General features: G+C 37.5%; 78 protein-coding genes and 2 pseudogenes. 9 read left to right on the forward strand and 71 right to left on the reverse strand.

Annotation, left to right across the window (positions count from 1 at the left end; translation table 11 throughout):
* Nucleotides 1-149: 149 nt before the first annotated feature.
* Entirely contained in the window at nt 150-1,466 is a 1,317-nt protein-coding gene (locus tag BMZ41_RS12550) for an IS4 family transposase (protein WP_090530129.1), read from the reverse strand.
* 382 nt (nt 1,467-1,848) lie between these two features.
* Between BMZ41_RS12550 and BMZ41_RS12555 the strand changes: the two genes are divergently transcribed.
* A complete protein-coding gene (locus tag BMZ41_RS12555; protein WP_090530132.1) occupies nt 1,849-3,846 on the forward strand; it encodes a methyl-accepting chemotaxis protein in 1,998 nt (665 codons plus the stop codon).
* Between the two features lies 1 nt (nt 3,847).
* On the forward strand, nt 3,848-4,837 hold the full coding sequence (locus BMZ41_RS12560; RefSeq protein ID WP_090530136.1) for a substrate-binding domain-containing protein: 990 nt from the start codon (nt 3,848-3,850) through the stop codon (nt 4,835-4,837).
* Nucleotides 4,838-4,999: 162 nt separating this feature from the next.
* Here the strand turns inward: BMZ41_RS12560 and BMZ41_RS12565 are convergent, their stop codons facing one another.
* The 9 genes from BMZ41_RS12565 to BMZ41_RS12605 all read right to left on the reverse strand — a co-directional run bounded on the left by BMZ41_RS12565 (nt 5,000) and on the right by BMZ41_RS12605 (nt 13,975).
* On the reverse strand, nt 5,000-5,815 hold the full coding sequence (locus tag BMZ41_RS12565; protein WP_090530139.1) for a glycerophosphodiester phosphodiesterase: 816 nt from the start codon (nt 5,813-5,815) through the stop codon (nt 5,000-5,002).
* Nucleotides 5,816-5,953: 138 nt separating this feature from the next.
* Nucleotides 5,954-6,769 carry an ABC transporter permease gene (locus BMZ41_RS12570; RefSeq protein WP_090166811.1) on the reverse strand — a complete coding sequence of 272 codons (816 nt, stop codon included), beginning with the start codon at nt 6,767-6,769 and terminating at the stop codon, nt 5,954-5,956.
* Nucleotides 6,762-8,555, reverse strand: a complete 1,794-nt coding sequence (locus BMZ41_RS12575) for a hypothetical protein (RefSeq protein WP_143071352.1) — start codon at nt 8,553-8,555, stop codon at nt 6,762-6,764. Before BMZ41_RS12575 ends, BMZ41_RS12570 begins: the two co-directional genes overlap by 8 nt.
* Before the next feature lie 183 nt (nt 8,556-8,738).
* On the reverse strand, nt 8,739-9,305 hold the full coding sequence (locus BMZ41_RS12580; protein ID WP_090166815.1) for a thymidine kinase: 567 nt from the start codon (nt 9,303-9,305) through the stop codon (nt 8,739-8,741).
* A gap of 77 nt (nt 9,306-9,382) precedes the next feature.
* Nucleotides 9,383-11,005 carry a GGDEF domain-containing protein gene (locus BMZ41_RS12585; RefSeq protein ID WP_177184225.1) on the reverse strand — a complete coding sequence of 541 codons (1,623 nt, stop codon included), beginning with the start codon at nt 11,003-11,005 and terminating at the stop codon, nt 9,383-9,385.
* Nucleotides 11,006-11,085: 80 nt separating this feature from the next.
* Nucleotides 11,086-11,937 (reverse strand): VanW family protein, encoded by an 852-nt coding sequence (locus BMZ41_RS12590; RefSeq protein WP_090530150.1) that lies wholly within the window; start codon nt 11,935-11,937, stop codon nt 11,086-11,088.
* Between the two features lie 113 nt (nt 11,938-12,050).
* Entirely contained in the window at nt 12,051-12,530 is a 480-nt protein-coding gene (locus BMZ41_RS12595) for a hypothetical protein (protein WP_090166820.1), read from the reverse strand.
* A 102-nt stretch (nt 12,531-12,632) separates the two neighbouring features.
* A complete protein-coding gene (locus tag BMZ41_RS12600) occupies nt 12,633-13,307 on the reverse strand; it encodes a DUF4956 domain-containing protein (RefSeq protein WP_090166822.1) in 675 nt (224 codons plus the stop codon).
* Complete coding sequence (locus BMZ41_RS12605; RefSeq protein WP_177184226.1) at nt 13,304-13,975, reverse strand: polyphosphate polymerase domain-containing protein; 672 nt, start codon at nt 13,973-13,975, stop codon at nt 13,304-13,306. Before BMZ41_RS12605 ends, BMZ41_RS12600 begins: the two co-directional genes overlap by 4 nt.
* An 89-nt stretch (nt 13,976-14,064) precedes the next feature.
* On the opposite strand from BMZ41_RS12605, the gene BMZ41_RS12610 reads away from it, so the two are divergent.
* Nucleotides 14,065-15,738: a CotH kinase family protein gene (locus BMZ41_RS12610; RefSeq protein ID WP_177184227.1), complete on the forward strand. Its 1,674-nt coding sequence runs from the start codon at nt 14,065-14,067 to the stop codon at nt 15,736-15,738.
* A gap of 23 nt (nt 15,739-15,761) precedes the next feature.
* Nucleotides 15,762-17,411 carry a CotH kinase family protein gene (locus BMZ41_RS12615; RefSeq protein ID WP_090530159.1) on the forward strand — a complete coding sequence of 550 codons (1,650 nt, stop codon included), beginning with the start codon at nt 15,762-15,764 and terminating at the stop codon, nt 17,409-17,411.
* A gap of 19 nt (nt 17,412-17,430) precedes the next feature.
* Here BMZ41_RS12615 and BMZ41_RS12620 read toward each other — a convergent pair whose 3' ends face one another.
* Complete coding sequence (locus tag BMZ41_RS12620; RefSeq protein WP_090530162.1) at nt 17,431-19,680, reverse strand: glycogen/starch/alpha-glucan phosphorylase; 2,250 nt, start codon at nt 19,678-19,680, stop codon at nt 17,431-17,433.
* 105 nt (nt 19,681-19,785) lie between these two features.
* Between BMZ41_RS12620 and BMZ41_RS12625 the strand changes: the two genes are divergently transcribed.
* Entirely contained in the window at nt 19,786-20,658 is an 873-nt protein-coding gene (locus BMZ41_RS12625) for an AraC family transcriptional regulator (protein ID WP_090166835.1), read from the forward strand.
* Here the strand turns inward: BMZ41_RS12625 and BMZ41_RS12630 are convergent.
* From BMZ41_RS12630 to BMZ41_RS12650, 5 genes are read right to left on the reverse strand one after another with little or no spacing between them, the layout of a single operon-like run.
* A complete protein-coding gene (locus BMZ41_RS12630) occupies nt 20,563-21,702 on the reverse strand; it encodes an ABC transporter permease (protein ID WP_090530164.1) in 1,140 nt (379 codons plus the stop codon). The two genes, BMZ41_RS12625 and BMZ41_RS12630, sit on opposite strands and share 96 nt — an antisense overlap.
* On the reverse strand, nt 21,699-22,985 hold the full coding sequence (locus BMZ41_RS12635; RefSeq protein ID WP_090166839.1) for an ABC transporter permease: 1,287 nt from the start codon (nt 22,983-22,985) through the stop codon (nt 21,699-21,701). Before BMZ41_RS12635 ends, BMZ41_RS12630 begins: the two co-directional genes overlap by 4 nt.
* On the reverse strand, nt 22,985-23,653 hold the full coding sequence (locus BMZ41_RS12640) for an ABC transporter ATP-binding protein (RefSeq protein WP_090530167.1): 669 nt from the start codon (nt 23,651-23,653) through the stop codon (nt 22,985-22,987). The genes BMZ41_RS12635 and BMZ41_RS12640 overlap by 1 nt, the downstream gene beginning before the upstream one ends.
* Nucleotides 23,653-24,717 (reverse strand): hypothetical protein, encoded by a 1,065-nt coding sequence (locus BMZ41_RS12645; RefSeq protein WP_090530169.1) that lies wholly within the window; start codon nt 24,715-24,717, stop codon nt 23,653-23,655. The genes BMZ41_RS12640 and BMZ41_RS12645 overlap by 1 nt, the downstream gene beginning before the upstream one ends.
* Nucleotides 24,718-24,725: 8 nt before the next feature.
* Nucleotides 24,726-26,249: an MBOAT family O-acyltransferase gene (locus tag BMZ41_RS12650; protein ID WP_090530172.1), complete on the reverse strand. Its 1,524-nt coding sequence runs from the start codon at nt 26,247-26,249 to the stop codon at nt 24,726-24,728.
* 130 nt (nt 26,250-26,379) lie between these two features.
* Here BMZ41_RS12650 and BMZ41_RS12655 point away from each other — a divergent pair, with 130 nt between their 5' ends.
* Nucleotides 26,380-27,654 carry an O-acetylhomoserine aminocarboxypropyltransferase/cysteine synthase family protein gene (locus BMZ41_RS12655; protein ID WP_090530175.1) on the forward strand — a complete coding sequence of 425 codons (1,275 nt, stop codon included), beginning with the start codon at nt 26,380-26,382 and terminating at the stop codon, nt 27,652-27,654.
* Nucleotides 27,655-27,744: 90 nt separating this feature from the next.
* Here the strand turns inward: BMZ41_RS12655 and BMZ41_RS12660 are convergent, their stop codons facing one another.
* The 24 genes and pseudogenes from BMZ41_RS12660 to BMZ41_RS12775 form a co-directional block, all read right to left on the reverse strand.
* Nucleotides 27,745-28,365, reverse strand: a complete 621-nt coding sequence (locus BMZ41_RS12660) for an acetyltransferase (protein ID WP_090530182.1) — start codon at nt 28,363-28,365, stop codon at nt 27,745-27,747.
* Between the two features lie 23 nt (nt 28,366-28,388).
* The gene (locus BMZ41_RS12665; RefSeq protein WP_090530184.1) at nt 28,389-28,730 is read right to left on the reverse strand and encodes an EamA family transporter; all 342 of its coding nucleotides are present in this window, start codon (nt 28,728-28,730) and stop codon (nt 28,389-28,391) included.
* Entirely contained in the window at nt 28,723-29,121 is a 399-nt protein-coding gene (locus tag BMZ41_RS12670; protein ID WP_090166855.1) for a DMT family transporter, read from the reverse strand. The genes BMZ41_RS12665 and BMZ41_RS12670 overlap by 8 nt, the downstream gene beginning before the upstream one ends.
* Entirely contained in the window at nt 29,122-30,165 is a 1,044-nt protein-coding gene (locus tag BMZ41_RS12675) for a polysaccharide biosynthesis protein (RefSeq protein WP_090530187.1), read from the reverse strand.
* A gap of 2 nt (nt 30,166-30,167) precedes the next feature.
* Complete coding sequence (gene wecB / locus BMZ41_RS12680) at nt 30,168-31,325, reverse strand: non-hydrolyzing UDP-N-acetylglucosamine 2-epimerase (RefSeq protein ID WP_090166859.1); 1,158 nt, start codon at nt 31,323-31,325, stop codon at nt 30,168-30,170.
* Nucleotide 31,326: 1 nt separating this feature from the next.
* Nucleotides 31,327-32,547, reverse strand: coding sequence for a polysaccharide biosynthesis C-terminal domain-containing protein (locus BMZ41_RS12685; RefSeq protein WP_090530191.1), 1,221 nt, complete (start codon nt 32,545-32,547; stop codon nt 31,327-31,329).
* A gap of 120 nt (nt 32,548-32,667) precedes the next feature.
* On the reverse strand, nt 32,668-33,069 hold the full coding sequence (locus BMZ41_RS12690) for a DUF6548 family protein (RefSeq protein WP_090166863.1): 402 nt from the start codon (nt 33,067-33,069) through the stop codon (nt 32,668-32,670).
* 29 nt (nt 33,070-33,098) lie between these two features.
* Nucleotides 33,099-34,061, reverse strand: a complete 963-nt coding sequence (locus BMZ41_RS12695) for a glycosyltransferase family 2 protein (RefSeq protein ID WP_090167123.1) — start codon at nt 34,059-34,061, stop codon at nt 33,099-33,101.
* Between the two features lie 166 nt (nt 34,062-34,227).
* A complete protein-coding gene (locus BMZ41_RS12700) occupies nt 34,228-34,842 on the reverse strand; it encodes a hypothetical protein (RefSeq protein WP_090530194.1) in 615 nt (204 codons plus the stop codon).
* A 47-nt stretch (nt 34,843-34,889) separates the two neighbouring features.
* Complete coding sequence (locus BMZ41_RS12705; RefSeq protein ID WP_242942067.1) at nt 34,890-36,131, reverse strand: DegT/DnrJ/EryC1/StrS family aminotransferase; 1,242 nt, start codon at nt 36,129-36,131, stop codon at nt 34,890-34,892.
* Nucleotides 36,132-36,194: 63 nt separating this feature from the next.
* Nucleotides 36,195-37,133 carry a glycosyltransferase family 2 protein gene (locus BMZ41_RS12710; protein WP_090530197.1) on the reverse strand — a complete coding sequence of 313 codons (939 nt, stop codon included), beginning with the start codon at nt 37,131-37,133 and terminating at the stop codon, nt 36,195-36,197.
* Nucleotides 37,134-37,243: 110 nt separating this feature from the next.
* On the reverse strand, nt 37,244-37,975 hold the full coding sequence (locus tag BMZ41_RS12715; protein WP_090166869.1) for a glycosyltransferase family 2 protein: 732 nt from the start codon (nt 37,973-37,975) through the stop codon (nt 37,244-37,246).
* A 32-nt stretch (nt 37,976-38,007) separates the two neighbouring features.
* On the reverse strand, nt 38,008-38,646 hold the full coding sequence (locus BMZ41_RS12720) for a sugar transferase (RefSeq protein ID WP_090166871.1): 639 nt from the start codon (nt 38,644-38,646) through the stop codon (nt 38,008-38,010).
* Between the two features lie 2 nt (nt 38,647-38,648).
* Nucleotides 38,649-39,149, reverse strand: a complete 501-nt coding sequence (locus tag BMZ41_RS12725; RefSeq protein ID WP_090166873.1) for a pyridoxamine 5'-phosphate oxidase family protein — start codon at nt 39,147-39,149, stop codon at nt 38,649-38,651.
* 101 nt (nt 39,150-39,250) lie between these two features.
* Nucleotides 39,251-39,704 (reverse strand): annotated as a pseudogene (locus BMZ41_RS12730) (superoxide dismutase).
* Nucleotides 39,705-39,908: 204 nt separating this feature from the next.
* Nucleotides 39,909-41,882, reverse strand: a complete 1,974-nt coding sequence (locus tag BMZ41_RS12735; RefSeq protein WP_090530200.1) for a polysaccharide biosynthesis protein — start codon at nt 41,880-41,882, stop codon at nt 39,909-39,911.
* A gap of 158 nt (nt 41,883-42,040) precedes the next feature.
* Nucleotides 42,041-42,466, reverse strand: coding sequence for a type II toxin-antitoxin system HicB family antitoxin (locus BMZ41_RS12740; RefSeq protein WP_090166882.1), 426 nt, complete (start codon nt 42,464-42,466; stop codon nt 42,041-42,043).
* Between the two features lie 57 nt (nt 42,467-42,523).
* Entirely contained in the window at nt 42,524-42,694 is a 171-nt protein-coding gene (locus BMZ41_RS12745; RefSeq protein ID WP_090166884.1) for a type II toxin-antitoxin system HicA family toxin, read from the reverse strand.
* 48 nt (nt 42,695-42,742) lie between these two features.
* Nucleotides 42,743-43,075, reverse strand: a complete 333-nt coding sequence (locus tag BMZ41_RS12750) for a hypothetical protein (RefSeq protein ID WP_177184229.1) — start codon at nt 43,073-43,075, stop codon at nt 42,743-42,745.
* A gap of 5 nt (nt 43,076-43,080) precedes the next feature.
* Nucleotides 43,081-43,710, reverse strand: coding sequence for a flavin reductase (locus tag BMZ41_RS12755; RefSeq protein ID WP_090530311.1), 630 nt, complete (start codon nt 43,708-43,710; stop codon nt 43,081-43,083).
* Nucleotides 43,711-43,738: 28 nt separating this feature from the next.
* Nucleotides 43,739-44,128 carry an HI0074 family nucleotidyltransferase substrate-binding subunit gene (locus BMZ41_RS12760; RefSeq protein ID WP_090530203.1) on the reverse strand — a complete coding sequence of 130 codons (390 nt, stop codon included), beginning with the start codon at nt 44,126-44,128 and terminating at the stop codon, nt 43,739-43,741.
* The gene (locus BMZ41_RS12765) at nt 44,115-44,405 is read right to left on the reverse strand and encodes a nucleotidyltransferase family protein (protein ID WP_242942065.1); all 291 of its coding nucleotides are present in this window, start codon (nt 44,403-44,405) and stop codon (nt 44,115-44,117) included. Before BMZ41_RS12765 ends, BMZ41_RS12760 begins: the two co-directional genes overlap by 14 nt.
* Before the next feature lie 155 nt (nt 44,406-44,560).
* Nucleotides 44,561-45,070, reverse strand: coding sequence for a hypothetical protein (locus tag BMZ41_RS12770; RefSeq protein WP_090530208.1), 510 nt, complete (start codon nt 45,068-45,070; stop codon nt 44,561-44,563).
* Nucleotides 45,071-45,177: 107 nt separating this feature from the next.
* The gene (locus BMZ41_RS12775; RefSeq protein WP_090530210.1) at nt 45,178-46,446 is read right to left on the reverse strand and encodes an AAA family ATPase; all 1,269 of its coding nucleotides are present in this window, start codon (nt 46,444-46,446) and stop codon (nt 45,178-45,180) included.
* Between the two features lie 545 nt (nt 46,447-46,991).
* On the opposite strand from BMZ41_RS12775, the gene BMZ41_RS12780 reads away from it, so the two are divergent.
* On the forward strand, nt 46,992-49,148 hold the full coding sequence (locus BMZ41_RS12780) for a PHP domain-containing protein (RefSeq protein WP_090530213.1): 2,157 nt from the start codon (nt 46,992-46,994) through the stop codon (nt 49,146-49,148).
* Nucleotides 49,149-49,355: 207 nt separating this feature from the next.
* Here the strand turns inward: BMZ41_RS12780 and BMZ41_RS12785 are convergent, their stop codons facing one another.
* The 8 genes and pseudogenes from BMZ41_RS12785 to BMZ41_RS15765 all read right to left on the reverse strand — a co-directional run bounded on the left by BMZ41_RS12785 (nt 49,356) and on the right by BMZ41_RS15765 (nt 56,616).
* Nucleotides 49,356-50,060 (reverse strand): hypothetical protein, encoded by a 705-nt coding sequence (locus BMZ41_RS12785; RefSeq protein WP_090530216.1) that lies wholly within the window; start codon nt 50,058-50,060, stop codon nt 49,356-49,358.
* Nucleotides 50,061-50,163: 103 nt separating this feature from the next.
* The gene (locus BMZ41_RS12790; protein WP_330388895.1) at nt 50,164-50,631 is read right to left on the reverse strand and encodes a sugar transferase; all 468 of its coding nucleotides are present in this window, start codon (nt 50,629-50,631) and stop codon (nt 50,164-50,166) included.
* A gap of 190 nt (nt 50,632-50,821) precedes the next feature.
* Nucleotides 50,822-51,178: a 4-fold beta flower protein gene (locus tag BMZ41_RS12795; protein WP_090530222.1), complete on the reverse strand. Its 357-nt coding sequence runs from the start codon at nt 51,176-51,178 to the stop codon at nt 50,822-50,824.
* Nucleotides 51,179-51,180: 2 nt separating this feature from the next.
* Nucleotides 51,181-52,917: a hypothetical protein gene (locus tag BMZ41_RS12800; protein ID WP_090530225.1), complete on the reverse strand. Its 1,737-nt coding sequence runs from the start codon at nt 52,915-52,917 to the stop codon at nt 51,181-51,183.
* Nucleotides 52,918-53,151: 234 nt separating this feature from the next.
* The gene (locus BMZ41_RS12805) at nt 53,152-53,457 is read right to left on the reverse strand and encodes a glycosyltransferase family protein (RefSeq protein WP_090530227.1); all 306 of its coding nucleotides are present in this window, start codon (nt 53,455-53,457) and stop codon (nt 53,152-53,154) included.
* A 153-nt stretch (nt 53,458-53,610) separates the two neighbouring features.
* The gene (rfbG, locus tag BMZ41_RS12810; RefSeq protein WP_242942066.1) at nt 53,611-54,657 is read right to left on the reverse strand and encodes a CDP-glucose 4,6-dehydratase; all 1,047 of its coding nucleotides are present in this window, start codon (nt 54,655-54,657) and stop codon (nt 53,611-53,613) included.
* 147 nt (nt 54,658-54,804) lie between these two features.
* The gene (locus BMZ41_RS12815; RefSeq protein WP_090530232.1) at nt 54,805-55,305 is read right to left on the reverse strand and encodes a GNAT family N-acetyltransferase; all 501 of its coding nucleotides are present in this window, start codon (nt 55,303-55,305) and stop codon (nt 54,805-54,807) included.
* A gap of 416 nt (nt 55,306-55,721) precedes the next feature.
* Nucleotides 55,722-56,616 (reverse strand): annotated as a pseudogene (locus tag BMZ41_RS15765) (acyltransferase).
* 246 nt (nt 56,617-56,862) lie between these two features.
* Between BMZ41_RS15765 and BMZ41_RS12825 the strand changes: the two are divergent.
* On the forward strand, nt 56,863-57,420 hold the full coding sequence (locus BMZ41_RS12825) for a hypothetical protein (RefSeq protein WP_090530235.1): 558 nt from the start codon (nt 56,863-56,865) through the stop codon (nt 57,418-57,420).
* A gap of 44 nt (nt 57,421-57,464) precedes the next feature.
* Here the strand turns inward: BMZ41_RS12825 and BMZ41_RS12830 are convergent, their stop codons facing one another.
* From BMZ41_RS12830 to BMZ41_RS12855, 6 genes are read right to left on the reverse strand one after another with little or no spacing between them, the layout of a single operon-like run.
* Nucleotides 57,465-58,604, reverse strand: a complete 1,140-nt coding sequence (locus BMZ41_RS12830; protein ID WP_090530238.1) for a glycosyltransferase — start codon at nt 58,602-58,604, stop codon at nt 57,465-57,467.
* A 38-nt stretch (nt 58,605-58,642) separates the two neighbouring features.
* Entirely contained in the window at nt 58,643-59,506 is an 864-nt protein-coding gene (locus tag BMZ41_RS12835; RefSeq protein WP_090530241.1) for an NAD-dependent epimerase/dehydratase family protein, read from the reverse strand.
* A gap of 18 nt (nt 59,507-59,524) precedes the next feature.
* Nucleotides 59,525-61,309 carry a glycosyltransferase family protein gene (locus tag BMZ41_RS12840; protein WP_090530244.1) on the reverse strand — a complete coding sequence of 595 codons (1,785 nt, stop codon included), beginning with the start codon at nt 61,307-61,309 and terminating at the stop codon, nt 59,525-59,527.
* A gap of 27 nt (nt 61,310-61,336) precedes the next feature.
* Nucleotides 61,337-62,956, reverse strand: coding sequence for an HAD-IA family hydrolase (locus BMZ41_RS12845; RefSeq protein ID WP_090530247.1), 1,620 nt, complete (start codon nt 62,954-62,956; stop codon nt 61,337-61,339).
* A gap of 19 nt (nt 62,957-62,975) precedes the next feature.
* Nucleotides 62,976-64,469, reverse strand: coding sequence for a glycosyltransferase family 39 protein (locus BMZ41_RS12850; protein ID WP_177184230.1), 1,494 nt, complete (start codon nt 64,467-64,469; stop codon nt 62,976-62,978).
* A gap of 24 nt (nt 64,470-64,493) precedes the next feature.
* Nucleotides 64,494-66,473, reverse strand: coding sequence for a hypothetical protein (locus BMZ41_RS12855; RefSeq protein ID WP_090530253.1), 1,980 nt, complete (start codon nt 66,471-66,473; stop codon nt 64,494-64,496).
* Between the two features lie 135 nt (nt 66,474-66,608).
* Between BMZ41_RS12855 and BMZ41_RS12860 the strand changes: the two genes are divergently transcribed.
* Nucleotides 66,609-67,616: an acyltransferase family protein gene (locus tag BMZ41_RS12860; protein WP_177184231.1), complete on the forward strand. Its 1,008-nt coding sequence runs from the start codon at nt 66,609-66,611 to the stop codon at nt 67,614-67,616.
* Nucleotides 67,617-67,685: 69 nt separating this feature from the next.
* On the opposite strand, the gene BMZ41_RS12865 is transcribed toward BMZ41_RS12860, so the two are convergent.
* From BMZ41_RS12865 to BMZ41_RS12945, 17 genes are all read right to left on the reverse strand, one after another.
* Nucleotides 67,686-68,759 (reverse strand): acyltransferase family protein, encoded by a 1,074-nt coding sequence (locus BMZ41_RS12865; protein ID WP_090530262.1) that lies wholly within the window; start codon nt 68,757-68,759, stop codon nt 67,686-67,688.
* Complete coding sequence (locus BMZ41_RS12870) at nt 68,752-70,356, reverse strand: hypothetical protein (protein ID WP_090530266.1); 1,605 nt, start codon at nt 70,354-70,356, stop codon at nt 68,752-68,754. The genes BMZ41_RS12865 and BMZ41_RS12870 overlap by 8 nt, the downstream gene beginning before the upstream one ends.
* A 54-nt stretch (nt 70,357-70,410) precedes the next feature.
* The gene (locus tag BMZ41_RS12875; RefSeq protein WP_090530269.1) at nt 70,411-71,994 is read right to left on the reverse strand and encodes a hypothetical protein; all 1,584 of its coding nucleotides are present in this window, start codon (nt 71,992-71,994) and stop codon (nt 70,411-70,413) included.
* 12 nt (nt 71,995-72,006) lie between these two features.
* A complete protein-coding gene (locus tag BMZ41_RS12880) occupies nt 72,007-73,455 on the reverse strand; it encodes an MBOAT family O-acyltransferase (protein ID WP_090530272.1) in 1,449 nt (482 codons plus the stop codon).
* A gap of 142 nt (nt 73,456-73,597) precedes the next feature.
* Nucleotides 73,598-74,770: a glycosyltransferase family 4 protein gene (locus tag BMZ41_RS12885; RefSeq protein WP_090530275.1), complete on the reverse strand. Its 1,173-nt coding sequence runs from the start codon at nt 74,768-74,770 to the stop codon at nt 73,598-73,600.
* Entirely contained in the window at nt 74,745-76,442 is a 1,698-nt protein-coding gene (locus BMZ41_RS12890; RefSeq protein WP_090530278.1) for a phospho-sugar mutase, read from the reverse strand. Before BMZ41_RS12890 ends, BMZ41_RS12885 begins: the two co-directional genes overlap by 26 nt.
* 8 nt (nt 76,443-76,450) lie before the next feature.
* The gene (locus BMZ41_RS12895; RefSeq protein WP_090530281.1) at nt 76,451-77,446 is read right to left on the reverse strand and encodes a type I phosphomannose isomerase catalytic subunit; all 996 of its coding nucleotides are present in this window, start codon (nt 77,444-77,446) and stop codon (nt 76,451-76,453) included.
* A complete protein-coding gene (locus BMZ41_RS12900; protein ID WP_090530283.1) occupies nt 77,446-78,759 on the reverse strand; it encodes a sugar phosphate nucleotidyltransferase in 1,314 nt (437 codons plus the stop codon). The genes BMZ41_RS12895 and BMZ41_RS12900 overlap by 1 nt, the downstream gene beginning before the upstream one ends.
* Before the next feature lie 13 nt (nt 78,760-78,772).
* The gene (locus BMZ41_RS12905; protein ID WP_090530286.1) at nt 78,773-79,714 is read right to left on the reverse strand and encodes a GDP-L-fucose synthase family protein; all 942 of its coding nucleotides are present in this window, start codon (nt 79,712-79,714) and stop codon (nt 78,773-78,775) included.
* Nucleotides 79,715-79,732: 18 nt separating this feature from the next.
* Nucleotides 79,733-80,773, reverse strand: a complete 1,041-nt coding sequence (gmd, locus tag BMZ41_RS12910) for a GDP-mannose 4,6-dehydratase (RefSeq protein ID WP_090530289.1) — start codon at nt 80,771-80,773, stop codon at nt 79,733-79,735.
* Between the two features lie 29 nt (nt 80,774-80,802).
* Nucleotides 80,803-81,825, reverse strand: coding sequence for a glycosyltransferase family 10 domain-containing protein (locus BMZ41_RS12915; RefSeq protein WP_177184232.1), 1,023 nt, complete (start codon nt 81,823-81,825; stop codon nt 80,803-80,805).
* 11 nt (nt 81,826-81,836) lie between these two features.
* Nucleotides 81,837-82,682 (reverse strand): hypothetical protein, encoded by an 846-nt coding sequence (locus BMZ41_RS12920; protein WP_090530295.1) that lies wholly within the window; start codon nt 82,680-82,682, stop codon nt 81,837-81,839.
* A gap of 21 nt (nt 82,683-82,703) precedes the next feature.
* Nucleotides 82,704-83,975 (reverse strand): ABC transporter ATP-binding protein, encoded by a 1,272-nt coding sequence (locus tag BMZ41_RS12925; protein WP_090530298.1) that lies wholly within the window; start codon nt 83,973-83,975, stop codon nt 82,704-82,706.
* A 15-nt stretch (nt 83,976-83,990) separates the two neighbouring features.
* The gene (locus BMZ41_RS12930) at nt 83,991-84,842 is read right to left on the reverse strand and encodes an ABC transporter permease (protein WP_090530301.1); all 852 of its coding nucleotides are present in this window, start codon (nt 84,840-84,842) and stop codon (nt 83,991-83,993) included.
* Nucleotides 84,843-84,860: 18 nt separating this feature from the next.
* On the reverse strand, nt 84,861-86,105 hold the full coding sequence (locus tag BMZ41_RS12935) for a nucleotide sugar dehydrogenase (protein WP_090530304.1): 1,245 nt from the start codon (nt 86,103-86,105) through the stop codon (nt 84,861-84,863).
* 80 nt (nt 86,106-86,185) lie between these two features.
* Entirely contained in the window at nt 86,186-87,310 is a 1,125-nt protein-coding gene (gene wecB / locus BMZ41_RS12940; RefSeq protein ID WP_090530315.1) for a non-hydrolyzing UDP-N-acetylglucosamine 2-epimerase, read from the reverse strand.
* A 128-nt stretch (nt 87,311-87,438) separates the two neighbouring features.
* Complete coding sequence (locus tag BMZ41_RS12945; RefSeq protein ID WP_090530306.1) at nt 87,439-88,689, reverse strand: hypothetical protein; 1,251 nt, start codon at nt 88,687-88,689, stop codon at nt 87,439-87,441.
* Nucleotides 88,690-88,837: the final 148 nt, after the last annotated feature.

An 88,837-nucleotide genomic window follows, 5' to 3' on the forward strand; every position in this document is an offset into this window, starting at 1 on the left:
CAATGTCATTAAGTTAACATTGCGGTGGAGGCTAAAATGAAGAAAACAAGATTGAAGTATCGAGCTTCAATCTTGTTTTTTCATTTTTGGGCATAATAATAAGACAGATTATCAATCTGCTTAAATAGCATTTTTAACTTTTCATTTTTTTATGCTACTCTATATAGGAAACCACGAAATACTCTTACTGTAAGGGTTCTATCACGGTGCCTTCCAGGTCTAATAGGAATAGTATTTCTTGCAATTATGGTTTCTAAATTGGGTGATGTTGTTTTTTCGAGGAAAAATAGTCTACACACATGAGCAGCTACTGAAAAGTTGGCTTTGTATGTATATTTTCTTTGCTTTTTATCAATGACTACGTGCGAGGTAATCATTTCTGCAAAGTTGTACATTATGAGATGTGCATAGATTTCCTGTTGGACACACATCACCTTTTTTGAGTGAAAATTCAGCATCCCAATCGTATATTTTAAATCTCTAAATGAAGTTTCTATTCCCCAGCGAGATTCATATAGAACTTTTAATCTTTCAGGGGAATATTCTGTTTTTTCCAGATTTGTAAGTATTGTTTCATAAGAATCTTCGGTAATTTTGAATCTTACAATCCTAAAGTTAAGTTCAAAAAACTTCACCTCATCAGCTTTTTTTAGTTTTAGGGGTAGATAATCAAAAGGCGTTGAATGTGGGATTAATTTGTAGTGATTTCTATCTGTCAGAAATAAATTCTTCATTTCTTTTGTTTGTTTACGTGTAAGCTTTAGATTTATGTCTACATCAAACTCTGGTATATCAGGTAAATCCAAACCATTTTTTATACCAGTAGTTCCATCTTTTATTCGAATTAGGAAAAACCAACCTTTTTCCTGTATATGTGCCATATTGTTATAAGATTCATAGCCTCTATCAGCTATTACTAATGCTCTGTTAATTGAAGAATTATCTACCATTTCCTGTAATGCAGAATGTTCGTTGGTATTCATCTTTCCTTGAATGATAGCATCAGTATACAGATGATTCTCTAGATTGTAGAGAGCGTTTAAATGTAAAAGATTGTATGGCTTTTGTCCATTGGAACCAGGATGAAAAGAACTTTTATCATCTGGATTAGTTGGTATTTGAATATCAGAACCATCTACAGCAAGTACAACTAAATCATCAGTTATATTTATCAACTTTGAAGTAAAATCATTAAAAATACTCTTAAAAGCGTCTGTTTTTATTTTTTGACGTTGCTGAACAAAAGCAGATGCAGATGGTAAAGATTCAACATCCGGAAATAAATCTATTAGCTCATTTGTGATGCTCTTACTTCCCATTCCAATGATAGCTTTGATAATTGTTGAAAATGAAAGTTTTCGGTTTCTTGTAAAGTCTATTTGTGTGTTATTAACATAGCCAGTATAGTTTTCGGTAGTAGATTCAATTGCAGAAAATAAAAGTTTTTTTACATTCTTTGGTTTCATATGCGACCTCCTTGCAATCAAGTTTTTTCCTTAATTACAAGGGCCGCTTTCGCTACCTTAAAAACATCAGTAGCGAAAGCGGCCACATATTTCTCTTGTTATGTCAACATATGTTTATAAAAAAGAAGACCCCTATACCATTTCTGGTATAGAGATCTTAATTGAGTCATCTTAACTTAATGACATTGGGACTTTGGTTCACTGTCTTTTTTACTATAAAAAGATAGGTTTTAAGTAAAATGTGATAATTATATATCTATTCTGTGAAGTTTTCTATTGTGCATTGTGCACAATATGATGCCGTGTTATAATTGTTTATATCTTACAATTATCTACTAGAACGACCTGTAAATGTGTTTCGGTTTAAAGGAAGGTACAACACATGGATAAAAAAGAAGGTATGGTCTCGATAAAGACCAAGTTATTAGGTGTCATTCTTCCAGTGGTAATTCTAATTGTAGTGCTGTTAATTGGCATTTCCTACATTATTTCCAAAAATCTTTTAACACAATACTCTCAGAATTTACTGCGCTCATCAATTGAAAGTCAGGCTAGCGAAATTGAATCTTGGTTAAATGAAAATCTTGCTGCTTTCCAAATCGTTAAGCAGACAATCGAGGGCACACAACCAGATGAGGAACAACTTCAAGGTATGCTGGACCAATATTATGGTTTCGATGATAACTATCCAGACGGTCTCTATATTGGAGAGCAGAATGGTAGGATAATCACAGCTGGGGAATTTGAAGGTAATAAGGGCAGTGTTACAGATTCCATTTGGTACAACGAAGGTCTTACCAGATTAAATATGGGATTTACATCTGCCTATACTAATGCTGCCGGTGAAGCAGTAATTAGTGCATCAGGTATACTCAATGATAAATCAGGTGTCCTAAAGGTACTGTCTGCTGATATGTCTCTTCAGAGAATCAGTATTATTGTTAATAGTTTTGTCCAGATGGATGATGCTCAGACATTCCTTGTTGATGCAAGTAATGGAACAATATTGGCTCATCGTGACAACAGCCTGATTTCTACGAAGATTTCAAGTGCATCTGGAAAGTTTTTACAAGGGGCAGCAGCAAAAATAGCTGATTACGACCTGACACCAGATGAAATTGATAAAAATATCACATATTTCATGGAAGTAGAAGGTACAAACTGGATTTTGGTTTCGTATGTACCATCTGCAGTGGTTTATAAGGATGTTAAGTTGATCAGAACAGCGATGATTATTATTGGTGCAATATCATTGCTGTTACTGGGAATTTTGATTGCCAGAGTGGTTCATATAGTGATTAGCCCTGTTAAGAATTTGACAGAAGCTATTACTGCAATGACAGATGGAGATTTTACTGTATCTGTTGATACAAAAAGTAGAGATGAAATTGGCTTAATGAGCGTTCATGTGGAAAAATTCATTGATTCAATGCGTCAAATGATTTCTTCGATTCATGGAGTTTCTGGTAAGCTACATATGCAGGCGGATAATAGCACGACTGTTTCTGGACAGATGTATGATGCGTCTCGCACGCAAAGTCAATCAATGCAAGAACTTAACAATACTGTTGAGCAACTTTCTGTTTCTGTAAATGAAATTGCAGAAAATGCAACTACACTTGCTATGGTAGTTGCTGAAACAAGAGAAAATGGTGCCAAAGTTGACACGAAGATGAAAGAAACAGTGGAGGTTTCAGAAGAAGGAAAGACAGACATGCAGAATGTAGGCGATGCTATGAAGTCGATTAATGATTCTGTTACCAAACTTCAGGCTGCCATTGATAAGGTGGGAACTGCATCAGGTGAAATTACTAATATTACAAGTGTAATCAGTAATATAGCAGAAGAAACCAACCTATTGTCGTTGAACGCTTCAATAGAGGCCGCTCGTGTTGGCGAAGCAGGAAAGGGATTTGCAGTTGTTGCAACAGAAATTGGGAAATTAGCAAAAAATAGTGCAGAGTCTGTTTCAAGTATTGAAGGTTTGATTTATGAAATAAATGAATTGGTTAAGGATGCTGTAGCCCAGGCTGATAATAGCGTGGACAATATTAATAATAGTAGTGAGCTTGTAGGAGGCGCTCTTAAAACATTTGATGTCATTTTTGCTAATATCGATGAGGTTAATACATTGGTTCAGGAAATGATAGAAAAGGTTGAGAAGGTTGATGAAGTTGCAAGCAGTGTAGCTGCTATCTCAGAGGAACAGGCTGCAAGTTCAGAGGAAATTCTTGCAACATCAGATAACATGGTGGAACAGGCAAATCATATTACTGGAAATAGTGAGACGGTGGCTAGTGATGCAAAAGAATTAACAAGGTCAGCTGAAGAACTTGCCAATCAGGTTGCAATGTTTAAGATTGAGAAGGAGGAGAACTGATATGAAAAGAACACTCCGAATCGTAATGTGTGCCATGCTGGTGGGGATGATGTTGCTATCTGCTTGTGGAAATAGCTCTGTAGGAAGTAGTGGTGGAACAAAAATATATCTTACTATGTATAATGAAGCGAAACCTGGCAGCTTTAGGGGAACGCTGGTTGAGGCGGCACAAGCTAAGGCAAAAGCAGAAGGGGCTAGCATTGAAGTAGGATTTGCTGAGGATTCCATAGAAAAGCAGGTAGAACAAGTGAAAAGTGCTGTTCAACAGGATTATGATGTGATTATATGCGGTCCTGTTTCTGCAGATACAGCTGTAGAGCTGGAGGCGATAGCAGGAGATATTCCTATTATATTTATATGTAACTGCCCTGCTGATAAAAGACTGACAGCTAATAAATATATATATGTTGGTTCTGATGAAAATGTTGCTGGACAATTTCAAGCTGAATATGTACTAGAAAAACTAGGCTCAAAATCAGAATTGAATGTGATGATTATAAAAGGACCTAGAGGCCAGTCTGCTACAGATGGAAGAACAAAAGGAGCAAAGCGGGTATTTGATAAAAGTGGAAAACAAATCAATTATGTGTTTGAAGACTATGCAGATTGGGACAAAGGTAAAGCAAAGGATATGTTTGAAATATTCCTTAGCACAGGAAATGCCTTAGACTGTATACTTTGCAACAATGATACTATGGCCATGGGCATAGTTGAATATTGCAAGGAAAATGGTGTCAATCTTAATAATGTGCCAATAATGGGAGTAAATGCAGCAGGTGATGCATGTGAAGCAATTAAAAACGGTGATATGGCACTTACTGTATATCAGTCTGGTGTTGGACAAGGAGAGGCAGCAGTTGAGGCAGCATTAAAGCTGGCAAATGGAGATAATGTAAAGGATATAGAAGGAGCAACAGAAGATGGTAAATATATCTGGGTTCCTTTCGAAAGAGTTGATTCAAGCAATGTAGATCAATATATTATAGAATAATATTATTACTTAAGAATATTGAGACGGCAACCAATTGCCCAATGTCATTGAGTCATCTTAACTTAATGACATTGCGGTTTCCCGATGCCCTCTTTTATCTCAGGTGACCCCAACACCTGAGATGGGTGAAAATTTAGCTTTATAATCATGGCGACTACATGGTTATTGAATTTCCACGTAGTCAGTGATTACGCCGTCAACACCGAGACGCTGAAGCGACAACATCTGTCCCTTTGTCTCTGGTGCATAAGAATAAACCTTTCCCCCTGCTTCATGAATAGCTCTTACGGTTCTAGGTGTAAGAGTCTTCATGTTAATTCCATAGTACTCAGCTGGGTATTTGGTAGGAAGTGTAGATTTTCCAAAGGATGCCAGTTTCATAATTGGCTGATTTGGATTAATCTCCTTAATTCCTGACAGATAGTCATAATTAAATGATAAAAATACTACCTTGTCCAAAAGTCCGTATTGCTGAACCTTTTCATATACTTGACCTGCGAATGCTGGATCTTCTCCAATATCCTTCAATTCGCAGAATATACGCATATTTGTAGACTGTAACAGATCTAATACCTGATCCAGTGTTGGAATTCGCTCCTTGGCATATTCCTTGTCATACCATGCCCCTGCATCGAGCTCCAAAAGCTCTTCGTAGGTATGGTCTGCAATTGTTGTTTCTCCGCCGTCAACCTTCTCTAACGTATCATCGTGATAGATTACAAGCTCTCCATCTTTTGTCTTTCTTACATCAAACTCTACCGTTTTAGCCCCATGTGCATAAGCTCCCGCAAAAGCACTAAGGGTATTCTCCGGATAGGCTCCCGAGTATCCTCTATGAGCCACTACCTGAACTACAATATCTTCATCAGCATCAGCTGGTAAATAATTGAATTCATTGCAGAATGCAAAAGAACAAAGCAAGGCGACCATGCTGATTGCGACGGTTCTCCCTACTCTAGAAAATAACTTACCCCTCATACGCAAGTCCCCCCTTCTCTAGCTAGTTATATTTTACCATATCGCCGCAATTTCAACTCTAAATTGAGCACAAAAAAATGCCCGAAATCATCGGGCATTTTTTATGCACAATTCAGCTTGTTAGTTACTGGCTTATTATTATAAAACATCCGCAAATTGAGACTGTAATTTCTTGAATACATGTGTGCCTAATATAAACACGAGGGCTGTGAAAACCCAGAAGTAGGCTGTTAGTACTGGACGTGTCCAGAATCCAGTCTGTCCTATGATGCTGTCGCGGTATCCGCTGGTGATGTAGAACATTGGATTAAGCTTGAGCACATAGTTAAGCCAAAGAGGAATTGAACCCTTATGCACCATATAATCAAAGTTCCACATGATTGGGGTAGCCCAAATACCTACCTGAAGGAAGATATTAATGAGCTGAGCCATATCCTTAAAAAATACACAAAGTGCACTGGTGAGATAAATCAATCCAATAACCAGCACCATCATAGCGGCAGAATAATAAATGCACTGGAAAATATACGGTGTGAATCCAAAGCCATAAAGAAAGGCTACCAAAAGTGTGAATAACACGAAAAAGCCATGCACAATCAAAGATGAAACTGCCTTTACGATAGGAAGCACATTAATTGGAAATACAACCTTCTTAACCAGATAATTGTACTCGTGAAGTACCACTGTTCCAGCTGAGAGCACCTCACTGAAATAGAACCAGGATACAATACCAGCTGAAAGCCAAAGTACAAATGGTGCATCAATACCGCCCTTTGTACCCTGAGTGCCCTGACTTAATGCCTTGTCAAAAACAATCCAATACACAAGCACTGTGATGACAGGCTGTACAAAAGCCCATATAACTCCGAGAGTGGAGCCTGCAAACTTCTGTTTAAAATCGTTCTTGGCAAGCTTTGTTATTAACTTTCTGTTTTTGATGATATCATTAATCATACTTGTAAATCATTACCTCTGAATTATTAAATACTAATTTAAGATTTTTGCTAGTTGCTTTATAATTGGGATGCTTCTGCTTTGTAACCACAAGATAATCTACTCCCGCTACCCCGAGGGCTGCATCAGCCTCAAAGAAATCTTCACTGTAAAATTTCTCATTCATCGAAAGCTTTGCTTCTAACTGATCCTCAGCTATATCTGAATAATCGTAGCCTTCCAAATAACACTGTCTCTCAGAAAAAGCGCTGGCATAGAAGTAAATGCTTCTGTAATCCAGCTCCTCTGAAAGCCTGTCTACAGCAATAACAGAATCCTCTGGAGTGTTGTCTCTAAGCCAGAAATAAGCTTCCATGGTATCTGCTGATACTAAATCCGCTCTGTCACCAGCCTCCTGCATATAAACAGCGTTTTGCTTAACATCTGCGTAGCAGAAATATACCACATCTACTGCAAGCAGCAAGGTTCCAATTACAAACCAGGCATGCATCACCTTAAAAATAGGCTCCATACGATGCTCAATCATATATCTTACTGAACAGTAAAACAGTAGTCCTGCTCCAGTAATCACGAAATATCCCTGAGAAAGCCCTGGTACGCTGACAGCAGAAAAACCGATAATTCCCATCAGCACCATACCAATGGCGAACCAGTCGAAAATGTCTCCGATGACACCGTCCTTAATGAGTGCTCTTAATTTCTCTACAGTAAAGGCTACGAACGTAATCACCGTAGGACCCAAAACGCAGATGATAGATAAAATCACCGCAATAACCACCCATGGGAATGCCATGTAATCAAGACCAAGCTTAGTGAAAAGCTGTCCTACTCTGCCTGCCTCAAGAGTACCCTGAGCTGTAACCACCATTGCTCGGTTGTTAGCACCTGAAGGATTAGTTCCAACAGTAACTGTTAAGTATGTAAGCACAAATCCCAAAGTTAAAGTTACATTATATAATAACTTTGGAAGATGGAATTTCCTAGTGATAGCCAATTCTATAACGAACACTGCCCATGTGATACCTACAAGCATAGTAGCTGTGGTGCCCTTAAAGCCTGTGGCTGCCACAGAAAAAATAAACAACAAAATGAGATTTGAAACAGCAAGCTTGTCGTACCAAATCTCTGCCAGCACATCGATTACAAGAATGGTGATGGCAAGAGCAAGTCCCATTGCATTTATGTTGCTGAAAATGTGATTGCCCAGCCATGATACCGGAAGTGTAACACCTGCAAATACAAGTGGTAGCATGCAAGTTCCGGAAATCAAAAGGCCAGAACAATAGAAGAAATATCTGAGAGGCGAAACCTCTTTAAGTCCTCTGATTCTATCGCCAAGTGTAATCAGTGCCATTGTCAGTGGAAAAGCGCAGATTATAGCATTTCCATTGAGGTACAGCTTGAACGCATCCATCCCGAAGATGTGCTTGCACATGGCAAAAATCAATTCATAAAAATAATGATAATAGAATGTAAGTCCTTCAATTCTGATGTCAGTATTTGGGAAAGATCTGCTCAGCGATACGATATTTCCCGTGTGGAACAATGCATCATGGTATACCTGAGTGGTAGCTCCTGACAGAGCAAACAGGTATTTAAACTGGAAATTCAGCATTGAAACCACATATATAAATGCAAAGATAATCACATAAGTCCATCTAAAGCGCTCCAGCGCATTGAATACAGATGGTCTGTCATTTTTGAAGTAAACAAAAATCCCAAAAGCTGATGTCACTGGTCCAGCAAACATTATTATGCCTTTGATACCAGTCAATGACTCAATCAAATATAAAATCGCCAGGTATATAAAACCAATAAAAAAGCTAGCCAAAAGTCTTGTCGAAAACTTGAATCTTCTCTGCAAGAGCTTTGTGCATAAAAGCATTCCCGGAATCTGAATCCAGAACACACAATATAGTAGAAATATGAAAGTTATTGGTAAACTAAAAGTCATCTATCGAAAAACCTCTTAATTATCCTTAAGTTGTCCAAGCTTAAAATGCTTTCGACATAACGCCACGTACGAATCATTTGCTCCAAGCATAACCTGTGGGCCTGAGCGAACTACGCCATTCTCATTGTAGCGGCAATTGCAGGTAGCTTTGCGACCACACCAGCAAACTGTCTTTACCTCATGAATAACATCGGCAATTGCGATGAGTCTCTTAGAACCTGGGAACAACTCATTTTGGAAATCTGCACGAAGTCCATAAGCCACCACTGGAACGTCCATAAAATCAACTATATCTGAAAGATAATCAATCTGCTCAGGTGTAGCAAACTGCACTTCATCCACAATGATGCAATCATACTTCTTAATCTCGTCCTCAGACATTTCAACAAGATCCTCAAGAAAGATGCACTCATTCTCGAGACCGATTCTGGAATGAACAACTCGTTCCCCATCTCTTGTGTCCACCGCAGGCTTCACAAGAAGAGCATTCTGTCCAACCTCCTCATAATTGAAGTGTGTCATAAGCGCATTTGCGGTCTTTGACGAACCCATTGCACCGTAGTAAAAATAAAGCTTTGCCATAAAATTATTTCCCTTTTCCCCTTACATAAATTGACAGAAGGCAACTAAACTACCTTCTGTCTAATTAATTACATATTTTAATCTTTCTTGAACACGCTGTCAAAATAGTTTTCCAGCTCATAACCATTGTGAATAAGCTTCACGTTAGCCTTTCCGTGTTCCTTAACATAATATAGAGCATAATCAGCTGCATTAAGATAATCCCACGCTCTATTCTGTGGCTCAGGAACTCTGTTAACAATTCCCTGGGATACTGAAATCTTATCTAGTCCAAGCTCCTTACCAATGTTGGCAACCATATCTCTTATTCGGTCAGCCACAAGAAGAATCTCGCCATCCTCCATATCATAATAATAGAGAATGAATTCGTCACCGCCATAACGTGCCACGAAAACCTTGTCAAAATCTTCGCTGATTTCTCTAAATCCACGGCCCATTGCCGCAAGAAGCTGATCGCCCTTAGCATGCCCGTAGGTATCATTAACCTGCTTGAAGAAATCCACGTCCATCATCTCTACGCCAAGCTTCTGACCCTTTTCAGATGCCATCATAAATAGCTCGTCGATAACGTTATTGAGCTTCATTCTATTGGCAAGTCCTGTAAGCGAATCAGTCTCTGCCTGCGCAGATAAGAACAGGTTCTTTGTCTTCTGCTGAACAAGCTCTGTCTTGAGACGAAGAGTTGTAGTAAATGACTTCTTATTTGTACGATTCCTAATAGAATCGTATCTATAGTAGTTATAACAGCTCTGAGCTATCTTAACCTTGTCACCAACTGCCTCGTACATCTTGATTTTCCAGCTTTCCAAACGAAGTCGGATATTAATTACCTCATCTTCTGCTGACTTTAAATCAATATGACCAAGAATCTGTTCAAGCTCCATGTACTCTCGCTTTTCTAACAGCAAGAGTACCAACGCTTCAATTTCATCAAAGTAAGGTACTACATCTGAAACGTCATAAAAGGCTTTGATACATTCATCCTTGTACATTTCTGCAATTTCACGCTCTTTTATGGCATCAAAATAATACCATCTGGCTAATGAAGCACCAAAGAAATTACTTTCATCTGGATAATCATTATCAAGTTGATTCATCTCCTCAAGAATTGCCTTTGCCTGCAACAAATCGCCTCTGAAGATATAAAGCATCGTAAGCTTGCCATACTCTTCTACCAAAAGCATATTCTTGAGCTTTTCATCTTCGATGAACTGACAGCACTCAATTGCTCTGTAGTGATACTCAAGAGCTTCATTTCTCGCACCCATTTCCTGACAAAGAGAAGCAAAGTTACCGCAAGCAATTGCTTCCTGGAAATACATACGATGGGCTCTCGCCATATCTATACTATTAATATAATTTTCCTGACTTGTTATGAAATGGCCCTCACTCCGCATTATGATTCCCATTTCATTATAACAACGACAAATCAAACGATATTCATCAGTGTTTACTATTCCTTGCAAGCCTGCAGATAAATAATAAACAGCCTGCGAAAGCTCGTTATTCTGACAGAGGGCATCTCCGAGGGTACAACTTGCAAAATTACGCAAATCCTCGTTGCCTTCTTCTTGAGCCATATCAAACAGATCGCACGCAAGATCGACATACTTTTCATTGTCCTTCTTGCGGACAGCCTCCATCTGTTTAATAAGCTCCACCACCTCTGGTGATTGTTTGCTTAATAAAACATCATTCAAAACTATCATCCTCGCGTATAAATCAAAATACCTCGGATAGTATATCACAGAAATCGTTACATTTCTACACTGGATGCAAATTAATTCTCTAAATATAACGCCACGGTAAGAATTCCGCCTGCTGCATTCTCGTAAACAATAAGGTTTTTGCCGTATGTATTTTTAAATTTCAAATCCAACTCATTTCCTGAAATCGTTGCATCCCATCCCTCAGGAAGATAATTAACAGGAAGTGAATGTGGATGTCTTTCGGTGGCCTTCACTCCAGCTACCTTCATAGCTGCGTAAATTGTTGAAGAAACCTGACACACACCGCCTCCAACTCCGATTGCATGCTCCTTATTAATAAATACTGGTGCATCTACAAAGCCATTGGCATGTGTTCTTGGACCGATTGCCTTATTAGCCGAGAATGTCTGACCTGGCGCCACCACTGTACCATTTACGTGTGATGCTGCAATCTGGATATTACCACCACGGGCAGACTCTGGATCATATTCTGTTGCGTACACACCTAAAAGTGTGTAGGTACTAGGAACTGATACCTCTGCTCCTACAGAAGGTGTTGCATCTCTTCCTTCTGCCTTTCCTGAATAAGCATAATGGAAGGCATAGCCTGGAAGATAATCACCATACAATGCTTCCAAATCTGCATTTTTATTCTTGTAATCTGTCGCATTGAAGGTTGCTGAGGCATTTCTGCCTTCATAGATTCCCACTCTGAGATAATGATTTAAAAGCCATAGCTTGCTACCGTTTGATGCTGCTGCAGCATCTGGATACATGGTTGCATAATAATCTGCATCAAAAATCTTTGAGCAGGCCAAAAGCTCATCATTGTATGCTGCTTCTGCATTTAGCTTTGGAGCTATGGATAAAGCAGCACCTAACATAACAAGTGACAGAACAGTTCTTACTTGCATTTTCTTCATAATCTTACCCCCTTAAACGTTAAGAATAGTCTAACATTTTTGAGTAAAATAAAAAAGTGTGTCACACAAATGACACACTTTTTAGACAATTTCATATCAAATTAAATTTTGTTTTACTTCTTCTTGCTTTCAGCTTCAAGCTCTTTGCGCTTATTCAAAGCCCAAGCTCTAAGACCCTTTTTCTTCTTTGCATCAACTGGTGCATTGCCACCGCGAAGACCACGAACCTTTGTGATGTAAAGACCTGAAACAGTAGCCTTTACTTCCTTCTTAACTGGCATCTCATCGAAAATCTCTGCATCGCAGATGAGAGTCATCATCTGAGGACCAACCTTAGCCTTAACTACTGGTATCTTAGAATTCTTAGCATACCAAGGTGTAGCTGCAATAACTGACTCAGGAAGACCTGAATTCTTCATCTTTAAGCGCTTCTTATCAATGATAAGCATAGACACCTGCTGTGCTACAGCATCCATCTGAGCCTTCTGCTCTTCCTGACGTGCCTGTGCTTTCTTTCCCATAAAGTAAAGAGCAACCAATGCTGCAATCATTACTACCAGGATCACAAGCAATACGATAATTCCTGTGCTCATTAAAACATCCTCCAATTTCTAAGCTCCTATGGAGCCACACTAGATTGTATTCTAACATGACGGAGACTCAAAATCAATATCAGCATGTTACGGTCTCAAGCCTTAGCACTTCACTTCTCCGTCATGTTTCATTAACGTAGCTGTAGTTACTCCGTCGACTGCTGCAATCTCATCAACCATTGCGCTGCCATCTTTTGTTTTTACTTCTATAATAAGTGTAGTTGCGTATGCTGTTACAGACTTTGAATCAACCTTCTTCTTGTCTGCATATTTGTCCACAATTGTCATTGTGCGCTTTTCAGCCTCGCTGCCCTCCACCTTTACAATCAAAAGCTCAGGTGATGTCATCATTGGAACCATATCCAAAATCACAATGCCGATAGTAACAAAGGCTGCCATAATCACACCCATAGCAAAAAGCCCTGCACCTACCACAATACCAGTTCCAATAGACCAGAAAAGGAAAAGCAAATCCATTGGCTCCTTGATGGCGGTACGGAATCTTACAATAGAAAGAGCGCCAACCATACCAAGGGAAATCACCAGATTTGACTGCATTGCCAAAATAATTCCTGCGGTGATAACTGAAATGATAGACATGGAAACTGCGAAGCCCTTGTTGTAAAAAGTGGTTCTGGTTACATATCTATATACTACAAAGATATAAGCTGCTATTATAAATGTCTCAATCAAAATAACTGAAATTGCTGTAGCAGACATATCTGCTGCACTAAAATTCTCTAATACTGATTTCTTAATTACGTCTGTAAAACTCATCCTAACACCTCTCTAATTGTCGCATATTTTGAAAATGATTGTCTTTGCAGGTTGTTGATATCTACCAGCTGCAAAATGTGTCTTGGCAGGAATTCATCGTACTTAACCTCTAAGATGTGCTGCCCAGCCGGAAGTACTGGTATGGTGCATTCAGTCTTTGAATCCAGAAACCGTTCCACATCAAGACTGCCGCGAATGTTCTTATCAAAGGTGATTCGTACATTACCAACTGGCTCTACAAATGCGCATCTGTCATATTCCACGATGCATTTTGGTTTCATACCTGTCTTTATAGATGCTGCCCAAAGCTCGGTAGTAAGCTGTCCTGAAGCAGACTCTGGCACTGCCTCGAAGCAATTCTGCACATAAGAGGCATCCACAAGCTCTGAAACCTTTTTTGTCATGCCGCGAAGCTTGTACTTCTTTTCCAGATTGATGTAGTCCTTGTTGTCACCGTAATACCTGATTCGATATTTATACCTGTTGTCTGTTCCCGCAAGATTTTCGTTGTAAAGGCTATCGTAATAATCGTCAAAATACAGGCTTCTGATGGTGTAAAAATCATCCTTGTGATGTTCATCCATCTCCATAACAGTACTCAGCCTGTATTTCAACTTTTCCAACGTAATCTCGGACACCAGAAATTTCAGCTCATGTCTGTATTCCAAATTCTCTGTCCTCTCCGTATTTACGATTTGTTTAATACACACTTATTGATATAATGATAATAATATCTATTTCGAAAGGCAATTATAAAATGATTTTAAATAGAAAACAAGTTTCCATTTTTGTAGTCATTATTTCTCTGTTGGTCTTGTCCGGTGGGTTATATTTTTACACTCATGGCAAGACTACCAGACAATTTGATGACCTTTATATTTCCGATAAAAAGCTTGATTCTATGCTACATTCCTACACTCTTTCCCAGTCACCACTTTCTACCTCAATAGTGATGAATGGTCAGCAGCTGATATATGATTATAACGATAATATTTTCTACTATTCTATTGTGCCTGAGGATGGTGAGTTTCCTACAATCACTGTTTTTAATGATGGAAGCACTGGCAAGAAGATAAATGTCTTTGCTCATGGGGCTAAACTTTCTGCTGAGACAATCTCAAGCAATACTCCAATTGACATCATTCTTACTGATGGGGATTCCATGAGTGTTTCGTCCCTCGCGTGCACCACACTTCCTGTGATGAATATTTCTGTTTCTGCTGAGACGGTAAACGAATTGGGGCTTGATGAAACCTACGCAATCAGCGATTATGCTCCTTGCGAAATGTATCTTTACGATAATGAATCTGATTTTGAGGGTGCTTCCAGAGTTACTACCAGCTCTGCCAAAATCCACATGCGAGGTGGCACTACTATAGGCGCACCTCAGCATAGCTACCGTTTGTCGCTTCTCAAAAAAGCTGATGATTTTGACAAAAAGAACAAAGCAAATCTTCTGAGACTTCGAGAGGATGATGACTGGATTCTCTTCTCCGCCTATTCAGATTATGAAAAGATTCGTACACCTTTCTGTATGAATCTCTGGCAAGATATTGCTGCAGGAAATAATGAATGGCAGGTACCCAATTCAAACCAGTATAAATACATCGAACTGTTCATTAACAATCGTTATCATGGACTATATGCCCTTACCTATCCTATGGATAAGAAGGTATTTTCCATAAAAGATGGCGAATCCTTATTCAAAAAGAAGGACTGGTCTGGAACCGAATTCTCTCAGGATTTGGAATACTTTGAATACGAAGGCGGTGGCGGCTTCTACTATCTGCCTGGCTATTCTGTGGAATACGGATCTTCCGATGATTATGAGCCTCTTCATGAGCTTTATCACACCATGGCATATTCCGAGGATGTTTCGGAAATCAGAAGCACCTGCGACATCGATAATGCAATAGACCTATGGCTTTTTTATAAGCTCACGCAGGCAGTAGATAACGTATATGCGAATCAGGTTAAGAATCTATTCTCCTGTGTTAAACATTCTGAAACAGGAATGGCTGGCTACAAGGTTTTATTTGCCCCTTGGGACATGGATCAAACCTTCGGAAATCGCTTTGTGGATGGTCAGGGTTCTCACGGCATTTCTAGCTATTTCAATGCTCCTGATTGGGATTTACCTATGGAATGGAGTCCTGTTTATTTCCTCATGGCAAAAGGAGATCCAGATATTGTTGCGCAGGTAAAATCTCGCTATAGCAGTCTTCGTGCTACTCAGTGGTCTGACGAGGAAATGTCAGCGCTGATTGATGACTATGAATCAACCATCTATGATTCCGGCGCATTCAAACGTACTATGAATCGTTGGCCTGATGGAAATTATTATGAGGAAGCGATAGGTCTTTCAGACTTCAAGACCTTTGTTTTGGAACGACTGAAATGCATGGATTCATATATTGATAGCCTGCAATAAATCATTTAAGAAAGGCAATTATTTTGCTTAAAAGAAAACATATTTCAATTTTATTAATCGTTATTTCTGTGGCCTTTGTAATTATGGTCGCAAAAACTCAGAAGCCTCAGGAAGGCTATTCCTCTACGGATAGCCTTTATATTTCTGAGTCAGATTTTAATGCTCTTTCATCATCGTCTACTATATCCCAAGTGCCTTTGACCACAAAAATTTATTTCAACGATGAAAAGCTCTTATATGATGATGTAGATAATACTTTTTACTACTCAGTTTTGGAAGGCTCAGATAAAGGGCTGTCGCCGGAGGTTACTATCGCCGGTGAAGGTATAAAGCTTGTTCTCTATGGAAATCAGATGTCCTATGAACAGATTGCATCAAATACCCCACTTCAATTAATTTTGATACAGGGTTCTAATGTCAGCATTACAAATCTGATTTGCACCACTCTTCCTATTATGAATGTGGAAATTGGGCAGGATATCATTGATAGTCAGGGACTGGATCTGACCTATGACATAGAAACTGATGTTGCTAGCTCTATCTACCTTTATGACAACAGTTCCGATTTTGATGGTCCTAGCAGGACAATTGTATCAGATTCAAAGATTAGAAAACGCGGTCAGACAAATTCCACTAATCCTGCAAAGGGCTACAGGCTCACGCTTCTAAAAGATAAAAATGATTTTAATGGGGAACGCGTAAAAGAAGATTTACTTGGTCTTCGAAAGGATGATGACTGGATTCTCTATAACGGTTACAGGGATTATGAAAAGGTTCGTAATGTCTTCTCCATGAATCTCTGGCATGACACCTTCTACAAGGATAATGAGTGGAAGGTATCGAATTCCACAGAGTATAAATTTTTAGAGCTGTTTATCAACAATCACTACCATGGTTTATACGCGTTGTGTTATCCACTTGATAAAAAGGAATTTGACCTGAAAGAGGATGAAGCACTTTTCAAGAAGATGGATTGGACTCACAGCGAGCGCAACACCGAGCTTGAATATCAGGAGTATTACGATGGTTCCGGCGGCGATTATGTCTTGCCAGGATATGCTGTTAAAGCCGGAGATATAGAGGATTTTCAAACACTTCTTAATCTTTATGTAAACATGACCTACTCCACTTATCCGGAAGTAATTAGGATGAGTTCTGATGTTACCAACGGCATCGACCTTTGGCTTTATTACAAAGTTTCCGAGGCTGTGGATAACGTTGCAAACGGCGGTGCAAAAAACATGTACGTCTGCATAAAAGACAGTAAAAGTGGTATCGAAGGCAAAAAACTTCTTATCACACCATGGGATATGGATCAAAGCTGGCGTCACGTTTACGAAGGATCTTCCGGAGGTCAGTACTCTTCTAGCACATATGATATGCCTGTAGAATGGGGACTTGTTTATTCCTTGCAAGGAATTGACGACCCACAGATAAACTCTGATATAAAGGCGCGTTACAGATATCTACGCGAAAATGTCTGGTCAAACGAAAACATCCTCGCAGCGCTGGATGGCTACGAGGATGATATATACAACTCAGGGGCTTTCGCTCGTACACAGGCACGCTGGCCAGAGGGGTTATATAACGATCGACGCCTTGGGCTATCTGAGTTTAGGGATTATGTGATTAAAAGGTTTGAATATATGGATTCTTATATTGCGGGGCTTTAATACCCCGCATTTTTTTATTTTATAAATGCCAAATATCGTTGTTGTACTGCTCGATTGTTCTGTCTGATGAGAAGAAGCCTGCGTTTGCAATGTTCTTAATCATCTTACGGCCCCACTCTGTGCGGTTCTCATATGCCTTGTAAGCCTTCTCCTTTGTCTCGCAGTAATCCTTAAAGTCTGGGAATGTCATGAACCAGTCCTTGTTAAGGAGCTCATTGTAAAGACGCTCAAGGTTCTCCTTATGACCAACTTCCATAAGCTTGTCAGATACGATGAAGTCTACACACTTCTTAAGGTTTGCATCCTTCTCATAGTAGTCGCGTGATACATAAGAAGCATCTGCGTAACGCTTGATTACTGTGTCTGAATCCTCACCGAAAATGAAGATGTTATCATCGCCTACAAAGTCGTGCATCTCTACGTTTGCACCGTCCATTGTACCGATAGCAACTGCACCGTTAAGCATGAACTTCATGTTTGAAGTACCAGATGCCTCCTTAGATGCAAGTGAAATCTGCTCGTGAATATCGCAAGCTGGGATAAGCTTCTCAGCAAGTGTAACGTTGTAGTTTTCTACCATAACAACCTTAAGGTATGGGCTAACCTCTGGATCCTTTGCGATGATTTCTTGTAAGCAGAGGATAAGGTGAATGATATCCTTTGCGATAACGTAAGCTGGAGCTGCCTTTGCACCGAAGATTACAGTGATTGGACGAGCTGGCTTCTTGCCCTCTTTAATCTCAAAGTACTTGTTGATTACATAAAGTGCATTCATCTGCTGACGCTTGTACTCGTGAAGTCTCTTAATCTGAATATCGTAAACAGAGTTGTCATCAATCTCGATTCCCTGTGTCTTTGCAAGATAGTTCTTAAGAACAGTCTTACGGGTGTTCTTAACATCAAGGAACTTCTGAACAACTGCATCATCATTCATGAACTGCTCAAGCTTCTTAAGCTCTGTAGCATCCTTCTTGAAGCCTGGTCCGATAAGCTCTTCGATAAGCTTTGCAAGCTCTGGGTTGCAATATAATAACCAGCGACGGAATGTGATACCGTTTGTCTTGTTGTTGAACTTCTCTGGATAGAGCTTGTAGAACTTATTAAGCTCTGTCTCCTTAAGAATCTCGGTATGAAGTGCAGCAACACCATTGATTGAGATACCATAGTGGATATCCATGTGTGCCATGTGTACAAGGTCATCCTTGATGATGGCTACATCTGGGTCACTTACTTTCTTTGCGATTCTGTTGTGGAGCTCGCGAATTATAGGCATGAGCTGTGGAACTGCCTTCATCATGAAGTGGATTGGCCACTTTTCGAGAGCTTCTGCGAGGATTGTGTGGTTTGTGTAGGCAGTACACTTAGAAACCACATCAATAGCCTCGTCCATTGTAAGCCCGCGAATCTGAAGGAGTCGAATAAGCTCAGGGATAACCATTGATGGATGTGTATCATTTATCTGAATAACTGCGTAATCAGCAAGGTCATAAAGGTTTGAGCCCTTCTCAACTGCCTCATCTAAGATGAGCTGAGCTGCGTTACTTACCATGAAGTACTGCTGATACACACGGAGTAATCTACCATTATCGTCTGAATCATCTGGATAAAGGAAAAGTGTAAGGTTCTTTGTAAATTCACCCTTATCGAAGTTGATTCCATCCTTAATAATACTCTCATCTACTGTTTCAACATCGAAAAGATGAAGCTTTGTAGATACTGAGTCATAACCTGTTACGTCGATATCGTACATTCTTGACTGAACGTTGAAGCCACCGAAATCAACCTGGTATGTCTTGTCTGTCTTTGTCATCCAGCTATGCTCAGACATCCATGGGTTTGGAACCTCGTTCTGAAGATTGTTTTCAAACACCTGCTTGAAAAGACCCATGTGATATGCAAGACCTACACCATCACCATTAAGGCCAAGTGTTGCGATTGAATCAAGGAAGCAAGCTGCAAGTCTTCCAAGACCACCGTTACCAAGTGAAGGCTCAACCTCGATTTCCTCAATCTCTGCAAGTGACTTTCCGCAAGCCTCAAGCTCTGCCTTAACCTCATCGTATAGGCCAAGGTTAATTAAGTTATTTGAAAGAAGCTTTCCAATAAGGAACTCTGCACTGATATAGTAGAGCTTCTTCTTGCCGCCCTTGATTTCCTTATCCTGGGCCTTATCCTTTACATACTCCAATAAACCAATGTAAATCTCTTCATTTGTACACTGGTCCATGTGTCTGCCAAATCTTACCTTGATGTACTCGTTTGCTGTCATGTTTATCCTCCTTGTTACGTTCGAATTCATATGATAATAAGAGTATACTGCTAAGATATTCGATTTTACTTGCGAAATTCTATTAAAAAGTGATACTATTCTATCATGATTAATATTAATGAGTATCAAGCCATACACGAAAACGTCAGTCACTTTGACTACAACATACCGTACAACACCTACCCTTGCACAATCCCACTGGACTTTGAAAGCGTGCCTCTGCACTGGCACGAGGATGTGGAATTCATTTATATAAAGAAAGGCTCAGGGGTTATTGTAATCGATGGAGATGAACATATAGTGAACACTGGGGATATTGCTTTTATTATTCCTGGCACTGTTCATGGAATCTTTCAGAACAAGGATGATTCCATGGAATACGAAAACATCCTATTTGATGGAAAATTATTTTCTTCCAGCACCGATGACTTTTTTGATACTTTTCTGCTACCTTTTTTCGGCAATACTGTAGAAGTGCCTCACATCTTTAGACACGGCATTGCCGGCTACGAGAGTATCCGAAAATATCTTGATAGCAACGACAACATTTCCAGCCACCGGGAGGGTGCCTGGGGACTTGCCATAAAAGGAAATCTTTATCTATTGTTGTTTGATCTGGTGACTCTTTACGAAAAGAAGATTGATTCTTCTAATAAGAAAAAAATAGATAAACTGAAGCCAGTCATTAAATATGTAGAGCTTCATTATAGTGAACAAATGACTGTGGCTGAAATGGCTGACAGGGCTGGCTTTTCTGAGTCCCACTTTATGAGATTCTTTAAGGAAACCTTTGGCGTCAGCTTCATTACTTATTTGAATGATTATAGATTATCCATGGCAGCCCGCCTGCTGCTTGCTACAGAGGATACCATCCTGGATATCTCACAGCAGGTCGGCTTTGAGAACCTGTCGCACTTTAACAGAAAGTTTAAGGAGAAGTATAACAAGACCCCCAAGGAATATCGTGTAAATAAGTAAAGAAACCATATAATATGTATCATGAATGCTGCTCAGGTAATGAAAAGCTGGGCAGCATTTTTGTATTTGCCTAAGTGACTTCAAATCCACAAACACTGGAGACAAGAGCGTTGATAGAATAATTAAAGCTGGAGTTAACATTCCCAAAAACTTCTTGCCAGATCCTATGATGCGTAATGCCATCGAAAAGAAAATAGTTGCCAGCACGTATAAAATCAAGGCAGGGAGCTCTTTTGTCGCAGTAGTAAAGGTGCCACTGTAAATAAGGCTGATTACAGTTATTATAGAAGGTGCTATAAAAGCTACAGTGTAATAACCCAAATCTCTGCAGAATCTCATTTTCGAATGCCACCAGATAAACAAACCATTTTCCTGATCTTCCAGATAATACATGGATGTGGCAATTCCGCAAAGCATCAACCACATTGCAAGAATACCTCTAAGTGGCATCAAAATTACTGGCGTTTCATTCATCTCAGAGGAATCCATATAGCTTGCCTTGAATAAACTGTCAGAAAGACCAAAGCTGTCAAAGCTCTTTTCTATGTGAGAAATCTGCTCCGCAGACATTTCTCCATCTGAAATACTTAAGCGCATATAGTTTATCAAAAGCTGCTTTGCCACTGATGGATAGATTCGACTGCAGATTATTTCCTTGCCCAAAAGATGTGAGAGTCCAGCTTCACGGATTATTACCTGTACTCGCTCTGATGGATACTGATTGCTTGCCACCTGCTGCACCAATGCATCTAAATCTTCTGGTACAATCCACCCTTCCGTAAGAGTCTGATTTGCCACGTCTGATTTCAAGTCATCTTCGGAATCATAAAACTGATATTGAATAGCACCGGTTTCATGTTCAAGGTTTTCTCTTAACGCCTGAGAGCTGGCATCCTCTCCTGGAATATAGACTCCAATAGACATAATACTATTCTGACCATGGCCAACTTCCTTTAATAGAAATACCATAAGAGGTACCAATAGAAGCATCAATATGTAGCTTTTCTTTCTGAAAAATCTTTTCAGTAAAAGTAGATATCTCATTTTCTAATCTTACGTCTCCTGTTAACAATTGCTCCTAATACAAAAATCACTGTGTAGCCTGCCATTATAAATATATATTTTGGAAGGCTGATATATTCTCCCACAATCATCTTGCTTGAAACTAATGATGAAAATGACTCCCTATGTAATCCTTCCATGTAAGTGAACACCACACCTGTTGGAAGAATCCTTCCTACTTTTTGAAGTATATCTGGGAAAAATGACTTCGGATAAAAGTATCCTGATATATAAGCCATGCCAATATATAGTATAAAAGCTGCCAAAAACTTGTTTATAACCCCTGTTACTATCTCAAAAATGAAAAATCCCAGGGCCGAGAAGAGCAAAACCACAATTATAATATTAAACTCTGATTTAATAAGAAATGTATCTCCAATAATTTCGATGTTTTGTAAAGTGAGCATTCCAAGTCCTGAAAGTCTTCTCACAAAAAATATAATCAACTCCACACAAAAAAGATTCATTAAAAAGTAGGCAAAAAATTCTGCCACAACTTGCCAACCCGCTCCAAGGCCTTTTGCGCTGATAAACTGATAGGTAGCATTTTTCTTGCCAAGGAAGAAACTGACACTACAAAAAGACATCAAAAGCAAGAAAAATAAGCTTAAGGAAATGCTGTAATATTCGGGTGTTGTAAGCCCATTGGCAAGACCGAGCTCAGAAAACTCTACCATATCTCCTCTAGCTAACATTGCCCCTACATAAAGCAGTAAAAGCTGGTCAATCTGAGGGTTTACAGCCTCTGACGGAAATCCTGCATTTTTCATTTCTGCCTCAAGTGCTAGTAATCCTTTTTCTGAACTTACAACCAATTCAGATGCAATATCAGCTAGTTCATCCATCATGATGCCAGTTATGCCTCTTTGTCCCGATGTGGCAAAATATTCTAAACTTATATCATTAGATAATGCATTCAACGAATTTATGAATTCGTCGCTTACTAAAACATAGGCTGAAATCTCTCCACTTCTAAGAGCATCCCTGGCCTCCCCTTCATTATCAAACTGCTGGATATCAAGCATTAGCTTACTGTCATCATTGTTCTCAAGCAGGTTTACCCCCATTGTCAGCATGTCATCCTCAGTGGAACCAACAATACCAAGCTTGTATCTCATCTGCTGATCCTTGTAGCTATCGCTGTTTACCACAGCATAGCCTATAGCTCCCACTACTAGACCTACTATCACTGTCATTATCAAAATTCCAGGCAACAGCTTCAGCACTCTTTTCAGTTGTACGATAAAATAATCCCCAAATCTCATTATTCTAGTATCCCAATCAAATGCTGTAAATCACCATCATAAGTATATGGATGAAGCACTCCACCCTTCAAAATAAAGCACTTATTGCAAAGCTCAATCTCCTGAATCTCATGCGTGGAAATTATCATTGCACCACCACTGCTTCTGTAGCTTTCAAAATAATCATAGATTTCATTCCTGCACACCATATCAAGAGCTGCTGTAGGCTCATCCAAGAGCATTAGCTTTGGTCCTCCCTTCATGGCGCAGCCGATAGTAAGACGCTTCTTCATTCCACCTGACATCTTGCTAACAGGAACTTTCAGGAATTCATCGATTCTAAGAAGCTTCAACATGCCATTCTTTAGCTCCTTATCCAGCTCCGCCCTGCTATACCACATTCTAAGATTATCCCAAGCATTTAGCTCCTCTATCAGCGGATTCTCCTGTGGAATATAAGCCAATGTGTTATTCCTCAGCTTGGAATCTTTCAGCAAATCCTTTCCATCAATACAAAAAAAGCCGCCATTTGGCCGCTCTAATCCCGCAAGAATGGACAGCAGTGTGCTCTTACCGCTGCCATTTGCTCCCAATATTCCAATTATCTCACCAGGTCCCACGGTAAAGCTTACGCCCTGCAGAACCTGATGCTTTCCATAACTTTTTTCAATCCCTTTAATTTCAAACATTATAAAAGCCCCTCATAATCAAAATTTCTATAGAAGTCGCACTCAATTGCAAGATAATCCTTGTAATTTTCCTTAGTCAACTGGTCTGTTCCACTATACAGCCATCCTAAAATCTGAGAATTTATCCAGTCTCCGTGATGGCACTCATCATTATAGTTATCCAGATTTGATGTTACGTCAAATTCGTTGTTGAAGGAATAAAGATGAATATTATCACACTCCAGCATAAGCTCGATGGCGTACTGCTCCACGGCAAACCAACGGTCCATTACTCCTAATTCCTTCTGTGAGCCCCACCATGCCACAGAGTATGGTGTGACATAATAGTAAAAATCTATATCCGGATTTGCCTTGGCAAGGTCAGTTACATTCTGGGTAATATTGGCCTTCACCATTTCCTTTACTTCATCTACAAATGGCTGAACCTTCTCTGGCGCCTTGTATTCTGTACGACCCAAGAGAGCCGCCTCAGGTCCGAACTCCTTGCCATCCATCCAGTTGGCATAATCATCAAAGGATGTGATTCCTGCTGCTTTTCCGTGTCTTGCATCATCAAGCATAGGAAGGCAGATTTTATAAAAGATATCCTTGTTAAAAATATAATTTACGTCATTGAAAGGATTATTATCGTAAAGATACTCTGGATAATCACCCAGGTCATCTCTAACCTTGTCAGCATCATCCATAAAATAAGCATAGTCCAATGTACGAATAACTACCTTCAAATCCGGATTACACTTGATAGCCTTGGCGATGTTGTCGTTCTGTTCCTTGAAGGTACCTCCAGCAAATGGGACCTTTATAAAGGTACCGCCCCAAAGCTCTTCCGCTTCGCTGGTCTTGAAATTCTCAGCCATGGAGGTTCCTATAATCATCCCATCATATTTGAAATGGCGAATGATACCATCATTCTGGCTTCGCTCATTATTTAGTTCATAGTAAAGATTTGCCTGTGGACCATGATAGTGAAAATATGGATCCACATATATAATCACTGAAGCCACCCCACCAAGAAGTAGGACTACAGCTAAAAGCAAACCTATTATCCAGTTTCTAGATTTCATTCGAGCTCCTAAAAATTAAAATATAAAAATGTACTTATTCCACTGAAGGATAGCACGCTTGCCGCCAACAATACCGCAGTCCAAAGCATATTCTTTACGTTTGGCTTAAACATCATCATTCTCTCATGAGAATTTCTAAAGCCAAGCACAAGTATCAACGCAAGGAAATAATAAATGCCCACATAAATAAATGGCAATGAGTGGGTCACTGGCGTACCATCCAATAAGTATTTCAACGGTGATGTCTGGAATGCATAGAGGATATTCACATCGATATTTGTGAAATCCACATAAAGCATCTGCTTGATAACCTCCACGGCATCACTGATAGTCTCTGCTCTAAAGAATACCCAAGCAAGACAGGTAAATGTCTGTGTGATAATCCAACCAAGGGCTGGGTGCATAGCGTCAAACTGCTTCTTAAAGATTCTGTTGATGATGACAAAGATTCCGTTCATCACACCCCAGAGCACAAAGGTCCATGCAGCACCATGCCACAATCCACTCAAGAAAAATACGATGAAGATATTCACAAGTGTAAGCACTTTTCCCTTACGATTTCCACCAAGTGGAATGTATACGTAGCGGGTAAAAAATCTTGTAAGAGTCTTGTGCCATCTCTTCCAAAACTCAGCAATAGACAGTGATTTGTATGGACTGTCGAAGTTTACTGGAAGGTCGATGTTTAGCATCTTACCAAGTCCAATAGCCATATCGCAGTAACCACTAAAATCAAAGTAAATCTGGAAGTAATAAGCGATAGCAATAAGAATGGCATTTGTAGCCTTCAGCTCAGGCACATTCTCATAGCCCCAATTAACAGCCACACCGAAAACATCAGCAATCAAAATCTTCTTCGCAAGACCCATGGCAAACATGTAAAATCCCATGGCCATATTGTTCCAGTCCACGCGCTTCTTAGCTAGATTCATCAGCTGTGGAATCATCTCGTCGTGTGTGACGATAGGTCCGGCAACCAACTGTGGGAAGAATGTAACATAACATGCATATGTCAGGAAATCGTAGGTTGGCACCTCACCTCTGTAGGTGTCCACCACGAAGGAAATCTGTTGAAATGTGAAAAAACTAATGCCAAGTGGAAGCACAATGTGCATAAGTGGCCAGTCAGTCTTTGCGATGGCATTCACGTTTTCAATGAAGAAATCCATGTACTTGAAATAACCGATAATACCAAGATTTACAACGACCGCCAATATCATAACCGGCTTGCACTTTTTTAATCGACCAATAGAAGCGCTGGCCATATTCTCAAGCTCGTCATTTTCAGTAACTGCTTCAAGCATGGTCTGCTTTTGCATGCGTTTCATAAGCGTGTAAAATGTGTAATTGATACATACGCTTGCGATAATAATTAGCAGATAGGCTGGATTAAAATAGCCATAGAACCACAAGGACATTCCCAACAAAAAGGCATGCCCCAAACGATATTTTCCTGTTTTATTGATAAGAAAATACCCGATTATGCAGATTGGCAAAAATAGAAAAATGAATATATATGAATTGAAAAGCATGTACTATATCCCTTCTTATATCTAATATTTATATAATACCAAATCATGACTTGGAAATGTAACTTTTCCCATAGAAATCAGCTCTTTATTGTGCTAAAGTATAAGAAGTTCGTAAAGGAGGATTTTTAGGATGAGTAATGGAATTGGAACTAAATGTGTGCAGGCTGGATATACTCCAGGAAATGGCGAGCCTCGTCAGATTCCTATCGTTCAGTCTACAACATTCAAATATGATACAAGTGAAGACATGGGCAAGCTTTTCGATTTAGAGGCTAGTGGATATTTCTACACACGTCTTCAGAACCCTACAAATGATTATGTAGCTGCAAAGATTGCAGAACTCGAGGGTGGTGTAGCAGCAATGCTTACGTCATCTGGTCAGGCAGCAAATTTCTTTGCACTTTTCAATATCTGCGAGTGCGGTAGCCACATCGTAGCATCTTCATCAATCTATGGTGGTACTTTCAATCTTATCGCTGTTACTATGAAGAAAATGGGAGTAGATGTGACATTCGTTTCTCCAAAAGCTACTGAGGAAGAGCTTAATGCTGCTTTCCAGGACAACACTCGTGCCGTATTTGGTGAGACTATCGCAAACCCAGCTCTTACAGTTTTAGACATTGAGAAATTTGCCAAGGCAGCTCACTCTCATGGTGTTCCACTTATCGTAGATAACACATTCCCAACACCAGTTAATTGTCGTCCAATCGAATGGGGCGCAGATATTGTTACACACTCTACTACAAAGTACATGGATGGACACGGCGCAGCGGTAGGTGGTTGTATCGTTGATTCTGGAAAGTTTGACTGGATGGCTCACGCTGATAAGTTCCCAGGTCTTTGTACTCCAGATGACAGCTACCACGGCATCACATACGCTGAGAAGTTTGGCAAGGAAGGTGCTTTTATCACAAAGTGTACAGCTCAGCTTATGAGAGACTTTGGATGTATCCAATCACCTCAGAATGCTTTCCTTTTAAATCTTGGTCTTGAGTCACTTCATGTACGTATGCCACGTCACGTTGAGAATGGACTAGCAGTTGCTAAGTTCTTGTCTGAGCAGCCAGAGGTTAAGAAGGTTACATATCCTGGACTTGAGGGTGATGAGTATTATGAGATTGCACAGAAGTATCTTCCAAAGGGAGGTTGTGGTGTAGTTTCATTCGAGCTTGAGGGTGGCAGAAAAGCTGCTGAGAGCTTTATGAAGAAGCTTAAGCTTATCGCTATTGAGACTCATGTAGCTGATGCTAGAAGCTGCTGCTTAAACCCAGCAACATCTACACATCGTCAGATGACAGATGAGCAGCTTGAGGCAGCTGGTATCCCAGCAGGACTTATCAGAGTATCTTGTGGTCTTGAAGACTCAGCTGATTTGATTGCAGATATTAAGCAGGCATTATCATAAAAAATTTAGCCAGAATGATTATAAAAATCATTCTGGCTTTTTTATTAATAAAAAAGGCAGGACTCTGTCCTGCCAAATTCATATTCTTTTTTATATCGGCACAAACCTAGCTGGTACACCTGCGTACTTGCCAGGCTTTGTGAGCTTCTTCACTACTACTCCGCCTGCGCAAATGAATGCGTCAGCGCAGATGTCAATATTGTTGCTGACAATGGTGCCGATGCCCAGCCAGCTGTTATCACCTACTGTTACTGTGCCTGCTGTGTGAGCACCTACAGAAACATGAACATAGTCTCCAATCATATTGTCGTGATCTACAGAAGCTGATGTGTTGATGATGCAGCCTTTTCCAATTACCGTGCTTGGATTGATGACTGCGCCAGCCATAACTGCTGTGCCCTCACCAATTTTCACATCATAGGCAACTACAGCTGATGGATGAATGAGGCTTACAATATCAGCGCCTCTCTCCTCAAGCATCTCCTGAACTTTTCGTCTGATTTTGCCATCACCGATACCTACGATAAAATCGTAATGATGCTCAATATAATAATCTAAATCGGTGTCCTCATCTGCCACTGGATATTCAGCAAGCATGTCGATTTCTGGATTCTTGTCGATGAAAACAATGTCATCATAACCATTTAGAAGCGCCATGTCTGCAAGTACTTTACAGTGCCCGCTGGCACCCATAATTGCGATACTTTTCATACTATCACCTCATCTACTGGAGCTTATGCTCCCATTGCAGCGACAACAATACCTACAATTATTATAACAAGACCCAATGCCTTCTTCTTGCTAATCTTCTCGCTAAGGAAAATCTTTCCAAGGATAGCTACCCAAACGTAACCTGTTGCCTCAAGAATTGGTCCGATTGAAAGTGGAACCACCTTGTAGCCAAGTACTGAACAAAGTGATGCACCGAAGAAGAAGAAATATGCACCGATAACCATTGGGTTCATGTACTCAGCAATCTTGCTAGGATATTCCTTCTCAGCTGCCTTCTTTAAAATAATCTGCGAACAGGAAGCAATGAATGTGCCTGTAAGCATAACAAGTGCGTACTTAAGCATTATTCTTTACCTCCTCAATCTTTTCCTCAGATTTACCTGACACATCTTCGTCGCCAGAAACTACAAAGTATACTCCGACGATTACAATCGCTGCGCCAAGAATCTTCTGGAAAGTAATCTGCTCATGGGTTATCATTAATCCCCAAACAAGTCCCCAGATTGTGGTAACCGCTTTGTTGGCGTATGCCACGATAAGAGGAAGATGCTTGATTACCTGCTGCCATGCGATGGCGTAAAATCCAAGAATAGCAACAACACAACCATAAAGAAGAATCCACTTAAAACTAAGGAATGGATACTTGCCTGCTGCCTTAGCAATAATACTGCTGGCAGAAATAATGACAATAATAATGTGTAAAATGATGAACCATTTAATATTTTCTTTTTTCATTTACTTCCCCCAGTTTGCCAACATCTCACGAACATAGTCTGTAGTCATAATCTTGTCTACAGTGCCCTGTACATCAAGTCTCTTTGTGTTGTGTGATGTGTAAGCATCTGATGCCATTGTCTGAACCTGACCATCAACGAAGAACTTGTCGTAGTTAAGATCACGACCATCTGGAAGAACACGATAGTAATCGCCCATATCTACCGAACGAACACACTCCTCGTTTGTCATAAGTGTCTCGAAGAGCTTCTCGCCGTGACGAGTACCGATAATCTTTGTACCTGTATCTCCGAAGAGCTGCTGAACAGCCTTTGCAAGGTCTCCGATTGTAGAAGCATCAGACTTCTGAACGAAAAGATCACCTGGCTCGCCATGCTCGAATGCGAACATAACAAGTGCAACTGCCTCATCAAGGTTCATAAGGAAACGAGTCATGTTAGGATCTGTGATTGTGATAGGGTTTCCTGCCTTAATCTGGTCGATGAAAAGAGGAATAACGGAACCACGAGAGCACATAACGTTACCGTAACGTGTTGTACAGATTGTTGTGCGGCCTGCAGCTACACGAGCGTTAGCACCAATAACCTTTTCCATCATAGCCTTTGAAATACCCATTGCGTTGATTGGGTAAGCTGCCTTATCTGTTGAAAGACAAACAACTCGCTGAACGCCAGCCTCTACAGCTGCGTGAAGTACATTATCAGTACCCTCTACGTTTGTACGAACAGCTTCCATTGGGAAGAACTCACAAGATGGAACCTGCTTAAGTGCTGCTGCATGGAAAATGAAATCTACGCCTGGCATAGCATCCTGAACAGAGCGCATATCGCGGACGTTACCAATGTAGAACTTTACCTTTGAAGCATACTCTGGATGCTCTGCCTGAAGCTGATGTCTCATATCATCCTGCTTCTTCTCATCACGTGAGAAAATACGGATTTCCTTTAAATCAGAATCCAAAAAGTGCTTGAGTACAGTAGAACCAAAAGAACCTGTACCTCCTGTAATCATAAGGGTTTTATCTTTGAATAAATCGCAGTTCATTTTTAAACTTCCTTTCTCCAAACCATTTTATTCACAATACCAGTGTAAGACTGGATAATTTTAACAACCTTAGTTGACACATTCTCCTCAACATAATCAGGAACTGGGATACCGTAATCACCAGCCTCATTCATATCTATAGCAGTTGTTACTGCCTGAAGAAGTGATGCCTCATCGATACCAGCGATGAAGAAGCAAGCCTTATCAAGTGCTTCTGGACGTTCGGTAGATGTGCGGATGCACACTGCAGGGAATGGCTTTCCAATGCTTGTAAAGAAGCTTGATTCCTCTGGAAGTGTACCTGAGTCTGAAACAACCGCGAAGGCATTCATCTGGAGATGATTGTAATCGTGGAAGCCAAGTGGCTCGTGCATGCGAACTCGTGGGTCAAGCTTGAAGCCTGTAGCCTCGAGACGCTTTCTTGAACGTGGGTGACAGCTGTATAAAATTGGCATGTCATATTTTTCAGCAAGCTTGTTGATTGCTGTGAAAAGCGATGTGAAATTCTTTTCTGTATCGATGTTCTCCTCGCGGTGAGCTGAAAGAAGGATGTACTTCTTTGGCTCAAGTCCGAGCTTTGTAAGAACATCAGAAGCCTCGATAGCCTCTAAATTCTCATGAAGCACTTCTGCCATAGGTGATCCAGTCACATATGTGCGCTCCTTTGGAAGACCGCAGTCTGCCAGGTAGCGGCGAGCGTGCTCAGAGTATGCCATATTTACATCCGAAATAATATCTACTATACGGCGATTTGTCTCCTCAGGGAGGCACTCATCTTTACATCTGTTTCCAGCTTCCATGTGGAAGATTGGGATGTGAAGACGCTTTGCAGCGATAGCTGAAAGGCATGAGTTTGTATCGCCTAGAATCAAAAGAGCATCTGGCTGAATCTCCACCATAAGCTCGTATGACTTTGCGATGATATTTCCTACTGTCTGACCAAGGTTGTCGCCAACGGCGTCCATGTAAACCTCTGGGTCGTCAAGCTGAAGATCCTTGAAGAATACTCCATTAAGATTGTAGTCGTAGTTCTGACCTGTGTGTGCAAGAACACAATCGAAATACTTGCGGCATTTCTTGATAACTGCTGCAAGACGAATAATCTCAGGGCGAGTTCCTACGATAATTAATAATTTTAATTTTCCATTATTTTTGAACATGTTATACCTCTTCACGATATGTATCTGGTCTATCCTGCTCCAAAAGCTCATTAGCCCACATAAGAGTAACGAGATCCTGTGTATCAGATAGATTTATAATGTTGTGTGCATAGCCTGGAAGCATGTGAATAGCCTGAATCTTCTCTCCGCTAACCTCATACTCAATAACTGGGAATGGATTTCCATTTTCATCAACACCTACACGGCGCTGCTGAATCTTTCCATGACCGGAAACCACGATGAAAAACTCCCATTTTGTATGGTGCCAATGCTGACCCTTTGTAATGCCAGGCTTGCTGACATTCACTGAGAACTGACCATGCTCTGCAGTCTTGAGCAATTCGGTAAACGAACCTCGCTGGTCGCAGTTCATCTTTAAATCAAATATCGCTTTATCCTTTGGCAGATAGCTAAGATATGTGCTGTAAAGCTTCTTTGCAAAGCTACCCTTTGGAATATCAGGCATCATAAGTGTGTTTGGCTGCTCCACAAAGCTATCTAAAAGCTCCACAATCTCACCTAGTGTAACAGTGTGTGTCACTGGCACATATGCATACTTACCAGCTGTATCAGGGACCACATTTCCTTCCTCATCATAATCACAGCGATGCTCCTCGCCTCGAAGGGCTGCAAACATCTCATTTACCAAATCATCGATGTAAACAAGTGTAAGCTCTGTGGATGGATCATTCACTGTAATCTCCAAGCCATTAGCCTTGTTATTGCAGAAAGTAGCCACCGCAGAATTGTAATTAGGTCTGCACCATTTTCCAAAAAGATTTGGGAAGCGATAAACCAAAACCTTAGCTCCTGTCTCGTAGCTGTACTTGAAAAACAGCTCTTCACCAGCAAGCTTGCTAGCGCCATAATCGCTGCCTGCATATCTGCCTAAAAGTGTTGCCTGAATAGATGATGAGAGCATCACCGGACAGGTATTGTTATGCTTTTTTAAGGTATCAAGAAGGGTACTGGCAAAACCAAAATTTCCTTCCATAAATTCACTATTGTCTTTAGGACGATTGACCCCTGCCAGATTGAAAACAAAATCACAATCACTGCAGTACAGGTCTAATTCCTCAGGAGTGGAATCTCTGTCATACTCATAGATAGTGAGAGCCTCGCCAAGCGAGTGGAACTTATCTCGACCATCGGAAGCGCATTTAAGTGTTTCCACAAGATTTTTTCCTACAAAACCGGCTGCACCGGTAACTAGAATTTTCAAAATAATCTCTCCTATTGTATAAAAGTGCCTAGGCACCCATAATCCTGTAAATTATACCACACTAGTCTAAATAACAAAAGAGGCGCACATAATGTGCACCTCTTGATAAATCAATCTTCTTTATTTGAATAGTCCTAAAAGCTTTCCAAAGAAACCTTCATTCTTTTTCTTTTTTGTAAAATCGATTTTTGAATACTTTGACAGAACATCTGCTTCCGCATCCATTTTCTCTTTAAAAACAGACATCCATACCACATCTTCATCTTTTCCTTGAAAATGCTCGAAGGCAACCTTTCCATCCTTCAAGGAATTAAATCTTGCCTGAAGATGCTGTAGGCGTTTAAAAGTGTCATCCCACTCAGGGATATGCTCCCTTGCCTCGGTGTAACATTCCTTCATTTTTGCCATATACTTTGCAACACCGCCTTCTTCAAGCTTAAATCTTTGCGCAAGCATGTCATCGAAAAGTATATAAGCATCATAAAATCGTTCGTTAACTATTCTGTTTTTTGTACTAAGCATAACTCAACCCCACCTGTGCTATTTGCAAGTTACTTATATTCTTCCCCGTCTTTTGTAATTATACTATCAACTATATAGATTGGTCTATTCTTAACTTCTGCAAAAATTATAGCCAAATATTCGGATATAAATCCCAAAATTATGAAAAGGACTCCGAACATAAAGCAGAGGGCTACGATAAGTGTAGAGTAACCGCTAGGCGCTGTGCCAAGGAAATACTGCACGATAGAATAGATTATCAAAATGAAGGCCAAAACAAGTGAAAAGACTCCGGCATAAATTCCCATTTTCAATGGCACATCTGAGAAATTGCAGATAGCGTTAAGGGAAAGCTTCACAAGAGCTCTAAGATTGTAATTGCTCTCACCTGCCACGCGGGCACTTGCCTCGAATTCAAGTGTAGTCTTTTTAAAGCCAACATTCTGCACATAGCCTCTTAAGAATCTTACACGCTCGCGATAATCCTGCTTAAGCACTAAAGCCACGCGACGTGAAATAGCAAAGAAATCTGACGAATTATTTTCGAACTTTGTCTTACCTGCCATAGCATTCATCACTTTGTAGAATGCAGCCGAGGTGATTCTCTTAAAGATGCCAGCATCTGCTCTAGAAGTACGAATCATGGAAACGACATCATATCCCTGATTAAACTTTTCCACGATTGCTGGGATTGACTCTGGTGGATGCTGCAAATCTGCATCCATGCAAACCACGCCATCGCCTGTAGAATAGTCGATTCCGGCAATCATGGCCGCCTCGTGACCACGGTTTGCAGCAAAATTAATAACCGCAACCTTTTCATCCTGGCTTGCAAATTCTCTAAGCAAATCCAAGCTTCCATCACGGCTTCCATCATTTACGAAAATTAGCTCATAATCCCAGCCGGTGCGCTGTGATACTTCTTTTAGAATAGGAGTGGTGTGTTCGTAGAACTGTCTGAGCCCAAGCTCCTCATTATATACAGATACAACTACTGAAAGTTTTTTAGTCATAATATTTGGATTCATTCCTTTTTTGAATATTGATTTGTCAAATGTTAAATACAAGTTATTATAACATTTTTAAAAGCTTTTCCTCAATACAATAAAAAAGCCTGCGGCAGGCGCCACAGGCTCATAATCCAAAATCAATTCTTCAAATCAAATAATAAACAATCTCTTAGTACAATACACCAGCAGGAATATTCACATTGTACCACACACCATCAACCTCGACTTTATTGGACTTCAAATCACTATTGGTGATAGCCTGAATGCCAAGGGCATCCATGAAAAACTCAAAAGTCTCTGCATAACCTTCATCCATTGTAGGCTGATTTGTCATAGGACCAGTGATGTGATAACTGCGAGTATCTCCACAAGAGCCATAAGTGATGTTTGTCTTCATCCAGTTCTCAACTGCCTTAACCTTCTGAGCGTCAGTCATGTCATCAGTAACGATAGTTCCGAGAACATCTATCGCAAAAATCTTATAAGCAATATTATCTGTCTCAGCATTAACCTGTGATGCAAGCACATCCTTAGTAATCTTTACAATACGTCCCTCTTCTACTCCGAAGAACTTGTAGTGATTATAGAGAGCTGCTGCATCATCGCCATAAGCTGCCTTTACATCTGCATAGCGTGCAGCGTAATCTGCTGCAGGGAAATTCTCCTGAGTGATGTCATAGTTATAAACCTTAGCCTCAGCGGTCACTGGGTGAGCTATGAATGCAACACATGCTAAAGACAGAAACAAACAACCTGCTACAATCTTATTAATATATTTCTTCATAAATCCTCCTTCTAGGCTTACAAATATTACATTTTGATTATAACACACTATTCAAAACAAGCCCTAACAACTTCGATGATTCTATCCTGCTGCTCAGGTGTCATCTTGTTATCAGATGGTAGGCAAAGACCTCTCTCGAAGATGTCTACGCCTCTATCTAAAAGCTTACCATCCTTACCCATTACGCCGCCTGCTATGTAGGCATTTGTAACTGCACGTCCATTTCCCTCACGTGTGATGAATGGATTGAGACGGTAAATTGGCTGCATATGCATTGGCTTCCAGATTGGACGACCTTCGCAGTTGATGCTGGCGATTGCCTGAAGAATCTCTGTTGGACAACTCTTGCCATGCTCTGGTGTGAAGAGCGCTTCGTGCTCGCCACGAACCTGTGGACACATAGCATCTGCATCAATGATGAGACATGAAAGCCAGTAGTTTGGCTCTGAGTTCTCAAGATCCATAGGATTCATCTGAACTGGAAGTCCCTTGAAGCCTTCCTTATATCTTTCGTAAATCGCCTTCTTCTGTGCGATGTGCTCCTCCAGATATGGAAGCTGACCGCGTATAACTCCGGCGATTACATTGCTCATTCTATAGTTGTAACCAAGCTCCTCATGCTGATACCATGCTGCAGCTTCGCGAGCCTGTGTAGACCACTTACGAACCTTATCTGCAGCCTCCTTAGAATTTGTAAGGAAGCATCCACCTGAAGAACCAGTAATGATTTTATTTCCATTAAATGAGATAGTGTTGTAGCTACCGAATGTACCTGTCTGAGCGCCCTTGTATGTGGCACCGAAAGACTCTGCTGCATCCTCGATAAGGATAGCACCGTGTTCCTTAACGATAGCACCAATCTCATCAAGCTTTCCAGGTGTACCATAAAGGTGTGCACAAACAACAACCTTTACTTCTGGATATATCTCGAATGCCTTCTTTAAAGCAACTGGATCCATGTTCCATGTATCATCTTCTGTGTCGATGAAAACAGGAATACCTCCTTCGTAAACTACAGGGTTAACTGTGGCATCGAAAGTCATATCTGTACAGAAAACCTTGTGTCCCTCGAGGCAACCATGGCCAACCTCTGGCATACCGTATGCTTCGATACCAGCTAGCTTCATTGAAAGATGAAGTGATGCTGTACCTGCTGAAAGACCAACAGCATATTTCACGCCGACCTTCTCTGCACATAGCTTCTCAACCTCAGTGATGTTTGTTCCTGCTGTAGTCATCCAGTTGGTGTCATATGCCTCCTGAATGTATTTAAGCTCCTCGCCATGCATGGTAGGAGTAGCAAGGAAAACCTTTTCCTCAAACTTTTCAATATTCTTTGTGTACACTAAAAACTACCTCTCTTCTTGTACTAAGTACTTAGGACGATTCTTTGTCTCAAGATATGCCTTTGCAAGATACTCGCCAAGAATACCCATGCATAAAAGCTGAATACCTGAAACCAAAAGAATTATACAAACCATTGATGGCCATCCACTGGTAGGATCTCCAAAAATCAACGTACGAACAATGATGACTATAATAAACACAAATGCCACCAGGCACATAATCAAACCAAAGATAGATGCCATGATGAGTGGTGTGGTGGAGAATGCTACGATACCATCAATCGCATAAATGAAAAGCTTCCAGAAAGACCATTTTGTCTCGCCGGCAACACGCTCAACATTTTCAAACTCCAGCCATTTGCGCTTGAATCCAACCCAGCCGAAGATGCCCTTTGAGAATCGATTATACTCCTTCATTGAAAGAATTGCATCAACCACCTTGCGGGTCATCATCTGGTAATCGCGGGCACCGTCAACAATATCTGCATTAGAAATCTTATTCATGAGGCGATAGAACTTTCTAGCAAACCATGAACGAATAGGTGGCTCGCCCTTTCTATCTACGCGGCGTGTAGCAACGCACTCGTACTCGCCTGACTCGATGTAAGAAAGCATCTCTGGGAGCATGGCAGGTGGATCCTGCAAATCTGCATCCATGATAACTACGTAATCACCCTTTGACTTTTCAAGACCGGCATAGATACCTGCCTCCTTACCAAAGTTACGCGAAAACGATACATAGTGAACTCTGTCATCCTTAGCAGAAAGCTCTCGGAACACGCCGAGTGTGTTATCCCTGGAGCCATCATCTACAAACACAAACTCTAAATCTACAGGGTTAAGTTTTCCCTCTTTTTCTAAATCTATAATCGCCTGATAGAACAATGGTAGTGACTCCTGCTCGTTGTAGCAAGGCACTACGATTGTCAGTAATTTTTTGTCCATATAAAAACCTTTTCCAATTATGAATTTTTCTTAATGTATTATATCACAACCCCCGTGTGATTCAATAAGCCTGCGCCCCAGGAAGATTTTGCTATATTCCCAGCCAACTTTTACTCATCTAAGAATGCCTGAAGCTCCTCTGGTGTGCCCAGTACGTGAACTCTCTTTGGATCGATGTCAGAAATGTAAATTTCTCCACCCTTTGACAGCAGGTAATCGTACAATGGTGCCACGTACTTCTCGCCGTTTACAAGCTCCTGTGTCTTGCTGTAGTACTCGTTGTATAAATCCTCGTAAAGTCCACAGGTCTTGAAGTAATACGCACCAAGTGTGCAGTAATTAGAGATACGCTGCTTTTCCTTAATTTCTACTACCTTGCCAGCCTCGTCTAATCTTACAAAGCTCCAGTGATCTCCCTCTGCCTGGAAGCATGGGATAAAGCCATCACCCTTAAGCTCTGCGGAATTCATCTCGCCGGCCTCTACATATGTATCAATGTTGTAAATTAAAAGTGCATTGTCTCTATCCCAGAACTGGGCTGCCTTCATAGCTGTAGTAGCCTGACCATCTGTAAGATAATCAAGCACAATTACATGATAATTCTTGATGCCAAGCTCCTGACATTTTCCGCTAATGAAAGCCTCAACATCAGCTGCCTCATCCTTCATAGCGATGAAAACATACTGATTCACTTCATTTTTGTAGCCTTCTAAGCTGATGAGTGACCACTCAAACAAAGTCTTGCCCTTTGCCTCAATCATGTATTTAGGCACTGTGTAGCCCATCTTTCTAAAACGTGAGCCGAGGCCCCCCATTGTAATTACTATGTCGATTTTACTCATGACATTATTCTCCTTTGTAAACTGTTTATTAATTAAAAAGGTGCTTTCCACTGGCTCGTTACACCCTCAGGTGTTCCAGTGAATGCCTCCATTGTAGCCGATGTTTCTGAGCTAATGCCCTCTTTCTTCAATACCGTATTTACGGTATCAATTATTATCTGAATATCTAATGCGAAGGACACGTTACGAGTGTACCAGACGTCCATGGCGAATTTATCTTCCCAGGATACGCTGTTGCGACCGTGAGCCTGCGCGTAGCCAGTGAGGCCGGGGCGCACATCATGGCGGTGGCGCTGCTCCTCATTATAAAGCGGAAGATATTGTACAAGCAGCGGACGTGGGCCAATAATTGCCATATGTCCCACGAGAATATTAAAAAGTTCTGGTAACTCATCTAACGATGTGCTTCGTAAAAATCTGCCGTACTTGTTCAAACGCACCTCATCTGGCAAAAGCTGTCCTGACGCATCCTTTCGGTTATCCATGGTGCGGAACTTTACTAATTTAAAAACTCGCTCGTGGTATCCAGGCCTTGCCTGAGTGAAGAAGGGATTGCCGCCCATGAAGATGGTTCCCAAGACTATCAGTATCACTAAAAGTGGCGACAACACGACTATCCCTACTAATGCCAATACAAAATCTATTAATCGCTTAAAACATTTTGCATACATAATTATTTATCATTCTCCTGCCCTGGAAGAGGCCTGAACTTTCCTGTCAGCTCCTCCACATCTATCTTCATAACTGTGACTATAGAAACCATACGTTCATCAAATGTGAACTCGTCCTTACCTGTCTGTGTTTTCATTATAGCCTGCAGTCCCTTATCTTTTTCCGCCGGGTCATCCACAAAGGTAATCTTTCCGGTTCCCATAAGGCATTCATAGCTTACTCCATATTGGCATGCCATCCTGCCTTCAAAAGGCTCAGCATAAAGCTCCATTGTGAAACAGCACTCTGGATTCTTTCTCATAATATCCAGCTTCCTGCCGGTGTGCCCACTATGAAGATAAAGAATGTAATGTCCATCAGACTCGTCTCTTGCGACACCATAGTTCATAGGCACCACATATGGTTTTCCATCATCCACCAGGCCTAGGTGAAGGTATAAGCAATTGTTCAGTATGTGGTCTATCTTATTTGGGTCAGTAATTTCCCGTTCTCGTCGTGTCATTTATCTCTCCACTTTATAAAATCACAAATAGTGGGGACAGAAAATTTCCCCACTATTGATATGACATAATCTATTATTTTTCTGACAATTAGCGCACAAAATTATCCTATTATCTCTTCATATCTTGCGCTGACCTTCCTCCAGTCCAGCACTTCGAAAAATTCCTTAATGTAATCTGCTCTAAGATTCTTATATTTAAGATAATATGCATGCTCCCAAACATCCAATGCAACAAGAGGAATCATGCCGGTTCCCTCGGAAATTGGATTGTCCTGATTGCCTGTTTTAGAAACTGCAAGCTTTCCCGATTTGTCTGTAGAAAGCCATGCCCACCCAGAACCAAACTGTGTGGTAGCTGCTGTGGTGAGCTGCTCCTTAAGTGCATCAAGTCCTCCAAAAGTCTTATCAATAGCCTCTGCCAGCCTTCTCAGCCAGCTCATTAAAAGTCTTTGTATATGTAGCATGGTGTTTGCCATGGTGAGTCTCCACAGTGAGCTTGTCAATGTGTGGCTCGAGAGCATCTGTTGCATATGGCAATTTAATCTGTTCGTACATTGTAAAAACCCTCCCTTGTGTTATAAATTTTTATTAATTATACACTATTTTGAGCCTCTATTGCCAACTATTAGTTCCTCAACTAGCCTCTATAATTCTAAGTTGAGCATCAGCTACACTAAGGCATCTCATTACGTGCCCCATGCCGATATTAGGATTTGCATCTGCTCTAAAAACTATGTCGTAATTATTGTTCATTTAGTATTATTTACCTGCATCAGAGTTTCTAAAGGTAACAACAGTCTCCTTAATCTTCTTCACAGTGCCCTCAGCCTCATTAGCGTAGGCCAACTTCATTAGCTCACCGAGCTGTCCGATAAAAGCAAGCGAATCAAACTTTATAGGCTCTGCAACGTGAATCATGTGATTCTCAGTTTCCTTAAGGCCTTCCTCGCTCATGAGCTTTTCTTCGTAGAGCTTCTCGCCTGGACGAAGACCGATTTCCTTGATTTCGATATCGATATCAGGACGAAGACCTGCAAGCTCAATCATGTTGCGAGCCAAGTCAAGAATCTTAACTGGCTCACCCATATCAAGAACGAAGATTTCTCCTCCAGATGCATTGGCTCCTGCTTTAAGCACAAGCGAAACCGCCTCTGGAATAGTCATGAAATATCGGATGATATCCCTGTGTGTAAGGGTAACTGGGCCACCCTCGGCAATCTGCTTTTTAAACAGAGGTACAACCGATCCGTTAGAACCAAGTACATTTCCAAAACGTACTGCCACATACTCAGTATGACCTGTACCTGCTACAACCTTTCCCATCTCATTGCTGTCCACATCCACCTGATGTGTGATAAGACATGGGAGCTTATCCTCCTGATGAGTCTGCACCATGTAATCAAATGTCTGGATTATCATTTCGCATATACGTTTTGTGGCGCCCATAACATTTGTAGGGTTAACAGCCTTATCTGTGCTGATAAGGACGAATCTGTCACAGCCATATTTCATGGCAGCATAAGCAGTTTTGTAGGTTCCCACCGCATTATTCTTGATAGCCTCGCAAGGGCTGTCCTCCATAAGTGGTACATGCTTGTGAGCCGCTGCGTGGTAGCAAATATTTGGTCTGTATGTCTCAAAAACTGACTCGATACGACGAGCATCACGAACCGAACCAATCAAAGTAACTAAATCAAGATATGGATATTTCTTCTTAAGCTCCAGCTGAATGTCGTAGGCATTATTTTCATATACATCGAAAATAATGAGCTGCTTTGGCTGATACTTTGCAATCTGTCGACAAAGCTCTGAACCGATAGAACCGCCACCGCCTGTAACAAGAACGACCTTGCCCTGAAGCTGAGCAGCCACATCCTCCTGGTGGAGGCTGATAGGATCGCGTCCAAGAACATCCTCGATAGTGATGTTCTGAAGATTTCCAGCACTGATAATTCCAGCCTTCTCAGCATACATATTGGGAAGCTGCTTGATTTTACAATTTGTCTGCTGGCAAATGTTAATCAGATTACGCTTCTCGCTAGGACTGAGGCTTGCTATCGCAATGAAGATTTCCTCGATGCCATAATCCTCTACAGCCTTGAGAATCTTATCTCTTCCACCAATAACCGCCACGCCGTCAATGTAGCGTCCCCACTTGTTAGAGTTGTCATCGATGATAGCCGCAATCTTTGAATTGCCATGGGCTCCGCCATCTACAAAATTTACATCGCGTAGAATCATACGACCAGCAGAACCGGCGCCAATAAGGAGTACCTTCTTCTCATCCTGCAACGCCACGTTCTGATTAGTGCGCATAAGAAGGACAAATCGATACGAAAATCTAATCATCACCGCGAAGAAAAACTGGAAGCCGATACCGAATACGTAATATGAAATTGGCATTCGCTGAATAAAAGCTGTAACAACAACCACCTTACAGAATATCGTAATTACGGTAGCGTAAATCAAACGCTTCAACTCAAAGAAGCTGGCGAATCGCCAAATACTGCGATAAAGTCCGAGCAACTTATAAACTACCACTGTAAAAATCGCATAAGGAACGATGATGCGATAATACATGGATAAATACTGCCAGCCAATATGGGTAAAACGGCAGTCAAATCTAAGCCATAAGGCCAAAAAATATGACAGTATAACTGTCAGCAAATCATATATTAAGAGCAAGTAGGCAATGAATTGCCAGTGTTTTATTCTCTCTAAAAATTTAAGCATTATGTGTTAACCTCTTTTGTCATGATAATTATCAAGGTATATTTTAGCATACTTCGATAAAACGGGCGAGACTATATGTCTCTATTGTTCTAGTGTTTCGCAACACACAAAAGAGCTAGTCGGCCTGACCGCTACTAGCTCTTTTAAAAAGACAAATTTTAATTGTTTATATTGTAATTTAAATTAAGGAGTTTTGCAATTGCATCCTGCAATACCCTAGAATAATTTAATCCAGCTTGATCCGCTTTTACTGTCATCCAATATGGTATAGTACAATTTTTTCGTACTGCACGATTGTCATATTGCTTTCTATACTCAGTAAGATCTACATCTACCATTGTCTGCAACCCATCTGAATAATCAAATACTTCCTTGTTAGCCTTTGCTTTTTTTACCGCTTCTTTATAGTTAGAAGATTTTGGCAAATCATCTTCTTTATCCATACAGGCTATACCTATGTAATCTCTAGCCATTTCAATTGCATCTGCCAAATCCTTACCTTCAGTATAACCATCTAAGTCGGGAATAAATACTAAAAAATCTTCCCCATACTCTTTAATTAATACTGGATAAGCAACTTTCATAGTAATTTCCCCTTTCTAATCTAAGCTAAATGACAGAGATACCAAGTAAGGTAGGGATTAAATCCCCGCCTTCTTGATAATCTGCTTTGCCGTTATCTCATTGAGTTCTTTATGTCTCGGCACAACTAACTGAATATTTCCATTAGTATAAATATCATGACCTCCACCATGTCTCAACAGATAATAGCCAGCATTTTCAAGGTTTTTAATTAAAATTTGTCTTTTCATCTTGCCACCTCGAAAACGGAATATTTAATTCATTTATAATTATACGCATTATATACGCATTGTCAAATGCCATTCTATTCTCACATAATCTTTACCATACACATAAACATCTGGATGCCAAGTTACTACCTGCCTACCTCTGCAGAAAAGCATGAAAAAAATATTGGCGTTTTTATCATTTATCTCGATTGGTTCAATTCTTGCACCTTGATTTTGTTCGTACTTTTCCTGAGTGTAATCTGTCTGTGCACCTGCAATGTTCTTCTCTTTATAAGAAATCCCTGCCTCATCCAATAATTGTTTGAGGCAGAGATTTTCGTGCTCTAGTTGTTCTATTTGCTGTTTCAGTTCAGATATTTGCTGTTGATATGATTCCATCACTTTTCTTATCTCACAACCTTCTCAAAGTCCGCCTTTGGATGCTTGCAAATCGGACAGATGAAATCATCAGGCAATTCCTCGCCCACATACTCATATCCGCATATGCGGCATCTCCAAACTGTCTCGCCCTTTGGTGTGGTTCCAACAGCCTCAGGCTTTGGCTTGATATTATTCTGGTAATATTCATATGTGACTGATGGTACATCAGAAAGCACAGTCATAAATGTAGGCTCACAGATAAACAGTGTATGCGAACCTAAATCAACTGTCTCCACAACCTTCAGCGAAAAGTATGCATTAGTTCCAGCAACAATATATGGGATTCCATTATCTGCCTGTTTGTAATTCTCCTTTGGATAATCAGCAAACTTATCTATATCACGACCTGACTGAAATCCAAAATGCTTGAACAAGTCAAAGGCAGCATCCTGACTAATGACAGAAATGTTGCAAGCGCCAGTTTCTTTCACCATATCGTGAGTGAAATTCGCCTTGTTAATTGCTACGGAAATACGATTGGGCTCCGATGCCACCTGAATAGCTGTGTTGATGATACAGCCATTAGCTCTGCCATTACGCACCGCTGTGCATACAAACAAACCATAGGATAACTTGAACATTGCCTTAGTGTTCATTTCTGCCATAATAAACCCCTCCTTTTAATTACAACCAATTTGAATCCATTTCATCCTTTAAGTCTTGGAACATTTTCACATATTTTTGCTTGGAATTATTGATAATGCTCTTTGCAATAGCCTCGTTATAAGAATGTGCGACATTATTTCTATCAACAAGTGCAGCCAACCATATCTCTTCATCGTTTATCAATCCCGCACTGTACGCTGCTTTGATAATTTGTCTTGGGGAACCTGTCTTAAAATCCATATATCCCCCATTTTCCATTATCTCTTTTATAGCTTTCCATGCTTGTTCAAAACATATTTCAAACAAACCTACCATACCAGTAAGCTCAACAGCACCTACCGGTTCTTCATAATCATAAATATGCTTCAAATTATTAAGTGCATTTGCAAAATTCTCATATTTTTTCATATATTACTATTCCTTCTTTTTTTATCGATTCCAATAGTTCTTTTTGCACAGGACGCTCTAAGTCGATAATATCGAATTTTAGTAACGTATCTATTTCTTCATCCACTTCTAAAATAAATGCGTTAGAATCCCCGCCACAAAAAGCTAAATCTATATCGCTTCTTTCTTTATAATCTCCCCTAGCCCTAGAGCCAAATAATATTACTTTATCTACTTTATTCCTTTTAGCAGCCTTAATGATTTCTTCACATATATTCTTTTTTAACCCGTTTTCCACAGAGTCTACCTCCCAACAACAAATAAAAAAGCCAGCGTCGCAAACAGGATGCTATGCGGAAACTAAGTCCTAATTATTCCTGAACAAGAGTCACGTGGCTAGCTATAAATTATTATATTTTATGGGGTAGTTATTCGCAAGTTGCTTACACAAGCCTACCATCCCATTGGAAGATCAAGCTTCCTAATGAAATTCGACACATCCATACGCATAGCCCCTGTAACTGACTTAGAAGATTTGATATAAACTTTACCTAACTCCGACCTTATGCTTACATAAGAACCGTCATCCCTGTATATCTTCATTTCCTCTGGTGGATTTTTAAGGATACTCAATGGATTGTTCATCTTTTTCAATGCTTGAATTTCACTATCAATCATATAGAATTCAATATCAGTTATCTTTCTTGGTTTCTTCAACCCCTTTGTGCGGGAACTACCATCAGTATTTTTAAATCTATCTGCAAATATAACGTCATCACGCATCCTATTGAGCAGATCTGCTATATCAAGAATATTTGTAATAGCTTTCCCAGAAAGAACACCTTCGACTACCTTGCGATATTCATCTGAAGTTACTTCAATACCCATCTGCTCTTTGTCTGGATTCTGTTTAAATGTTTTTCCATTTTCGTATTTTATGCTGTATGTGTAGTTTAGTCTCATATTAATAGTTCCCCAACCACTAAGCCAACTTTATTTTACACTGCTTTCCATAGCAGGAAATCGCATATCTGAGAATAGTTTTGTATCCTTCGTATTTTAATTGACTATCATATTTTTTCTGTATAAGCTGGCTTATCTTTGAAGTAATTCCATACTTCATCACGAAATGCTATTCTGATAGAATTGTTAGGAATTTTCAAAGGCATTAAAGGCATTTCTTCTGTAACCGTTTTTGATAAATAGCCTGTTTCAACTAAAGCAGACCAGATATTTTCTCCACTTTCAAGAATCCTATGATAAGGAATATTGTCATTTATTGTGCAATCAATTGTATCTCCAGCTAACAGTCGTTCGAATTTCTCGTTAACATCCTCAGTCTTTCCTAGGAAACTATGTATCAGTGTAAGAGATGTTTCTGATGTATTAACCCAATAACTCTTTGGGCCCATCGCCTCACTATATGTATCATCTAAAATAGAACGGACATACAACAATACATCCCATGGGCAGTACATCTTTGTTCTACCAAAAATATATCCATCATACCATTCTGCAACAGTATCATACCTATCTGATATTCCGGCATCTTTCAATATTTTTATAACATCTTCATCAGTGAAACCAATATACGAAGCAAAACTAGGTGATAGAATAGTATAAGGAATAATATTATTTACGCCCGTATAAGTACTATTTTTCACAGTAAACAGGCACCCCGAAAGCATTACCGCCTTGACATTCTCGTTAGTCTTGCAAACATAACTGAGCATATGCTCTATCATGTCTCTAACCTTATCGTAAGCATCTGTTCCCAAAGCCTTTGCCATAGGCACATCATACTCATCGATAATGACAAATACCGGCTTACCATAATACTGCTTCAACATTTGACATATCAAATCAATTGCTCTTTCAGTATTTGCCTGATCCGTCTCTTGCGCCCAAAGCTTTTTAAATAGACTCCTATTTACATCACTTATATTTGGATTATCATCTTCTACAAGAAACTTATTATCTTCGCAAAGCTTAGAAATCGCTATAGAAAACGCCTGATTAATAGAGTCAATATCTTCCCCGAATATCTCTTTTAACGAAATAAAGACAACTGGATATTGATTCATATACTCTGCGACAACATCTGAGTGCTTCATTATATCAAGTCCATCAAAGATATCTCTACTATCCTGTCTAATATCGAGGAAGTCTCTGAACATAGTCATAGTTAAAGTCTTTCCAAATCTTCGAGGGCGCGCAAATAAAACTGCTTTATCGAATTTATCTACTAGATATTCTTTAAGCATTTCTGTTTTATCTATGTAATATGCTTTATTCTCTCTAAGCTCTCTAAAGCTGTCATATGAGGATTTTATGTTCATTTCAGATACTCCTTTTATGTTTATGATATTAGCATAGTTTTTTCACTTAATACAATAAACTTAATTTTTTATCCGCGAACTCAAAAATGAACTCATATCATTTGAGTTTCCATACAATATATTTGTATTCACTTGAGTACCATACCTACCTGCACACTCTATGGACAGGTCTACCCAAGTTCTTAATGCCACTCGATAATGCGTGTAAGGAATGATTATAATTGGTATATACACTGGCTAATATCATATTAACATATTTAACTCCAAATATATTAAAGCTGTAATGAGATTAGTAAACAATGTTTTTCTCGTTCTTTTTATATTTGATATTGAAAATACCGTTTTGATATTAGACAATATAATTAATATCGATGAAGAAGATAGTCAGTAACAAACCCAATGTTAGCTCTATATTATCTCAGCAATATTACTCATATTTTTAATAAGGGATTTAATAGTCTATTAAGATTCTTCGAATTCACATAATAAAAACTATAGGAATTCTGATATTTAAAAAGAATTTCTTTTTTGAGAAGGGAGATATAATGAATAAGCAATTAAAAATGGATTTACATATCCACACTCCAGCATCTAAATGTTATTTGGATGAAAAAACAGATGAAACATATATGAATATACTAAAAGAGGCTGTCAAGAAGAACGTAAATATAATTGCAATTACCGATCATAATACTATTGCCGGCTATAAACATTTCTTTGAAATTAAAGACTCTCTAGATAATGAAAAAAATATACTATCTCAATATCAAAATGAAACTGAGACAATAAAAAATCGCTTAAAAGCAATTGAAGAAATATTAGATTTATACAAAAAAGTTTGGATTCTCCCTGGGGTAGAGATTACTTTAAATCCAGGTGTTCACATAATTGTGATTACATCAAATGATAGAGCTGATGACTTGTCGTGTCTATTGGACGACATTGGATATAATGACAATATGAGAGGTGCTGATTCAGATGGACTACCCAATATAGACATTCATAATTTCTTAGAATTGCCTTCGTTAAATGATAAAATTGTATTTGCCCCTCATATTGACAGTGACAAAGGCATATATAAAGAACTGGGTGGCTTATACAGAGCGGATGTTTTTAAATCTGATATTATTTGTGCTGTTTCTTGTAATTCATCCACTCAACTAGAGAAAGTTCAAAAATTAATTAAAAATGACACGAATTATCGAAGAAATTATGTTTGGGCATATTTAAATGCTTCAGATGCACATAGAATTGAGGATGTTGGGAAAAAGACTTCATTTGCTAAACTTGAGACTAAGACATTTGAAGCATTAAAAAACGCGTTGATGAATTCAACAGAATTTATTTCTGATATAGAAAATCAAGACATTGAAATGTTTATAAAATCACTAGTTAAACGTCAGCGTGCGATAATGATATCCAATGACAACAACTTACAAAATGAATTTGTTAAAGTTATATGTGCAGCGTTAAATAGTGAGTATCGTTGCATTATATTGGGTGTAGATAAAGACGCAAGAATTGTAGGAACAACTATTTCTAGAGATGAGCTTGATAAATTAGTTGATAATTCTAGAAAAGATATCGTTAATTTTCAGAACAACCCTGTCGGTGTGATTACAGAACAATTGGGAAATGCCAGATATGTTCATGTTGTTCTTTTAAAAAATCCTGCGACGGCGCTTTGTTATATAAAATCAAGCGATGAGGTTTATGTGTATTCTAAAGAAACACGGAAAGCGAAAATATCAGACATTGAATATATTGTTCAAAATAGATTGTTATCCGGATTAGAAAAGTTTCAAGAAAAAAATGATAATACAATATCAGAGATAAAAGACAATCTCAACACAGTTCAATACCCCGTAGAAAAATACAAACTTTTTAAAACACTAGAAAATGGCATGCGGTATTTGGCAACTTTAGTAAAATATAAACATGTTGAATCAATGAATAATCCTAATATGTGGGATACCTTTAGAGTTGGAAACGCTAATGGAGCAGTGTTTATGGCAAAAAATGAAGAGGTTGTGTTGGATTATGCCGTTTTAAGATTTTCATGTCCTAGAAGTTGCAATGAATATTCAGAAGAAATATTAAATAATATGTTTATTGTTAATAGTTCTTGTTTAGTAATCACGAATAAAGGCGGAACATATTTATTAGAAATTGATGAAACGGATAAATCAAAGTATTATCTTGATAGTGAAGCTGATTATCTATGTATTAAAATAACTGATGAACAAACATTAAATAACTATACATTGATAGCTTGGCTGAAATCCAAGGCTTTTCTCTGGTATATAACAAGATTAACAGGAACGACTAAACTTTATCTCCCAAGAGTTTATAATTCTATCATTGTTCCAAATCTTAAATGTTTAAATCCGAAGAGTGAAGTGGAAAAAATATCTAAAAAAATATTGGAAGCTGAGAAATCTTTTCTAAAAGAAAAAGATTTAATAGAATCTAATGCTCAAAATGATATGGAAAATGAAGAGAAATATATAGATGAGCTAAATAATCTTATTAATATATATAATAGCACCGTAAATGGAATGGTTAATCAAATTGATGAAATCATTTTTAATGAGCTAAGAATAAACGAACGGCAAAAAGACATTATTAACAATGATTTAGTTGCATTTGGATTAGCAGTTCAACTTCTTGAAGATGACAATAATCCAGTCCCTGCTAATTAGTCAAGGCTTTTAAAAATCTCGAGCCTTTGAAAAAATCTTGATTGGGTCTTCTATGATAAAATTTTTAAATATCAAGGAGGCCCATTTTATTGCAAACAAGAGATGTGACGTTTATAAGTTATTGACTTACATCTTGTTGATTTATACTTAAAACTGACCCGGGGCAAGCTTAAGTATTAATCAACAACTACCAGCAGTGTCCCCTATCTAATCTAACAATTGTTGATATTCTCTAACTATATCTCTCCACAGCTTATCAAAAGCCCTTCGGTCATCTTCGCAGCATTTCAAAACTCCAAAAGTACAACTCTCACTTGGATGCGTATTTATAGCTAATGTAGTAAGAAAATATTCTAAATTACTCGCAAAGTTAGCTATATCTATATTGTTGTAGACACTAGATTCTCCCCTTAATTTCCTATGCTGTGCTATTATTCTAAGTTGCTTAACGCCTACGTCTAGTTCATCAATAATACTTAATTCAAACGGCTTTGTCCAAAAGCACTCATCCATTACATTAAAATTATGTTCATTAAAAACTTGTAAATATTCTTGTTTTATCGCCTTCTCATTAAGAAGATTATAGATTCTTTGTTCGTGTTCATATTTCATAGCTAATAATTGATTCACATCGAAATTACCAGAATCTATTATTTTATGATGATTAGGGCAACATAATATCAAATTATCTATAGCGTTTGCTTCAGCATTCGTTAATTGTGGATTATAACGCGCACTTCCTGGCTCTAACCCCTGAATATGGCAAATATTACTTGTGTTAATTCCATTTGTAACTAACTGATTATTACATCCTCGAAATTCACACTGATTTCCAGATTTTGCATAGAGTTCTTTTACGACATTCAATGGTATACTTCTTTTCATATTCTTCACCACATCTCCATTAATCATTTAACTCCGATACTTTTACCCATCTGTCATTGTTTCCTATTAACATCCACTCCAGGACAGTTCATACGAACAATAAAAATGAATACTAATCAAATCGGCGCCTCTACTTCGGCGCCTTCCAGCTACTCTCCACCCCATCAGGCGTCCCTGTAAACGCCTCCATGGTAGCCGAAGTCTCCGAGCTGATTCCCTCCTTCTTCACCACCGACTTCACAGTATCAATCAAGATCTGCACATCCAGCCCGAAGGACACATTCATTGCATACCACACATCCATGGCAAACTTATCCTCCCAAGACACGCTGTTTCGCCCGTGAACCTGCGCATAGCCAGTGAGCCCCAGACGCACATCATGACGGTGACGCTGCTCCTCATTGTAAAGCGGAAGATACTTCACCAGCAAAGGTCGTGGCCCAACAATCGCCATATGCCCCACAAGGATATTGAAAAGCTCTGGCAACTCATCCAACGACGTGCCGCGCAAAAATCTTCCATACTTATTCAATCGCACCTCATCTGGAAGCAACTGCCCTGACGCATCCCTACGATTATCCATTGTGCGGAATTTCACCTACTTAAATACACGCTCATGATATCTAGATTATTATGCGACCATTCCTACCCGCCCACTCCGTGGCCAGGTCCACCCGAGCTCCCTAGACCACTCGCTAGCGCGAGCAAGGAAGGATTGTAATCGGCTTCGCCGATGGATAGATACATTCCTTATATAATAAGATCCATTATCATAAGGGATTATTTTACTACTGCATAAAGAAGCGTTCACCTGAAAGAGGAGACCAATTCAAACTGTCTATCGCTTTTGCATATGGTACATGGCGAACACACTTTACTGGTTTTATCTGTTTTACACCTTTTGCAGGCTTGATCTTTTTTATTGGTTTAGCTGGTCCGCTACCTCTAGTATTATCTGTAAAAAACACACAATACCCATTCTTATCACGAACCCATCCCCTTTCAAATCTGCCAAGTTGAGTCCCTCTATAGCTATATACAATACTGTCATATAAGTACGCTACAGGTGTACCACTATAAAGATATATCCCCTCATTATCATCAGTATAAGCCACAGCTCTCCCTGTACAATCATAAAAAGTCATATCTAGCTCCTAATACTATATATTATATCAATATCATCTATTGTTAGCTCATTCTTTTCATCAGTATCGTTAATAATTGTTTCCATATAAACTTGAGCATCAATTAACACATTTGTAACCGTACTAAGTCCTTGTGTTCCTATCATTCTATATATTAAATCCATTATTATTTCATCAACATAACTATGTAAATGTTCAACTAAGGGAACGATATTTTCTGCAGCCTCACCTGAGTGTATTATCGCATTTCTTACTCGGTAAAGGCGTTGAATATGCCAAACTATTCTTTTTTCATATCTTTGTAGTTCTGTAATCAGAGTCTTTTTGTCTTTAAATACATCATCATATAACTGACACATTCGACTTCTAATCAAAGGATAGTTTGCCAAATAAATGCATGCTTTTTTCCGCGCTTCTTCATACTTCTTTAATGATAATAAACAAGCTATTTTGTATTCCTCTGTCCCATCTTCATCTATTAATCCAATCAAAGCTCTATAGTCATGCTCTTCAAGATTCCCTTTCAAATAATCGTGCATTTCATGCACTATTACGTTTATATAGTTTCTTTTTAAGATTGGAATAACATTCTTTAGTATTTGTCTAATTTTACTACTACCACTTTCCCCTTCATCAACACCTATTATCTCCATAACTGACCATAAATTCAGAAAAGCTTTGTTTATGTCCAAGCTTGAAATAGCTGTATTGTGAGTGCGTATTATATTATCTATTCTATATAAATCATTTTGTGCAGCATTTTTCAGCAAATGAGTGATAACCCACTCGGAGTTTTGCCCAAGTGTTTTATCATCATAATCTTTAGAATAGAAATGTCTATCCTGCATTATTGGAACAATAGATTTACCTCTAAGTGATGAAACGACATAACAGTTCTTTACAACCTTCATTTTTTCTCGATTACCGAGAAAACGGTAATACCTCATGAACAAATCAAAATCCCCGTACGCTCTTCCTGCTGCCCCATAGGAATCAAGTGCCGTCTCAACTATACAAACACATACTTGTTTACTCTTATCATATTTAAGCGGTATATCTAATTCACCAGTCTCAAAAGATAGATTCAATCTCTCCTCTAAAATACTTTTAAAGATTTCAATCTTCTTATCAACCACAAAATAGACCTCGTAATCATTATCAATTCCTGTAAACTTATCAAGAAATGATTCAAAATTATCTATACTAACAGCTTTGTTAGCGAACGTTTTCTTACATTCGTTATAAATATATTGATTATTGTAACCCATATTTATCAACATTGTTATGTAGCAACGCAATGCTTGCTCAATCTTTTTCTTTTCTCTAGGATTCTTTACTGTCGCTTTAAGTGTATCCTTAGACCATCTAGGATATTCTGACATAACATGAATAAGATAGTGCATTGTTCTTCGCTGTTCATGTATTGAATTTCCTTTAAGTCTACCAATAAAATATTTTATTTGTCTCTCCGAGAAATGCTCTTTAACTACAATATCTTTTTCGAAAGACTCTGTAAACTCCTCTAATATATTCGTCAAATGAACTTGTTCTATCAACCCTTTTTCAACTTGATTGTACACATTTAAAAATTCATATGCCAACAAAAAAGAATTATACACTGGCACTTTATATATATGAGACGTGTATCTCATGAGCATTTCTTCTATCCTTTGAACACAATAAAGCACTCCATCATGACTCGTCTTTCCACCAGCATTGCCAATAATCGAAAACCTCATATACTCCCCCTAGCCAAAAGATATTTATAACGTAATCTATAGTTTCAAAGTACTTATACAGTTTTATAAAATTATTTCCTACCCCAAATGCCTCAGCACCCCATCCACGGCATCCTCTACATCATAATGCTCTTCCAAATACTTAAACCCAGCATCCCCCAGCACACTTAAGTCTGCATCTAACGCCGCATTCACACACTCTACAAATGCATCAGCATAATTGCTTGGGCACCACTAGCCGAAGCCTCCGCTCTCTATTACGGTGCCAACATCTGTGCTTACATCTGTTGCTGCAATAACTGGCACTCTTGACTGCATATAGCAAAGCAATCTGCTTGGAAAATTTGGAATTGTGAAATTGTAATCTAAAAAGATTAAACCAACATCGCAGGCACTTACCAACAAATCGTAATCATCTTTCGGCAATCTCTTCATTACTTTTACGTGTGCCGGATTCTCACTATCTACATAGTTCTGAATCTTATACTGATCTGTACCATCCCTAGTTTTCCCTAATAGCTTTTCTGTCAGCCTCTTCACCTAATCATTCTACTCCTAGACAACAATGTAACTAGCTATATTGAATAGAATTATAACACCATTCCCGCCCACTCCGTGGCCAGGTCTGCCCGAGCTCCCCAGACCACTCGCTGACGCGAGCAAGGATGGATCATAATCGGCTTCGCCGATAAATCATCTCTCCCCCACAAACTCCCCAATCTGCCTATCCATCACAGCCCCTACATCCTCGCCATTAAGATAAGCCACCGACCACTCAACAATCTTCTCCATAGTAGTCTCAACGTTCCAAACAGGCTTCCAGCCAAATGTTGTCTTCAGCTTGCTGCAATCCAACTTGAGGAAATTAGCCTCATGAGGTCCGCCATCATGCTTGTTAACCCAACTGGCTCCGTTCAGTCCCGAACCAGACACACCCGATTCAACAGTCCCGTTCCACTTATCACAGAACAGCTGCACCAACTCACCAGTTGTCCAGCAATCACTATCATCAGGGCCAACATTGTAGCTTCCAGCCAGCGCCATATCCTTGTACTGTGCCTCAGCAATCATGAGGTAAGCCATAACAGGCTCGAGCACATGCTGATAAGGACGTGTAGAATATGGATTGCGCACAACAATCTCCTGACCAGCTGACACGGCACGGATGCAATCTGGAATGATTCTGTCGTTGGCAAAGTCACCACCGCCAATTACATTACCGGCGCGACATGTGGTAACCGCTGGTGCAACCACGCCATAAAGCTTCTCATATTCCTCATCGGTAAAGAACGAATTCTTGTAGCTTGAAGTAACCAACTCAGAGCATGACTTCAAATTAGAATAAGGATCAAATCCATTAAGCTCCTCATTCTCACGATACCCCCACTGCCACTCCTTGTTCAGATAAACCTTGTCAGTGGTAACATTCACAAACGAACGCACACTTGGTGTGCGACGAACAGCCTCGCAAATGTTAACCGTTCCCATAACATTAGTCTCATATGTATATACTGGATCCTTATATGAATCGCATACAATCGGTTGAGCCGCCATGTGAATCACAATCTCAGGCTTAACCTCTTCAAACACCTTAAGCAAATGTGCCAAGTCTCGGATATCTCCCTCTACAGGACTCATCTGTGAAGCCAAGCCAAGCATATCAAATAGCGATGGCTCTGTCGGTGCCTTCAATGCATAGCCTGTCACATCCGCGCCAGCATTAATAAGCGCCTTGCACATCCATGAGCCTTTGAAACCCGTGTGCCCTGTAACTAATATTCTTTTTTCCCTTGTAAAAATCCAAATTCATTTCAGTTATCCATTTTTGTTTTTGTGGTACCATTCCTCCCCAGGCCTCTGGCACTAATCTGCCACTAGCCACAACTACTACTCAGCCTTATTGTTAGAAACCTGATACCATATATACGAATCAATCTGCTCTTGTGTATATCCCCCTGCAATCTGCACCTCACTGGCTTCCACTTTTGGATAATTATTCTTATCGTAAAAGCTTAGTGCTCTTAAATTATCAGGAGCGACACACCAATAGACATTCTTCACTTTGTATTCATCAAAGGCTATGTTTATAATTTGCGCCATTGCCCATTTTGAGTATCCTTTACCCATTGCAGCTCGACCTACTGTAATTGCAAATTCTGCTGTAGTATCTGTTATATGCTTCAAACTAACCGTCCCCATGTAATAATCATTATCATCGACTATTGCTAGGTGTATATTATTAGCATCCTTACTATTTTTAATAAAAGCGATACAATCTTCCAATGTCTTCGCCGCAAAATTAGCCTGTAACTTTTCTACTACAAAATCATCATGCATCCATTCGAGCATAGGCTCAGCATCTCTTATCTCTAATGGTCTAAGTTTCATAATTATATTTCCTCCAGTAAAAACTTATTATTAGGGATTATTTTATCCTCAATCGCTACATATCCAATTCTCAACCCAACTGTTGAAATAATAAACCCTTAAACAGTTATATATGATTCTCTTAATCGAAGTGTGTAATAACTTTTTACTAAAAACAAATTCACACGATTATCTACAATCCTATTTATATTTTCATCAAATTTTGTTTAATGCCCTAAATTTCATATTCTACAATTGGTAAACAACTAAACTATATAATGTTTTAGTAAAGGTATTTGATTTATTATAGCTGATGCACCTAATGACAAAAACAACACAAAAACAGATATTACAGGAACAGACACAACAGCACTAAATGTTAATGTATTAAATTTTAAAACCTCCGATAATTTCTCAATAAAAAACACATGGATTAATTACACTCCAAACCCATATTTTGATATGGTTATTGCAAATTTATTCAATGTTTCACTTCTGTAGTCATGATATTTAACTAGTGTATGAATTGCTACTGCTTCACATACAACGTTAACATTAAAATTACCATAATAGTTATTGCAATATTGTTGAGTTCTTATTGCAATTATTGAATCAACAATTATTGTAAAAGCAAATCCTATTACACCAATTATATATACTATACACCTATACCTCTTCTCTATTTTCCTTTTATCAAGATAATACCCTAAAACGAAATAGAACGAAAATCCTAATACCATATTCATACACATAGAGGAAAGATTAGTATTAACCGCACCTACAACTTTAGCTGCAAAATCATTTTTATATGCAATGAAGTCGTTTGTAAGCTGAATAATCCAAGTTATAAAAATGGCAAATATAAAAGATAGCCCTAAAAAATATTTAGTTGTTTTCTCTTCAGACACAATCTTCTTTAAGAATGGTGTACACATATACATTCCTATTATCATTAATATGAACCACATATGATAATGTCCCACGACAATTGAATCTAAATGAGCCTTTAACCCATATAATACTCCGTTCTCAAGAGTATCCTTATTCATCAAATGCATAAAACAAACTCCAAAAAACGAATGCAACTACCATACGAAAAATATATTTACTAAATAACTTCTTTATAGAAATCTCCCTATTCAAAAACAAAGTTCCACTTATCATAAGAAAAATAGGAACGCCCCATCTAACTATGCTTTCGTAAAAATTAAAAACTTGCCATTCCAAACTATTTACGTCGGTACAAGCCCAATTAAATGCCGAAACATGTAAAACACAAACTGCAAAAACTGCAAAAAATCTTAAATAATCACAATAAACCTTCCTCTCCATATAGCCTCCATCAATTTAAAATTTCATTTTTATTTCTCGTACTATATTATTTCATAAACACTTTTAATTATCCAAAAAAATATATAAAAAATTATTTTCCCCATTACAGATGAAAACAGCTTAAAATCTTTGAACTTTCCGTGTTTTTTTCTCACCCCCATTGAATCGTAGAAAACTTTGTTCTATATTCTAACTAGGTGTATGTATTACTTGGAACTACAAAAAATAAATATGAGAGGTGAGTTTATGAAAAGATTTGCAAAGATTTTATCTTTATGCATGGCTACTGTATTTGCGATATCCACATTTACGATAAACAGCTATGCTATGTCAAAAGTTGCTGAAGAGCACCGACGTGATTTGACAGCTGAAGAAATTACAACAATCCAAACAATCTTCGTAGCAGATCATTATGGCAAACTATATCCTGATGTAGTAAAAGAATTAGGTAATGATCCAGGAGTTCTTTTTAACCACTTTATTACTTTTGGTATTTGGGAACAAAGACAGCCTTCTGCATGGTTCAATGTTGACGCTTATGCAAGCAGAAACTATGATTTACAACCAATATTCGGTGATGATATCATTGTATACTACATGCATTACTGCACAACCAAAAATGAGTGGAAAACAAGACCTACACCAACTAAGGAGGGTGCCCTCTGGGACAATGCAAACGTTTATAGTGTTTATGACTTTGTTAAAGGACAGCAGGGACCTAAAAAAGGAGCTATACCTGTAATGACACCTAATAGTCATCCTGGTGTGTACGTTGAACAATTACAAAATGATGAAAAGAAGTAAATCTAATAAAGGAGCATCCATAGGGATGCTCCTTAAATTTATTTCTATTCCCCCATTAATTTCTTTCTATCTTCAAGAACTCTTCTAAAAAACTCCTGTTGTTCAAAACCCTCTTCTACAAACTTGCGGCCTGCTTTACCCATGGACTTCAAATCAGCAGACATAATTCTTTTCATGGCTTCAATAAGCCCTACAACAGACTTCTTCTCAATAACATATCCAGAAACATCTTTTATCATTGCATCAGTTGGGCCCGGAATGTTTGTAACAATAACAGGAACTGCCATAGCCTCAGCCTCTACAACCCCCATGCCAAAGCCTTCTCGATAACTAGGCAATACATAGGTGTCCATTGCAGCCAAGTATCTCTCTACATCATTTACAAAACCTGCGAAAATCACTCTAGGTTCTTCCTTAGCCCATGTCATTAGTTCAGCATCAATAGTAACATCTGCTTCATCTGGACCAACGAATAGTAGGTAAGTTTTTTTCTCCACTGTCAATAAATCTTTTGCCGCAGCAAGCAATTCATTAATACCCTTATCCCTGGTAATTCGTCCTACATAGCCAAAAACAAATGCATCTTCAGGAATCTCCAGTTTCTCGCGAACTAAAGCTCGCCACTCCTGCTTATGTTCTACCTGAAACTTATCAAGCTTCACACCACAAGCACTGCCATTCCAGATAACAGAACCCTTATCTTCTGGATATAATCCCTCAGCATGAGAGAAGTCTAAATTGCTTTTGCTATCTGGCTCAATCCATGTTGCAGATGAACAAACATATTTCTCCACTGCTTTGAATATAGCTCTCTTAATTCCTGAAAATCCAACAAAAGCCATACCCCACTGGCAATAAAGCCTAACAGGTACCTTTGCCATCTTTCCAGCCATAGAAGCATATAATGATGCATTTGGAGTAGAGTACTGAATCATATCAAACTTCTGCTCCTTGAAAAATCTTTTCATTTCAAGCATCGCACCTATACCGGCAAAACTTATACCTCGCTCCATCTTTATTGGGTGATAATAAATATATTCTGGCAGATTAGCACCAAAATCCTTATCCTCATCACAAACAAAAGTAATATCCCAATCAGTATGCTCATGAATATATTTTGTACTTTCCAAAATAAACGCATTTATCGTAGATGGAACAGTAGTTATATAACAAATCTTTTTCAAGATAAAACCTCCAAATTAAGAAAAGAAGAAATGCTTCCTTACTTGGAAACAGTCCGCCTAATCCCCTCTTCAAAACTCACGACTCTATAATCTACTCCCTCAATATCAGATAACTCAGAAGCATACTCTATTCCGCCGTATGCCTTTATCGCCAAAGAAGTCCATGAAAGTAGACATGCTCCCAAGCCCAATAACTTAGACTGTTTTCTTTTCACTCCCAATCCAGCTGCAATAGCTGACATCAACTCTACGGCGCTGACCGCCTTGTCATCCTGAGGCATATATACACCTGCTTTGTGACCTTCAGCCAACCTATAAATCAACTCTACCAAATTATCAATGTAAATAACACTCTGCTTCACATTATTAAATGCAGAAGGTATCGCTGGTAACTTCCTGACTATAGAAGCAAACCCCGTAATGTATCCCCCCTTGCAATCCTTACCATATACATTTGGTGGTCTTACAACTGTGACTGTGAAAGACTCATCAGCCAACTCACCAAGAGCCAGCTCGGCCTCATATTTGCTTTTTCCATAGAGACTGGTAGGGCTAGGCACTGAAGCCGCGTCAATGACATTACGCACCAGTTTCTTTTCCACACCATACACGCCCATGGTACTGAGGAAAATAAACTGCTTTACACCAGCAGCCTTTGCAACCCTTGCGATCTCCACTGGCAAAACAGTATTAACCTGATGATACGTCTCCCAATCATTTATTGTCTTGTTATGTACAATAGCTGCTACGTGAATCACCACATCAACTCTTGTGAAATCAAAGTCACGCCACAAATCATTTCTGGCATCCACTTCCACAACTTCATTTCCAGAAGCCTCCAGAAACCTGGTGCCGATATGCTGTCCTATATAGCTGTCCTTACCAATTATTACAACCTTCATTAATTCCCAAAAACTCCTTTATGGCATCAATCCATTTTCTTGTAGCATCTTATAATAATACTCGCTACTATCTTTATGCGATTCCTTTTCAGCTTTAATTATATTAATATCCCTCACACTCTCCCCCGTATATGGAAGTTCGAAAGTTTCAACATAATTATTATATGTTTCATTATGCATCCCTATACAATTTGATGCATCGAGCACATATCCTACCATATACAAAATTACAATTAATGCAGCGTAAATTGTAATTGGCTTGTTTGCTGCTTTAGCTACACCAACCCCTTTATCCATCAATAGCTCAAATCCATTCATAGCATAAGGGAACAACATAATGAAATATGTAATGGTGTACTGAGACTTTGTCTCCCAGAATAATAGAAACGTGAATCCACCTACAAAATTTAATAATAAAAATGACTTAAGTACAAAAAATTTATTATCTTCAAAAATAAGCCACAAGATTGTTCCTGCAAAAATAATAATCTGGAAGAAATTAAATATCTTAGCTGCTACAACGTATCCTTTTACACTCATAAATGCATCCAACCACTTAGGAAAGTTCACTCTGTGATTTCTAACCTGATTTATCCAGTAGCTCTGGTAAGTAGGCTCAATCCATGTGGATGCAATTTTTCTTGAAAAGAACTCATAAGCATTGTGCTTATCACCAAATAAAAATTTAATCCTATTAAAGGCTTCTTCTTTTGCAGCTTTCTCAGAAGCTGGCCCATCACAATCATTTGCATAATATACAAACAGAGGATAACCATTATACCAACCAGCCGTAGAGCCATCCTCCTGAAGTCCCATAGCAATCAAGCCCCATATACCTGTGGACTCTCTCAATTCTATTCCCATTTTTTTAGAAAGCACCATCTTTGGAACTACCGCAAAAATACCAAGTGATAAAAACATTGCCAAGATAACTACAAATATCTTATAAACCTTTGTCTTATCCATTGCTCCCTTAACTATAGCAAAAATCACAAGTGCTACGAAAAATATTACAGCACTGCTCTTTACCATATAAGATAAGCCTAAAGCCACGGCACATTTTAATATATGAGTCCACTTATGTGTCTCAAAATAATCCACCTCTGCATCAAAAGCAATCAATGCCAATGTCACGTGCCATATGTTTCCATATACGAAAGACGCATACATGATAAGTGGATAAAAAATAATGCCGCAGGCTAATGTACAAACCTGTGAAAAACGCGAACCACCAAATTTATCCCATGTTTCTACGATTTTCTTATATATCAGTGTGATGCCCACTACATTTAATAACTGCATGAATACCACATTGTAATCACCAACAAAAATTGCCAAACATCTCTCAACAGTAGCAATACCTATATTGTGAGGCCATCTATCCAAATATCCATCTGCCTGAACCACAGAAACATCACGAATGCCGTACTTATATGCACTCGATAATACATCAAGCTGATCTGAACCTGGTACATACTGAGTAATTAGGACCCACGCAAGCCCTATACAAGCAATTATTCTCAGCATAATCACCTGAAGCCTACTATAGAAAGCATCATCATTTAATTTTTCAATAAAGCCATCAATTACAGATTTCTTTTTCAAGATAATCATAATACCTATAAACACAAGCAGCACTAAAAGGTTTACTACAGCATTATCCTTGCAAAAGAAAGTAATCTCACTATCATCGCTTGAAATAAAGCAATTAAAAAACACACTCATTGTCCAAATAAGTGATATGGCACCAACGCCAAATATCAGAAGCATAACTCTATAAAATCTAGTCAATACATTGTTCATCGTCGCATTATCCTCCAAAAAATTTACTTATCTGACAGTTTTTACTACATCCGCAATTGAATCTATTACATTACTATAATCAACTACACACTCCTTTTCATTTACAAAATACAATCCATCTTCATTCCTAAACCATTTGTATTTCATACCAAGTTGTTTAGGAGCTTGAAAATCCTTAGCGATATTATCGCCAACATACATTATGCTTTCAAAAGGCATTCGCCAGCGATTCTGGATAATTCTAAAAGATATATCATTAGGCTTTCTAAACTGAACGCCACCAAGCTCATCCGTAATAATGATGTCATCCACCAACTCTTCCAATCCGAGAGCCTTTATCTTATTCTTTTGACCTTCCACACGGCCATCTGTGATAATGCCAAGCTTGATTCCTGACGCCCTAAGAGCTACCAGTTTTTCCTTCACACCTGAATAAAAATGAATATCCGGCATCTGCTCTCGGTAAACTCTAAGGCAATCCTCCTTAGCATCAAGCTTACCAACCGATTCCAAATAACAATCAATTGCCGCCTTACCCTGGCTGAAATACTCCCAAAGCTTATCTGCAACTCCAGCAATTCCCAAATACTCTTCTATTTTCTTATAGCCAGTGCGAACATACTCCTTCTCACCATATAAAGTATCATCCAAATCAAAAATGATTCCACGAATCTGTACATCTTTTCCGCTGGAGATACATACGCTGTCATCAAATCTACTGTAAATAGCATCATCCTCAATGACACCATCAAAATATCCTACCGACTCTCCACAGAGCAGTCTCAACACTGCCTCTGCAGAACGGGCTCCAGCCTTCATTGATAAAGGAGCGCCGCCGCCATAACGAGGATTGATTTCGATATAATAATTCTCTCCAGTAACCTCATCCTGAATCAGCTGAACTGTCATAGGGCCGCATGGCTTAAAGCCAGCAATAAGCTTTTTGCTTTCCTCTATCATTACAGGATCCATGTGAATCTGAGTCTTCAGAACCTCGCCTGCTCGCACCTGAAGACGTTCTCTAGGTGTGATAAAAATTGGATTTCCATCGAAATCACAGAAGATATCGATAGTATATTCTCTGCCAGACACAAACGGCTGAATAATATAATCCTCCACCTGATGAGCATATACTTCCAGCTCCTGCGCATCCTCTACCTTAAATGCGTTGATACTACTGCTTCCATCCTTAGGCTTGATAAAGCAAGGAAATCTGTCATCGTATTTACGATAATCATTATATGTCTTAGGCGCCTTCAGTCCGCATGTCTCAAAAAAATCACCTGTATTATTCTTGTCTCGACAAATTGCAATCTTATCTGGCTTGCTAATCATAACCTTCGTGCCAATCTCATCAAATCGACTCGTATTCTGTGATAACACCAATAAGTCTGTATCAATAGTTGGAATAAGTAAATCAATCTTATCAGCTCGACAAATCTCTAATAACTCATCGATATAATTGGCTTCCCTCATCCCACAAACACGTCTTGTGAAATCACAGTATGCCAAAGCAGGTGCAGTACCTGCCATGTCCGCACCATATATTTTCAAATTAATATTGAGGCATAGGGCTGCCTGTCTGAATGCTCTAAGTAATTCAATTCTGCGTCCAACACCTGTAAATAATATATGTATTTCTTTCATCCTATTATCCTTTGACTATCTATTTTCTACGCCACATTGTATAGCCAGTATCATTTTGATTATACACTTCGTAATTTGCCTCTAGGATATCACGAACGGTATCGTAGTTTCCTTCTGTCATTATCCACTTAGCCTTAAGGGTGCCATATTCTTCCCTTATTTCTGTGGTAACCTTATCTGATGCCTGACTAAACCACTGTTCAAATAAACAATACTTATAATCAGGAATGGTGTTTGTAACCATATATACATCATCAATCTTATAGCCGCCGTAAGCTACAAATGAATCAAGCTCATCTGCAGGAATCGAGGCTATTACACTTTCGTAATCTCGTGCGATATGTTGTTCTCTATAAAAACGCATATCTACTGCCGATGAAGTACTAGGTATGATATTTGCTATAAAGTAATGTCCAATCCATACCACAGACAATACGGCAACCAAAAACTTGAAATAGTCTTCTTTTTCAGTCCATTTCTTTAACATACCAAGAAAGATTGGTATGTTCACCATACATATAAAAGGATACTGATTGTATAAATCACCAAGATTAAATACATATGCCTCAAGAAGCCCTGTTATCGCAAATGCGATACACATTCCATAACGTTTGTTTACATATGTAACCAGTACAATTCCCCAAATACAATAATAGGCAATGTAGCTATTAATAAAGGTAATAACTCCATTTGATCCCCACGATGGGAACCAATTAGTAAGAGTTTCAGTGTACAGATAGTTGTGAGTGAATGTTCCATAAATAAACTCACCAAAGGCCTTATGATATGCAAAATATACAGAAAATGGAACCCATACTGCCAAAATACCAACAACACCAGCAACTAAATTCTGTATGAGATTCTTAAAATTTTTGCCCAAAATTAGAGTCATGAAAACAACAAAAATCAGCCCGATTATCTGAGCTATATTTGTAAGTCTGGAAAGAGAACATATTCCTATAGTGATTCCATAAAGAATAGCCCATCCATATGGATGACTCTTTTCCTCAGATTCATTTTTATAGTATTTCACCAAACCATATACAGACCAATTTATAAAAGGCATACAGAACTCTTCAACAGTATCACCGTTTATGTAATTAATCTTCATCAATAAAATGGTTATAACTGTAATTAAAACTGCATATTTCCTGTTATCCTCGAAAAGCTGAGAAATATTGTACACTCCTGCCAAAGATGCTGTCATAAAGATAATCTGTAAAAAGCATATACCATACTTACTTCCACCAGAAATCAGGAACCCCAGCATATTTACAAAAAAGATCCATGGCCCCTTGTGATCGAAAAACTCAACATAAGGGATCTTGCCACTATACCACATCTTTCCAAAGGTAATATAGCATGCACTATCATACCCATAAAAATCTTTATAAAGTGGTGATGTAGAATATGAAAAAAATAACACAAACAAAGTGCTGATTATAAAACAACATAATAACCAGCCCCAGCTATTAATAATTAACTCCTTATACTTATCTTTACAATTCGCCATATAACAATTTCCTTTAATCATAAACTATTCAAAAACTATCTCCCTAACGGTAGAGTTAGCCCAGCCGCTGTTAATAACATCAAATCTATAAACACCATCACCTTCTATTGCGATAGTAAGACTTTCTTCAGTAACCCCCAATGGATACTTCTGTACTAAAACATTATCCTTATATTCATTAATAAACACGCCATCATTATCTACGTTATAATTGAACGTAACCATCTTACCAGCTTCGATTTCCATACCTGGGCTAGCCAAAATAGTGGTTTCTTCCCCTTGAATATCTTTAATATTTGTATTCAAATATCCGTCTTCATTAATGGAACCAATGTAATAATATGAAGGAGTCGTTGGTAAATCTACTGTTTTACATCCTTCCAGTGAACCAGCCAATCCATCATTAGGATTATGTTCAGAAAATAATATTGTACAATCTTGAACCAAACCAACTGCCTCATAAGAACTCAAAATATACTCCGGTAATCTGTCTAAATCATTGGTTCTACATAAGATTAAATTCCTGTCTGAAAAAGTGGATTTATCCATATCAGCATAGTAATAGTCATAATTCTCTACACCTCTAATGGAAGAAATATAGAGCTCATAGGAATGTCTGTCATCAACTAACCTCATTAGTTCTGGCAATTCACTATAATCTACTATATACATATTATTTGCCTCAAACACGTCAAGGAAATTAATCAGCTCACCACAATGATCTGCGTCTACAATATAATAATCTGAAAAGTTCTTATAATATGCATCTCTTCCATCGGTTATGTTGTAAAAACTTATGGTCACAAAACATATCCCCAACCCTGAAATAATAATCTTTTCCATTTCAGGTTTGTACTTATCTAATATCTCCCCCACCTTAACTGCACTTAACATCATTAATGGTACTATACCTATCAAATGATATCTTGGTGAGGAAGATGTCATAAATAGAATAAAGAAATTCCATACAAAAATAGATATAAGTGAGCTTTCAAGGACAAATTTTTCATTTACATGCTCTGAATTGTAGCGAAATATATCCGCTCCAAATACTTTTTTCATTCCACTTAATCCTATAATAATGAATATAATAACTATCCATTTCATGCATGCGCTAACACCGCCAAGTGAAACCGGTGTTAAGTTTTCTGCAAAAAAAGGATTAACCAAAAACAAGATATCCTGGCATACAGCCCTCACTTCTTCCAATGGTGCATCAGAATAGCGGATTACCATCGAACTACTATTAGGATTAATTTCAAAAATCTTACATAAGAAATTTCCAAAAACAGTTAATACAAAAGTGTCCGCCAAAATAAGAATTCTATATTTATCTACCGTTTTTTCATTCAAAAAATATACTATCTGACAAAAAATCAAAGGAGCAATTGCACAAATAAATAAATATGAACCACTCGAAATGCATGAAACCAAATATAAGAAGCTAAAAACTATTATTTCAGCTATATTGACCCATTCACCTCTTTTTTCAACTGGGGTTACTAATACACTTAATAATATGATAGCAATGGTCGCTTTATATATATATTGGCCTCCACAATAGAACATCATATTTGTGTGAGCCAACATACCATAATCATAAACACATAGAATAGCTGCTATAGCAAGCAACCTATATTGTTTCTTCACATCACATTTTGAGAAAATACGCCATATTAAGGCAATCAGAAAAAGCGTGTTGATTATATTTGACACCGCAAAAGATTTATATACATTTCCTGTGAGCATATAAATAGGGGTAGCAAGCAATGCAGCACAATCAAATTCTCCAGTCGTAAGATAGTTCCAGTTTTGCAAAAAAATCTTGTGATTTTTCCCCATCTCAACAACGTGCTTCGCAAGCTTTGCATAATCTTTATCTATTAGTAGATTTGATGGCATTCTAAGATTTATAAACATGATAGCAATCACTTCAAATATAACTACTACTATCATAAAAAGTTCCATAGGATTTTCTTTAACACTATTTATTCTTTTTATCATTCGTCAAACAACCTCTCTCAGCCATAAAATACATTGTTTTCCCAATCAAAGACACAACACTAATATTATCATAAAATATGAATATATGATATTATCTATGGGTGTAGAATTATATTTACTCTTGGAGGAATGAATATGAACCCAACCAACAGAAGAATTAGGCAAATTGATACTCTTCGTGGATTCGGAATATTTATGGTCGTTTTTGGACATTCAAAAACAATTCAACCTGTTGATATAACCCAGATTTATATTTTATCATTTATTCATGATTTCTTTTGGAATTATAATATGTATGTATTTTTCTTTGTGGCTGGATATTGTCTAAAACCAGAAAGAATTGAATCCTTTAGCCAATATCTGCATTTTGTAAAAAAGAAATTCATTCATTTGATGATTCCTTACTATATTTTCAATTTGATAGATATGGTACCAAGAGCTCTTTTTTCAAATGCCGTAAATAAAAAGAGAAGTATTCCTGAGTCCATCAATGACATTCTGTTTTCTGGTGGAGTATATTGGTTTCTAATGGCTTTATTTTTTATTTTTATAACATATCAGCTATATTATCTTCTTTTCGGCAAAAAGAATTATTCAATATATATTCTTACTGCTCTTATTGTAGGGCTTGCTGTTTCAGACAGCATTGCTGGAATAGATTTTTTAGTGATAAATGAAGCAACCTATTATATGCTAGCTTTTCATTTAGGAACTTTATTATATAGAATTGGTTTCAAATTCCAATACAACAAAATCAAAAAAAGCTTATTACCTATAATATTTGTAATAAGCTTTGTGTTATGCATTTTATGTACCTTTATTACTAGAAATCCTGAATACATTCGCTATAGAGCCTTTGCAACTATTATAGCAATTATAGGCTTAGTTCTATCTATAACTTTTTGTGAGAATACATTTGTAGATAAAGTATTTAGTAGATTTGGTCCTTATTCGCTCCAAATGTATCTATTTAATTCAATGTGTATTTTTGTCACTAGAAATTTATTGCCAATAGTATTTCACATATATAATCCAGTAATAATATTTATCGCTAACTTTTCAGTTGCATTTTTCATTCCATACTTTTTTGCCAAGCATTTCTTCGGCAAATATAAGATTACTAAACTGATGGTTGGCATGTAGAAAATTTTTTTGGAATTTCGGCTGAAAACATTACACTTAGGTTATAAGAGAGCAAAATATTATGCTCTCTTATAGTCCTCTGCCACCTGAGAATCCAAAATATAATCTCTCAGAAAAGATAATGTTAAAGAGCATTTTGGTTATGTATCCTCCGACGATAACTAGTGCTACCTGAATTAACTTTATGATAATCATTTCTATGCTATTAACGCATATTCCTTGAAGCATCTTTGTTAATATAACTGTTGTTACTGGAATAAATATTGGACTATGTGTAGCATATACGTAAAAACTACTATCAATTATCTTTGGAATATCCTTTTCAAATCTTCTAGCATCTATTATCAGCCATCCACCTATTGATAAAATATTCATCGATATAAGCTCAATAATATAATTGCTACCACCTCTCATAATTACATATTTGAATGTTATGGAAATACAAATCAATAACAAACCCAATAACAAACAAATTTTGTTTGTATATTCTCGCTTTAAGATAATATCGCTATAATATAAACCTACCAATGCTCCTAAAAAATATGATGGAAGATAACATATCATATGACCATACCACCACCAATTATTAAATGCAATTATGGTTGGCACATACCCCATTATACGCAAAGAAATATAACAGATAATAAACATTGTAAATATTATAAATATTTTTTTATTCTTTGATATAAAATATATTATTGGCGAAAAACTTTGAATAATCATTAATGCCAACAAGTACCATAATGGACCATCTATAGGATCCAAAAAGAAAATGTCACAAAGGCTCCTAAAATTTATTGTCGAAACATTATTATAACTGAATATGCGTTCAAATAATAATATTACAATGGTCCACATCAAGTATGGCTGTAACACAGTGTAAACCCTTTTTAAATACTTTTTTTTAACATCGTGAATTGTTGAAATGCCTCTCCAAAACCAAAATCCAGACAAAAAGAAAAAATTATACATAACAAAAATGCCGAGGATACTTATAATTTCATTATATACGTTAAGTATTTTAACATTTAAAATTGTATTTGAAATATCATATCCTGAATTCAAATTGGAATGATAAGCTACCACTCCAATTGTTAAAATCCAATTATAAAATTTCAATTTATTGCTAATGCATTTATTCATAATTTTTTCCCCATCTAATAAGTATTTTATATATCAAGAGTACATACCCTAGAAAATAAAATGACAGCAGATACATAATCCAGCCGGCTGGTTCAGTAAAGTATACAATAGGTATCCTAATTATCACAGCTGAAGAAAGCAATACATAATAATATTGTTTTTGTTTTAGAAAACTTACCCATGAAAACAATAAAATGATGATAGGAATCCACGCATTCCACACTAAAATTCTCAATAACTTTATCTGTGAACCATAAATGGTTTTACACGATAAAATATTAATCAAAATTTTTCTGCATCTTACATCTATTGGGACATATCCTTTATTTTCTAAAAACTCCCTGTTCTCCGCATTTATTTCATCTTTTTCATCAAACAGACTTATGCTATAATCATTTATCCCCCATGTCTCACCAGTCATTCCAGTCGCTTTTAAAAACAATTTCCATCTTTCTTCTAACACAGGTTTTGGATATTTAAAGAATAACTTGATAAACGCCTTGATGGAATTATTAAACTCTGTTTTTGTGTATTGATCCCTATAAGCTCGAACAGACCAATAAAGAGCTTCTCCTGACAAATCTGAGTTCATATTTATGGCATCTACATCAATCACTTTATTAAGAATCTCTAGTTCTTCATCATCTTCTTCATCTGCACTCAAAACGACAGCAGCATAGGGACCCATCATGGCCATAATGTTATAATTATCATTACCTAAACATAGACTTTGTACTTTATTAATTGATATAGATGTTATCAATATAATTGTCACACATATAATTTTCTTTTTTAATGGCAATACATTAGTATTTATAAACATTATAAAAAAAGGAGCAAATATCAAATATAATATAGATTCTGTTCTCCAACAAGCAACAATTGAAGTAATAAGTGCAAAGAAAAAACAATATATCCATGTCCATTCCTCTATTTCTTTCTGAGCACTAATAAGGATTACTAGCATAACTAATTCCAGATATACATAAAAGCCCATTCTATATCCTGAGAATTGATATAATAAAACTGGCGGTGTAACAAATGGAATTAGTTTAACAATTATATCAATATAAACATTTTTGATAGGTCGAAGGCAACAACATTTTTCCAACTTTACTATACAAAAAGCTACACATACAGATATAAAAATATTTTGTAAAAGAATAATACCTCCTGGATGAGGAATTAATTGTAACAACACATCTTGATATATCCCAGTTAAAAAATGTTGCCAAGGATAAACTGTCGTATAGCCTAGTATTGATCGTAGCATTATTATGTCATCCCACGACCAAGTACCTGGCCACAAAACCAATAACATACCCATCACAATGATAAAATATATACTAAAAATTATGGCACCTCTTTTATATAGTTCATCATCAGCTAACAATTTATTTATAAAAAAATAACAATAGCACCATACTATTAGTAAAAATAATAAATATAATATCCTAATTATATATGTTAAATATGTTCTAGATTCATATACAAAGATATGCTTATCGATATGTAACATTATAGTTATAAACCATTGGATTACAGCTCCAAAACAAGGCACTTTATATTTATTTAACATTAGGCTGAATTTTGCCATTTCTACTCCCTGATAAACATCTTTGTTCTTCTGTTCTATATAATAGGTCAAATTTTAATACAAAAATATATCACTAAATTGATAATTTGAATCTATACTTCCAGTATTGTCAATATAACCACCATTCATTATGATTGTTAACGTATCACTTCCGTCCGGTAATTTTATAGTATAAGTATGCACGTCAGAATCCATGTCATAATACTCTATCGCTTTACTATCAACACAATCCCCCTCACTATTGTATACACAAACAGCTAATGAACCATGATCCTTTATCTTTTGTCCCTTAAAGCACAAATATCTAGTATACCTATCTTTATTTATATTGAACTTTAATCCTATGTATTTACTATCTTTAAGGTATGTTGATAAATCTTCATCCATTGGATTTCTACCCAATGTACCAAAACAGTCTACACCTGTTTTAATTCCCTCATTATCTATTATCAAAGAATCTGATAATTCGTAAGTGAATCTATCATCATTAAGTACGTCAACTGGTTTTATACCTGTCAATTCCTGATTCAATAGTGCGCCAGCATAATAATCATCCTCATAATCAGTTTGATTTTCAATTGTATAATAGTCAAAATTTGTAAAAAATTCCTTTTCGTTTCTGAAATATTCTTCACATGATTCTCGAGTGAGTTGATATTTTCCTTCGTGCATCCATTTTAGAATCAAACTATTAACCCACTCAGCATAATGCAAAGCATCTCTATAATTATTTAAATCCGTAATAATATCCGTTCTAGAATTAAATGAAAAAAGATGTATATTTTTATGAGGCAACAATAATTCTGTTATATATTTTTCCGCTTCAATCTGCTTAACCAATAATCCATTGTTATTTAAATCATTCCAAAACAAAATGCTATATGGTGTGTAGAAATAATAAAAATCTACATCCAAATATTTATCTGGAACGCTAATTAAATTTTTTTCTATATTCTCTTTAATTATCTCTTTTTCTTCCTGACTCAAATGACTTTCTTCTGCTTTTGGATTTACTTCAAAGCCGTGACCAGCCGCCTCAATACCATAATCAAAAGACTTTTGCCAATTGCTATATTCATCAAATGATGTTATACCTGGGACAAATCCTTCCTCCTTACTATCATTATACATATTGTAAACTCTGCCAAAAATCACATCCCTATTCCATAAATAGTTAACATCATTCAGCAGATTATCATCATATAAATATTCTGGGTACTCCCCCAAATCCGAACGCATATAATTGCTATCCGAAAAGAAAGCGGTTCCATCAATTCCTCTAACAATTATTTTGAGATTTTTATTAGCATTTAGAGCTCGCTCTACATTATCATTTATTTCTTTGTAAGATGCTCCAGAAAATGATACTTTTATTGAACTGCATCCAAATATATTATCCATTTCGGAAGTTTTAAAATTCTCGGTCATCGAAGTGCCTGTAATCATTGCGTTATAATCAAAATTTTTTATTATACCGTCATTTTGACTGCGTTGATTATTCAGTGGATAGTAATATTCATTTACACGTGGTTTATGGTAATGAAAAAAAGGATCAATTGACACTACGCTATAACTAATACTCCCTAAAAGAATACTTACCGTTAGCACCCAATATTTCAACCATTTTTTTGCTTTCATATACGCCTCTATCTAAAATCCAAAATATACAAATGTCGACTCTGTTCCAAGACATAATATTCCCCAAACAAATCCAATCGTAGCCAATACCAATGTAGATATCGTTAATTTTCTTCTATTAACATAATTGTTCTTTGGAATAAAACATATAATACTTGAAACTATCATAAATAGGATCATATTTATCGCACATCTATCTACTATAAGCCAGTCTAAGTGAATTAGTTTATATACAAACTCGCTCTCTATCAGATAAAATGAGTCAATAAGTCCCCTGCTAATCGCTTTATCTTGCATCACAATGGTCTTTATCAAAATACTTTTCCATTGTTCAACCGATTCTGCACTAAACAACAACCATAGAATACTTGTCGTAATAAACGTACATATCCATCTAATAGGTTTAAATACTTTTGTAGTGAACCTGTCTGCTACTCTATCAAAGCAACTTAATATTCCGTGTAATAACCCCCATAAAATAAATGTCCAATTTGCCCCATGCCATAAACCACTTATTAAAAAAACAATCAATGTATTAACATATGTTCTAATTATCCCCTTTCTTGAACCTCCAAGCGGGATATAAATATACTTAGTCAAAAACTGAGTTAATGAAATATGCCATCTTTTCCAAAAATCTCTTACTGAAATAGCCTTGTACGGAGAATTGAAATTTATTGGTAATTCTATATTTAACATCAGCGAAATTCCCACTGCCATATCGCTGTATCCACTAAAATCAAAATATATTTCAAATGTATAAAATAGCATCAACAATAAACCATCCATTGATGTAATACTATCAACATTCGAATACGCCCAAGTAACAGCCTTAGCGAAAGTGTCCGCTAATAACACTTTCTTTATTAATCCCAAGCTAAATAATTTTATGCCGCATGCAATATTATCAAAGTTTATACTTTTACTTTGTTTATCATTTAATTGTTGAATAAAAACCAACGGATCAGCTAGTGGACCCATAATCAATTTGGGAAAATATAAAATATAAGCCATATAGTCTATTATTCCATATTCTTCCAACTCTCCACGTGCAAAAGCTACCACATATGATATCTGCTGAAATGTATAAAAAGAAATACCGAGAGGAAGTATTATATCTCTCTCAGCATAATTTTTCCCAAAAAGCATATTTATATTTTCAAAAAGAAAATTAAAATATTTAAAATACAACAATAAAACAATATTTGTTGCTACCGTAAAACCAGTAATAATTTGGGGGTTCATTTTCACATAACGAATAACTAATATTGAACAATAGTTTATCAATATGCTTATTCCAAAATATGCGAGCATATTGCTTCGTCCATATGAGTAAAAAATTATACTTGCACCTATTAATACAAGTTTACCTAAATTTATTTGTATTTTATTTGCGATGAAATATAGAATTACCGTAAATGGTAAAAAAAAGAACACAAACTCATATGTGTTAAATTGCATAAATTAAACCTTTCTTGTGTAATATTATGTATTAGAATGCTGTTTACTACACGCTAATGAATTTACGATTGTATGTTATCGTATATTTTTGTAGAAAAAGCTGCAATGTATCGTATAAACCAACCCTATTTCTCTTCTAATCTCATTTCTGGCAAATGTTTTCTTTAAAAATCTTCAAATATTCATCAGCAACATTTGACCATGAAAACTCATTTTCGGCACGTTTTCTGCTAATAGCTGCCATCCTTTTTATATTCTCATCTGAAGATTGTAATAACTTTATAATGTACTCATCAAAACATTCCAAATCAGAATTAGCAACTATACCATTTCCATTTATTAATTCCTTACTTCCCTGACATGGGCTCATCACTACAGGTAACCCACATGCCATTGCCTCCAAAACAGCATTGGGCATCCCCTCTTTTTTTGAAGGAAACACAAATAAATCTCCCTGTTGATAATATTGCAATAATTCATCTTTGTTCTTTTGTCCAACGAATTCTATCTTATCTCTAGCACCATACTTCTCTGACAAGCTTTCTAACTCAGAACGATATGGTCCATCCCCTACAATGAGAAGCTTAATCTTTCTACTAGATTGTTCTTCAATTTTATTTAGACTCGGAATAATATACTGCAATCCTTTTCTTTCAATCAATCTTGAGATAAATAACAATACTACTTCGTCACCTATCAGAATGCCGTTTTCATTCGGATAATAATATGCAGTGTCTACTCCATTTGGTATAACCTTTACAGGATATTTGTCGCAAAAATCATAAGCAAGAAATTTTAATCCCTCACTATTTGCAACCAAAGCATCTGCATTCCTCCATATAATCTTAACACATGGACCAATCACTTTATATACAAATGAAAACCGATCTTGAAAACCTGGAATATCTCCTCCACCAAACCTTATAACATAAGGAATCTTGTACCGTCTCTTTAAATACAGCCCAACTGGGCCACTTGGTATTCCAAAAAATATTTGACACACATCGTATTTCTGGCCTATAGCCTCTTTCTCGTTTACAAGTTTTTTGGAAAATGAAAATGCTTTTATGAGATAATCCAGCATCTCTTTAAAACTACAATGTTCAAGGTGAGCCCTTCTGCTTTTAAGTCTATAAATGCGTAGTATACCACTACCGATATTCTTTTCCTCAAACTCAGAAAGACCCTCAAACCAGGTTGTAATAATATCCACATTATTACCTTTTTCAATATACTCTTTGGTTAAATTTAAGCAAGCATTAGCTCCACCTCCACCAATCGGAGGATACTCATGCGAAATAACTATAATATTCATTTACAATGTCCTCTTCTATTACTGAAGCACTTTCCATAGACTCAGCTGAAACAGAAACATAAAACTTAATCTTAGGCTCAGTACCAGATGGTCTTACTACCAAAGAACAATTATCCTCTAAGATAAACTTAAGCACATCGGATTTTGGAAGTCCATCCACACCTTTAGAGTAATCAATTAACTTTGCTACTGCTTTCCCTCCAAATGAACTTATACTGCCTTTAAACTGTGTTATTATCTTCTGTATCTTTTCTGCACCAGCTGCACCATCAAACTCATACGAATGTAGAGTATTTAGTCTATACCCATATTTTTGATATAATTCTTCTAATTTTTCAATTAAACCGATACCTTTAGTGGCATAATAAGCAAACATTTCACAAATCATGAATGCCCCATCTACAGCATCTTTATCTCGAACATAACCACCAGTCAAATAACCATAGGACTCTTCCATTCCAAAGATATATCTGTCTTCTTCACCTTTTGACTCTAAGAGTCCAATCTGTTCACCAATAAACTTAAACCCTGTAAGACAATCTATAGTCTGTACACCATAATTGTCTGCTATTTGTGTAGCCATATCAGATGTAACTATAGTCTTTACCATCACTGGATTCTGTGGCATAGTACCATCTTCAATTCTTCTGCTGCAAATGTAATCTAATAAAAGAATTCCTGTTTCATTTCCAGATAACAAAACGTATTCTCCAGCTTTTCCACGAATCCCCTTTACATCTTTGACGGCTATTCCAACTCTGTCACAATCAGGATCCGTAGCTAGTAATAAGTCTGCATTATACTTTCTTGCATATTCCATTCCCAAAGTCATAGCTTCTTTTATCTCTGGGTTAGGATATGGACAAGTAGGGAAGTTTCCATCAGGCTTTTCCTGTTCAGAAACAACTGTAATATTGGTGTATCCACTCTCCTTTAGTGTACGAAGAACAGGAATCAATCCTGTACCATTAAGTGGTGAATACACAATGGCTACGTCTTTGTTAATCTTTATATCTGAACCCTTTAACATTGATTGATTCTTAACTTCTTCAATGAAAGCATTTAGTACTTCTTCATCAATGTACGTAATCCTTCCAGAAGATATTCCCTCATCAAAAGAGCCTTTTTGTACGTCTTCAAAAATATCAAGCTTTTCTATTTCGGATAAAATATCAGCTGCTGCTTCGGTAGTTATCTGACAGCCATCATCACCATATACCTTGTATCCATTATATTTTGACGGATTATGTGACGCTGTAATCATAACTCCAGCTGATGTTTTCAAATAGCGAACTGCATATGAAACCGTTGGTACTGGCAAAAGTTCAGGCCATATATATACCGTTACACCATTAGCAGCAAAGACACCCGCTGAAACCTTTGCAAATACATCACTTTTAATTCTGCTGTCATAACCTATGGCAACACTTGCATTACCTCCATAACATTTAAGCAAATAGTTTGCTAATCCCTGAGAAGCTTTTGCCACAGTATATACATTCATCCTATTGGTGCCCGCACCAATCACACCTCGGAGTCCACCTGTACCAAATGCAAGATTTCTATAAAACGAATTTTCAACTTCCTGCTCGCTCATCTGATTTAGCTCATTAAGTAAATCATCATCAATCGCTTTTTCACACCAATTTTTATACTCTAACTTATAATCCATATATTCTCCTAGCATCTGACATCAAGGAATTGCATCTTTCCATGTAATCTCATTTCCACAGAATCAGCCGGAATAAACAAACAATCCCCTTTATATATTTGCAACTGTTCTTCTTCAAAACTGATTGTTCCACAGCCATTGACGCACAATAACACTCTAAAACTAAGTTCATCTGATTTAAATGTTACTTTCTGTCTACGCTCGGTATTTACAATCATTCTATACACTTCAAAATATTTGCATCGACTAAGTAATTCCCTTGCCACCCCTTGCTGATATCTTAAAACACGAAGTGGTTGTCTTGGTTCAGTCGCCTTGTTTAAATCAGCAACATCTAGTCCCTTTTTTATATGAAGTTCTCTTTTTTTTCCATTTTTATCAGTACGGTCATAATCGTATAAGCGATATGTTAAATTTGAATTTTCCTGAATCTCTGCCACAAGCACACCTGCTCCAATGGCATGTATAGTACCGGCTTCAATATTAAACACGTCATTTTTTTTTACGGGTACTTTTTGAAGATATTTTTCTACATCCCCTTTATCCAGTGCTATTTCCATCTCTTCTCGAGCAACACTCTGACTCAGACCATATACTAATGATGCCCCCAGCTTAGCATCGAGTACATACCACATTTCTGTTTTTCCAAGCTGTCCGTCTTCATTTTTACCCGCATATTCATCTGTAGGATGAACCTGAACAGATAAATCCTTATTGGCATCTATAAACTTTATAAGAATAGGCAACTGTCCAGCAGCACTTTGCTGAAAAGTTGCCAATGGGTGTGTTCCCAAATATTCCTTATGCTCACTCAATACTTCATGCAAAGATTTTCCATAAAAAATTCCAGTAGAAACAACACTCAATCCATCTGGATGAGTGCTGCATTCCCAAGTCTCTGCCAATGGCTCGGCATCGATTTCTTTAGCAAATTCTTCGTTTAGCCTATTTCCTCCCCAAAGATAATCTTTAGCAGCAGGCTTAAGCAAAAATGGTTTATTCATTAGTATTCCAAATCAAATTTCTGTTTGTCTTCGACAGAAATTTCCTTTCCTAGCTGCACCTCAATCAATTTTAGTTCTGAATCAGCAAAAACAGTATGCCTGCATCCAGCACTCATGGTTATAACATCACCCGCTCGTACTGTCTGTTCCATACCATCCACAATAGTGCGTCCATTTCCACTAATTACAACCCACACCTCGTCTCTGTATTTATGGCTGTGATAATTCATGGAGTGACCTGCATTTAAAGTAACCTTAATGGTGAGACTTTCGTCTTCCACCTCAAGAACCTTATAGCTTCCCCAAGACTTTTCTGCAAACATTACCTCTTGATCTATTGCATCTACAAAAGGTTTAATATATGAGCTTTGCTCCTTATCAGAAACCAATATACCCTCAGGACTGGCAGATATTACCACGTCATGCAATCCCATTGCCAAAATAGGTACATCCATTTCGTTTATGATATGCACATCTTCGCAGGTTTCATTTAAAATGCCATTTCCAACCACATACTCAGGCATGGCCTCAGTCAGAGTATTCCAAGTACCTAAATCTTTCCAATCACCTGCAAATCTAACAACCTGTATCTTTTCTTCCTTTTCTACAACAGCATAATCAAAAGAAATTTTTGTTAATGATTCATACTTGCTGTACAGGTCTGCATAATCTGTGAAATCAATAAGCTCATGTGCACGTTCTAAGACATACCCTATTCTATAGGCAAAAACTCCACCGTTCCACAATGCTCCCTGCTTAATATATTCCTCTGCCACATCCTTGGTAGGTTTCTCTTTGAACATGGAAACTACAGAAACCTCACCTTTATCAGTAGGAATAATATATCCATACTTTTCACTAGGGTATGTAGGCTGAATGCCCATCAACACCAGATTAGCTTCGTCCTTTTCTACCTGTGCAGATAATTTTTTTAATGCTTCAAAATAATCTTCATTTACATAAGGGTCCACAGGACAAACAACCACTTCCTCATCCAGCGATATATCCTGTACATAATGCAAATAGGCAGTCGCCAATGCTATAGCAGGAAAAGTATCCCTTCTACATGGCTCCACAGATATTCCAACATCATTTCCTAACTGGTTGGTGATAGCTGATACCTGTGTCTTACTTGTAGCTATAGTAACAGTAGCATCATTATCTACATTCTTTATCTGGCGATAAACTCTTTGAACCATTGATTCATAATCTTCACCATTTTTAAATAATTTTATAAACTGTTTTGATCTTATGTCATTTGAAAGTGGCCACAATCGTTTCCCGGAACCACCAGATAAAAGAATTATATTCATTATTATTCACCTGTTATCGTTCTGCTCTCATTGGATTATTAAGAAAATCCTCATAAGCAAGTCTAATTCCATCCTCTAACTCAGTTTTATATCTCCAACCGAGCTTTTCTGCTTTGCTGACATCTAATAATTTTCTAGGAGTACCATTTGGTCTTGTCGTATCCCATTTAATCTCCCCTGTATATCCAACTACCTTTGCAACTAATTCAGTCAATTCTTTTATAGTCAATTCTTTTCCTGTGCCAGCATTTACAGTCTCGTTACCGCTGTAATTATTCATAAGGAAAACACACAAATTAGCCAAATCATCAACATATAAGAATTCTCTTAATGGAGAACCATCACCCCAGCATGTAACGCTCTCAGCTCCACTCTCATTAGCCTCATGAAAACGTCTGATTAACGCTGGTAAAACATGGCTATGCTCTGGATGATAGTTATCGTTAGGACCATACAGATTTGTCGGCATAACTGAAATATAATCTGTTCCATACTGTCTATTAAGAAACTCGCAATATTTTAATCCCGATATCTTAGCTAATGCGTATGCTTCATTAGTCTTTTCAAGTTCTCCAGTTAATAAACAGCTTTCTGGCATTGGCTGTGGTGCCATTCTTGGATAAATACATGAACTTCCCAAAAACTCCAGTTTCTTACATCCGTTCTTCCATGCACTATTAATTACATTCATCTCAAGAATCATATTATCGTACATAAAATCAGCCAATGCTGATTCGTTTGCCACAATTCCACCAACCTTCGCGGCTGCTAAAAATACATACTCAGGTTTTTCTTGCTCAAAGAATTCCTGCACATCTTTCTGATTCTTTAAATCAAGATCTGCATGGGTTCTAGTGATGATATTTGTATATCCTTGTCTCTTAAGTTCTCTAACTATAGCTGAACCTACCATTCCTCGATGTCCAGCAACATAAATTTTACTATTCTTTTCCATTTTCTTTGCTTCCTGCAATTAATCTATATTCATTGCCTTTTCTCGTTTTGCAAGTATTCTATCATGCTCTGCCATAATACGAATAAGCTCTTCGTAGGATGTTTTCTGTGGGTTCCATCCCAGCACAGTTTTAGCCTTTGTTGGGTCTCCCCAAAGATTATCAACATCTGTTGGTCTAAACCACTCAGGATTTACAGATACCAAAAGCTTTCCTGTTTCAGCATCATATCCCTTTTCGTCTATACCGGTGCCTTCCCATCTAATAGTCATTCCATTACATGCAAATGCTTTCTCTGTAAAATCTCTTACAGTATGCTGCTCCCCAGTAGCAATCACGAAATCCTCAGGTGTCTCATGCTGAAGAATCATCCACATACATTCTACATAATCCTTTGCATAACCCCAGTCACGAAGGCTATCCATATTTCCTAGCTCTAAGTGATCCTGCAATCCCTCTGATATTCTACCTGCTGCAAGAGTTATCTTTCTTGTTACAAAATTCTCACCGCGACGCTCCGATTCATGATTAAAAAGAATTCCATTTACAGCAAACATTCCATATGCTTCCCTGTATTCCTTTGTGATCCAAAAACCATACTGTTTTGCAACAGCATATGGGCTATATGGGTGAAATGGTGTAGTCTCTTTCTGAGGTACTTCTTCAACCTTTCCATAAAGCTCGCTTGTGCTAGCCTGATAGACACGACATTTATCAGTTAACCCCAGTATTCTAACAGCTTCAAGTATTCTAAGAACACCAAGAGCATCTACATCACCTGAATACTCTGGAACATCAAAACTAACCTGCACATGGCTCTGTGCAGCAAGGTTATATATTTCATCAGGTTTAACCAAATTGATAATTCTGATAAGGGAACTACTATCCGATAAGTCACCATCATGTAGGGTAATCTTATCTAAAATATGCTCAATTCTTCCCATATTAGAAATACTACTACGTCTATGGATACCATGTACCTCATATCCTTTTTCTAACAAAAACTCAGCAAGATACGAACCATCCTGACCTGTTATTCCTGTAATTAATGCTTTTTTCATCTATTCCCTTTCTGCAACTAACTGATACCCTACTTCATTTTGGCATCAACTAATATTTTTACAATAGATATCATTCTATCTTTAAATTTTGAATGTGCAATGCCACCATATTTTTTATATATATTGATAGTAGTTAATCTGTCATTCTCATAAGTTTTAGTCCAACCGCATCTATTTCTCCTAAAATATTGATTCTTGTCCTGTGTCACAATACTATACAACCATGACTTAAATGTATTATCTAGCTCAGAGATTTCGTCCCATCCATCTTTCCATAATGGCTGCTCATATATTTCCCTGTATAATTTATCATCATTGTTTATTTTTATAACATAATCAGCAACATCTTTCTCAGACATAAAATCATTGCAGTTTATAAATGCCTTTTCATTAAAATCCTCAACTACATCGCCAGCTCCCCAGTAAATCGGGATTGTTCCAGCAGCATATGCTTCTACAATTTTCTCAGTAATATATCCTGGTGCATTAGTATTTTCACACGCCAAAGAAAATTTATATCCATTCAGAAAACGGTTCTTATTTTCAACCCCCTCTGGTTTTCCTATATTATTTCTATATCTTCCACCTGAATCTACTTTTTCATTTTTAGACAACTCATCAAAAAGTTTTTCTCTGTACCCATCAGTATTATCTCCATTTGAGACTACCATGGCACAAAACTTTTTTGCAGCTATCTCATCATCTGTTATGGATGTTCTCCCACTTGCTTTCTTGCATGCATCTCTATAATATGCAGCATATAGAGGGTATCTGATATATCTGTCAGCGAACTCCATTCTGGCGAATCCAATTCCATAATCATATAAATTAAAATCAGGAATACAATTTTCACCCACAAAAAGAATTCTCGGACAATCGTATTCCAAAAAATCATTTCCCATTAAAGAGCAAAAAACAAAATCAACTTCCTTTATTCTCTGCTTACTGTCTATTACAGAAAAGTCAACTTGTAGTTCTCTCAACGTGTTAGTTATAAAATTTTCTTCCTTATTAAATCCCTGCCACCAATCCACGAATGCTATATTTATCATCTTTTCACCAATCACTTTATCCTAAATGCTTTTACTCTTCTATATAAGAAAAATAATGGCGATACTTGCGGATTAAACCATCTATACCATTTTCTATATGTTAACTGATAAAAATGAGAACATGTTGGAAGTCTATGAGAATCAAATATCTGGGGGTAACTACTTCTCTTAATCACATCTTCCCCAACCACTTCACTATATCCTTCTTCGAAACCATATTGTGAAGGGTCTCGAAATGGCATAAGATTATGCTTCTTTGACAGTAGACTGAGCACGGTTTGATCATGTCTATTTTCAATAAAGCCACTGTAATTATCTAATCCCATTACGTTATCGTCATTAGTAAGAATTCTTTTATCTTGCGAATATTTCAGCCATTCTTCAACAAATGCTACCGAATTAGAATTCTTTTTCAACAAAATATAGGTGCCTATTCTCTGTGGACTCTCATAGTATTCAGGAAAATCACAATCCAGCAAAACAAATGCATCTCTTTTACTATAATATTTTTCTTTTTTAGATAAAGAAAAAATCATTATATCTTGCTTACTCAATTCCAACGATGCTATTAGCTTTTTTATGTTGTTAACATAAGCCGAACCAGAATCTGCGTAAATCACATAATCCCCCTGCTTCACCTTATCTAAAGCATCTAAAATAATATATGGTTTCCACAACCAATAACCATCCCCTCTTATAGCAGACATTATTTCTTCATTTTCTTTCCGAAACAAACCATCTATGCTACTTGGAGAGTATTCAACCACTTTATCAGCACCATTTCTTAGTGCAGTCTTGGAATTATATTTTTGAGAAACCTTATATTTATCATTGGCGTAATTAATCGCTAATATCATCCCATACCTCTGATATTTTTATTATATTATTGTCAATTTATTCATTCGTATCAAACCATAATATCGACTAGGCCATGATGGTCCATCTTGATCTTCGCTTCGGCCGACTATGAATGTTGGATATACCAGCGGATGGTCAAATGAAGTATATGATCCAAACTCATTTATTTCTTGTACATCCAATATCATTTTATATGTACCCTCGACCAAATTTTCGATGTTAAACTCGAACTGAATAACATTTTCTTCATCAATTGTTGTTGATGTGAACATCTCTGAATATGAAGAACCGGCTATTTGGTCATCTAATGTCATTACTGTTATCAATAAATGCAGATTATCAAATCTCTTTTTTGCTGTCCACGCAAACTGCAATTTCATCTTCTCTCCGGTCAGATACATTGCAGCTTCCTTTTCCATAAATCTTAAAGAAGTCAATCTAAATTGCGAACCATGGTCAAATGATGGTCTTTTCACTTCACTCATATCATAATTCACTGGATATGTCATATTATCAATGCCAGAATATATTCGTATCGCTTCTTCAACATCTCCATCATAAATTATCCTTCCGTGATTTAAAACCACGCATCTAGAGCATAATTGACGTATTGTAGCCATGTTATGACTAACATACAAAACGGTTTTACCTTCAACATGAGCTCCGTCTTCCATTTTACCAAGACATTTCTTTTGAAATTTAACATCACCTACAGCCAACACCTCATCCATAATCATAATATCTGAATCTAAGTGTGCTGCCACCGAAAAAGCCAGTTTCACATACATTCCTGAAGAATATCTTTTGACGGGTGTATCTATAAATTGTCTACACTCCGAAAATTCTATGATTTCTTCAATCTTCTCATCTATTTCAGCTTTTGTCATTCCAAGAATGGCGCCATTCATATATATATTCTCTCGTCCAGTCAATTCTGGATGAAATCCCGTGCCGACTTCTAGCATAGAAGTTATTCGACCATTTATACAGACAGTACCTTCTGTTGGTGCTGTGACACGTGAAAGAATTTTCAATAATGTAGACTTGCCCGCACCATTGGTTCCAATAACCCCTACAGTCTCACCTTTTTTTATTTCCAAATTAATGCCATCTAAAGCATTGAATTTCTCGCCATATTTGCTTGTATCCTCACCAATAATACTATATGGGTTTTCTTTTCCTCTAACTTTAGCCCACCATGAATTAAGCTCCTGTGTAAGGGTGTACCCGCCGATAGCTCCAAGAGTATATTGTTTCTTGAGATTTTCTATTTTAATTACTGTTTCTGACATTTACATATAACCTTTCTACACTGTATCCATGAAAGTACTTTCCACTCTATTAAACAATAGTACTCCTAATAAAAATATAATGGCTGTCATAACTACACTTATAACCCAATACAGTCCCTCAAAGGTCCCTATCCCCAACAATGCATATTTGTAATTTTGTATTACTGCAGACATAGGATTTATTAAAATAATTGTTTTTAAAGTACCTGTTACATCAGTAATAGGGTAAACAACTGGTGTTATGTACATCCACAAAGTCACACCGAAACTAACAAGTATCCTAAGATCCCTGTATTTTGTTGTTAAAGAAGATACTATAATACCTACACCAAGTCCCAATATAGCTGTTTGTATCATTAGAATAGGTAAAATCCATACAAATACTGTTGTATGAATATCATAACCTTGCATTTTGTATACCAACATAGCTATTAATGACATCGCAAAAATAATTATCATATTAATTGCTGCGAATACTACCGATGAAATCGGCATCGTCAGTCTTGGAAAATAGACTTTTCCCATAATAGAAGCATTTGCTATAAATGTATTTGATGTCTCATTGACACATGTTGCAAAATAGTTCCATAATGTATAGCCACATAGGTAAAAAAGAAAATATGGCACTCCATCAGATGAAATGCCTGCTATATTACCAAAAACAATTGTTGAGATAATAGTTGTAATCAACGGATTAATAATAAACCATAATGGGCCAAGTATTGTTTGCTTGTATTGCGCTGAAAAGCTTCTCTTTACAAACAATCCTACTAAGTCTTTATATTTATACACCTCATTCAAGCGTAAATCATACCATTTTCTTGTCGGACTAATTACTATGTCCCATTCTTTATTTTCATATTGCATATATATCTTACCTCTATATTAATCTCGTTCGAAAACATCACGTGTGTATACTTTATCCTTCACATCATCAAGGCATACATCATATCGATTAGCCACAATAGCACTACTTATAGCTTTGAATTCATCAAGATTATTAATTACACGTGAACCAAAAAAGGTTGTACCATCTTCAAGAGTTGGCTCGTAAATTACTACTGTTGCCCCCTTTGCCTTAATACGCTTCATAACGCCTTGAATAGATGACTGTCGGAAGTTGTCTGAGTTTGACTTCATAGTAAGTCTGTAAACACCTATCGTAACTTCCTTCTCAGAATCCTTGTTATACTGATTTGAATCCTTATAACTATAATATCCAGCCTTGTTAAGCACCTGATCAGCTATGAAATCCTTTCGGGTTCTATTTGATTCAACAATTGCACTTATAAGATTCTGTGGTACATCGTTATAATTTGCTAATAGCTGTTTTGTGTCTTTAGGTAGACAATATCCGCCATACCCAAATGATGGGTTATTATATTGATCAGATATTCGTGGATCCAGACAGACTCCCTTAATTATCGCCTGTGTATCAAGTCCCTTTGTTTCAGCGTAAGTATCCAACTCATTAAAATAACTAACACGGAGTGCAAGATAGGTGTTTGCAAAAAGTTTTACAGCCTCAGCTTCTGTAAATCCCATAATTAGGGTATCAATATCATCCTTAAGCGCACCTTCTTTTAGAAGACTTGCAAATTCTTTTGCAGCTCTTGTTAAATCGACATCCGATTCATCTGTTCCAACAATAATACGGCTTGGATATAGATTATCATATAGAGCTCTTGACTCGCGAAGAAACTCTGGGCTAAAAATAATCTTATCTGAACCCATCTTAGCTCGAATTCTCTTTGTATAACCTACAGGGATTGTAGACTTAATTACCATGTATGCATTAGGATTCACTTCCTGAACAAGTTCTATAACAGCCTCAACTGCAGAAGTATCAAAATAATCCTTGGCACTGTCATAATTTGTTGGTGTTGCAATAATTATATATTCTGCATCCCTATATGCAGTCCTACCATCTAATGTAGCTACTAAATCCAATTCTTTGTTTGCAAGGTAATCCTCAATTTCTGTATCTACAATCGGAGATTTTTTGTTGTTAATTAACTCCACCTTTTCTGGGACTACGTCAACTGCTATAACATGATTATGCTGTGCAAGAAGTGTAGCAATCGAAAGTCCCACATAGCCGGTGCCAGCCACTGCTATATTTTTATCCATTGTGTATTTTCCTTTTTTATTTTAATCTCATAATATTATAAATCATCAATCAATCTATTGAAATATAAATAAAAACTTATCTACTTAATACGATAATCCATAGCCAAATTCCATTCGTTAAATACTTTTCCCTCGAGTATATTTGCAATTCTCTCACATGCATGTCCATCCCCATATGGATTACATGCTTTGCTCATCTTCTCGTATTCCACTTTATCCTCCAACAAAAGTTTAAAGTTATTATAAATATTCTCTTCATCCGTACCTACAAGCCTTAGTGTGCCTGCCTCAACCCCCTCTGGGCGCTCTGTAGTATCTCGCATAACAAGTACTGGAACACCATACGATGGGCACTCTTCCTGGATCCCCCCCGAATCTGTAAGGCACAAAAAAGATCTAGCTTCAAAATTATGACAATCAAAAACATCAATCGGTTCAATAATATGTACCCTATCACAATCACCCAATTCTTGTTCTGCAGCTTCTCGAACAATCGGATTCATATGTATTGGATATACTACTTTGCAATCTGTATGTTCATCCAGTACACGTCGTATAGCCCTAAACATATTATGCATTGGCTCTCCAAGATTCTCACGTCGGTGTGCCGTGATAAAAATCATTTTGTCATTACCGATCCAATCCAACTCAGGGTGTGAATAATCTTCTCTAACAGTATGCTGCATGGCATCAATAACTGTATTACCCGTCACATATATATTGTCAGCATTTTTTCCTTCTTTCAGAAGATTATTTTTCGCTAGAGGAGTAGGTGCAAAATTATATTGACTAATAATACCAACAGCCTCTCGATTGAATTCTTCTGGATAAGGAGAATATATATTATAAGTTCTAAGACCTGCCTCTACATGCCCCACTGGAATCTGTAAATAAAAACATGCTAGTGCTGTCACAAATGTAGTGGACGTATCACCATGGACTAGTACCACATCTGGTTTTGCATCTTCAAGAACATCTTTTATTTCATTTAAAATATTTGTTGTGATGTCAAAAAGAGTCTGGCGTTCTTTCATGATATCTAAATCATAATCTGGGACAACACCAAAAGTATTTAGTACCTGATCCAACATTTGTCTATGCTGAGCAGTCACACATACTATTACATCTAGCAGCTCTCTTTTTTTCATTTCAAGAACCAGTGGGCACATCTTAATAGCTTCTGGTCTTGTTCCAAAAACGCACATTACTCTTTTTTTCTTACTCACTTTACTTTGCTCCTTAATCCTACAAATAGGCAGTCCAAACGGGCTGCCTAAATTATAACATAAGATATTTTTGAAAGATATTTCTTTAACATGTCAACTTTGTCTGTCTAATTTTCAATTTTATTGAATTTAATCTTATTAAATACAACGTATAAAATTGCACAAACTAATGGAAAGTAATTATGGACATAAAACCCATGTCCAACGGCATTAGATAAAATCGTATGCCAAATAAACGCTGGCAAGAAAGCGATGAAAATGATAAGAACATCTGTTTTAAAATCTTGAGTTCCACAGTTTGTCACATGTACTTTTTTTGTGAAAATAAGTAATACTACTATCGTTAACACTATAATTAAAATAACCCAAAAGCTTCTTGAACTTAGAAGAAATTTTATAGGTGTTATAAAAGCTAGGAGTTTTTCACTTAATGCATTTCCCATCCAAAACTTAAGTTTTTCCATCCCACTTTCATTTTTCAATATATATTTAGCTAACATATTTTTTTCTATACTAGAAATAGCATATCCTAGATACCATGCTATAACTGATATGAAACCATATCTAAGAGCTTTTCCATGATTTATGCCAATTTTGAAATCATTTATCATCAGTAATAATAGACACATTCCAAGCCCCATCATTGGTGCATAAACATAACAAAGCGAAACCGTGATGAATCCATTAATAAAAAATAGGAAAAATCTAACGGCGCTACTATCGTTTTTCCCTAACCTACAACATAAAATGTATATACCAAACACAAGCATTAGAAAAACATCAAAAAAGGCGGTTATATTTCCGCTTATGTAAATTGTTTCAAAAATTCCTAATGAGATACAGAAGGCAATTGCCAATGCTTTATCTTGTAAATATGCTCGTATAATATATATGAATGCCAAAAAAAGAACGCATGCAGTCAATACATGCCTTATTTCTCCTAATGGCAAAAAAATCAGCAGTATTTTAATTATACTAAGCCCTGCAAGCCAATAATTCGCATAAGGAACTACTTCGCTTTCATCATATCCATTCACAGCCTTATTTAAAGCTGAAATAACAGTATCATCGCCCCTTATAACATAATAATTTCCAAGGGCTGATTGTACTATGGGATAGTTGTTTTGGAGAGCTATAATATTTAAAGAAATAGCATCTGTCCAATTATCAAAAAAACCTGTATTTGATCCCTCGTAAGTGCTAGGATATAACCCTTCTTTATTTAAAAGTTCCACAGAAATCTGTAACTCATTATTTATACTTTTCGATGGAATTAATCTTCCAAATAGAAGAAGCGATATTACTATAAGGAAACATACTATATTTATTTTTATAAAGTCAAAAATAAATTTTCTCATAACGACCTCTTTACCCTCTTATCAGACGGTATTCTCTCTCTATTCTATATGGCAAAGATATTTCTTTAATGTCTCAGCTTTGTCTGTCTGCTCCCATGGAAGCTTAACATCTGTACGGCCAAAGTGACCATAAGCTGCTGTTGGACGG

It is taken from the genome of Pseudobutyrivibrio sp. UC1225, assembly GCF_900115215.1.
GTDB lineage: Bacteria > Bacillota > Clostridia > Lachnospirales > Lachnospiraceae > Pseudobutyrivibrio.

Bases quoted from the DNA above. Each gene is read 5' to 3' on its own strand.
- BMZ41_RS12550 (WP_090530129.1), bottom strand. From the start codon at position 1,466: ATGAAACCAAAGAATGTAAAAAAACTTTTATTTTCTGCAATTGAATCT.
- BMZ41_RS12555 (WP_090530132.1), top strand. From the start codon at position 1,849: ATGGATAAAAAAGAAGGTATGGTCTCGATAAAGACCAAGTTATTAGGT.
- BMZ41_RS12560 (WP_090530136.1), top strand. From the start codon at position 3,848: ATGAAAAGAACACTCCGAATCGTAATGTGTGCCATGCTGGTGGGGATG.
- BMZ41_RS12565 (WP_090530139.1), bottom strand. From the start codon at position 5,815: ATGAGGGGTAAGTTATTTTCTAGAGTAGGGAGAACCGTCGCAATCAGC.
- BMZ41_RS12570 (WP_090166811.1), bottom strand. From the start codon at position 6,769: ATGATTAATGATATCATCAAAAACAGAAAGTTAATAACAAAGCTTGCC.
- BMZ41_RS12580 (WP_090166815.1), bottom strand. From the start codon at position 9,305: ATGGCAAAGCTTTATTTTTACTACGGTGCAATGGGTTCGTCAAAGACC.
- BMZ41_RS12590 (WP_090530150.1), bottom strand. From the start codon at position 11,937: ATGAAGAAAATGCAAGTAAGAACTGTTCTGTCACTTGTTATGTTAGGT.
- BMZ41_RS12595 (WP_090166820.1), bottom strand. From the start codon at position 12,530: ATGAGCACAGGAATTATCGTATTGCTTGTGATCCTGGTAGTAATGATT.
- BMZ41_RS12600 (WP_090166822.1), bottom strand. From the start codon at position 13,307: ATGAGTTTTACAGACGTAATTAAGAAATCAGTATTAGAGAATTTTAGT.
- BMZ41_RS12610 (WP_177184227.1), top strand. From the start codon at position 14,065: ATGATTTTAAATAGAAAACAAGTTTCCATTTTTGTAGTCATTATTTCT.
- BMZ41_RS12620 (WP_090530162.1), bottom strand. From the start codon at position 19,680: ATGACAGCAAACGAGTACATCAAGGTAAGATTTGGCAGACACATGGAC.
- BMZ41_RS12625 (WP_090166835.1), top strand. From the start codon at position 19,786: ATGATTAATATTAATGAGTATCAAGCCATACACGAAAACGTCAGTCAC.
- BMZ41_RS12630 (WP_090530164.1), bottom strand. From the start codon at position 21,702: ATGAGATATCTACTTTTACTGAAAAGATTTTTCAGAAAGAAAAGCTAC.
- BMZ41_RS12635 (WP_090166839.1), bottom strand. From the start codon at position 22,985: ATGAGATTTGGGGATTATTTTATCGTACAACTGAAAAGAGTGCTGAAG.
- BMZ41_RS12640 (WP_090530167.1), bottom strand. From the start codon at position 23,653: ATGTTTGAAATTAAAGGGATTGAAAAAAGTTATGGAAAGCATCAGGTT.
- BMZ41_RS12645 (WP_090530169.1), bottom strand. From the start codon at position 24,717: ATGAAATCTAGAAACTGGATAATAGGTTTGCTTTTAGCTGTAGTCCTA.
- BMZ41_RS12650 (WP_090530172.1), bottom strand. From the start codon at position 26,249: ATGCTTTTCAATTCATATATATTCATTTTTCTATTTTTGCCAATCTGC.
- BMZ41_RS12655 (WP_090530175.1), top strand. From the start codon at position 26,380: ATGAGTAATGGAATTGGAACTAAATGTGTGCAGGCTGGATATACTCCA.
- BMZ41_RS12660 (WP_090530182.1), bottom strand. From the start codon at position 28,365: ATGAAAAGTATCGCAATTATGGGTGCCAGCGGGCACTGTAAAGTACTT.
- BMZ41_RS12665 (WP_090530184.1), bottom strand. From the start codon at position 28,730: ATGCTTAAGTACGCACTTGTTATGCTTACAGGCACATTCATTGCTTCC.
- BMZ41_RS12670 (WP_090166855.1), bottom strand. From the start codon at position 29,121: ATGAAAAAAGAAAATATTAAATGGTTCATCATTTTACACATTATTATT.
- BMZ41_RS12675 (WP_090530187.1), bottom strand. From the start codon at position 30,165: ATGAACTGCGATTTATTCAAAGATAAAACCCTTATGATTACAGGAGGT.
- wecB (WP_090166859.1), bottom strand. From the start codon at position 31,325: ATGTTCAAAAATAATGGAAAATTAAAATTATTAATTATCGTAGGAACT.
- BMZ41_RS12690 (WP_090166863.1), bottom strand. From the start codon at position 33,069: ATGCTTAGTACAAAAAACAGAATAGTTAACGAACGATTTTATGATGCT.
- BMZ41_RS12695 (WP_090167123.1), bottom strand. From the start codon at position 34,061: ATGACTAAAAAACTTTCAGTAGTTGTATCTGTATATAATGAGGAGCTT.
- BMZ41_RS12700 (WP_090530194.1), bottom strand. From the start codon at position 34,842: ATGAAGAAATATATTAATAAGATTGTAGCAGGTTGTTTGTTTCTGTCT.
- BMZ41_RS12705 (WP_242942067.1), bottom strand. From the start codon at position 36,131: ATGCATGGCGAGGAGCTTAAATACATTCAGGAGGCATATGACACCAAC.
- BMZ41_RS12710 (WP_090530197.1), bottom strand. From the start codon at position 37,133: ATGGACAAAAAATTACTGACAATCGTAGTGCCTTGCTACAACGAGCAG.
- BMZ41_RS12715 (WP_090166869.1), bottom strand. From the start codon at position 37,975: ATGAGTAAAATCGACATAGTAATTACAATGGGGGGCCTCGGCTCACGT.
- BMZ41_RS12720 (WP_090166871.1), bottom strand. From the start codon at position 38,646: ATGTATGCAAAATGTTTTAAGCGATTAATAGATTTTGTATTGGCATTA.
- BMZ41_RS12725 (WP_090166873.1), bottom strand. From the start codon at position 39,149: ATGACACGACGAGAACGGGAAATTACTGACCCAAATAAGATAGACCAC.
- BMZ41_RS12735 (WP_090530200.1), bottom strand. From the start codon at position 41,882: ATGCTTAAATTTTTAGAGAGAATAAAACACTGGCAATTCATTGCCTAC.
- BMZ41_RS12740 (WP_090166882.1), bottom strand. From the start codon at position 42,466: ATGAAAGTTGCTTATCCAGTATTAATTAAAGAGTATGGGGAAGATTTT.
- BMZ41_RS12745 (WP_090166884.1), bottom strand. From the start codon at position 42,694: ATGAAAAGACAAATTTTAATTAAAAACCTTGAAAATGCTGGCTATTAT.
- BMZ41_RS12755 (WP_090530311.1), bottom strand. From the start codon at position 43,710: ATGAACACTAAGGCAATGTTCAAGTTATCCTATGGTTTGTTTGTATGC.
- BMZ41_RS12760 (WP_090530203.1), bottom strand. From the start codon at position 44,128: ATGAAAAAATATGAGAATTTTGCAAATGCACTTAATAATTTGAAGCAT.
- BMZ41_RS12770 (WP_090530208.1), bottom strand. From the start codon at position 45,070: ATGAGACTAAACTACACATACAGCATAAAATACGAAAATGGAAAAACA.
- BMZ41_RS12775 (WP_090530210.1), bottom strand. From the start codon at position 46,446: ATGAACATAAAATCCTCATATGACAGCTTTAGAGAGCTTAGAGAGAAT.
- BMZ41_RS12780 (WP_090530213.1), top strand. From the start codon at position 46,992: ATGAATAAGCAATTAAAAATGGATTTACATATCCACACTCCAGCATCT.
- BMZ41_RS12785 (WP_090530216.1), bottom strand. From the start codon at position 50,060: ATGATTAATGGAGATGTGGTGAAGAATATGAAAAGAAGTATACCATTG.
- BMZ41_RS12795 (WP_090530222.1), bottom strand. From the start codon at position 51,178: ATGACTTTTTATGATTGTACAGGGAGAGCTGTGGCTTATACTGATGAT.
- BMZ41_RS12800 (WP_090530225.1), bottom strand. From the start codon at position 52,917: ATGAGGTTTTCGATTATTGGCAATGCTGGTGGAAAGACGAGTCATGAT.
- rfbG (WP_242942066.1), bottom strand. From the start codon at position 54,657: ATGTGCAAGGCGCTTATTAATGCTGGCGCGGATGTGACAGGCTATGCA.
- BMZ41_RS12815 (WP_090530232.1), bottom strand. From the start codon at position 55,305: ATGAAACTTAGACCATTAGAGATAAGAGATGCTGAGCCTATGCTCGAA.
- BMZ41_RS12825 (WP_090530235.1), top strand. From the start codon at position 56,863: ATGAAAAGATTTGCAAAGATTTTATCTTTATGCATGGCTACTGTATTT.
- BMZ41_RS12835 (WP_090530241.1), bottom strand. From the start codon at position 59,506: ATGAAGGTTGTAATAATTGGTAAGGACAGCTATATAGGACAGCATATC.
- BMZ41_RS12840 (WP_090530244.1), bottom strand. From the start codon at position 61,309: ATGAACAATGTATTGACTAGATTTTATAGAGTTATGCTTCTGATATTT.
- BMZ41_RS12845 (WP_090530247.1), bottom strand. From the start codon at position 62,956: ATGAAAGAAATACATATATTATTTACAGGTGTTGGACGCAGAATTGAA.
- BMZ41_RS12850 (WP_177184230.1), bottom strand. From the start codon at position 64,469: ATGGCGAATTGTAAAGATAAGTATAAGGAGTTAATTATTAATAGCTGG.
- BMZ41_RS12855 (WP_090530253.1), bottom strand. From the start codon at position 66,473: ATGATAAAAAGAATAAATAGTGTTAAAGAAAATCCTATGGAACTTTTT.
- BMZ41_RS12860 (WP_177184231.1), top strand. From the start codon at position 66,609: ATGAACCCAACCAACAGAAGAATTAGGCAAATTGATACTCTTCGTGGA.
- BMZ41_RS12865 (WP_090530262.1), bottom strand. From the start codon at position 68,759: ATGAATAAATGCATTAGCAATAAATTGAAATTTTATAATTGGATTTTA.
- BMZ41_RS12870 (WP_090530266.1), bottom strand. From the start codon at position 70,356: ATGGCAAAATTCAGCCTAATGTTAAATAAATATAAAGTGCCTTGTTTT.
- BMZ41_RS12875 (WP_090530269.1), bottom strand. From the start codon at position 71,994: ATGAAAGCAAAAAAATGGTTGAAATATTGGGTGCTAACGGTAAGTATT.
- BMZ41_RS12880 (WP_090530272.1), bottom strand. From the start codon at position 73,455: ATGCAATTTAACACATATGAGTTTGTGTTCTTTTTTTTACCATTTACG.
- BMZ41_RS12885 (WP_090530275.1), bottom strand. From the start codon at position 74,770: ATGAATATTATAGTTATTTCGCATGAGTATCCTCCGATTGGTGGAGGT.
- BMZ41_RS12890 (WP_090530278.1), bottom strand. From the start codon at position 76,442: ATGGATTATAAGTTAGAGTATAAAAATTGGTGTGAAAAAGCGATTGAT.
- BMZ41_RS12895 (WP_090530281.1), bottom strand. From the start codon at position 77,446: ATGAATAAACCATTTTTGCTTAAGCCTGCTGCTAAAGATTATCTTTGG.
- BMZ41_RS12900 (WP_090530283.1), bottom strand. From the start codon at position 78,759: ATGAATATAATTCTTTTATCTGGTGGTTCCGGGAAACGATTGTGGCCA.
- BMZ41_RS12905 (WP_090530286.1), bottom strand. From the start codon at position 79,714: ATGGAAAAGAATAGTAAAATTTATGTTGCTGGACATCGAGGAATGGTA.
- gmd (WP_090530289.1), bottom strand. From the start codon at position 80,773: ATGAAAAAAGCATTAATTACAGGAATAACAGGTCAGGATGGTTCGTAT.
- BMZ41_RS12915 (WP_177184232.1), bottom strand. From the start codon at position 81,825: ATGATAAATATAGCATTCGTGGATTGGTGGCAGGGATTTAATAAGGAA.
- BMZ41_RS12920 (WP_090530295.1), bottom strand. From the start codon at position 82,682: ATGATATTAGCGATTAATTACGCCAATGATAAATATAAGGTTTCTCAA.
- BMZ41_RS12925 (WP_090530298.1), bottom strand. From the start codon at position 83,975: ATGTCAGAAACAGTAATTAAAATAGAAAATCTCAAGAAACAATATACT.
- BMZ41_RS12930 (WP_090530301.1), bottom strand. From the start codon at position 84,842: ATGCAATATGAAAATAAAGAATGGGACATAGTAATTAGTCCGACAAGA.
- BMZ41_RS12935 (WP_090530304.1), bottom strand. From the start codon at position 86,105: ATGGATAAAAATATAGCAGTGGCTGGCACCGGCTATGTGGGACTTTCG.
- wecB (WP_090530315.1), bottom strand. From the start codon at position 87,310: ATGTGCGTTTTTGGAACAAGACCAGAAGCTATTAAGATGTGCCCACTG.
- BMZ41_RS12945 (WP_090530306.1), bottom strand. From the start codon at position 88,689: ATGAGAAAATTTATTTTTGACTTTATAAAAATAAATATAGTATGTTTC.